95 protein-coding genes and 3 tRNA genes are annotated in these 110,238 nt (G+C 50.1%); 59 read left to right on the top strand and 39 right to left on the bottom strand.

The annotated features are described in order from the left end of the window. Positions 1-158 precede the first annotated feature (158 nt). Positions 159-458: a transposase gene (locus tag ACCI51_RS14580; RefSeq protein WP_371844261.1), complete on the bottom strand. Its 300-nt coding sequence runs from the start codon at positions 456-458 to the stop codon at positions 159-161. Between the two features lie 72 nt (positions 459-530). Here ACCI51_RS14580 and ACCI51_RS14575 point away from each other — a divergent pair, with 72 nt between their 5' ends. Continuing rightward, positions 531-890 (top strand): IS66 family transposase, encoded by a 360-nt coding sequence (locus ACCI51_RS14575; RefSeq protein ID WP_371844259.1) that lies wholly within the window; start codon positions 531-533, stop codon positions 888-890. Between the two features lie 481 nt (positions 891-1,371). On the opposite strand, the gene ACCI51_RS14570 is transcribed toward ACCI51_RS14575, so the two are convergent. Further along, complete coding sequence (locus ACCI51_RS14570) at positions 1,372-1,704, bottom strand: YnfA family protein (protein ID WP_299587483.1); 333 nt, start codon at positions 1,702-1,704, stop codon at positions 1,372-1,374. A gap of 911 nt (positions 1,705-2,615) precedes the next feature. On the opposite strand from ACCI51_RS14570, the gene ACCI51_RS14565 reads away from it, so the two are divergent. Both ACCI51_RS14565 and ACCI51_RS14550 read left to right on the top strand, forming a co-directional pair. Continuing rightward, entirely contained in the window at positions 2,616-3,059 is a 444-nt protein-coding gene (locus ACCI51_RS14565) for a type II 3-dehydroquinate dehydratase (RefSeq protein WP_371844257.1), read from the top strand. A gap of 278 nt (positions 3,060-3,337) precedes the next feature. Next, positions 3,338-3,592: a GmrSD restriction endonuclease domain-containing protein gene (locus tag ACCI51_RS14550; RefSeq protein WP_371844256.1), complete on the top strand. Its 255-nt coding sequence runs from the start codon at positions 3,338-3,340 to the stop codon at positions 3,590-3,592. An 80-nt stretch (positions 3,593-3,672) separates the two neighbouring features. Here ACCI51_RS14550 and ACCI51_RS14545 read toward each other — a convergent pair whose 3' ends face one another. Together ACCI51_RS14545 and ACCI51_RS14540 are read right to left on the bottom strand one after the other, a co-directional pair. After that, a complete protein-coding gene (locus ACCI51_RS14545) occupies positions 3,673-3,945 on the bottom strand; it encodes a hypothetical protein (protein ID WP_371844254.1) in 273 nt (90 codons plus the stop codon). Between the two features lie 1,110 nt (positions 3,946-5,055). Beyond that, complete coding sequence (locus tag ACCI51_RS14540) at positions 5,056-5,298, bottom strand: helix-turn-helix domain-containing protein (protein WP_371844252.1); 243 nt, start codon at positions 5,296-5,298, stop codon at positions 5,056-5,058. Positions 5,299-5,538: 240 nt separating this feature from the next. Here ACCI51_RS14540 and ACCI51_RS14535 point away from each other — a divergent pair, with 240 nt between their 5' ends. The 3 genes from ACCI51_RS14535 (at position 5,539) to ACCI51_RS14525 (ending at position 7,259) form a co-directional block, all read left to right on the top strand. Continuing rightward, entirely contained in the window at positions 5,539-5,748 is a 210-nt protein-coding gene (locus ACCI51_RS14535) for a hypothetical protein (RefSeq protein ID WP_371844251.1), read from the top strand. A 117-nt stretch (positions 5,749-5,865) separates the two neighbouring features. After that, a complete protein-coding gene (locus ACCI51_RS14530; protein ID WP_371844250.1) occupies positions 5,866-6,297 on the top strand; it encodes a LexA family protein in 432 nt (143 codons plus the stop codon). Positions 6,298-6,524: 227 nt separating this feature from the next. Continuing rightward, the gene (locus ACCI51_RS14525; RefSeq protein WP_371844249.1) at positions 6,525-7,259 is read left to right on the top strand and encodes an SOS response-associated peptidase family protein; all 735 of its coding nucleotides are present in this window, start codon (positions 6,525-6,527) and stop codon (positions 7,257-7,259) included. 392 nt (positions 7,260-7,651) lie between these two features. Here ACCI51_RS14525 and ACCI51_RS14520 read toward each other — a convergent pair. The 6 genes from ACCI51_RS14520 to ACCI51_RS14495 form a co-directional block, all read right to left on the bottom strand. Then, positions 7,652-7,738: transfer RNA gene (locus ACCI51_RS14520), tRNA-Leu, on the bottom strand. 93 nt (positions 7,739-7,831) lie between these two features. Next, positions 7,832-7,905 (bottom strand) — tRNA-Cys (locus ACCI51_RS14515). Positions 7,906-8,398: 493 nt separating this feature from the next. Continuing rightward, positions 8,399-9,613: a hypothetical protein gene (locus tag ACCI51_RS14510; protein ID WP_371844248.1), complete on the bottom strand. Its 1,215-nt coding sequence runs from the start codon at positions 9,611-9,613 to the stop codon at positions 8,399-8,401. A gap of 345 nt (positions 9,614-9,958) precedes the next feature. Continuing rightward, the gene (locus tag ACCI51_RS14505; RefSeq protein ID WP_299585754.1) at positions 9,959-10,408 is read right to left on the bottom strand and encodes a phosphate-starvation-inducible PsiE family protein; all 450 of its coding nucleotides are present in this window, start codon (positions 10,406-10,408) and stop codon (positions 9,959-9,961) included. 344 nt (positions 10,409-10,752) lie between these two features. Then, positions 10,753-10,829: transfer RNA gene (locus ACCI51_RS14500), tRNA-Pro, on the bottom strand. Positions 10,830-10,897: 68 nt separating this feature from the next. After that, positions 10,898-11,746, bottom strand: a complete 849-nt coding sequence (locus ACCI51_RS14495) for an acyl-CoA thioesterase (protein WP_299585756.1) — start codon at positions 11,744-11,746, stop codon at positions 10,898-10,900. Between the two features lie 386 nt (positions 11,747-12,132). On the opposite strand from ACCI51_RS14495, the gene ACCI51_RS14490 reads away from it, so the two are divergent. Then, entirely contained in the window at positions 12,133-12,810 is a 678-nt protein-coding gene (locus ACCI51_RS14490; RefSeq protein WP_299585758.1) for a TetR/AcrR family transcriptional regulator, read from the top strand. After that, positions 12,803-13,369, top strand: coding sequence for a DUF1285 domain-containing protein (locus ACCI51_RS14485; protein WP_371844247.1), 567 nt, complete (start codon positions 12,803-12,805; stop codon positions 13,367-13,369). Before ACCI51_RS14490 ends, ACCI51_RS14485 begins: the two co-directional genes overlap by 8 nt. A gap of 657 nt (positions 13,370-14,026) precedes the next feature. Here the strand turns inward: ACCI51_RS14485 and ACCI51_RS14480 are convergent. Beyond that, positions 14,027-15,664: an electron transfer flavoprotein-ubiquinone oxidoreductase gene (locus tag ACCI51_RS14480; protein WP_299585762.1), complete on the bottom strand. Its 1,638-nt coding sequence runs from the start codon at positions 15,662-15,664 to the stop codon at positions 14,027-14,029. A 353-nt stretch (positions 15,665-16,017) separates the two neighbouring features. Here ACCI51_RS14480 and ACCI51_RS14475 point away from each other — a divergent pair, with 353 nt between their 5' ends. The 16 genes from ACCI51_RS14475 (at position 16,018) to ACCI51_RS14400 (ending at position 31,827) form a co-directional block, all read left to right on the top strand. Then, positions 16,018-16,767 (top strand): electron transfer flavoprotein subunit beta/FixA family protein, encoded by a 750-nt coding sequence (locus ACCI51_RS14475; protein WP_299585764.1) that lies wholly within the window; start codon positions 16,018-16,020, stop codon positions 16,765-16,767. Beyond that, on the top strand, positions 16,767-17,696 hold the full coding sequence (locus ACCI51_RS14470) for an electron transfer flavoprotein subunit alpha/FixB family protein (protein ID WP_371844246.1): 930 nt from the start codon (positions 16,767-16,769) through the stop codon (positions 17,694-17,696). The genes ACCI51_RS14475 and ACCI51_RS14470 overlap by 1 nt, the downstream gene beginning before the upstream one ends. A 220-nt stretch (positions 17,697-17,916) precedes the next feature. Continuing rightward, positions 17,917-18,606, top strand: coding sequence for a type II secretion system protein N (locus tag ACCI51_RS14465; protein ID WP_299585767.1), 690 nt, complete (start codon positions 17,917-17,919; stop codon positions 18,604-18,606). A gap of 56 nt (positions 18,607-18,662) precedes the next feature. After that, complete coding sequence (gspD, locus tag ACCI51_RS14460; protein ID WP_371844244.1) at positions 18,663-20,684, top strand: type II secretion system secretin GspD; 2,022 nt, start codon at positions 18,663-18,665, stop codon at positions 20,682-20,684. Further along, entirely contained in the window at positions 20,681-22,177 is a 1,497-nt protein-coding gene (gene gspE, locus ACCI51_RS14455; protein ID WP_299585771.1) for a type II secretion system ATPase GspE, read from the top strand. The genes gspD and gspE overlap by 4 nt, the downstream gene beginning before the upstream one ends. A 2-nt stretch (positions 22,178-22,179) precedes the next feature. Then, the gene (gspF, locus tag ACCI51_RS14450) at positions 22,180-23,397 is read left to right on the top strand and encodes a type II secretion system inner membrane protein GspF (protein WP_299585773.1); all 1,218 of its coding nucleotides are present in this window, start codon (positions 22,180-22,182) and stop codon (positions 23,395-23,397) included. Between the two features lie 269 nt (positions 23,398-23,666). Further along, a complete protein-coding gene (gene gspG / locus ACCI51_RS14445; protein ID WP_299585775.1) occupies positions 23,667-24,095 on the top strand; it encodes a type II secretion system major pseudopilin GspG in 429 nt (142 codons plus the stop codon). Positions 24,096-24,116: 21 nt separating this feature from the next. Then, positions 24,117-24,704: a prepilin-type N-terminal cleavage/methylation domain-containing protein gene (locus ACCI51_RS14440; protein ID WP_371844242.1), complete on the top strand. Its 588-nt coding sequence runs from the start codon at positions 24,117-24,119 to the stop codon at positions 24,702-24,704. Beyond that, positions 24,694-25,077, top strand: coding sequence for a type II secretion system minor pseudopilin GspI (gene gspI, locus ACCI51_RS14435; RefSeq protein WP_299585779.1), 384 nt, complete (start codon positions 24,694-24,696; stop codon positions 25,075-25,077). Before ACCI51_RS14440 ends, gspI begins: the two co-directional genes overlap by 11 nt. A gap of 5 nt (positions 25,078-25,082) precedes the next feature. Continuing rightward, the gene (gspJ, locus tag ACCI51_RS14430; protein ID WP_299585781.1) at positions 25,083-25,856 is read left to right on the top strand and encodes a type II secretion system minor pseudopilin GspJ; all 774 of its coding nucleotides are present in this window, start codon (positions 25,083-25,085) and stop codon (positions 25,854-25,856) included. Beyond that, complete coding sequence (gene gspK, locus ACCI51_RS14425) at positions 25,856-26,869, top strand: type II secretion system minor pseudopilin GspK (RefSeq protein ID WP_371844241.1); 1,014 nt, start codon at positions 25,856-25,858, stop codon at positions 26,867-26,869. Before gspJ ends, gspK begins: the two co-directional genes overlap by 1 nt. Before the next feature lie 13 nt (positions 26,870-26,882). After that, a complete protein-coding gene (gene gspL, locus ACCI51_RS14420; protein WP_299585785.1) occupies positions 26,883-28,211 on the top strand; it encodes a type II secretion system protein GspL in 1,329 nt (442 codons plus the stop codon). Positions 28,212-28,255: 44 nt separating this feature from the next. Beyond that, positions 28,256-28,741 (top strand): type II secretion system protein GspM, encoded by a 486-nt coding sequence (gspM, locus tag ACCI51_RS14415; protein WP_371844240.1) that lies wholly within the window; start codon positions 28,256-28,258, stop codon positions 28,739-28,741. A 245-nt stretch (positions 28,742-28,986) separates the two neighbouring features. Next, on the top strand, positions 28,987-29,259 hold the full coding sequence (locus tag ACCI51_RS14410) for a hypothetical protein (RefSeq protein WP_020412888.1): 273 nt from the start codon (positions 28,987-28,989) through the stop codon (positions 29,257-29,259). Positions 29,260-29,367: 108 nt separating this feature from the next. Continuing rightward, positions 29,368-29,571 (top strand): DUF2788 domain-containing protein, encoded by a 204-nt coding sequence (locus ACCI51_RS14405; RefSeq protein WP_152453643.1) that lies wholly within the window; start codon positions 29,368-29,370, stop codon positions 29,569-29,571. A 45-nt stretch (positions 29,572-29,616) separates the two neighbouring features. Further along, entirely contained in the window at positions 29,617-31,827 is a 2,211-nt protein-coding gene (locus ACCI51_RS14400) for a response regulator (protein WP_299585789.1), read from the top strand. A gap of 72 nt (positions 31,828-31,899) precedes the next feature. On the opposite strand, the gene ACCI51_RS14395 is transcribed toward ACCI51_RS14400, so the two are convergent. Further along, a complete protein-coding gene (locus ACCI51_RS14395; RefSeq protein WP_371844239.1) occupies positions 31,900-35,037 on the bottom strand; it encodes a TonB-dependent receptor in 3,138 nt (1,045 codons plus the stop codon). Between the two features lie 235 nt (positions 35,038-35,272). On the opposite strand from ACCI51_RS14395, the gene ACCI51_RS14390 reads away from it, so the two are divergent. Both ACCI51_RS14390 and ACCI51_RS14385 read left to right on the top strand, forming a co-directional pair. Then, positions 35,273-36,118: a S1/P1 nuclease gene (locus ACCI51_RS14390; RefSeq protein ID WP_299585791.1), complete on the top strand. Its 846-nt coding sequence runs from the start codon at positions 35,273-35,275 to the stop codon at positions 36,116-36,118. 525 nt (positions 36,119-36,643) lie between these two features. Next, positions 36,644-36,892, top strand: a complete 249-nt coding sequence (locus ACCI51_RS14385) for a hypothetical protein (RefSeq protein WP_371844238.1) — start codon at positions 36,644-36,646, stop codon at positions 36,890-36,892. 38 nt (positions 36,893-36,930) lie between these two features. Here ACCI51_RS14385 and ACCI51_RS14380 read toward each other — a convergent pair whose 3' ends face one another. Further along, positions 36,931-37,872, bottom strand: a complete 942-nt coding sequence (locus ACCI51_RS14380; protein WP_299585795.1) for an IS110 family RNA-guided transposase — start codon at positions 37,870-37,872, stop codon at positions 36,931-36,933. Between the two features lie 126 nt (positions 37,873-37,998). Between ACCI51_RS14380 and ACCI51_RS14375 the strand changes: the two genes are divergently transcribed. From ACCI51_RS14375 to ACCI51_RS14340, 8 genes are all read left to right on the top strand, one after another. Then, on the top strand, positions 37,999-38,382 hold the full coding sequence (locus ACCI51_RS14375) for a hypothetical protein (protein WP_299585797.1): 384 nt from the start codon (positions 37,999-38,001) through the stop codon (positions 38,380-38,382). A gap of 1,243 nt (positions 38,383-39,625) precedes the next feature. Continuing rightward, entirely contained in the window at positions 39,626-40,015 is a 390-nt protein-coding gene (locus ACCI51_RS14370) for a c-type cytochrome (protein ID WP_299585801.1), read from the top strand. Positions 40,016-40,021: 6 nt separating this feature from the next. After that, positions 40,022-41,413: a D-arabinono-1,4-lactone oxidase gene (locus tag ACCI51_RS14365; RefSeq protein ID WP_299585803.1), complete on the top strand. Its 1,392-nt coding sequence runs from the start codon at positions 40,022-40,024 to the stop codon at positions 41,411-41,413. Positions 41,414-41,494: 81 nt separating this feature from the next. Beyond that, positions 41,495-42,784 carry a DSD1 family PLP-dependent enzyme gene (locus ACCI51_RS14360; protein WP_299585805.1) on the top strand — a complete coding sequence of 430 codons (1,290 nt, stop codon included), beginning with the start codon at positions 41,495-41,497 and terminating at the stop codon, positions 42,782-42,784. A 99-nt stretch (positions 42,785-42,883) separates the two neighbouring features. Further along, on the top strand, positions 42,884-43,309 hold the full coding sequence (locus ACCI51_RS14355; protein WP_299585807.1) for a hypothetical protein: 426 nt from the start codon (positions 42,884-42,886) through the stop codon (positions 43,307-43,309). A gap of 205 nt (positions 43,310-43,514) precedes the next feature. Further along, a complete protein-coding gene (locus ACCI51_RS14350; protein ID WP_299585809.1) occupies positions 43,515-44,177 on the top strand; it encodes a DUF6962 family protein in 663 nt (220 codons plus the stop codon). 140 nt (positions 44,178-44,317) lie between these two features. Beyond that, positions 44,318-44,908 (top strand): cytochrome b, encoded by a 591-nt coding sequence (locus ACCI51_RS14345; RefSeq protein WP_299585811.1) that lies wholly within the window; start codon positions 44,318-44,320, stop codon positions 44,906-44,908. Between the two features lie 96 nt (positions 44,909-45,004). Further along, positions 45,005-45,778 (top strand): polysaccharide deacetylase family protein, encoded by a 774-nt coding sequence (locus ACCI51_RS14340; protein WP_371844234.1) that lies wholly within the window; start codon positions 45,005-45,007, stop codon positions 45,776-45,778. A 380-nt stretch (positions 45,779-46,158) separates the two neighbouring features. On the opposite strand, the gene arsJ is transcribed toward ACCI51_RS14340, so the two are convergent. The 6 genes from arsJ to ACCI51_RS14310 form a co-directional block, all read right to left on the bottom strand. Beyond that, the gene (gene arsJ, locus ACCI51_RS14335; RefSeq protein ID WP_371844233.1) at positions 46,159-47,403 is read right to left on the bottom strand and encodes an organoarsenical effux MFS transporter ArsJ; all 1,245 of its coding nucleotides are present in this window, start codon (positions 47,401-47,403) and stop codon (positions 46,159-46,161) included. Between the two features lie 74 nt (positions 47,404-47,477). Further along, a complete protein-coding gene (locus ACCI51_RS14330; RefSeq protein WP_371844232.1) occupies positions 47,478-48,491 on the bottom strand; it encodes an ArsJ-associated glyceraldehyde-3-phosphate dehydrogenase in 1,014 nt (337 codons plus the stop codon). Between the two features lie 106 nt (positions 48,492-48,597). Next, positions 48,598-48,942 carry a metalloregulator ArsR/SmtB family transcription factor gene (locus ACCI51_RS14325; RefSeq protein ID WP_371844231.1) on the bottom strand — a complete coding sequence of 115 codons (345 nt, stop codon included), beginning with the start codon at positions 48,940-48,942 and terminating at the stop codon, positions 48,598-48,600. A gap of 19 nt (positions 48,943-48,961) precedes the next feature. Beyond that, positions 48,962-49,381, bottom strand: a complete 420-nt coding sequence (locus ACCI51_RS14320) for an arsenate reductase ArsC (RefSeq protein ID WP_299585821.1) — start codon at positions 49,379-49,381, stop codon at positions 48,962-48,964. Positions 49,382-49,479: 98 nt separating this feature from the next. Beyond that, the gene (xthA, locus tag ACCI51_RS14315; protein ID WP_299585823.1) at positions 49,480-50,295 is read right to left on the bottom strand and encodes an exodeoxyribonuclease III; all 816 of its coding nucleotides are present in this window, start codon (positions 50,293-50,295) and stop codon (positions 49,480-49,482) included. Between the two features lie 91 nt (positions 50,296-50,386). Continuing rightward, positions 50,387-52,486, bottom strand: a complete 2,100-nt coding sequence (locus ACCI51_RS14310) for a carboxy terminal-processing peptidase (RefSeq protein ID WP_371844229.1) — start codon at positions 52,484-52,486, stop codon at positions 50,387-50,389. A gap of 611 nt (positions 52,487-53,097) precedes the next feature. Here ACCI51_RS14310 and ACCI51_RS14305 point away from each other — a divergent pair. Beyond that, on the top strand, positions 53,098-53,763 hold the full coding sequence (locus ACCI51_RS14305; protein ID WP_371844228.1) for a tRNA-dependent cyclodipeptide synthase: 666 nt from the start codon (positions 53,098-53,100) through the stop codon (positions 53,761-53,763). Between the two features lie 179 nt (positions 53,764-53,942). On the opposite strand, the gene ACCI51_RS14300 is transcribed toward ACCI51_RS14305, so the two are convergent. Beyond that, positions 53,943-54,485, bottom strand: coding sequence for a lipocalin family protein (locus tag ACCI51_RS14300; protein WP_371844226.1), 543 nt, complete (start codon positions 54,483-54,485; stop codon positions 53,943-53,945). A 235-nt stretch (positions 54,486-54,720) separates the two neighbouring features. Here ACCI51_RS14300 and ACCI51_RS14295 point away from each other — a divergent pair, with 235 nt between their 5' ends. From ACCI51_RS14295 to ACCI51_RS14235, 13 genes are all read left to right on the top strand, one after another. Next, on the top strand, positions 54,721-54,996 hold the full coding sequence (locus ACCI51_RS14295) for a hypothetical protein (RefSeq protein WP_371844225.1): 276 nt from the start codon (positions 54,721-54,723) through the stop codon (positions 54,994-54,996). Between the two features lie 70 nt (positions 54,997-55,066). After that, positions 55,067-56,326, top strand: a complete 1,260-nt coding sequence (locus ACCI51_RS14290; protein WP_371844223.1) for an FAD-dependent oxidoreductase — start codon at positions 55,067-55,069, stop codon at positions 56,324-56,326. A gap of 292 nt (positions 56,327-56,618) precedes the next feature. Further along, positions 56,619-57,782, top strand: a complete 1,164-nt coding sequence (locus tag ACCI51_RS14285; protein ID WP_299585836.1) for a Gfo/Idh/MocA family protein — start codon at positions 56,619-56,621, stop codon at positions 57,780-57,782. Positions 57,783-58,004: 222 nt separating this feature from the next. Then, entirely contained in the window at positions 58,005-59,066 is a 1,062-nt protein-coding gene (locus ACCI51_RS14280; protein ID WP_299585838.1) for a sugar phosphate isomerase/epimerase family protein, read from the top strand. Positions 59,067-59,146: 80 nt separating this feature from the next. Further along, entirely contained in the window at positions 59,147-60,469 is a 1,323-nt protein-coding gene (locus tag ACCI51_RS14275) for an MFS transporter (RefSeq protein WP_299585840.1), read from the top strand. Positions 60,470-60,525: 56 nt separating this feature from the next. After that, entirely contained in the window at positions 60,526-61,533 is a 1,008-nt protein-coding gene (locus ACCI51_RS14270) for a LacI family DNA-binding transcriptional regulator (RefSeq protein ID WP_299585842.1), read from the top strand. Positions 61,534-61,683: 150 nt separating this feature from the next. After that, positions 61,684-62,322 carry a 3-keto-disaccharide hydrolase gene (locus tag ACCI51_RS14265; protein ID WP_299585844.1) on the top strand — a complete coding sequence of 213 codons (639 nt, stop codon included), beginning with the start codon at positions 61,684-61,686 and terminating at the stop codon, positions 62,320-62,322. 3 nt (positions 62,323-62,325) lie between these two features. Then, complete coding sequence (gene tatA, locus ACCI51_RS14260; protein ID WP_371844221.1) at positions 62,326-62,556, top strand: twin-arginine translocase TatA/TatE family subunit; 231 nt, start codon at positions 62,326-62,328, stop codon at positions 62,554-62,556. After that, the gene (locus ACCI51_RS14255) at positions 62,553-63,464 is read left to right on the top strand and encodes a sugar phosphate isomerase/epimerase family protein (protein WP_371844219.1); all 912 of its coding nucleotides are present in this window, start codon (positions 62,553-62,555) and stop codon (positions 63,462-63,464) included. The genes tatA and ACCI51_RS14255 overlap by 4 nt, the downstream gene beginning before the upstream one ends. A 256-nt stretch (positions 63,465-63,720) precedes the next feature. Next, positions 63,721-65,517 (top strand): GMC oxidoreductase, encoded by a 1,797-nt coding sequence (locus ACCI51_RS14250; RefSeq protein ID WP_371844218.1) that lies wholly within the window; start codon positions 63,721-63,723, stop codon positions 65,515-65,517. 1 nt (position 65,518) lies between these two features. Further along, the gene (locus ACCI51_RS14245) at positions 65,519-66,214 is read left to right on the top strand and encodes a gluconate 2-dehydrogenase subunit 3 family protein (protein ID WP_299585852.1); all 696 of its coding nucleotides are present in this window, start codon (positions 65,519-65,521) and stop codon (positions 66,212-66,214) included. Between the two features lie 169 nt (positions 66,215-66,383). Further along, on the top strand, positions 66,384-69,152 hold the full coding sequence (locus ACCI51_RS14240; protein ID WP_371844217.1) for a TonB-dependent receptor: 2,769 nt from the start codon (positions 66,384-66,386) through the stop codon (positions 69,150-69,152). Between the two features lie 147 nt (positions 69,153-69,299). Continuing rightward, positions 69,300-70,196 carry an isoaspartyl peptidase/L-asparaginase family protein gene (locus tag ACCI51_RS14235; protein ID WP_371844216.1) on the top strand — a complete coding sequence of 299 codons (897 nt, stop codon included), beginning with the start codon at positions 69,300-69,302 and terminating at the stop codon, positions 70,194-70,196. A gap of 84 nt (positions 70,197-70,280) precedes the next feature. Here ACCI51_RS14235 and ACCI51_RS14230 read toward each other — a convergent pair whose 3' ends face one another. Next, complete coding sequence (locus ACCI51_RS14230) at positions 70,281-70,940, bottom strand: TetR family transcriptional regulator (RefSeq protein WP_299585858.1); 660 nt, start codon at positions 70,938-70,940, stop codon at positions 70,281-70,283. 278 nt (positions 70,941-71,218) lie between these two features. Between ACCI51_RS14230 and ACCI51_RS14225 the strand changes: the two genes are divergently transcribed. Both ACCI51_RS14225 and ACCI51_RS14220 read left to right on the top strand, forming a co-directional pair. Beyond that, positions 71,219-72,394: an efflux RND transporter periplasmic adaptor subunit gene (locus ACCI51_RS14225; protein WP_371844215.1), complete on the top strand. Its 1,176-nt coding sequence runs from the start codon at positions 71,219-71,221 to the stop codon at positions 72,392-72,394. Positions 72,395-72,401: 7 nt separating this feature from the next. Further along, on the top strand, positions 72,402-75,572 hold the full coding sequence (locus tag ACCI51_RS14220) for an efflux RND transporter permease subunit (protein WP_371844214.1): 3,171 nt from the start codon (positions 72,402-72,404) through the stop codon (positions 75,570-75,572). A gap of 77 nt (positions 75,573-75,649) precedes the next feature. Here ACCI51_RS14220 and ACCI51_RS14215 read toward each other — a convergent pair whose 3' ends face one another. After that, on the bottom strand, positions 75,650-76,243 hold the full coding sequence (locus tag ACCI51_RS14215) for an FMN-dependent NADH-azoreductase (RefSeq protein ID WP_299585864.1): 594 nt from the start codon (positions 76,241-76,243) through the stop codon (positions 75,650-75,652). Between the two features lie 102 nt (positions 76,244-76,345). On the opposite strand from ACCI51_RS14215, the gene ACCI51_RS14210 reads away from it, so the two are divergent. Next, a complete protein-coding gene (locus ACCI51_RS14210) occupies positions 76,346-77,290 on the top strand; it encodes a LysR family transcriptional regulator (RefSeq protein ID WP_371844213.1) in 945 nt (314 codons plus the stop codon). A 26-nt stretch (positions 77,291-77,316) separates the two neighbouring features. Here ACCI51_RS14210 and ACCI51_RS14205 read toward each other — a convergent pair whose 3' ends face one another. Next, positions 77,317-78,180, bottom strand: coding sequence for a mechanosensitive ion channel family protein (locus ACCI51_RS14205; RefSeq protein ID WP_371844212.1), 864 nt, complete (start codon positions 78,178-78,180; stop codon positions 77,317-77,319). 485 nt (positions 78,181-78,665) lie between these two features. Next, positions 78,666-79,412: a flavodoxin family protein gene (locus tag ACCI51_RS14200; protein WP_371844211.1), complete on the bottom strand. Its 747-nt coding sequence runs from the start codon at positions 79,410-79,412 to the stop codon at positions 78,666-78,668. 454 nt (positions 79,413-79,866) lie between these two features. Between ACCI51_RS14200 and ACCI51_RS14195 the strand changes: the two genes are divergently transcribed. After that, positions 79,867-80,472 carry a hypothetical protein gene (locus ACCI51_RS14195; protein WP_371844209.1) on the top strand — a complete coding sequence of 202 codons (606 nt, stop codon included), beginning with the start codon at positions 79,867-79,869 and terminating at the stop codon, positions 80,470-80,472. A 178-nt stretch (positions 80,473-80,650) separates the two neighbouring features. On the opposite strand, the gene ACCI51_RS14190 is transcribed toward ACCI51_RS14195, so the two are convergent. Beyond that, complete coding sequence (locus tag ACCI51_RS14190) at positions 80,651-81,658, bottom strand: site-specific integrase (protein WP_371844207.1); 1,008 nt, start codon at positions 81,656-81,658, stop codon at positions 80,651-80,653. Between the two features lie 192 nt (positions 81,659-81,850). Between ACCI51_RS14190 and ACCI51_RS14185 the strand changes: the two genes are divergently transcribed. The 3 genes from ACCI51_RS14185 (at position 81,851) to ACCI51_RS14175 (ending at position 87,015) form a co-directional block, all read left to right on the top strand. Then, entirely contained in the window at positions 81,851-82,906 is a 1,056-nt protein-coding gene (locus tag ACCI51_RS14185) for a DNA-binding protein (RefSeq protein WP_371844206.1), read from the top strand. 356 nt (positions 82,907-83,262) lie between these two features. Further along, positions 83,263-84,933, top strand: coding sequence for a BCCT family transporter (locus ACCI51_RS14180; protein WP_371844204.1), 1,671 nt, complete (start codon positions 83,263-83,265; stop codon positions 84,931-84,933). 387 nt (positions 84,934-85,320) lie between these two features. After that, the gene (locus tag ACCI51_RS14175; RefSeq protein ID WP_371844203.1) at positions 85,321-87,015 is read left to right on the top strand and encodes a BCCT family transporter; all 1,695 of its coding nucleotides are present in this window, start codon (positions 85,321-85,323) and stop codon (positions 87,013-87,015) included. Between the two features lie 273 nt (positions 87,016-87,288). On the opposite strand, the gene rnr is transcribed toward ACCI51_RS14175, so the two are convergent. The 13 genes from rnr to ectA form a co-directional block, all read right to left on the bottom strand. After that, positions 87,289-89,595, bottom strand: coding sequence for a ribonuclease R (gene rnr, locus ACCI51_RS14170; RefSeq protein WP_371844202.1), 2,307 nt, complete (start codon positions 89,593-89,595; stop codon positions 87,289-87,291). A 252-nt stretch (positions 89,596-89,847) separates the two neighbouring features. Beyond that, positions 89,848-90,057 carry a cold-shock protein gene (locus ACCI51_RS14165; protein ID WP_299586949.1) on the bottom strand — a complete coding sequence of 70 codons (210 nt, stop codon included), beginning with the start codon at positions 90,055-90,057 and terminating at the stop codon, positions 89,848-89,850. Positions 90,058-90,293: 236 nt separating this feature from the next. After that, on the bottom strand, positions 90,294-91,259 hold the full coding sequence (locus ACCI51_RS14160; RefSeq protein WP_371844201.1) for a M15 family metallopeptidase: 966 nt from the start codon (positions 91,257-91,259) through the stop codon (positions 90,294-90,296). A gap of 296 nt (positions 91,260-91,555) precedes the next feature. Beyond that, the gene (locus ACCI51_RS14155; RefSeq protein WP_299586945.1) at positions 91,556-92,260 is read right to left on the bottom strand and encodes a TorF family putative porin; all 705 of its coding nucleotides are present in this window, start codon (positions 92,258-92,260) and stop codon (positions 91,556-91,558) included. A gap of 69 nt (positions 92,261-92,329) precedes the next feature. Beyond that, positions 92,330-93,547, bottom strand: a complete 1,218-nt coding sequence (locus tag ACCI51_RS14150) for a BCCT family transporter (protein WP_299586943.1) — start codon at positions 93,545-93,547, stop codon at positions 92,330-92,332. 121 nt (positions 93,548-93,668) lie between these two features. After that, the gene (betA, locus tag ACCI51_RS14145; RefSeq protein ID WP_371844200.1) at positions 93,669-95,342 is read right to left on the bottom strand and encodes a choline dehydrogenase; all 1,674 of its coding nucleotides are present in this window, start codon (positions 95,340-95,342) and stop codon (positions 93,669-93,671) included. A gap of 12 nt (positions 95,343-95,354) precedes the next feature. Continuing rightward, on the bottom strand, positions 95,355-96,818 hold the full coding sequence (gene betB / locus ACCI51_RS14140) for a betaine-aldehyde dehydrogenase (RefSeq protein WP_299586938.1): 1,464 nt from the start codon (positions 96,816-96,818) through the stop codon (positions 95,355-95,357). A 526-nt stretch (positions 96,819-97,344) separates the two neighbouring features. After that, complete coding sequence (locus ACCI51_RS14135; protein WP_371844199.1) at positions 97,345-98,778, bottom strand: sodium/proline symporter; 1,434 nt, start codon at positions 98,776-98,778, stop codon at positions 97,345-97,347. Positions 98,779-99,063: 285 nt separating this feature from the next. Continuing rightward, positions 99,064-99,969 (bottom strand): TPR end-of-group domain-containing protein, encoded by a 906-nt coding sequence (locus tag ACCI51_RS14130; protein ID WP_299586934.1) that lies wholly within the window; start codon positions 99,967-99,969, stop codon positions 99,064-99,066. Beyond that, entirely contained in the window at positions 99,954-101,384 is a 1,431-nt protein-coding gene (locus tag ACCI51_RS14125) for an aspartate kinase (protein ID WP_371844198.1), read from the bottom strand. Before ACCI51_RS14125 ends, ACCI51_RS14130 begins: the two co-directional genes overlap by 16 nt. A 593-nt stretch (positions 101,385-101,977) precedes the next feature. Beyond that, positions 101,978-102,382: an ectoine synthase gene (locus ACCI51_RS14120; RefSeq protein WP_371844197.1), complete on the bottom strand. Its 405-nt coding sequence runs from the start codon at positions 102,380-102,382 to the stop codon at positions 101,978-101,980. Positions 102,383-102,479: 97 nt separating this feature from the next. After that, positions 102,480-103,775, bottom strand: coding sequence for a diaminobutyrate--2-oxoglutarate transaminase (gene ectB / locus ACCI51_RS14115; RefSeq protein ID WP_371844196.1), 1,296 nt, complete (start codon positions 103,773-103,775; stop codon positions 102,480-102,482). Positions 103,776-103,784: 9 nt separating this feature from the next. Further along, positions 103,785-104,297, bottom strand: a complete 513-nt coding sequence (gene ectA, locus ACCI51_RS14110; RefSeq protein WP_371844195.1) for a diaminobutyrate acetyltransferase — start codon at positions 104,295-104,297, stop codon at positions 103,785-103,787. A 465-nt stretch (positions 104,298-104,762) separates the two neighbouring features. Here ectA and ACCI51_RS14105 point away from each other — a divergent pair, with 465 nt between their 5' ends. Together ACCI51_RS14105 and ACCI51_RS14100 are read left to right on the top strand one after the other, a co-directional pair. Further along, positions 104,763-105,311, top strand: coding sequence for a MarR family winged helix-turn-helix transcriptional regulator (locus ACCI51_RS14105; RefSeq protein WP_299586919.1), 549 nt, complete (start codon positions 104,763-104,765; stop codon positions 105,309-105,311). Positions 105,312-105,479: 168 nt separating this feature from the next. Beyond that, positions 105,480-105,947 (top strand): phosphate-starvation-inducible PsiE family protein, encoded by a 468-nt coding sequence (locus tag ACCI51_RS14100; RefSeq protein WP_299586917.1) that lies wholly within the window; start codon positions 105,480-105,482, stop codon positions 105,945-105,947. 292 nt (positions 105,948-106,239) lie between these two features. Here ACCI51_RS14100 and ACCI51_RS14095 read toward each other — a convergent pair whose 3' ends face one another. Then, a complete protein-coding gene (locus ACCI51_RS14095; protein ID WP_371844193.1) occupies positions 106,240-107,022 on the bottom strand; it encodes a CLCA_X family protein in 783 nt (260 codons plus the stop codon). 241 nt (positions 107,023-107,263) lie between these two features. On the opposite strand from ACCI51_RS14095, the gene ACCI51_RS14090 reads away from it, so the two are divergent. Further along, positions 107,264-108,637 carry an NAD-dependent succinate-semialdehyde dehydrogenase gene (locus tag ACCI51_RS14090; RefSeq protein ID WP_371844191.1) on the top strand — a complete coding sequence of 458 codons (1,374 nt, stop codon included), beginning with the start codon at positions 107,264-107,266 and terminating at the stop codon, positions 108,635-108,637. Between the two features lie 99 nt (positions 108,638-108,736). Further along, positions 108,737-109,372 carry an SDR family oxidoreductase gene (locus ACCI51_RS14085; RefSeq protein WP_371844189.1) on the top strand — a complete coding sequence of 212 codons (636 nt, stop codon included), beginning with the start codon at positions 108,737-108,739 and terminating at the stop codon, positions 109,370-109,372. The last annotated feature ends 866 nt before the right edge of the window (positions 109,373-110,238 follow it).

The following is a 110,238-nucleotide window of genomic DNA, read 5'->3' as shown; positions in this document are numbered from 1 at the left end:
CTGTACCAAACCATCAAGCTGCATTCGGTACTGCTGGCGCTTGGATTGATCGGCCGATCTTGACACCCAGTCATAAAACCCACTGCGAGATACGCTCAACACCTTGGCCATCACTTTGATGCTGAACTCATGCCTGTGCTTTTGCATGAAGGTGTACCTCATTTCAGGCTCTTTGCAAAGTACGCTGCCGCCTTTTTTAAGATCGCCAGCTCCTCTGCCTGCTCAGCCAGCTGCCGCTTAAGGCGAGCATTCTCTGTGGCCAGCTCTCTCTCGGCATCCCCTCGGCTCTGATGTAACTTAGCCTTGCTTCGCCATCCGTAAATCTGGGAAGGATGTAACCCAAGCTGTTTAGCGGCAACGCTTACCCCAACTTTGACCGCCAGTGCTAGGGCATCTTTTCTATATTCCTCTGAGTATTTTTTACGAGTGGTTTTGGTTGATTTACTTGATCGTGTCATAGGGCACCTCTGCTGCGTAGTTTATCGCTTAAGAGAGTGTCCGTCTTTTGTGGGTAGGATCACCACCCGCAAGTGCTACCCAAATCCCCGCTGGGTAAGGCAATGAATTACTGCCTGAAATATTGGAACGGGCTTTGTGAATTCCTCAATGATGGTCGCTTAGAAATCGATAACAATTTGACTGAACAGGAAATCAAACCCTTTGTCATGGCTCGAAAGAACTTCCTGTTTGCATCGTCGGTCAATGGCGCTAAAGCACTGTGCCTGCACTTCAGTTTGATTCGCACTGCCAAGCTCCACGGCCTTGACCCCTACAGGTATTATGTGGAGGTGCTTAAGCAGATTCCTCACTGCCAATTCGTTAAGGATTATGAGGCACTGCTACCCTGGAATATCCAGCTTGAAAAGGTTGGGCTGGCAGTAGTCGCGTAATGTAGGGGCGTTGCCAGCAAGAAGGCTGGCGCAAGCTGCACCCCGCCATGTTTCTGGATTGACGTCACTTCTTGTTTAGCTTCGGTGACTGGCCTACTCAAGAACCCAACTTGAGTACCTCGAATAGAGTACTCACCTGTGGCCTAGTAAGATCGCTTACCCAAGTTTACATGGCGGGTTCATGAGCTTTGCAGGATTAAAAGCGGGCTTGTGTTCCATTGTATGGTTGGTAAGAGGCGCTCAGCTCTTGATCAAGGAGTGGGACGGCGAAGCCAAGCCATGCCAACCTTTTAAGTGCAAAGAACAAAAGGTCACCGCAAGGTGTCACATAAAGGGTGGGTACCATTGTGTAGTTATTACTTGAAGCCCAAGCGCAGAATAAAACTGGTGTATAGAATTGAGCGCCATAGTGGGTGGTATGAGATGCCTTGCTAGATATATCAGATGGAATTCTACAGAATGCAATAAATTCATAGATTTGTTAGGCGCTTTTAGGTGAAAACATGATAATTGCCATCCCACTCAGTGCAACTGCTGAACCGACCAAATCCCAAATAGTTGGAGTGGTACCTTCAATAATCCAGAGCCAAAGAATAGAAGAGCCGATATAAACCCCTCCATAAGCAGCGTAAACCCTACCCGCAGCAGATGGATGTAGAGTGAGCAACCAAACAAATGCCCCTAGGCTAACAGCAGCTGGTATTAACAGTAATATACTTTTATTCTGCTTGAGCCATAAGTAAGGGAGGTAGCACCCAATAATTTCAGCGATGGCGGTTATAAAAAATAAAAAGATAGTTTTTAGTTCAAACATAACTCTTCATCGCCATCTCTTTAGTGAATGTCAATCGGCTAGACAGTAAGTGAGGCTAGGCATGTTTTTTGATAATTATAGCTAGTTTGTAGCAGGCTCCCATTCGTCAATAGTATTATTATTCCCTTAACTCTTGGCCGGTAATCAGTTATTGTGACGTCTTTAACCATACTGTCGTCGATGCATAGCAGCAATGGATTATCTTGGTTGCTGAATAAGGCGTGTTTTTCCCTAGAAGCTGCTTCATAACTTCTTTAACGTAATTAGCATACAGTCAATATAGGAAAAAGCCCTGTAAGAAAATAAATAGTGATTCCGCCTGACGACCAAACGGCGCTACTTCCCCTCCAACGTCGTACATGCCTTCTGAGCTTTCTGCTATCTTGTCTCGACGCTTTTCTTCTATTCCTGACCTGAGGGACAATCAGGTCAATTTCACAATAGGATTATTTTGTCTGCGCCCATCATCATTACACTATGTGAGTGGTTGCTAAGTGTCCGGAAGGATTAGACCACTACAATCTGGTATTGTTCTTTCAAGGTCAGCTGGTTGGTACGGGTTCCCATGAGGTTCCCGGCTTGTTTGTGTGGAAGCTTACTAGCCTACAGCCAGCTGACTTCTCACGCTATTGCCAAGTGTGTCGGTTATTGTGAGAATCTAGGGTCTGGAATCACATGAGAAATATAGGGACCTCAAAGAAACCACTGAAAAAAGGTGAGACATTGTTGGGTCGAGCAAATGCAGATTTGCAAAGCATCAACAAAAATAGAAAACTTGTGAAATCATTTTTTCAAGAGCCGGCAGTATTCTTTGCTGCTGCCTAGGTAGTAGCTCAAACAGGCCCCATCCAAGTATTAGGCGGTATTAGGCGCTTGCGTGAGCTATGCCAGAGACAGTACGGAGCAGTTAGATGACAAAGATTCTCTTGGTACAAGGAGCAAATCTCAGCTATTTGGGGAAACGTGAGCCACACATCTACGGCACTACTTCGGCTGCCGACCTCGATATGCATCTTCGCTCCCATTCGGAGCATCTCGGATATGACTTGGATATCTTCTACACGAACGTAGAAGGGGAGGCGATCAACCGAATTTATGAAGCGACGCGAGCGGGGACCGATGGGTTGGTAATGAATCCTGCCGGCTTCACCTACGTGGGGTACGCACTGCGGGACTGTGTAAAGGCTGTCGGTTTGCCCTATATCGAAGTGCACATCAGCAACGTCGAAGTGCGCGGTATTCGCAGTGTCCTTTCTAACGTTTCGGTCGGGACGCTTACAGGCTTCGGTCTTAGTGGGTACGAAATGGCCCTAGAGGCGATGCTCAGGCTTCTAGAGCATGAGAGTGATTTTTGAGAGGTCGCTTGTGCCAGTTCAATACAGGGTGCCTCCAGGCGTCGCCTGTAATTGCCGGAGAAGATATAAGTATCAGTATGATACCAACCAACCAACCAACCAACCAACCAACCAACCAACCAACCAACCAACCAACCAACCAACCAACCAACCAACCAACCATACAAACAAAGGCAGGCGGATGCTTTGTACTCCTGTTTGGGCGTTCAGGCTGTAGAAAAATTCTTAAAATGTAGCTTTTTTGTTAAAATGGAGATCTTGATGTCGAGATTATCCATATGCCCAATTTCAAACGTTACGATTACACCGTTCAGTTTTTCCAAAAGGCTTCGGACTTGGATGTTGAACATATTGTTCCACTTTCATGGGCCCATAAGCACGGTGGTGCCAATTGGACCCGTGAGCAGCGTCGCGCCTTCGCCGAAGACCCGGCCAACCTCTGGCTGGTAGATGATGGTCACAATCAAAGCAAAGGCGACAAAGGCCCTGATGAGTGGTTGCCGCCCTATCAGCCCGCTCGTGCATCAGTTTGAAATCGTAGCTGATAGGTATGGGCTGCAGTTCTAGTCGAGATAGTACTCTCAGATTCAACTATATCTAGGAACTAAAGATGTTAAGTTTCTGGGACGACAATTCTAGACTCATCATATGGGAGCACTTCTTGTTCTAGGAATTTAAAGAGCTCTTTTGCTTTATCTTCAAATTCTTTTCCATAGGATAAATTTCCGAGATCTTCACTATCTACCATGCAGAAGTTGCACAAAATTCTTAATGTCTGTATTACATTTTGAAATTGTTCTCTTACCCCCCTGTTTTTGTATGCTAGCCGTGGCAGGGGGAACATCCCCTTGGGGAGAGAAGGTTTTAAGTCCGGATTGTCAAACATTACTCCGCTATTAGAGTGAAACTTGAGTTGAATGGACAGGGATGTGAGGTCCGAAAAGCATCTCTTCACCTCTGTAATACATTTAGCTTCATTTACACTATCTAAGATTTCTTGAAGCTTTTTTAAGCGAAAATAAAGTATGGATTTCTCATCATTCTTTCCTGTAGATTTAATATTTAGGAAAGGTTTTGCATTGGATTCTGATAGGCCGTTCTTTGGAAATAGGTCATTATAAAGTCCGTTTGAGTCTGTAAATGTGATATCAAGTTCTTCTTCAAGCCTATTTATAGTGAAAAAAATTGCTCCCTGTGTTTTAGGTAATTTCCGAGTGAGTTTGTAAAAATACTTTCCTGTAATGTCTTGGCTGTCTGTTTTGATCGGTGGTAAGTAGCTGCAAACGCAGCTAAAGGTAAAGTTAAGGCTAAGAGTGTTATCGGTAATCTATATATTACAAATAAATTATTAATACCGGTGAAAGATGGTTCATAGGTGCGATCTACTATTTGAGGGGTTATTCATATGATAAATAAAATAGATATACTGACCGGAATTAATATGGAGCTTTTGTACCATCCGGAATCCCAAAGTGATTTTTTCTCAATGTCACTTCTTATAGGGGACCACCACTCTTTGAGGTCGGGCCAGAAGGCAATAATGAAAGCAGAGATCAGGATTGTTGAACCAATAGTAAATTGCTCATGAATTTCATCAAAAAAGAAAGCATTACTTTTATAGAGTAAGAATAATAGTATGAGTACCGAGATAATCATGATCCAAAATTTAAGAAATTTCATTATATCTCACCCTCTCTGTATAATTTTTTATTAGTCTTTCTGCTTCCTATCACAACCTGATCCCCTTCATTCTTATCTAGAACGCTGGATATTGATCTATCCAGGTTCAGCAGTCTAGGGGGTCTATTAACATAAAGCTCTAATAAATGATTCATAATATCGTCGATAAATTGCTAAGGGATATCTAGTGCACTTTGGATATTTTAAGAAAAAACAACAGAAGGGCTTCCTTTTAACGCAGGCTCTTCCATAGCTGGTAACTACTCTCGATCACCCGGTGAATATGCTGGCGAAACTCCTGCGGCAATTTTGCATACTATCTGGAAACTAACGGCGGAAAGGGAATCTGCGCAAAGTGGTGCAGGTTCTCGGCCAAAGTAATCCCCACCGCTTCACACCGAGCCGGCAGCAGTTCCGCCGCTATCTTCTGCTTGCCTGTTTCTATTTTCGAAACTTGAGATGGCGCCAGCCCCAGCTGGTTGGCCAACTGTGCGATCGTCATCCCCTCCAATTTCCGTGCGTTGCGTAGGTGTTCGCCCAGTGTCCCGGCCTCAAACATCTAGCCGTATTAGGTACTCCCGTAATAACAAATTTTCGATTTTCGAAATAAAACCGCATTTTGCATTTCTAAATTAGAAATAATCCAGAATATCCGTTCATAAACTGTAAATTTTTAGTAGTGTTCCGGTGTTTGTCGCCAAAAGCCCGGATAATTCACTAGCGGGCCTTGGCGGAGATAAGCCACCGGAGCCAGTGCCTGTGGTGGTTAGGATTTGTAGTTCCTACAAGGAGGTAGACCATGCCCTTGACCGCTCATGTTCATCAACTTCACCACGTCAATAACCTATGTGCTGGCCTGGAATGGGTGGCGAACTGTCCCAATCAGAACGCGCGCACTGCCTTGCTGCAGCTGATTGGTGAGGAGGTGGGGGAAACCCTGCAGGGCGTTATTTTTGCTGTTGAGGCAAAGGCCGCAGGTAGAAGCCTACCGACAGAGAAGGCGGCCTAGCCTAATGTTGGGGCCGCTGCTGAGAGTAGTGCCGGCCTCATAGTCATCCATTGCCCTTGCCGATTGCTGCTCTCTGGCAATAAACTGTATGAATATACAGTATTTAGGGTTTCCAGAATGAAGCTTTCCCCACTCTACGGCCACGGCATTGCCTGTGGCTTTCCCTCTCCTGCCGATGACCATAAGGAGGCGGCACTCAGCCTGGATGAACACCTGATCTCCAAGCCGGCGGCAACCTTTATGGCGCGGGCGAATGGGGATTCCATGATGGGGCTCGGCATCTTCGACAAGGATTTATTGATTGTCGATCGCTCACGAAAAGTGGAGGAGGTGGCAGGCTTTAACATCGTCGCGCGTCGCTGCTATTTTCTAATTGCCACAATATTCTTCAAAATTATCCGGGGTGTTAGTGAAGCCGATCTTCTCTGCCAACTCCCATGGGCGCTCGCACGCTTTCGTTTTGGCACACCAAAGGTAGCCAGCCGAAGCTATACATCCGTGTTCATCCTTGTCGGAGCCTACAGTTGTGGCAGGGCTAGGGGCCCCTGAATTTTCTGAGGAGCATCCGACTAGGGATATCATCAGGGTAAGAGTGGCCAGTCCTAAACTTTTCATCAAAACAATCTCCATGAGATTATGCCTGACGGCTATGCTTGTGGGCGTATTGAAATGTAACGAAACGAAGCTTCTTGCCTTTTATGATAATCCATAGATGAATTAATGCTGTTGGGGTTTCAATTGAATGTGGTCTAACTCACGCTGCTTGGGGGACTGGTATGTGTTACTCCTTTGCGGTTCCTAACAATAAGTTGCTGTCATTGCTTCCGATCAAATTCGGTGTTGACGCTTCGGCATGGAAGCAATTACGCCTAGATCAGAAGTGGGAATCGTCTTCTAGTAAAACTGAAATTCAGCATGTCCTGGGCCTGAAGGGGCAGCCCCGCGCGAGTCAATTCCGTCTCCCTGGGGCTGGAGAGCGCGTTTACCCTCGATATTTTGCACCGGGCGTCGTGAGTGACGGTGAGCGGAATTGGCTGCGTCCACTGCGCTATTCGATTCGGCCTGAACGGTCAGCTGTGGATTTAGCGACCCGCTATAGCCTCTATAATGCTCGCTTGGATAGAGTGCTGGAGGCAAAGACTTGGCGACCTCTGATTGGTTATCGGCATGGTATTTTGCCATTCACGCACTTTTTTGAGTGGGTTGAGCAGAAGGGTAAGAAAACCCAGATACAGTTCATGCCACAGGGGAGGAGCTTGATGTGGGCACCAATCCTATGGGATTACTGGATGTCTCCGGGTAATGAAGTCGGTTATTTTTCATGCGCCCTAATTACGGATGACCCAGCTCCGGAGGTTGAGGCAGCTGGACATGATCGCAGCCCGATTTTCCTTAATGCTGATTATGTGGAAATTTGGCTTGATGCACAATCCAGCAGCGCAGAGGAGTGGCAGAAGTTTCTGAAAGGACATCGTGAGACAGTAGCTTATCGCCACTCTTTAGTTGCATGAGTAATACAAGCTTGTTAATTAAGTATTTCACTTGTTAGTCAACACTTTACATTCGCGCTCTGTATTTATATGCAGTATTTGGGTGTTTTATGAAACCCATTTCCCCCTGCGGTAGAGGGATTTGCAAAATCCTCGGGCTAACTCTAACTGCCCAGTATTCCCTATACGGGATTGGAATGGCTCTCATTGATAGTAGAGAGGGCTGCAAAGGATTGGTACGATACCATTGCACGGTATAGTTTCTAACGTCGATAGGGCTGGGAATAAATTGTCAATCTCTCCACTAAAGAAATAAAATTTTTAGTGCCGAGAATTTAATTGGGGGGAGATTAAAAGCCAGTGTATCAGTATTGTACAAGCGAATTCTCACTTGCTGGTTTTTAGGGGGTGTGTGGTGCCCGGGGCCGGACTTGAACCGGCACGGCCGTTAAGCCGGGAGATTTTAAGTCTCCTGTGTCTACCAATTCCACCACCCGGGCAGGTCCCTTGCGAGGTGGGGCTTTAGCAATTTTGCTTTGCCCTACATCCTCACTCCCATTGCAGCTCACAGGATTCTGCAATGGAAAGGAAAATGGAGGCTAGGGTCGGAATCGAACCGGCGTACACGGAGTTGCAGTCCGCTGCATGACCACTCTGCCACCTAGCCAACACACCGCTTTTTAGCGGTTGAAAACGCAGTAAATTCTATCGGATAAACCTGAAAAATCCTAGCGTTTTCTGATACTTACGTGCCCTTGGCTGCGTAAGAGGGCGCTATTCTATGGGCTCACGGAGATTAGTCAAGCGTTGATTTCAACAATTTGCAAAAGTTGAGGAAAAAAGTCTGGAAAGTTCACGGATAACCGTATGGCAGCAGGCGTAATAACTTTTAGTACTGCAGTCGATGAACCTATTTCCATTTGTTCTTAATTTATTTTGGGGGCTGCTGGCAATCCATTGAGGGTGTTCGATACTGTCTTTATCTGGCTAACACGTCTCCCCCAAAACGTGTTTAGTAACGCTGGTAGGGCGCACCAGGATGGTACTTGCCCGATGTGTAGCAAGGATGAAATCCTCCAAGTTTCACTCCTAATGGTCTTGGCCCTGACGCTCTCCCCCCCCCGTCGTCAGGGCTTTTTTTTTACCTGTAATTTTGCGGTTTACTGTGCTTTCTCGGTCAGGTTTTCCTGAGCCAGGGTCTTCACCGGCCGGCCTGCGGCCTGCTCGGAAAGCTTCCTGAATCGTTCCAAGGTGATCTCACCGCGAGTGCTTGCGAGTTCCCGAGCCACATCGTCGATCCCGGCTTTCCCGTTGCTGGCTTTGCGAATTTCTTTGTCCAGCTCAGATATAACACCGGCTGCGCGTGCGGTGACCGGTCCAGAAGAGCGCCTGACCAAAAGAGTGGGGGCCTCTTCGCCCCAGTGCACCAGCTTATCCATCGCCTCCTGATAGCGGTCTTCGCTAATACCACCAGTTCTTCTCAAAATTTCGAGTGAATAAAACTCGGCCAGCCCCTCAACGATCCAGTCGCTTTGCTCATCACCATGTATGCCTGTACCGACATGAACAAGCTCATGGATCATGCTGCTGGTGCGGTTGCCGCTAATTAGAGGGCGATCGGCATGTATAAACAACGAGCGTGTACCAGAGAGTCCGCCACGCCACATGGGGTCATCGCCGCTAACGATGAGTAAGTGATCGGGGAAAAGTGGGAAGATTTTTTTTAGTTCTGGAAGATTCCAGTTGAGAAAGGCGAGCACGTCCTGGCGGCGTATATCCTGTCCCTTTGGAGCGGAAACTCGTGTATCCGTGCCGGCAATATAATCCTGACGGCTACCGATCTCGCCCACAATCATCCACCCTTTGGGTCTCACAAAGCGTCTTTTGGGGTCGGATAGCTGATAGAGGTTGTCCTCGATTTCAGGGTAGGGCAGGGCTGAAGACCAGCCTTTAGGCATCACCAATTTCAAACGTGCGTCGGAGCGCCCTCGGCTGGTTGCAGAGATTGGCGCTATCAGCTTATCGCTGCGAAGGATTGCCCAGTCGTCGGTGATCCTGGAATCATAGCCACCATTCTTTCTCTGATTATTGATAACGAAGCTATAGCTTAATTCGGCCCTTTCACCCTCGGGGCGCCAGATCGCCGAAGCTCCCTTTTCCTCAAGAGGGGACTTACTTTCCAGGTCCCTATATCGTCCAGAGCTCAGATTCAATTTGAGCTTACTGGGTATATCCTCGCCACTCAGCGTTATTTCAACGTGGGCGAGCTTTGAATCGGGGTCAACTTCGACTGTGTAGAGCAGCTCATACGCCCAGGTAGAGGTTGATAGAGTAGTGGCGAGCAGAAGCGGGGCGAAAAATCTTAAAAGCATCATATGCCTGGCATTAAATCCAACAAGTTGCGGTTATGACAGCATCCAAGCCTACAGGTGCCGTAAAGTCGCCTTCAAGCAAATTGGTCACAGAAGAAGGCGGGATTTACGAAATGCCGGTTCGGAAGTGTTTGGTAATCAGAAAATCAAAATAAAAGAATACACTTATAAAGCCGTTATCATATATGCAAAATATTTAACAAACATATCTCCCGTACATGTTGTTCAGGTAGCAAGATATGTTCAAGCCCGGTAGCGCGATAATCTGTAGAGGCTGAAGGAGTGGTCAGATGGGTAGGCTCTTGTTTGGCAAAAGCCATACGAAGTAGCTAAGTGATTTGTAGGCACTTACGCCGAGCGCTTGCTTTTTTCCTGAACCAGCCAGTAGGAGACTCCTAGCGCAATGGTAACAAGCGCTATGCCCACCACATGCTCTGCGCCAACTAACTCAAGATCTAGAACAATGACTTTCCGCGCGACCGCCATAAGAGCTGTTGCGAGAACCAACTGAACGGGAATGACGTTGGTACCCAGGTAGAGCCGAATATTGGTAAAAATCTCTATTGCGATCAGTACCACCAAAAAGGCACCGAAAGTCTCGAGGATATCTTCCATGTCCAGTAGAAATCGCGGTGGCGATCTCAGGTTCTCAAAAACCACGTAGATCACGTCGGCGATAGTCCAAAAAATCACCAAAACCATCAGGATCGCAAGGAATTTAACCGCTATTTTGATCGCGCGATGTAACTGGTTGATTAGGGGGTCTTCATGGTCCTCATGTATCTCTTCGTATTTCATTTGCCTCGCTTTGCCCCTGGTGGCCTGAGGTTTCTTTAGCTTGAATATATGTCAAAACTTGCCGACCAGCTATGCAGCCACCCTTGGTAGAAGAGGTGAGGCCCAATGTGGCATCAAACCGCACTGTGAAGCCCATGAGCTAGCTAATGATGACCTTGGTGGGGGCGAGGGAACTCAAAATTGTTCTAGATAAGCGTGTTCGAAATTGCCAAGAAGACCGAACACGTTAGCGTGTGCTGCAAGTATAGTTGGCAGGAGTGGGGCAGTTCGTGGAGCTGCCAGGGGCTGGATTAGTAAAGTTATAGATACAAAAAAACCCGCTTGAGGCGGGTTTTTAGAATCTTTGGTCGGTGAGAGAGGATTCGAACCTCCGACCCCTTCGTCCCGAACGAAGTGCGCTACCAGGCTGCGCTACTCACCGATTTATTCCGCTGGATCAGCGAAGAGGCCGGCATTATAGCAGCCATTTTTTCACTGTAAACTATTGATTTAGCTTTTAATTTGTCGAATTAGGCCCTCTTGGGCCGTAGAGGCAACCAGCACACCGTTGCGGGTAAAAATCTGGCCTCTCGTAAATCCACGGGCGCCTCCCGCAGAGGGGCTGTCAGTGACGTATAAGAGCCATTGATCCAATCGAAAATCTCGATGGAACCACATGGCGTGGTCCACACTGGCGGGCATTAGGTGTGGATCGAATAGGGAAATATCGTGGGGCTGTAGGGAGGTCCCCAACAGGCCCATGTCTGAGGCGTAACAAAGTGCTGCGCGGTGCTCGATTGGGTCGTCAGACATCTCTCCCTCTGCACGAAGCCAGAACATACATTTGGCCTCACGAGTCTCGGCACCAAAGTAGCTTTGAGGATCGACGGGGCGAAAATCAATCATATAGCGGCGTTGGTCGTATTGAGGACTAACGAGCCCTGCCTCCAGTGCCAGTTGCTGGGTATTTTTCAGCCCTTCTGGCGCCGGTATATCCCCGCTGGGCATATCCGCTTGGTGATCGAAACCGGCCTCTTTAATCTGAAAGGAGGCCGACATATTAAAAATGGCGCGGCCTCGTTGTTTGGCAACCACGCGCCTAGTGGTAAAGCTTCCCCCATCACGAATCGGGTCTACCTCATAGATAACGGGCAGTTCGCTGGAGCCGGGGCGAAGAAAGTAGGCGTGTAGGGAGTGGGGTAAGCGTTCTTCGACGGTGCGAGTAGCAGCCATAAGAGCCTGCCCAAGCACCTGACCTCCGAAAAGAACTTTACGATAATTTTCGACGTGATGACGACTGCGAAAGAGATTGCGATCAAGCTCTTCGACGTCAAGAAGTTTGCTCAGCTTTTCCAACATGGACGACTCTACCTGTTACCTATTAGTGATAGTCGGGTTTGCCTGGACTGGCATTGGGGGCTTGTCCAGAGGGGCGATAATAGCAGCACATGACGTAAAGACCATTATTAGTCACTGATTTCACTGCTAGCTTTACAAGTAGGCCCTGGGGCGATTGATTAACCGGGTTTGCACTTGGGTTGTGATTCGCATCTCACTCTGTTGGGAGCTTGGGGAGAGGGGAAATGGGTCTGAAAGTACAAAATTTAGGCAGAATGATCTCCTTATGGGCGTAATTTCTAGGCTAATTTCTCGATTCACTTTTCCAAGCGACTCGAATTGCCTATCATTCATGAATGAATAGTCAATTTCAGTCCCCAACATTACGGGCAGAGAAGGTCGGAAGTATGGATAAGGCAAAAGAGAAGGTTCAGAGGTTTCGCGCGCGAGAGCAGCGCATCCTGGATGCGGCTCTGGAGCTTCTGCTGGAGCACGGTGAAGAAAAGGTCACGGTCGAGCAGATTGCTGAGCGTGTAGATATCGGCAAAGGCACCATCTACAAGCATTTTATTTCAAAAACAGAAATCTACATGCGCTTACTCATGGACTATGAAAAGTCCCTGGCAGAGCGCCTCAAGGTCGCTGTGGAGAATGCGGAAAAGGGTGATATTACGGCGCCTGCCCGAGCCTACTTTGAATCCCGCATGGCCGATCCGGGCAAGGATCGTCTTTTCCAGCGCCTGGAGGAGAAGATCATATCTCTCAATCTGGCCGCAGAGATGATCTCTGAGCTGCACGCTATCCGTAACTCCAACACTTCCGCCTTGAATCGTGTCTTTGAGCGCCGGATAGAGCAGGGCATGCTGAAGAAGGTACCAGCGTATTACTACTACTCAACCTACTGGGCCCTTGTGCAGGGTGCTGTGGAGCTCTATCACTCCAAATCCTTCTCTGATGTGATTGAGGATCGGGAGGGGTTAATGGAGTTCATTATGGATGTGGGTGTTCATATTGGTGATACCTCCTCGCGAAAGCCCTTGGAGGGTGACCAGTCTGGTGAAACTGCGGGGTCCTCTTTTGGCTGAGCCATTGTTTCAGCAACTGCAAAAGCTGCAAAAGGAGTTCCACGGTCACCCGCCGGTAGACCGGTGGGACCCAGAGTTCTGTGGTGATATGGATATGGTTATCAAGCGTGATGGCCGCTGGATCCATGAGGGCACAGAAATTCAGCGGCAGCCGCTGGTGAAGTTGTTTGCCAGCATTTTGAAGAGAGAGGCTGATGAATACTTTTTGGTGACTCCTGTTGAGAAGTTGCGGATTCAGGTGGAAGACGTGCCTTTTGTAGCTACTCAGGTCGCCCGTAGTTCCACCGATGAGAATGCGCAAAAGCTGCTATTTACCACGAATGTGGGGGATGTTGTTGAGCTGGATGATGAGAGCATTTGGCAGCTATTGGAATTTGGCACGCCCTCTCAACTTATCCCTTATTTCGAGGTTCGCAAGGGGTTGATGGCCAGGGTTTCCCGTAATGTTTTTTATCAGCTCATAGAATGGGCGGAAGAGGAGCGTCAGGGCTCGAATGGCTCAGGACAACTGTTTATTCACAGCGCAGGCAAAAAATTTCTATTAGGCTCCTATAATTGATCTCTCCTAAAAGCTTGGGTTGTACTTTGTAAACCCAGGCGCATCTACCGCTTATAGCGCCCCCCGTTTTGAAAAATACCTGATTAAAGCGGTTTTTTCTAATGCTTTGATCGGGTTGGTTTGTAGCTTTGTGTAACCGGCGCGATCTAATTTGTGTTGATGTTCCTTCGTTTTGATCGGGGCATATACACGTCGAATTCAACAAATATTAAAAATATGAAAGTTTGGATCTTTCTTGTGTGCGTTTCTGAAAGGAAATAAAAGATTGGGGAGTTCGTGCTGCTCAGACGAAAAATCAGACAGCGCGTTTGGGTGCCCAGCTGGAGGCTGTCCCAGTAACGGCAATGTAAGCAAGGGGGACTATTAATGTCGATCTTGAAAAGATTGCCAGTTTTTATAATGAGAGATTAAAAAGTGCTGGGGTGCAAAGCTTTCCGGTGGATCTAATGCGCCTGAGTGTGGTGGTGTCAAATTTACTTGGGAGGAGGTTTGGCAGGCATTCGTTCCGAATGCGCACTACAATTTTTGGTTTGCGAGCGACTACATTCCGCTGCGATCTTCGCGGAGGGATTCCTTCTACTTTTGTTCTTTCATGGGGGGCTAAGTGGGTAGGGCACATACAAAAATGGCGCCCGAAGGCGCCAGAAAGCAAACTGCTTACATATTTGGGTAGTTGGGGCCGCCGCCACCTTCCGGAGTGATCCAGACAATGTTCTGAGTCGGATCTTTAATGTCACAGGTCTTACAGTGCACGCAGTTCTGTGCATTGATCTGGAAGCGCTTGCCGTTCGCGTCCTCGATAACTTCGTAGACGCCTGCGGGACAGTAGCGCTGTGCCGGCTCATCGTAGATAGGCAGGTTGTGATTCAGCGGGATTTCTGAGTCTTTCAGCGTCAGGTGGCAAGGCTGATCTTCTTCGTGGTTAGTGTTGGAGATAAACACGGAGGACAGCTTGTCAAAACTGAGCACGCCATCGGGCTTGGGGTAGTCAATCTTGGCGCAGTCCGCGGCGGGTTTCAGTTGGGCGTGGTCCGCTTTGGTGTCGCGTAGGGTCCAGGGCAGCTTGCCCTTAAATATATTGATATCCACGAAGGCATAGGCGGAACCGAGAATATTGCCCCACTTGTGTTGTGCAGGACCGAAGTTGCGCTGTACGTGCAGTTCCTTCCAGGCCCAGCTGTCGCGGTACTTGGTAGTGTACTCAGTCAGCTCAGCATTGTTGCGCTCAGCGGCCAGGGCTTCCACCACAGACTCAGCAGCGATCATGCCGGATTTCATGGCGGTGTGGTTGCCCTTGATCTTGGCAAAGTTAAGAGTGCCGGCATTGTCGCCGATCAGCAGGCCGCCGGGGAAGGTCATCTTCGGTTGGGACTGCAATCCGCCTTTGATGATTGCGCGCGCACCGTAGGCGACACGTTGACCGCCTTCAAGGTATTGCTTAATGACCGGGTGGTGCTTGTAGCGCTGGAATTCATCGAAGGGGCTCACGTGTGGATTGCTGTAAGCCAAGTCGGTGATCAGCCCTACAACGACCTGGTTATCTTCCAGGTGGTATAGGAACCCGCCGCCGTGGGTGCCACTTTGCTCTAGGGGCCAGCCGGCAGTGTGGACCACTAGACCTTGTTGGTGTTTGTCAGCGGGAATTTTCCAAATTTCCTTGATGCCAATACCGTAGTGCTGGGGGTCTGCATCGGCATCCAGCTTAAAGCGCTCGATCAGCTGCTTGCCTAAATGTCCGCGACAACCCTCGGCAAACAAGGTGTACTTGGCGTGCAGCTCCATACCGGGCATGTAGGAGTCCTTCTGCTCACCGTTCATGCCGATACCCATATCGCCTGTGGCGATACCTTTTACTGAGCCATCTTCGTTATAGAGAACTTCAGCTGCGGCGAACCCTGGGAATATCTCCACTCCCAGGTTTTCTGCCTGTTCAGCCAGCCAGCGGCATAGGTTGCCTAGGCTGATAATGTAATTACCCTCGTTGTGCATAGTGCTCGGCACAAGCAGGTTGGGCACTTTGATGGCGTTTTCATCGCTCCGCAGAACGTAAATATCGTCGCCTTTGACTTCGGTGTTCAGAGGAGCACCGCGCTCTTTCCAGTCGGGGAAAAGCTCGTTCAGAGCGGTTGGCTCAAAAACTGCGCCTGAGAGAATGTGGGCGCCGACCTCGGAGCCTTTCTCTACAACGCAAACTGAGACGTCTTCATTTAGCTGGCGAATACGGCAGGCCGCTGCTAGTCCGGCTGGACCTGCACCCACGATCACTACATCGTATTCCATTGATTCGCGTTCCACGGCACTCTCCTCAGCAGTTGTATTCAACTTTTTACGGCCATTCCGGCCTTATCATTTATATAGATGGCGGATTATATAGGCCTTTATTGAACCCTACCAATTGCATGACTATTCAATTGCTATGGCAAATGTGCTGTATTTCAACAGCTTAGGGGGACTGAATAGATGGTCTCTATTCTCTGAAATAGATTGCGTGAATGGCAGCAGTCACTTCTATTTGACTATTGATTTTGCCGTATAGAACCGCCACCATACACGCCGTTCAAACACCTGTTTGACCAGAACACCGTATCCGTTCGCGATGAGAATCGTCAGTCGCGGCTGTTAAAAAGCATATTTGAGACGGGATTTCCATGAAAGTTCTTGTAGCTGTGAAGCGCGTTGTCGACTACAACGTCAAGGTTCGCCCTAAGGCGGACGGCACTGACGTTGATATCGCCAACGTCAAAATGTCTATCAACCCCTTCTGCGAAATTGCAGTTGAAGAGGCGGTGCGTTTGAAGGAAAAAGGCGTTGTCAGCGAGATAATCGCCGTTTCCATGGGCCCCAAGCAGAGCCAGGAACAAATCCGCACAGCCCTGGCGCTGGGCGCCGATCGAGGCATTCTGGTTGAGACCGATGCCGAACTGCAGCCGCTTGCTGTAGCCAAATGCCTGAAAGCAATTGTTGAGAAAGAAGAGCCGCAAATGGTGATTCTCGGCAAGCAAACTATCGATGGCGACAACAACCAAACCGGTCAGATGCTGGGCGCTTTGACCGGAATGGGGCAGGGTACCTTTGCTTCCGAGGTGGTTGTAGCCGGTGACACTGTAAAAGTGACCCGTGAAATTGATGGCGGCCTGCAGACGGTAGAGTTGAAGCTTCCGGCTATCGTAACCACGGACCTGCGCCTGAATGAGCCGCGTTATGCGTCTCTGCCGAATATCATGAAGGCGAAGAAAAAGCCTCTCGATACCACCACTCCAGACGAGCTGGGTGTAGATATCACTCCTCGCACTAAAACGCTGAAAGTCGAGCCACCCGCAGAGCGTCAAGCCGGTGTTAAGGTTGCTGACGTTGCGGAACTGGTAGAGAAACTGAAAAACGAGGCGAAGGTAATCTGATGAGCATTCTGGTTATTGCTGAACACGACAACGCCGAACTGAAGGGCGCTACGCTCAATACCATTGCCGCGGCCAAGGCGATCGGTGGCGATATCGCCGTACTAGTGGCTGGCGCCGGTTGCGCCGCTGTGGCGGACGCTGCCGCCAAAGTTGATGGTGTTAACAAAGTATTGTTGGCTGACAATGCCGCCTATGAGCATCAGCTGGCTGAAAATGTAGCCCAGTTGGTTGCCGACCTGGGGAAAGACTACGGTCATATCCTGGCTCCCGCTACCACCACCGGCAAGAATATGCTGCCGCGCGCCGCAGCCCTGTTGGACGTTCAGCCGATCTCCGACATTATCTCTGTTGAGAGCGCTGATACCTTTAAGCGTCCAATCTATGCCGGCAATGTTATTGCAACCGTGCAGAGCTCAGATGCCGTTAAGGTAATCTCAGTGCGTGCAACTGCTTTTGATGCCGTTTCTGCCGAGGGCGGTAGTGCCGCTGTTGAATCCGTAGATATTGCCGACGATGCTGGAGTTTCCTCCTTTGTTGGCGAAGAGCTCGCCAAGTCCGACCGCCCTGAACTTACCGCCGCTAGCGTGGTGGTTTCAGGTGGGCGCGGCATGCAAAACGGTGAAAATTTCGAAATGCTGTACAAACTGGCGGATAAGCTCGGTGCAGCGGTTGGCGCATCCCGCGCCGCGGTAGATGCCGGTTTTGTTCCCAACGATATGCAGGTTGGCCAGACTGGCAAGATCGTTGCTCCCGATCTCTATATTGCGGTAGGAATTTCCGGCGCTATCCAGCATCTGGCCGGCATGAAAGACTCCAAGGTTATTGTGGCGATCAACAAGGATGAAGAGGCTCCAATCTTCTCGGTTGCTGACTACGGCTTGGTGGCTGATTTGTTTGAGGCGGTTCCTGAGTTTGAAGCAAAACTGTAATCCTTGATTGCTGTACTACTCAGTATTGAAAAGGCGGCGCATTGCCGCCTTTTCTTGTTTTGGCGATCTGATCTACGGAACTAGTGTGCAATTTCGGGGACGAAGTGATGGTTTGCAACGTTTAACTGGGCAGGAGCGTTGCCTTTCCTAGGATAAGGCAACAAAATAGGCGTCAAAAACCAATAACCTAGAAAAGTTGAACTTGTAAGTGGGTATGTTCATGTCCCCATTAAGGCGAGCCATTGGCTCAGTTAATAATGGCTTTGGTCAGGGTGATGCGCGCCGAGCGTTTTCCCGTGGCACCATGGCGGCATCCGCGGTGGGGCTGCTTTGGGTATCGGGCAACTTGCTTGCCTACGGTTCCCTACTCATGCCATCGGAGCCGGAAGAGTCTCTGCTGGCCGAACGTAAAGATAACCGTCTGGGTGCTCCACAGGCGTCTTCAATTCCCAACACCCCCTTCTTTGGCTATGCCGAAGCCAAGAAACAAGAAGCTACTCCCGAGGTCGATCTCTCTAGTATCCCGGTAACCCAGCTGAATATCGTTCTCTCTGGCGTTTTAGATAACTCGGATAAGAATAAAGCCAGTGCACTGGTTGCCGAAAAAGGCAAAGCGGCAAAGCGTCTCTTTGTAGGGGACTCACTACCTGGTGGCGCAGAACTTTATTCTGTTGAGGTAGACCATGTGGTTCTTCGTCGTAATGGCAGGATGGAAAAGCTGACATATCCAGAAGTGGACGGTCGCCCGAATGTTCCACTGAAGAATTATTCAAGCCTGACACGCAAGTCCAGGCAGAGTGGTACAAAAAGTACTGCAAGACGTGAAGCGAGCCAGGAAAGCATTCGAGAGCGGATGGAAAAGCTCCGTGAATTGGCTCGTGAGCGTCGTGCTCAGCGCCAGCCCCAATAAAACTGTCTAACTAGATTGTTTTGAGTTTTTGAACATTTACTAGAGCCAGATAAATAATGATGAAGATGTTTTATCGACGGCTGATTGCGGTCGGGTTTGGTTTTTTTGTGTCTACTGCAACGCTGGCTCAAGGCTCGGAGAGGGTTACCCTCTCTCTCGACAATGCCGATGTTCGTGACCTGATTAACTGGGCAGCCGATTTCACCGGCAAAAATATTATTGTTCACCCCAATGTTAAGGGGAAAGTCACCGTTGTTGCCGGTGACCCTATGACACACGATGAAGCCTTTGATGTCTTTATGTCTGTACTCCAGGTGAATGGCTTCAGCCTGGTAGAGCAGGGCGGTACCTGGAAAGTGGTGCCCGATGCGCTCGCTAAGCAACAAGCAATTCCAGTGGCCGACGAGAACACTCGAGCGCCGGCCGAATCTCTGGTTGTGCGCACCGTGCGCGTAGAAAATATTTCTGCTTCCCAGCTGATCGCTATGCTGCGCCCACTGATACCGCAGACTGGTCATCTCGCTGCGTATGCCGATACTAATACCCTGATTATTGCCGACCGTGCAGCGAATATTGATCAAATCATACGTTTGGTAAAACAGCTTGACCGCGCTGGTGCCATTGATATCGAGGTTGTTCCTCTGATGTTTGCCTCCGCCAAAGAGGTTAAGCAGATCCTCAATGACTTGTTGCAAGCCAGTGGGGGCAAGGGTGCGGGCAGGGAGGTTCAGCCACTGCGCATTGCGGTGGATGAGCGCTCAAACAGTGTGCTGTTGACGGGAGACCCGGTGACCCGTCAGCAAATTCGAACCGTTATTGGCCGTTTGGACCAGCCGCTGGATGGCGATGGCAATACTGCAGTGGTGTATATCCAGTACGCCAATGCGGCGGACTTGAAACCGATTCTGGAAGGGATGAGTGGAAGTATCCAAAATACCGAGAAGGACCAGCAGGCAGCCAGCGTAGAAGTCAGCATTCAGGTGAATGAATCGCTCAACGCCCTGGTACTTACCGCTCCCCCGGCACTACTGGAAACGATGAAGGGTGTTATTGCCCGTCTCGATGTGCGTCGCGCTCAGGTATTGATTGAGGCAGTGATTGTTGAGGTTAAAGAGGATACCAAAAATAACTTAGGGATCAGTTGGATCGCTGGAGCCGATGAAAGTATTGTTGCGGGCTGGAATAATCTGCCGGCTACTGATGCCGACGGGAATATCAACCCCTTCTCCCTTCCCCTTGACAGTGTCAGCAAGCTAAACACCTTGAGTTTGGGCTATTTTAGTGGCACCGACCTGAGGGTTGCGGTTAACGCCCTGGCAACAGCTGGCAATACGAATATCCTATCCACGCCGACCATTATGGCGCTGGATAACGAAGAAGCTGAGATTTTGGTCGGTCAGAACGTGCCCTTTATTACCGGTGAGCAACTGCTTTCCGGTAGCAACGGCGACCCCTTTACCACCATTCAGCGCGAAGATATTGGTACCACCCTCAAAGTGACGCCGAGGGTGAACAACAACAATTCCGTGACTTTGGAAATTGAGCAAAAGGTTGAAGATCTCCTTTCGGCAGCAGCTGATGAAGCTGTAGGGGCCTCGGATATTATTACCAGCAAACGCGAAATTCGCACGAAGGTCCTGATTGATGATGGCGCGATCCTGGTGCTGGGTGGATTGATCGAAGATAAAGTGACAGATTCTGTTCAGAAGGTACCGTTACTGGGTGACATTCCAGGAATCGGCAGGTTGTTTCGGAACAATACAAAAAATGTTACCAAAACTAATCTGATGGTATTCCTGAAACCGAAGATCTTAAGTACCCAAACGGCCGCTTATGAAGAAACTCGTAAGCGCTACATGGATATGCAGCAAAAGCAGATCTTCCTCAAAGACAGAACGAGTCTGCTGTGGGATTGGCACCGTGGTGATGCATTACCAGACCTGATGCCGCCAACAGGCACCTACAACGAGAGTCCGGCCCCGGTGGATGGCTCTATCAATGCCGTTGATAATCTGGAAGACGCTTTGGAAGGCGTATCGGAAGAGGTTGAGGTACTGGAGGTCGAAGAATATAAATGACGGTTGATACAGGAACAGGGACACCAGCAATTCGCCGCCTTCCATATGCTTTCGCCAAGCGCCACAAGGTCCTGCTACTGGAACAGGAGGGGCGCCCGGTATGCCAATATGTCGCACCGCTGAGCCCCTCGGCCATTGCCGAGGTGCAACGTGTTAACGGCGGTGCGGTGCGCTTGGAGGCCGTAGAGAATGAAATATTCCAGATGGCCCTGCAGCGCCTCTACGAAAATCGTGAGGGGGGAAACCTCTCTGGAGTCGAAGGGCTCGGCGATGACTTGGATCTGGCCGCAGTTGTGGATTCCCTTCCGGAAACCGAAGATCTACTTGAGCAGGAAGACGATGCGCCTATCGTAAAGCTGATCAATGCGATTTTTGCGGAATCTCTGAAGCAGGGCGCCTCTGATATCCATATTGAAACCTTCGAAAAGCGCTTGGTGGTGCGTTTCCGGGTCGACGGTGTACTACGTGAAGTACTCCAGCCCCGACGCGCCCTGGCTCCTCTGCTTGTTTCTCGTATCAAAGTTATGGCCAAGCTGGATATCGCGGAAAAGCGTATTCCCCAGGATGGTCGAATCTCTCTCCTGATGGCGGGGCGGGAAGTGGATGTCCGTGTATCTACTATGCCCTCGTCCGCCGGCGAGCGGGTGGTGATGCGTCTGCTCGATAAGCAGGCAGGTAAGATGGACCTAAGTAAACTGGGCATGGCGGACAGGGATCTCAGTGTGATGACAGAGTTGCTCGCGCATCCCCATGGCATCATCCTGGTAACTGGCCCAACAGGTTCCGGTAAAACCACCACTCTCTACGCGGGTCTAGGCAGTATCAATAGCCTGGAAAAGAATATTCTGACCGTGGAAGACCCGGTCGAGTACAACCTGGAAGGCGTTGGTCAAACTCAGGTGAATACCAAGGCGGATATGACGTTCGCCCGTGGGTTGCGCGCTATTTTGCGCCAAGACCCAGACGTGGTGATGGTCGGTGAAATCCGTGACCTGGAAACCATGCAGATCGCCATTCAGGCGAGTTTGACTGGGCACTTGGTCCTTTCAACCCTGCACACCAACACTGCCCTGGGTGCGGTAACCCGCCTGGTAGATATGGGAATCGAGCCATTCCTGTTGTCTTCAAGCTTGATTGGGGTCCTGGCCCAGCGCCTGGTGCGGGTACTTTGCCCCGAGTGCAAGCAGCCACATGTGCCTGATGAGAGTGAACGAGCAATGCTGGGGGTCGCCCCTGGAGAGGAGGCGATCATCTACAACCCCAATGGCTGCGATCAGTGTAACCATTCCGGCTATGTGGGCCGAATCGGCATTTACGAGCTAGTCCCCTTGAATGAAACCATGCGCCAATTGATTCACGATCGAGCCTCGGAGAGCAAACTGGTGGCGGAAGCGCGCAAGGTTGGGCCGAGTATTCGCGATGATGGAATCCTCAAGATCCTGGCGGGGAGAACCTCCCTTGAAGAAGTTATGCGGGTTACCCAGGAGTCCTGATCGTGGCAGCGTTTGAGTACACAGCCCTCGCGGCATCCGGTCGGAAAAGCAAAGGTACCCTAGAGGCGGACAGTGCCCGTTCTGCGCGCCAACAATTGCGCGCCAAAGGGATGGTGCCCCTGGATATTGCCCCGGCCGCTGAGCAATCTGAAAAGAGTGCCAGTGGCTTTATGTCGGGAAGCCCGGGACTCAGTATTAAAAACCTGGCCCTACTTACCCGACAGATCGCAACCCTGCTGCGTGCAGGCATTCCCCTGGAGGAAACCCTGGGGGCAATTGCCAATCAGACCCGCAACCAAAAAATTCGCCGCGTTGTGTTGGCTGTGCGCGGAAAGATTTTGGAAGGGCACAGCTTTGCGCAAGCCCTGGGTTGTTTCCCCAAGGCTTTCCCGAAACTTTACCGCGCCACCGTCGAGGCTGGTGAGCACTCTGGACACCTGGATGCCGTATTGGAGCGCCTGGGTGACTACACCGAGGGTCAGCAGCAATTTCGGCAGAAAGTGCAATTGGCGCTGATTTACCCTCTGGTGCTGGTGTTTATCTGTGTCCTCGTGGTCACAGGGTTGATGGTTTATGTTGTGCCGGATGTTATTGAGGTCTTTACCGGTACCGGACAGATTTTGCCGCTACCCACTCGAGTACTGGTTTCACTGAGTGACTTTATTGCCGTCTGGGGCTGGCTGGTACCCCCCGCGCTGGGTGCGGCCATTGCCGGTATTGCGATTTTGTTACGCCGCCCGGCAATCAAGTACAAGTTTCATCATCGGCTACTGGAACTGCCGGTGATTGGCTGGATGGTTCGCGGTGCGCAAAGTGCCCGCTACGTGGGCACCCTGGCAATCCTGACCGGGAGTAGTGTTCCTCTGGTACAAGCCATGGGTATTGCCCGAGGTGTAATGACCAATGAGTTCCTTAAGGATCGCCTGGAAACCGCTCAGAAAACCGTGCGTGAGGGTGGCAGCTTGCACCGCGCCATGGAAGATATCGGCTATTTCCCTCCAATGATGATCTATATGATCGCCAGCGGTGAATCTTCTGGTACCTTGGACGAGATGTTACAGAGGGCAGCGGAGTCTCAGGAGCAAGATTTACAGGGTGCGGTAACCGCTTTTGTGAGTTTGTTTGAACCACTCATGTTACTTGTGATGGCAGCTATCGTACTATTTATCGTGATGGCCATTATGATGCCAATTATGAGCATGAACGAACTAGCCATGTAGTGCTCAAAGAGGTGTAGTCCATAGAATTGGGACGCTGGTTATTTAGGAGGGGACAATGAAATCCTTACTGAAAAGCCGCGGTTTTACCTTGAGAGAGGCATCTAAAGTGCTCATTGGCCTCGGCGCTGTCGGGTTGCTCGGCTTCCTACTGCTTTGAGTGTAAAGATCAATATCTCTGTTTAAAACAAGCGAAAATTTTTTAAATTGGGGTCACGATATCTCTCGTGACCCTGGGGGTTCCCAGCTTTCAGCTGAACTTGGAGAAAAAAATGCGAAATCTACGCAAAAGTGGTGGTTTCACCTTGATTGAGGTCATGGTGGTAATTGTGATTCTCGGTGTGCTTGGCGCCATGGTGGTGCCCAGTGTCCTGGGAAAAACGGGCGAAGCCCGTATGAAGGCCGCTCGCGTGGACATTCGCGCTATCGAAACTGCCCTCGATATGTACCGTATGGATAACTTCGTGTACCCGAGTTCCGATCAGGGACTGGAGGCACTGGTTGCCCGTCCTTCCGGTTTCCCCGAAGCTAAAAACTGGACTGAGCCCTACCTGAAAAAGGCACCGAAAGATCCCTGGGGTAATCTCTACCAATACATTAGCCCTGGCAGCTCCGGCGCCTTCGATTTGTTCTCCCTGGGTGCCGATGGTAAGCCAGGTGGAGAGGGTGAGGCCGCCGATATTTTTGCTGCCGATTTGTAAGCCCAGATCAAACAATACCTGATGTATAAACGATCAGCCCAGGTAGGGCTCCAGCGCAATCGCGGCTTCACCCTGGTAGAGATTCTGGTGGTTATTGTGATAATCGCCAGCCTAGCGGGTATGGCTGTGATGTCTTTGGGCAGTTCCGGGGTACGTGTATGGGAGGGCGAGACTCAGCGTCTCTCCGCGCTATTGCAGCTGGTTGCCGATCGGGCTCTGATTGACAAAACCCACTATGGCGTGGTGCTAAAGCCTGAGTCTTACATCGTTGTGCGGTTTGATCCCTCCTCAATGACTTGGCAGGCGCCCGATATGGCTTCGGCCAGCCGGCGCAGTCAGCGCTTTGCGGCCCATGAATTTCCCGCCAACGTGCGTCTCGAGGTGCTGGAGGGGGCGGATCTTCCCTCAACTGAATCCACCGAGTTTGCCGAAGAGGAGAGTGACGAGGAAGATACCAAGCCACAATTTGTTGCCCTCTCCAGCGGTGAGGTCCTACCGGTGAAACTGGCGGTCTTCCTGATCGAAGATGGCGATTTTGCTCGCGGCGCGACTATTTCCTACAGCAGCCTCTACGGCTTGCAATTAGAGTGGCAGGCCGATGACTTATAGATACCTACGCCCATCTGTGCAGAGAGGCTTTACCCTCGTTGAGGTATTGATCGCGCTAGTCATCTTTGGGGTTATCGCGGCCAGTGTATTGCGAACTATGCAGAGCAGTGTGCAGCGCCAGCGGGTGATGGAAGAACGGCTCGCGGCGAACTGGGTGGCGCAACAAGTACTTTCTCAGGTGCGCCTACAAACCCCTTGGCCGCCAATTGGGGAAAAGAAGGACGAGGTGGCCTTTGCCGCGAGGGACTGGGAAGTGACCGCCCGTGTAGAGGCTACCAGCGAAGAGCGTCTGCGCCACATCACGATCGAGGTAGGGTATCCCGATGCGGAAAACCCGACTCTGACACTCGATGCCTGGGCGGCGCAGGAGTAGCTTCGATGAAGATCCCCACACACATCCCGCCACTGAAGGCTCAGTCCGGTTTTACCCTGGTCGAAGTGCTCGTCGTACTGGTCCTTGTGGCGATCATTAGTGTCGGCTCTTTTTCCCTTTTGGATGTTTTTCACAATACGGACAATATCGTTGAGCGGCGTGCCGAAGAGCTGCGCCGCTTCTCCATGGCGCTTTACCGCCTGGAGGATGACTTGCGTCAGGTTACAGCGAGGCCGGTAAAGAATGCCTATACAGGCTATGAGCCCGCATTCCGTGGAGATGAGGACGAATTCGAATTTACTCGTCTGGGAGCGGCAAATCTCACCGGGGAGCCTCGAGGGGAGATACAGCGTCTGGGCTATAGCATCGGCTACCCAGAGAGCGATGAACGTAGCTCGTTCAGCGAGGAAGAAGACACCGGCGCATTATTGTTGCGCAGCCGCTGGCAGGTACTGGACCGCGGGCCGGATTCAGAACCTATTGTCGAGCCTTTGCTAGCGGGGGTCGAGAGCCTGACCCTCAGGTATTTTGATTCGGATTCCGATGCCTGGGTGGCTCAGTGGCCGCCGGCCGGTTCTCCGACACCCCCTACAAGTGCCAACAGTCGGTTACCAAAAGCGATTGAGCTTGTCTTGCTCACCCACCAGTACGGGGAAATTCGCCGAGTCTTTTCTTTCTCCTCAGTGGATTACAGTTCTTCCGGGGGGGGATCGCCAAACGGTAATCCTGGGTTAAATCGTAATCCGGGGAGTACTAACACCGGGGGAAATGGTAATTGATGAAGGCAGGTAAATCACCAAAGGCTTTGCACTGCCAACAGGGTGTAGCCTTGATCACCGTTCTGTTAGTTATGGTGATTGCTATTGCGCTGGTTTCCCATGCGATTACCCGCGATCAGATTGCCATCACCCGCAGTGGCGCGCTCTTGGCCAATACTCAGTTAGCCGAATTTGTCGCCGGGGCAGAGGCCTGGAGCCGGGTAGCGCTGCTCAAAGATTTCGAAGAGGATAAAGAAGCTGATGAGCCCGCCGATCACGCACTTGAGGCCTGGGCTTCCCCAGCGCTGCAATTCAATCCCGACAACGGCAAAATACGCATAAATATCAAAGACTTAAACTCTTGTTTTAACGTTAATAATCTGGCTGAGGCCAGCGCCAATGATCAGTTTGATATTTTTCGAAGGCTGGTGAGTAATGTCACCGGAAAATCTGATTTGGCCGGAGCAATTGCCGATTGGATTGATGACAATGACACCCCGCGCACGTCGGCAACGGAGGACGATGGCTACCTCGGCAGGGAGGTTGCGCACCGCACCCCTGACACCCTGATCAGCGATGTATCCGAGCTGTCAGCGGTACAGGAGATGGAACAGGAGGATTGGCAGAAACTCGCCCCTTTTCTCTGCGCCCTGCCTGAGACCGAAAGCAAGATCAATATCAATTTAGCTTCACAGGAGCTGGTTGAGGCGGTAGACCCCTCCGCGAGTGTGGCTAAGTTGCTGCAGTTCCGCGAATCTGGTGGCATCTTGAGTCAGTCGGGGGATTATTCCTCCTACAACATCACCAAAACAGACCCGTTTAGTTTTCACAGCCAGCACTTTTTGGCGCGCATTGCTGTCCAACTGGGGGATAGTGAAGATTACCGTCAGTATTGGGAGACCGCCCTGTGGCTTGATGAGGATGGAGATGGAGCGGTTAAAGTAGTGCAGCGCCAGCGCCGCACTTTTTCTGGTGCAATGATGCAGGAGTTACTCGACTACGACGGTACCGTAGCGGGTGAAGATAGTAGATAGCCAATAAGATTGTATGTTTAAAAAGAAAAGCGTAAATGAAATCGGCATGCCTGCAGCCCCACCGAAGCCCGCTTTGGTCATGCTGCGGCTCTCTGAAAATAGCGATGATCAGCTCACCCTGCACCAGTGGGAGGGGGGTGAGTGGCGGCAGCTGGCACTGGATGATGCATTCCTTTCGGCTTTTGACCCTGAATTTGAAACGGCCACCGAGAGTGAAATTCTCCCAGCGTTGAATTTACCTGAGGGAAGCAAAGCCCTCCTACTGCTGCCCGGCAACTGGGTTTGGAGTGGCGTTGAAGCTATTCCAAAAGCAGCCAGGCGCCAGACAAACGCTATTGGTTATATGGTGGAAGAGCAGCTAGCCGAGGATGTAGAAGATCTACACTTTGTCTGCTCGCCTCGTCATGGTGATATTTGCAGTATTTATGCGATTGCCAAAGACAAGATGGACATCTTGCACAGCCAGTTGGAGCGGCTCAACTGGTCGCTAATAGCGGCGCTGCCTGAATACCAGCTCTTGGACCTGCTCGAGAGTGACCTCTCTCTATGGCTAGAAGGTGAGCAGGCCCATATTTGGCAGAAAAGTGGCCAAGGGTTATCAATTCGTCGTGAATATCTCCAGCCTCTACTCGGCTCTCTGCTCGGTGAGGGCGATGCACCTGAAGAAAACACCAGCGAAGAGCCGGAGGGGAAGAGCTTACTGTTGCTGGGCGCGGGAGAAGGGGATGGCCTTATCGTGGCCGAATTGGAATCCCTCTTCGACGATCGACTACAGAGTAATCAGCGCCCCCCTGAAGACATTTTTTTGGAGCGATATAAGCCGGGTATCCTCGCCAATCTGCTCAGTGGTGATTACCAGCTTTCCACAGGGGAAAGTAACTCTGTATGGTGGGTGAAACCCGCTAAAGTGGCCGCTTTCTGTTTCGCTGCTCAACTTCTCTTTTTTGTTGGGGCGGGAGCCTTTTACCACTGGCAAGCCGAGCAAGCGGAAGAGCAAGCGCGCACCATGTTCACCGAGCTGTTTCCCAATGTTCGCCCTTCAGCCCAGTTGCGCAGGCAGCTCAATGGTTTCTTGAAAGGCGCCGGTAATCAGGGCGGTACCTTTACCACTCACATGCAGCAGTTGAGTGAAGTGTGGACAGAGCAGCGGGGTAAAGAGCTGAAGTTGCAATCTCTGCGTTTTGACGGTCAGCGTGGCGAAATGGTACTGCAGTTGAAGGCACAAAGCCTTTCAGACCTGGATACCTTTGTTAGCAAGCTATCCAGTAGTGGTTTACGCGCTGATCTGCTCGGGGCCAATGAGCTGAAGAAGGGTGTTTCCGGGCGGGTCCGTGTGCGCTAGGCGCACCGGGCAAATGGCAGAGAGAATTTGGTGGTTATTGAGATATGAAAGAACAAATCGCGCAGTGGAAACAGAAATGGCACGCACTGTCATCCAGTGACCAACGCGCCCTCGGTGCCCTTGGCCTATTTGCAGGTGGTCTTTTTATCGTCTACGGCCTATTCAGCCCGGCGAAGGGCTTTTTCGATGAGTCCCGTACCCGTGCGGAAGAATCTAGGGAACTGGTACAGTGGATGGAGTCCCAGCGCCCCGTCCTCTCTCGTATCAAGCCTAATGGGGCTGGTGGCAAAGCCTCGGGAACTCTTCTGCAACGAGTGACTAACGCGGCCAAGCAAAATCGGGTCACCATTAAGCGCTTTGAACCGGAGCGGGAGAATCGTATCCGTCTTTGGGTTGAGGAAGTGCGCTATCAGGACCTGCAGCCATGGCTCAACCAACTGATGAAAGAGCAGTTGGGAGTGCGCACCATTAATCTCGATGCATTATCGGAGCAGGGTATGGTTTCTGCTCGCCTGACTATAGAGGGCTGAGAGTTGAGGGGCTGAGCCTCTCGCTTCCCATTGGGGAGACACGGTGTAGAAACCGGTTCCCCTTTGACGATCACTTGTCAGTTTGTACATATTTTTCCTAAGAACTCTTCTTTATCAAAGACTACGTGCTGCCTAATAGCGGGATGCGCGGCCTCTATACCATCCATGCCACTAGCCCCCAGTTTTCGCCAGAATTGTCGCCGAAAGCCCTATACTGAAGTCAGGAAGTGGAAAAAGGTGCCACTATGCTTTTCAAAGATGTAACCACCAAGCACTTGGTTGAGGTGGCCGATGTCGTCACACTCTCTAATCCCTATGAGCTGACAGTGGTTGGCCGCTATTTATGGGGCGAAGAGATCCAAGATCCAGAGGTCTTTGATAAAACAGACCTGTGTTTTCTGTCTGGAGAGCCACTGCCTAGGTGTTGGCACGATAGCCGCTACCGTGAGAAGGAAGTACGACGTTTGCGATGTGGTACTCACGCCCAGGAAGATGGGGACTATTATCAGGGTGCTTGAACTGCCAGTCATGTGAGTTGGTATGCTGACCGACAGTATTCGGCCAAGTCTTACCAGTAGCCGGCAAGCACTGTACAATGCGCGGCAATTTTCTAAGCGAAGAATTGCATGACTTTTGAGCAGTTTGAAGAGTATTCCCTATGGTTGGGGATCGGCGCACTTATCCTATTTATGGTGTTTATTGTCTGGAACCTGGCCAAGGACTCCAAGGCGGGTAGGTTCGGCACCTTTATCCTGTTTACGGCGCTGGGCCTGGGCTTGCTCGGGTTTATTATAAAAACAGTACTGGTTGAAGTACTTGGGATAGGCTAGGGGCCCTTATGTCACCGGATACCCAATGCTTCAGGGAAGGTCGCCATGACGTTATTTGATCGCCCTGAACTGAAAGTGCAGAAGGATAGGCGCATTTGTCGTGCCACCGATATGCGCATTGCCAAGTACAGTCGGCGGGGGATGATACTCTCCTTCTGTGCCTTCCTAATTGCGGCCACCATCGGCGACATGCGCCTTGAGGCTCCACGCCTGCTGCTCATCCTTGGGGCTGGGCTGGTGGTACTTACGTTGATTCGCGGTTACTACGTTTTTCGCTTTAGTCACCTTTACAGCGCAGGGCCAAATCGCTGGAGAAATCACTACTTTTTTATTTCGATTCTCGGTTCGATCTGGTGGGGCTTGATCCTATTTTACTTCGTTTACCTGATGGGGTTTGCTCCCGAGACCCACTTCCTGTGGATCTACTCTGTCATTTTTTGTTCGAGTGTGACGACGGTATTTTCACCGTACCACCGCTTTCTTGCCTGGTTTACCGCCACCTCTCTGTTACCTGCTGCACTAATGGCCCTTTTCTCCGGCATGATTCTCGGTACCATCTACGGCACTTTGACTCTGGCCTTTATCTGGTTGACCGCTCATCAGGGGCGACGCGAGTCGGAAAATTATTGGGAGCGGCTCTCAGCGATGCAAGAGTTGCAACAGCGTGCCAGTAGTCTTGCCGCCGCGCGCAAGCACTCTGAAGCAGCCGTAGAATTGACCAATGAGTTTATTGTCAATATCGGTCAGGAGTTTCGCAGCCAGTTATCCGATGCATTGGGGGCCCTATCGCTGTTAGAAGCGGAGCCTCTCAGCGAGCGACAGAAAGAGTGGGTTGGGTTGGCCAAAACAGCCAGCAGCCAACAACTTAAGCTTGTCGACAATGTTGGTTTGTTTACCCGTGTTGCGCGTAAGGATATCCGTATGCGCCAGGGGCCGTTCAACCTGGTAAAAACCATCGAGAAGTCCTTTAAGTTCGCCGCGCGCGCTGCTCACAGTCAGTCTCTGGAATTTAATTTCCAGATTGATGACAGCCTGCCGGTGATGGTGACTGGTGATAACCGAAAAACCGCACAACTCATCCGTAACCTGGTGGATTCTGCCACCGGTATCGCCCAGCGCGGCGAACTTTGGGGCGAAGTGAGTTTTACCCCAATCACATCCGTTGAAGGGCAGCTGAACATTACCCTGAGGGACGATGGGCGGGGTGAAATCCTTCCCGATGAAAGCGAATTGTTTGGAGCCTTTTCCAGGATGGACACCAACCAGGTGACCACTGGGCTCGGTCTTTCAATTGCCAAAGGTCTGGCAGAGGCTATGGGCGGCTATTTGCAACTGCATTCCAACCAGGACGGCAATCGCTATCAGGTGGTGGTTAAGTTCAGTATGGAACCCAACCAGCGCACTTATCTCACTCCGGATCGACGGCTGCAAGATAGCGAAGTTTTATTGATACACCAAAAGGGCCTGTTTATTTCTGGTCTTGTACAGGTGCTTCGCTCATTTGGGATGGACGTTAAATCCCTGCGCTGGTGTGAGGGGTGTGAATGTGAGGTGCAGCAGCTTCTCCAGCAGGCCCTGGAGCGTGGTCAGTTAGTGTTACTGGTGCCCGCCATGGGGGATGACACGCTGTTTAATTCTGTCACCCCGTTTTTTGAACAGGCCCACAGTGAAAATAGGGATTGTCCGCTGATTTGCCTCGGTGGTTTTGGCCAGAAGTCTGCTTTCGTACAGCTCCAGCAGCTTGTGCCCTCAGCGCTTTATCTGGGGCGCCCGGCAACTCGCAAAGAGTTGCACGATACCCTGGTGGAGAGAACCGTTGGCGGAACCAAGAGAACCACCCGTCGAGTGGTCACCGGTGGTGCCGATCACCCGCGGCAATATTCCCTGCTGTTGGTTGAGGATTCGCGTCCGCACCAATGGGTAACTGAGGAAATGCTGCAGGCACTTGGCTATCAAGTGGATATTGCCGGTAATGGTGAGGAGGCCATGGTCCGACTGTCGGAGGGACACTACGACCTTGCGCTGGTGGATTGTCAGCAAAATACTGATCACAGTGCTGAAATTATTGAGATGTTGCGTCGATGGGAGACCGAGCACAGACCGGATGATCGATTGCCAATTGTTGCCCTGACTAGCACAACGGAAGAGCAGTTTGAAGGGCGCTGTTTGGCGGCGGGAATGGACGATTTTCTGACCAAGCCCTTGAGTAAGGATTTGTTACGGGAGACTTTAGCCCGTTGGTTGGGTAGTGCTTAAATTCGTTTGAGCAGGCCTATTTATAGGTTTGAAAATAGGAAAGCCGCGGCAATTGCCGCGGCTTTTTTGTACTTAGAATTCGTAGCGTATTCCCATACGGGCGCTCCAAAGGGAAGCCGCTGTAAAGCGGGTTTGACCAGCTGGATCGTTGAATTCGTTAAATACAAATCGGCCCTGCTCATCAATGTTCGCATCTACAGCAGCCTGGAAGCGTGGGAAGGCACCCTCGTACATTACTCCCCAATCGTCGTTTAGCAGGTTGCCAAGGTTCTCGATGACAAAGAAAGCATTGAGTCTGTCGTCGGCGCGCCAGCCTGGTAGCTCCTGGTCAACACGCAGGTCGAATTTGGTCCACCAATTGCTGCTGAGGGAGTTGCGCTCCATAGTGCCGCTATCTAGGTCTTCAGAATCGATCCATGCGAAAAATGCGTCGGTATCGAAGTCTTCCCCAAAGACAACATTGGCATCGTCTAAATCTGTCGGAACATAGAGCAGGCCACGCCCTCGTCCCCCATCACCAAAGATATAATTGGAGAAGGTGTAGGAATAGGGAACGCCTTCATTTGCACTACCGAAGAGCGTAAAGCGAGTTTCATACCCAGCTAGAAACTCGCGGGCATAGTCCAACTTCAGTGTAAAACGGTGTGGCACCACGTAGTTGGAAGTCGCCGTACCTGGGTCTTGAGCGTCTACCGTGGCGATAGTGGTGTAGTTAGAATAGGCCACTGAACTGGTCATGGGGTTCACGTCTTTAGCATCGGTATAGGCGTATCCCACCGCTACATCCAGACCGAAGTCGAAAGACTTACTGAGCCCCAATGAGATAACACTGGAGTAACCGGAATCACCCTTAACATTGGTGAGCATGTAGTCCCCCCTGCGGCCATTAGCGTTGGCGTAAACCGGGCGGCCATCGGCTGCGGCACTAGCCTGCTCTAAAGATAGGTCTTGAATTATGGCTGCATCTTTATAGTCGCTGTAGAGATAGTCTACAGTGACTAGATAACCAGATTCAAACTCATAGCTCCCCCCAAGTGCATATTTCCAAACGGATGGAACCTCAAAGTCTGGGTCCATCATGTTTACGCCACCTAAAGAGCCGTCTCCACTAGCAACTTGATTGTAGAGGGACTGTGGTACGTCGAAAATTGGAGTGCCGTTACCAGTCCAATCCATATCAAACAAAGGAGTGCCGCTGGTATCAGTGGCTTCAATTTGTATAGCGCCGTTATTGGAGTAATTGTTGGAAATCCACACATTCGGATTGCCACCTGAGTAGAGGCCAACCCCACCGTGCAGCTCAAGGTTATCATCGACATTCCAGTTCAAGCCCAGTCGGGGTTGCAGTAGGCCGAGACCGTCTATGGTGTGCTGATTGGAGAAGTTATAAGCTGCTGTAAAATCTGTATTGGCTACAGGCTCGTCATCGCTGCTGTAACGATCGTAGCGTAGGCCGGCGACGACGGTGAGGTCGACGTCGGCAAAAGTGTACTCATCCTGCACGTAGAGAGTGTCGATATCGTATGCAAATTCAGCGGCGGCATCCAAGATATTGTTGGTACCAATAGCATTCTCATAAATAATTAAGTCGGCAACGCCTTGCTCAAAATTTTCAATACTACTAAAGCGATATTCACCAGCGGCTTCCTGAATAAACAGATTGTAAATATCGAAATTTTCGTGCTCGTAGCCGGCAGTTAGGTTGTGCTCACCCAAAAGCAGTTTGCCCGCGAGTTTAAAGGTCAGGTTATCGTAGCTCAACTTGTTGGCGTGACGGGAGTCATCTGCACCGAGATAAACAGTAGCACCTGTGTCACTGCCATCGTTGTCGTGATCGTAGGAAGTGCTGATTTGCACTTCACCAAAATCAGTCCCTTCCAGCGAAATCTGATGGTTATCCAGCTCGGAATAACCAATCTTTATTTCAGTAGAGAAGATGTCACTCCAGTCTGAAAATAACTGCACGACGTAGGAGTTCAGCTCTGCCCCGCGCTCATAGTAATGATTGGACAGTTCCAGCTCATCGGGATCGCCATCGGCCTCGGCAATAGAAAAACCATCGTTGTAGTTGTAAGTAAATGCGGCGCGATGGTTTTCAGAAATATTCCAGTCGAACTTGACTAGCAGTTTCTCATCTTCTTCCGGAAGGCTGTTGGGTAAGCTGCCCGGATTGTAACCGTAGACCTCGTTGGAAATTCGTACAATTTCGTCCAATTGAGCCTGGGATACGCCCTGGACTTCAGTAGCGGCATTGCTACCAACTGGGCCCCGGTCAAAAGTAGCGATACCATCGAGTTTCTCATAGGCTGCAAAAAAGAAAAGCTTATCCTCGATAATGGCGCCGCCAAGGGTTGCGTTGTAACGCTTTTCATCAAACTTGGCTACGTTGATGTCCTCTCCTTCTAGCGAGTCCCCGCGAAAAGCATCATCGGTATAATCATAGAAAAAAGAACCGTGCCACTCATTGCTGCCGGACTTGGTCACTGCATTGATATTACAGGCGCTGAAGCCACCATACTGTACGTCAAATGGTGCCAGCTCGACGGCTACCTGATCGATAGCGTCATAGGAGAATGGCATACGTTCAGTTGGATAGCCGTTACTATTCAAACCAAAGTTGTCATTCATACGCACGCCGTCAACAGTCAGGCTATTGAAGCGAGGGTTGGCTCCCGCACATTGGATGGAATCGTAATTGGCTTCATCGATATAAATTCGCGGGTCCAAGCGCAACAAATCCTTGATATCGCGGTTGATGGCGGGGGCGCTCGCAAGGTCATCGCTATTGAAATGTGATGCCGGGCCCATTGCTTGGCGGGAGGTATTGATAGCTCGACCGAGAACATTGACCTCTTCAATATTGGCGGTATCCAGAGATACTATTAGAGGCAGGCTATCACCCAAAGAGAGGTAGATATCTTCAAAGGTACGATCCCCTTGATCGGATTCTATGATGACGGTGTAGGGCCCGCCGGCACGTAAGCCGCTCAGGTTGAATTGACCGGACTCTCCAACTTCTGTTACCCGCCGACTGTTGGAGGGCGTATGTACCACCGTAATTTGCGCTGCATGGATAACTTCGCCAGAACTACCGGTAATGGCACCGCGAATGGCGGCGGCCGTTTCCTGAGCGAGGGAAACCGGGGTCGCACTAATCGATGAGAGAATAGCAGCAGATAACCACACGCGTGGAAATAGAGATGGTTTCATAGCTTGGTCCTGGTCTTAAAAAAGCCAACAACGTAACTTTGAGAGTACTGGTGGTATTAGTTTCCGAGACACTTTCCCAAATCTCGGTCAGAGTGCTTTTTAGCAGATGAAATTGAAGAGTTGATGAACGATTTGTTACATTTTTTGAGCGATACACCCAAGGAGTTTATGAAAGGTGATTTGTCACAAATTCTCACTAGAGTTAGTGGTTAAATTTCTATAACAGGTGGCTGAAATGAATAAGTCGCAAGCAATCATTCGGTTGATTTTTGTTCTGATAGGATGCTTCAGTGTACTTAAGGCCTATGCCTGGGGCGATGATGGTCATCGAGTAATCGGTGAAATCGCCTGGCACTACTTAAGTCCTGACGTAGCAAAAGAAGTGGGACTTCTTCTTGAAGAGGTGGGGGAACCTCACTTGGCCGAGTCGGCAACCTGGGCAGATCGCATTCGCTCAAATGCGCAATATGACTGGGCTGCGCCCATGCACTATATCAACCTTTCTCGCGGGTGGCGTAGCTATGAGGCCGCGCGAGATTGCCCACCAGCGGGATGTATCCTCAATGCCATCCAACAGTTTGCCGCAGTTCTCGCGGATCGCAGCCGCCCGGAAAGCGCGCGGGCAGAGGCTTTAATGTTTGTTGCACATTTTGTTGGCGACCTGCATCAGCCACTTCATACTGGCCTTTATTCAGACCGGGGAGGTAATGATGTACAGGTTCAGTTTTTTGGTGAAGAAACAAATCTACATGCCCTTTGGGATATCCAGCTCGTCTCTCGTGTAGTGGCTGATTGGCAGGACTATGCCCAGCGGCAAACGGAAATAATCCGCCCAGGAGAACGTCAACTATGGCAGTCCACTACAGTGGAAGAGTGGGCGCGGGAGTCCCACCAGATTGCTCACAACCTGGCTTATACCAATGAAATTCAACTGGGGGAAAAGTATTTCCTTCGCAGTCAGGACTCTGTGGAAATACGCTTACAACAAGGTGGCGTCCGCCTCGCAGCCGTCTTGAATAAAGCTTTGCGAAAAAGAGGGCTTAATCTAGCGGATAATGAATGTAAGCCAGGAAGTTGCTAATGACCTCTCCAGTGCCCCTGGTAATCATATTAGTCCTTGGAGGCCTTACTTGTTATATCCGAGCTATTTATGGGAGCTCAACCCGTACCACAGGCATCAGCAAAGCCCTTGAATTGGTGCGGTAGTCATTGTTTTCGGATTTTATGTCGAAAGATGGCCATAAAATGCTCAGGATATTTGGTAGTCTGTGGTGAATGTCGTCCATGCAATTGTCCCTGAACTGTTTTAATATACAGTTTTTATTGTTTTGTACTGCTTTCAATATCAGAATTCAAAAAAGGCTTCTTCTATTTCTAGTGAAAATGAGCTAATCCACTGACTTTTAAGGGATTGCCAATATTATCAAAAGCAGAAAAATCATGTAGATATAGAGCAGCTGCTGTATATCTATTTATAGAATATCATGCCATTGACTCTAACCGTTGATATTGGACGATTTTTGAGGTCGGCTTGGCTAGGTGGGACAGAAATATATAGAAGAATGATGTAAAGACGCCTCTTTTGAATTAACTGTTATGAGTATTAGTGAAAGTTATGGATTGGCCCAGTGACGTAGACTGCTATCAGGCAATGGTGAAGTTCGCCTCCTATTACATGCAAGCTGAACAGCAGGAAAAATGGTTAAGCATCATCGCTGACGGCCTTGAAACTGGAGCCTTCCCTCCAGGTAAAGGTTTTTTATATGAGATTGATAAGGCGATTAAGTCTTCTCCAAAATCAAGCATGCCAAATCGAGAGGATTTATATCAACTCATTTGTACAGTATGCATTTAAAAATTCATAACAAGTGACTATGGTTGTTCGTCAAGTTGTTAAGCCATACTTTCATCCCAGTAGGTGTTATTTTTTACCATCGTATTCAGGATCGTAATCTGCTTTCTCATGCAGGCAATCAGAGCGATTTTTTTAGGTTTGCCAGCGTCGACTAATCGCTTATACATTGGCTTTAGTTTGGGATGATGTTGTATGGCCGACATGATGGAAACAAATAGAACCGTACGTACACGATGCCTTCCGCCTCGAATATATCTCTTTCCCTGGAAGCTGCCGCTATCACGGTTCATTGGGGCGACACCTACAAGTGCAGCGATTTCTTTACGGTTCAATTTTCCGAGCTCAGGAAGTTCACTCATCAGCGTATAAGCCAATACATTTCCGACTCCTTTAGCGCTCAACAATAGGTCGCGCCTTTGCCGCCACTCAGACACACTGTTAACAAGTTTATCCAGTTTTTTGTCGATACTTTGTAACTCTTTTTTAATGGTGCTTAAAATGGTCTGGATAGGTTTGTGTACTGATTTAGGCATCCGCTGAAGCCGATTTTTTTGCATTGTGCTCATCTCTAAGTACTGGCTTCTTACAGTAAGTAAGTCACTGATCTCCCTAAGTTTTTCTGTTTTTAGCGTCGACAGCCTTGGTTTCATGGCCTCACCAAAATGTGCAATATCCATTGCATCTAGCTTGTCAGTTTTGGCGAGGCGACCTGCGGATTTAGCGAAGCTTCTTATCTGCGAAGGATTGCAAACAACAATAGGTAATCCTGCTTTGTCGGCGGCGCAAACAAACTGTAACTCGAGTCTTCCCGTAGACTCTATTAATACTCTTTGAGGTTTAAGAGGTTGTAGTTGTTTAATGGCATCCTTAATGCCATTTTTATCATTGGCAACACTAAAAAACTGGCCAGTAGGTCTCACATAAATATCGAGTTGTTTACTGCTGGTATCGATACCGACATTGATCTCTTGAGGTTCCATAAGATAAGCTATCTCCGCCTTGCTATTCGGGCTCGAGGCCCACATGACTATTCGAGTTATGCCTAGTGAGTGTCTGTCACGTTCCTACTTGTTAACGGTCTTTATAAACCGGCGCAGCAACGAACTGTGACAAACAAGGCCTTCGGTGGCCGCCGAAGGTGGGTCTCAATTTACCCGTTAACGAAAATGATTTTCAACATCAGAATCGGTCAAGAACAACCATACAAGCCGCAGCAATTGCCCCTTGGTCGCCCGGACACCCAAAACGTTGTCGTGAAACCAATACAGCCATACACAACAACTCGCCTATTGGTTGGTACATTTCTTCTCGCAGTCGAATGCCTTAAAGGTGGCCTCAAAGAAATTGGGGCTACCGGTTTATTCAAACCTAAGCCGATACTGCATTTAGAAGCTAAAGAAATGTCTGAGGGCGGCCTATCTGAGGTTGAGCAGCGGTGTCTAGGTGAAATGGCGTATGCAGCGGGAGCACGCAAGGTTGAATTTTTATGAATCTTAACCTATAGCAGGTGACTATAGTTACCCATCAAGCTTTAAGCCATATTTTCATTCCAGTAGGTGTTTTTTTTCATCATAATATTCAGGATGCTAAGTTGCATTCTCATGCAGGTAATGAGAGCGACTTTTTTAGGTTTACCAGCGTCGACTAATCGCTTACACATCGGCTTTAATTTGAGATGATGTTGTAAGCCTACATGATGAAAAAAACAGAACTGTGCGTACGCGATGCCGCCCACCACGAATAATAGCTTGCTTTGGAATCTGCCGCTATCAGGATTCATTGGGGAGATTTGATCCTACCCACAAAAGACGGACACTCTCTTAAGCGATAAACTACGCAGCAGAGGTGCCCTATGACACGATCTGATCCTATCCACCAAAGAGGGACACTCTCTAAAGCGATAAACCACGCAGCAGAGGTGCTCTATGATAAGACCAAGTAAATCAACCAAAACTGCTCGTAAAAAATACTCTGAGAAATATAGAAAAGATGCCCTAGTACTGACGACCTTAAAAAAGACCGCTGATTACTTTGCAAAGAGCCTGAAATGCGGTACGCCTTCATACAAAAGCACAGGCAAGAGTTCACATCAAAGCGGTGGCTGAGGTGTTGAGCAGATCTCGCAGAGGGCTTTGCAACCGGGTGTCAAGATCGGTCGGCCAATCCAAGCTCCAGCAGCGCTTTATAGCCAGTAAAGAAGGTAGTGGCGCCCCTCGCCTGACGAAGGAGTTGACCAGTGAAGGTAATAAATATAAACAAAAAACAATTACTGCCAGTATGCGTCGACAGGGCCTGCGAGCCAAAGCAGCTAAGAGATATAAAGCCACAATCTACTCAAAACATGGCCTGCCAGTGGCTCTAAATCTGCTCGAGCAGAACTTCAATGCTGAAGCGCCGAGTCAGAAATGGGTCGGGGATATCACCTACTTACGAACAGAAGAGGGTTTATCCAACCCATCAACGATATCTAACAACACTGAACGTTAGATATTTAATAGGAACCCGCTGAGAAATTTATATTAGATAAAATCAATACTAATAAAAAATATCTGTTTAGTCTCTGTTAACTGGTACCCAAAAAGTTGATAAACAGGATTACAAATAGACTGGTTGGTTCCGCTGGTTGTCTTAACTGCCAGCCTGTTTAACAATACTTAAAGTTTAAGTACACAGCGCCAACCTCAGGTTTAAGCACCTGAGAAATATTAACAATAATGTAGTAGGTGTACATACATGGAACCGGTAAGACCTCGCCGGAGCGTAAGGCTCCTCTGTGCCCCCTTGTTTTTTGCCGTGATGATAAGTGGGTGCTCGGACCTCCCTGAAGAGAGTGCCGAAAATCGCTTGGCTTTGACTCAGCGAGCCCTTTCATTAACCCCTACAGATCCTGAAATTGCTGAAATTTATGGACGTACCTGTCGTAGTTGTCACAGTACTGGTGCCAGTGCCGCGCCTTTAACTGGGGATATTGCAACCTGGGAGCCACGTCTGGATAAGGGGATGGATGTGCTGGTAGATAACGCAATCAATGGCTTTCAGGGGATGCCGCCTCTGGGACTTTGCTTTGAGTGTTCACCTGAACAGTTTGAACAGTTGATTGCCTTTATGGCCACTGCGGAGTAGGGGATTATGCATCAGTCACGTCGTCGTTTTATTGCCACTATCGCTGCAGGTTCCACCGCTCTCGCCGCAGCCCCAGTTTCGTCTATTGCCCGTACTCTGGTACAAGCCGCCGAGCCAATAAAACGCAAGGGTATTCATTGGCGCAACTGGTCCGGTTCTCAAGTGTGTTTGCCCAGTGAGCGCCTCGCGCCAAAAACAATAGCTGAATTACAACAACGCGTAGCCGACTCCAAAGGCACTATTAGAGCCGTAGGTGCTGGGCACTCCTTTACGCCTCTAGTACCCACGGATGACACGATCATCTCGCTTGGGCGTATTAGCGGAGTGCTGGATCACAGTAAAGAAACAGCCGAGGCCACGATTTACGCTGGCACTCGTATCGCAGACCTAGGGCAACCACTAGAGGATATTGGGCAAGCGTTAATTAACCAACCGGACATCGACGAGCAGACTCTGGGCGGTTGTTTAGCGACGGCCACTCATGGAACAGGGGCCGGTCTGGGTTGTATGTCTAGTTATGTGACTGGCCTAGAGTTGGTGACAGCGGGTGGCGATACACTTTGGTGTGATATGCAACAAAACTCTGAAGTATTCTCTGCGGCAAAGGTTTCCCTCGGGAGCCTGGGGCTGATGACCAAGGTACGTATGCAAAATCAGCCAAGCTATCGACTTCGCAGAGAGTCCTGGGTGGCACCTCTACAAGAGGTGCTTGAGCAGGCAGAATCTTTGGCTGATTCGAACCGAAATTTTGAGTTCTACTACATTCCATTTTCCAGTATGTGCATGGCGGACTCCCATCAACTGACGGATGAAGAGATTTTTTCAACCGAGCGGGAAGATACCAACGAAGCGGTAATGACCCTTAAAACAGTGCGAGATTGGCTCGGCTGGTCCCCGAAACTTCGACAATTTGCCTTGAAATCCGCTATAGAGGATATCGAAAAGGAAGTGGTTGTGGAGTCCTCCTGGCGAAACTATGCCAGTGAACGCAATGTACGCTTTAATGAAATGGAATATCACCTGCCTCGGGAAGCGGGGCTGGCCGCTTTTGCAGAGTTACGACGAGCCATCGAAGAGAACAACCTAAACGTGTTCTTCCCGATCGAAGTTCGTTTTGTAAAGGGGGACGATATTTGGTTGAGTCCTTTCTACCAGCAGGACTCTGTTTCAATCGCGGTGCACCGCTATTTTGAGGAAGATTATCAGCCCCTGTTTCAGGCATTGGAACCGATTATGCGTAAGTATGGTGGCAGACCACACTGGGGCAAGCTCAATACGTTGGGCAAAATGGATTTCGCAAAACTCTATCCCCGCTGGCAGGACTATCTAGAGGTTAGGCGTTCACTCGACCCGATGGGGAAGTTCTTGAACCCCTACCTGAAAAAGCTCACTGGCTGATCTTTATGCGGCGAGCCGCGGTACCTTTGAGCAGTTGGATGGCTATTCGGCAAATACTTGGTGGGACTAGAGGGGAGCACTGTGGATAGAGGGCGGCGAAAATTTATACTGGGTGGCACAGCCTTGGCTGCTGCAGCGTCACTGCCACTATTAAGGCCCGAGCCCATGGGGCAGGGGGGGCATGATGATTATTTTGCGGGCGTCTCCAGGGCATTGCATTCGGCGGGAATATCGGGCCCCACGATGGTAGTCGATTTAAGGCGACTAAAGGCCAATGCTGGGGTACTTTCGCGGCACTTACAGGGGCATTACGATTACCGTATCGTAGCCAAGTCCCTTCCTGCCCTGGGCTTGCTAGAGACTGTAGCCAAACAAACTGGCACCCAGCGAATTATGGTGTTTCACCTGCCTTTCTTGCAGCAGTTGGCACAATCACAACCCGAGGCGGATATCCTCTTAGGTAAGCCTTTCCCGATCGCCGCTGCTGAGAGCTTTTACAAGAGCTTACCTTCAAGTGGTTTTGATCCCGCATCTCAACTTCAGTGGCTTATTGACAGCCCGCGCCGCTTGCAGCAGTACGCAGAGCTGGCCAATGGCCTGGGGCAAAGGCTGCGTATCAACATCGAATTGGATGTAGGATTACACAGAGGCGGAATAGGTGATGCGCAAAGCCTTACTAAAATGCTCAATATTATTCAGGGAGAATCCCAGCTTCAGCTGTCAGGCTTTATGGGGTATGACGCCCATGCGGCTAAAATGCCGGGAATTCTGGGGGGGCCAGAGAAGGCGATTGATCGCGGTCTCGACATATACTCGCAGCGATTAGCGCAAGCCCGGCAGTTGTTGGGGGAGCATTTTCCCGAGAACCCGACATTGAATGGGGCCGGTAGCCCTACTTACCAGTTGTATAAAGGTCGAGCTGGCAGGGCTCCCTGTAATGAACTAGCGGCAGGATCATGCTTGGTTAAGCCCCTAGACTTTGATATTCCTACCCTAGAAGATCATGTAGCAGCAGCATTCATTGCAAGCCCAGTTTTAAAGAAGCTTCCCCATACGCAGATTCCCGGTTTGGAGGGGATGACTACAGTCATGCGTTGGCTGAACCCCAATCGAGCCCAAACATACTTCGTCTCTGGTGGGTATTGGAAGGCTCGACCAGAATCCCCAAAAGGTCTCTCGATTAATCCAATCTATGGGCGCTCCACTAATCAGGAAATGTTGAATGCGTCCAGTAAAGTTACTCTTGCAGAAGATGACTGGGTTTTCTTTCGCCCTACTCAGAGTGAATCAGTCTTTCTTCAGTTCGGGGATATTGCTGTGTATGACCAGGGCGAAATCGTGGAGCGCTGGCCGGTGTTCAGCAACACCTGAATCAATGGCGGATTATGTAATTTAAGGCGTAAAGCGCCATCGTATATTTGGCCACATAAGAAATATAAGTGTTCACAAGAATAATTATTGGAGGCTGGTGTGATCTTTGAAGCAATCCTGGTGTTAAATTGTATTTGGTTCTTAATGGGATTTAATGTGTTCTCATTGCGCGGTAGGGTATTTGCCAAATTGCTAGTCCCCAGAGAGCAAAGGGATACCCCCGTCTTTGGTATATTGGCTGAATCGGGCAAGTTTCTAGGAGGGTTTAACTTTTCTCTGGCGTTGCTCAACATTTTACTGCTAATTAACCACGCCTCTTTCTCTAGTGATATACAAAGAGCTGTTCTGCTTTTTACTTTTTCGGTTACACATGGCTCGCAGTTTATTTATAACTTGCCTGTTGCACTTAAGAATCGCAGTGGTGGTGGAGCTTGGAAAGTAAGGGGCGTTATGAGGTTTATTTTTGTGATGGACTTTGCAATGATGATGATTAACCTGTTAGCGGCTCTTTGGTATTGGTTGTAGTGAGGGCTTCAGCGGCAGAGGTATTATCTGCCGCAATTGAATTCTTATAGGTGGACTTTTGGGGTTGTGTGGTTTTAAGTGGCTGCTGAACACCCTCAAGCCTGATGGGTAGGCTGCCCCCTGTTAAGATTCCTTATCATTTATATCAACGCACTACAATATTACCCGTCCAAATAGAACCTTGGGGGTAAGGGGCCTGAATCTGGTGATTAAACTTACAGATGTTCCCGCTCAGCAGATGTCGGCTATAACGGATTTTATCCTTACTATAGCTGCAGTGATAATCCTGATTTATTTATGTCGTCCTGAGCTTCAACCACGATGGAAAAGAAATTCCTGGATTTTTTTCTATGGTTTGTTAGTTGTTGTTTCCTTTTTGGCTGGCTTGATACATGGGCTGCAGATTCCTGAAAACATCGAAGTTTTCTTATGGTATATACTTTTGTTCCTGTTGGGCGCTTTTCTGGCATCTTTTGTCGTCGCAGTTATGAATGATCTTTTAGGTGAGAGTTTGTCAAAAAAAGGGTTGCCCTATATTTGTCTGGCGAGCTTGATATTTTTTTGGGTAGCGGCGACTAGAGTCAATGGCTTTGTTGTGTTTGTTACTTGCCAGATTCTTATAATGATTCCTGTTATCATTGGTTATTCCTGGCTGGGATTGGCTAATAAGCTGAGAGGCTCCTGGTATATGGTTCTGGGTGCCATTGTTTCCGTAATTTCCGGGATTTTTCAGCTGAGTGCTGAAGAGGAAATTGTTTATGTTTGGGTGCTTGGTCATAATAGTTTTTATCATTTGGTGCAGGCGGTGGGAGTATTGTTCTTTTTTGTAGGTGTTGCCAAATCCTTTCAAATTAAAGAGCGATCGTGATTCTTTGTGTGGTCTATTGGGAATTTGAAATCTGCCCATTAACTATATATGAGGGGGCTTCATGTGGTTTTATCTATGGTGCTTGTCCGCCTTCAAGGTTTGTCATTTATAAGGCTTTAAACTTCTAGAGAAGGCGACTAATGGGTATTAGGAACAATTCGTACGACTATGGCTCTATTGCCAAGTGGCTGCATTGGAGTGTCGCATTATTATTCCTGGGATCTTATATCAGTGTCTATTACCGCCAATGGTTTACACAAGAAGAGACGCCGGAAAACTGGATTGCCCTACAGCTTCACTTGTCTATTGGCGTAACGATTGGAGCGCTTGTGCTGTTGCGAATATTCTGGCGTCTCACGAACCCCACCCCCAGATTGGAGCCAGGCTCAAGGTTAGAGCACATTGCCACCCATACAGGCCATTTTCTGCTGTATGTCGTCATGATATTGTCACCACTAACCGGATATCTGGGGACTGGGGTGAATACTGAATATTTTTTTCTTTTTGAAATCCCTCAGTTTGCAGATACGTCATTTTTTACGAATATTATGCAGAATACAATGGGGATGACCTTTAAGCAATTTGAAGAACCTATCGATTTTATACATAAGGAAGTTCTGGGAGAATGGCTTGTTTGGTTGCTTATTCTCGGGCATGCCCTGGCGGCTCTTTATCATCACTTTATAAAGAAAGATCGAACACTGGTTAGAATGACTACCGGTAACAAGTGAAACGCAGGCTTTTTTTGAGGCCGTCAACTTACCAATAATTACAATGGTCCTGTTATGGCGTTGCTTACTAAGAACCATAGGCCCAGGATTCTCTGCTTGACCTTTGATAATGTCGGTGAGGCTAGAAAAGTGTTTCTTAGGGAATCTGCTGTACCCAACTGGGAAGCCCCTGAAATCACTATTGGATTTCCTCAATTATTACGGCTATTGGAACGCCTGAAAATACACGCGACCTTTTTTGTAGAAGGTTGGAGTGCTCTGCATTATGGGAAACTGATTCAGAATATTTATAATGACGGCCATGAAATTGGCCTGCATGGGTGGATTCATGAAGGCTTTTCTAGCTTGGATCAACGTGCAGCTCGCCAGTACATCCATGATGGTTTAAAGGCCCTGCAATTACGCGGTATACAGCCTTTTGGCTTTCGGGCTCCCGGCGGCCAGGTAGGGCAATTTACCCGGCAGATTCTCGTTGATGATGGTTTCATTTATGACTCTAGTATAGAGACCTCCCTACCGAAAAGCATTCCCAGCGACGTGAAAGGATTTTCTGGAGATGAGATCCAGCAGCTGGAAAGTGGCTTGATCTGTATTCCCTGGCAGTGGTTCATGGTGGATGCCATTCACTACAACCTTGCTAGCAATGGTTTACGCAACCCAAAAGCATTATCAGATTTCTGGTGCCAAGTGATCAGGAAGGTAGCGAAAGGTAATGGATTAATAACCTTGATCTGCCATGCACATGTAACGGGCATTAACCCGGAACGTATGTCCGCACTTGAGAGAGTATTAAAGCTGGCTTTAGCATTAGATTTCGACATTGTCCCGGCGATTGATGTATGTGCACGTTTCGGAGATCTTTCCAGGTAAATCTGAATACCAACTTTACTGGCTCGCTTGAATCAAGATCACTTTGTTAGGGTTAACTTCGCTGAAATGGCAGAATTTGATGCCAAGTTGGCATGGAGGTTTACTTCCCAGTTTTCTAAGCTTCAGTTGGTCATAACTGCAGCCAACACTTTGTGCTCGGGCAGTTTGGGCGCTCACCGAAGTCGTTATCCGACTGGTTGCTTTAAGCCAGTTCCCGAGTGGTATTTATGCAAAGCTGTTTTCGTGTTTTTTCGTGGGTCTTATGGTCCAGTTCCCTCGCATTATTGGCAGGCTGTGATCCTCCCAGAGAGTTTCAACGAATAGCAGAAACAGAGTTGTACCTGTTGCCGTTCACCCCCAGTTCCGCAGATTCACTCTAATCAGCTCGCAGCATTGATTAGCGGGCGGTTATCTTCACTGTGTTTAGGTAATGCGAGAGATATTACGGTTGTGAGAAGTAGCAAGCCAGTGGACGCCAGTAGGCAGGCTTGAAGGCCGGCCGTTTGAAATATCCAACCCGATAGCAAAGTTCCGGCAAGGCGCCCCATGGCGTTGGCCATATAGTAAAAGCCCACATCCATCGAAACCCCATCTTCTCTGGCATAAGAGACAATTAGGTAGCTATGCACAGAGGAATTGACGGCAAATAAGATAGCAAAAAATAGTAAGCCCACTAATAAGCTGATCTCTGTGTGGGTACCGGTGTGTAGGGCAAGGGCAATCAGTAATGGGATCAGGCTCAAAGCGGCACCCCAGAGTAGGGCTGTTCGACCATCTGGAACTGCAGGGGAGAAACTTGCAGTGATTTTAGGTGCAAAGGCTTGCACAGCCCCATAGCCGATTATCCAGCTGGCCAAGAAGGCACCTACCTGCCAGTGGCTCCAATGAAACTGGCTTGCTAGAAAAATGGGTAGAGCGATCACAAACCATACATCGCGCGCGGCAAAGAGGAATAGTCTTGCCGCGGCAAGGACATTTACAGCCCGACTTTTAGAGAACACATCCCTAAAACGGGATTTAGCCTTGGATCTGCCCAGATCCCGCTGAAGAAACCTCATACTTAATAGCAATACCAGTGCGAGACCCGCTGCCATTAATAATACTGCCCCGCGAAAGCCCAGCAGTGCCAGCAGGGCTCCCCCGAGGAAAAAGCCAATGCCTTTAAGCGCATTCTTAGAGCCAGTGAGCAGGGCTACCCAGCGATATAACGCCCCCTGGGCACAGGGAGGCAGCAACAGTTTGATCGAGCTTTTTGCGCTCATTTTGTTCAAGTCTTTGGCAATGCCGGAGAGCCCCTGAGCGGCCATAACCCAAGGAACATTGAGATGACTCGAAGGAACCAGGAGCATGGCCAGCGCGGTAATCTGCAATGTTAGGCCAATATTCATGGTGTGATTGAGCCCCACGCGTGCTCCCAGCCATCCTCCCACCAGATTGGTAATAACCCCGAAAATTTCATAGAACAGAAAAAGCAGGGCGATTTCCATTGGGGTATACCCCAAAGTATGAAAATGCAGTAACACCAGCATACGCAGTGCGCCGTCGGTGAGGGTGAAAGACCAATAGTTTCCAGTTACCAGTAAATATTGGCGCACAGAGGGGGGGAGGGAGGAGAGGAACGGCATTGATTCGGGCTCTTACTACTTGGGCTCAATTTGGCCTGGAAGCCAGGCCAGTTTTACAAGGGATCAAATGATCTTCAATCTATTGACCCTTCGGTGCCAACCATACGGGCTAGTTCCGCGGTGCGGTTTGCATAGCCCCATTCGTTGTCATACCAAGTGTAAATTTTGACCTGGGTGCCATTAATCACCATGGTGGAGAGGGCATCGACAATACTGGAGCGCGGGTCGGTTTTATAATCCACGGAAACCAAAGGGCGCTCCTCAAAGCCGAGAATATTTTTCAGCGCACCTTCGGCTGCGGTTTTAAGCAGCCTGTTGACCTCTTCAACTGTCGTCTCACGTTCAAGCTCGAATACACAATCGGTTAGTGAGGCGTTGGCTAGCGGAACCCGCACGGCGTGGCCATTCAGTCTGCCGCTCAGCTCTGGGAAAATTGCGGTAATGGCGGTGGCCGAACCCGTAGTCGTGGGAATCAAGCTGGCTCCACAGGCCCTGGCACGACGCAGATCTGCATGGGGCGCATCGAGAATCGTCTGAGTATTGGTGATGTCGTGAATTGTGGTTATAGAGCCATGCTTGATGCCCAGCTTTTCATGAATCACCTTAACCACTGGAGCAATGCAGTTGGTCGTACAGGATGCAGCGGTAACAATTCGATGTTTTGCCGGGTCATAAATATGCTGATTCACTCCCAGAACAATATTCGGCACCCCAGCTTCTTTCATCGGAGCTGATACCAGTACACGTTTTACTCCCTGTTTCAGATACCCCTCCAGCAAGGCACGTGTCTTCATCTTTCCCGAGGCTTCGATGACAAGATCACAGGCGCTCCAATCCGTATCGGCAATGGCCAGGTTGTGGCTGCAGCGCACCTGTCGTCCATCAATAGTGATCATGTCCCCGCTAGCCTCGGCATTGTGCTGCCAGCGCCCATGCACCGAGTCGAAATTCAGTAGGTGAGCAAGTGTCGGAGCATCCCCAGCGGGATCGTTGACATGGACGAACTCGATTTCTGGCCAGTCCCAGGCCGCGCGTAGCACCAGACGCCCGATTCGACCAAATCCATTGATTCCGACTTTGATAGCCATTTTGTCTCTCCCGAGTAATTCGCATATATGAAAAAACACATATATGAAGATAAATTTTTACTGTAAAAGCGCCTATCGCCACGGGGCCGTTGAGGTCTTGAGTTGCTCAACAGCACAGTGTGGCACGTAGCGGCCTATCGCCCATCTGGATCAGGTTGCGTAGAGCCGCCTCAATAAAGTGCCGGTTTGCCTGCAAAGTTTCCTGAAGAATTGATTTCGCCCACCCCTCTAATGCAGGGTTGATACGGTAGAAAACCCACTGACCCTGACGTCGGTCCTGTAATAAATCGGCCCCGCGGAGTAAGGCCAGGTGTCTGGAGATCTTTGGCTGGCTCAAATCCATAGCTGCGGTTAGCTCGCACACACAAAGCTCACCCTCATGAACGATCAAGAGCAGTGTGCGCAAGCGCGTGTCGTCCGCCAGGCATTTATAAAATTGTACAGGGTTCAAGGTTTCCCTCAGATTCGAGTTATGCCACTTTTGCGGCTTTGCTGTAGATCAACACCAATAGCTTGATCCGGGTACTGAGCTCTAATACTGTTTTGTAAAAGGGCCTGAAACAATGGCGACTGGCTGGATCTTTAAAATCCCAAGAGGCTAACTTTCCATGCCCAGGGGAGGACACATATTCTTTGTGGCTCTTGTCACATAAAGTAATAACCAGGTCAAAATACCGATTAGAGACTTCTTTTAAGCTTTTGGAGTAGAGACCACTTATTGGGATGCCGCAGCGTCGCAGCGCCCTAATAGCTCGAACATCCACTGGAGCAGGGTCAGTGCCGGCACTGCATACCTCGAAAAACGCTCCCCCGTAGTAGCGCAATAGTGCCTCAGCAATGAGTGAACGGGCTGAATTCCCCGAGCAGACAAACAGAATGCGCCTTTTCATGGGGCTGCTCCATTCGGCTTTGGCTGCATTATATATGGAAAATCGCATATTCAAAGGATTAAAAAAACCGGGCACAGGTCCCGGTTATTCACAAACGATTAGAGCTTAAATTCTGCCCAGACCGGCGCGTGGTCTGAGGGGCGCTCCATGGCGCGGATATCGTAATCTACGCCGGTGGCGACACAGCGTTCCAGAAGTGGATTGGTCGCCATGATGAGGTCGATTCGCAGTCCGCGCCGAGGGTCGCGGTCGAAACCCTTGCTGCGATAGTCAAACCAACTAAATACATCATCGGTTTCAGGGTGCATGGCACGGAAGGTGTCCACCAAGCCCCAGGCCTCAATTTTCTGCAGCCACTCACGCTCTTCTGGCAGGAAGCTGCACTTGCCGTCGCGAAGCCAGCGCTTGCGGTTGGGTTCGCCAATACCGATATCCTGGTCGCTCGGGGAAATGTTCATATCGCCAATAACCAGTACCGGAGCATCGGGTTCGCAGGTGGTTTGCAGATAGGTATCCAAGTCTGCGTAGTACTTTTCTTTTGCTGGGAACTTCACCGGATGCTCCCTACTTTCCCCCTGCGGGAAGTAGCCGTTGATCACGGTAAGTGGTTTGGGACCGCCAATATCAAACTTCCCCATCACCATACGGCGCTGGGCACTGTCGTCATCAGTAGGGAAGCCATATTCACGATCAATAAAAGGCAGGCGTGATAGGAGTGCGACTCCGTAGTGTGTTTTTTGCCCAAAAAAGATCAGTTCATACCCCAGGTCCCTGATGGCATCTACCGGGAAATCCTCATCGGTGACCTTGGTTTCCTGTAAACCGATAATATCGGGTTGGTGGCTATCCACCAGGGCCTGCATTTGGTGCAGGCGAGTGCGGATGCTGTTGACGTTAAAGGAAACGACTTTCATTTCTTCCCCCAAATAAAAAAGGTCGGGGAAGCCCGACCTAACTGTTGGTGCGTGCACCGGGCGCGCATCGCGCACCCGGAGAACGGCTAATTTAGAAGTTGGCGACTTGTGGCGGTGCCTTGCTGGTTTTGTCGGCCAGTCCGATAAAGTCCGCCATTATATAGCCGGCTTCGTTCAAAATTGGATCTTTTTCCAGTTTGATCTCTACCGGGCCGCCGATAGTAGCGACTTCTTCTGACTCACTTTCTTCATAAGCCTCGAAATCCTTATAGGGTTCCAGGCCTTTGGCACTGCGGCGTCGGTTTTCCATGGAAAGCAGGCGCTGATTTACATTTTCTCGTTCCTGCTCACGCATTACTTCATTCAGAGATAGGTGCTTCCTATCGGCGCGTTCGCTCTCAAATTGAAACTGATCGCGCAGGAAGATGAAGTCGGGGTCTGATGCCGTGCGCTTGTTGTGCTTGGTGATCAGGTTCGGGATCAGCGTTTTCAAGTTGAAGTATTTTGCGTGGGGTACCGCGTGGATACGATCCCAGGGCAGGGCCGTATCGTAGGCACTCTCACCAACACTCTCCGCATTGATCAGTTGCGGCATGGGGATATCCGGTTTAACACCCGCGTGTTGTGTGCTGTCTCCCGATACGCGGTAGAACTTGGACTGGGTGATTTTCAGCTGACCCTCCTTGAGGGGAGCCATGGTCTGCACGGTGCCTTTACCAAAGGATTGGTTGCCCACCACTAGGCCGCGGTTGTAGTCCTGAATAGCACCGGCAAAAATCTCTGAAGCAGATGCGGATAAACGGTTGATCAGCACCATCAGCGGACCGCGATACATCGCACGAGAGCGGGAGCGATTATGCCGTGAGATCTGCTCATTCGCATGGCGAATTTGTACTACCGGACCCTGGTCGATAAACAGGTCGGTAAGCATGGTGGCCTCTTGTAGCGAGCCGCCACCATTGTTACGCAGATCGAGAATGATGCCGTCGACCTTCTCTTCTTTCAGTTCACTGAGCAGCCTGGCCACATCGCGGGTGGTGCTTTTGTAGTTGGGGTCGCGACGGCGGTAGGCATCGAAGTCTATATAGAAGGTGGGTAGATTGATTACGCCAATCTTGTAGCTCTTCTTACCGTCAGAGAACTCAAAAACAGCTTTCTTGGCGGCCTGATCCTCCAGCTTAACTTTACTGCGTTTGATGAGGATGGTCTTGTGGGTACCGTCACCGCCAGTGGGGATAGTCTCCAGGCGGACGAAGGTGCCGGCCTTGCCGCGGATTAAATCCACCACATCATCGAGACGCCAGCCGACGACGTCGACCATTTCTCCCTTCTGATCCTGACCCACGCCCACGATCTTGTCGTTGGGCTTGATCTTGCCGGTGCGGTCAGCTGGACCACCGGCCACTAGGCGGGCAACCTTGGTGTACTCCTCATCCCCCTGTAACACAGCACCGATGCCTTCGAGAGACAACGACATGCTCATGTTGAAATTTTCCAGGGAGCGGGGGGACAGGTAGTTACTGTGTGGATCGTAGAGGCGTGTCAGCGAGTTCATATAGAGCTCGAATACGTCATTGCTGTTTTGCTGCTCCAGACGCTTTTGTTGGCCTTTGTAGCGTCGTTCCAGCAGATCGCGTATCTCTTCATCGGTCTTACCGGTGAGGCGCAGATTGAGGACGCTGCTTTTCAGGCGCTTGCGCCACAAGTCATCGGCGGCGCTGATGGAAGAGGGCCACTGGCTCTCCTCGCGGTCCAGCTCCAGAGACTCGTCCCGCTCGAAATCAAAGGCTGGTAGGCCTTTCTCCAGCTGGGAGAGGATATTGTCCAGGCGATCACTCATGCGCAGGCGGAAACGGTTGTAAATCTCAAAGCCCGCTTTGACCTCCCCGGCACGCAACTGGTCATCCATGGTGGTCTTCCACTCACGGAACTCGTTAATGTCGGAGGAGAGGAAGTAACTCCTGGTGGGGTCTAGAGCATCGATGTACTCATCCCACAGGTCTTCAGACATTTCGTCCCCGACCTTGATTTTGTTGTAGTGCAGCATTTCAAGCTTGCCGACGATCTCTCTGGCTGTACTGCCCTGATCCTTTTCGGGAACCAAGGGTTCGGTCTCAGCCATAGAGGTGGTGGAAAGCAAGCCAATGACCAAGAAGCCGGAAAATAGTGCGGCGATCCGATTGGTAAGCATAGGGAGTCTCTTTATACGTCCTACTTCATAGGCCACCAGCCTTTATGGCTTGGCGACCTATAGCTTAGGACAAGTATAAAGGCTGAAAGCTCCGAAGGGCATGAAATACCTCCAATCAGAGATGGATCTTTCCCGCTTTGGGGACATTTAGCAAAATATATTTCCCTGATCTCCACCTTATACGGCATTTCATCTCAATTTCAGGCGACAGATATGTTTGGTCACCATCGCTTTTGGCGCTCTCAACCTAATGTTGACTATGAGGTCTACGTTTAATTTGTAGGCAATGTGATGAAAATTAACACAGTGGAAAAAGTGATCGAATGGTTATGGGGAGAGCATAAACATGACAGGTATTCGCCGATTTTCCATATTTTCTCGCAAATGATCCCTACCAACAGATGGCTTGGGGGTCTGATCCTGAGCGATATCCACTGAATTTGGGAGTCGTGACTAATTTTGCACATCTAATGAAGTAAGTGATCAGAGATTGGCCAAGCGAAGCCTTTCAGGCTGTTTTCATTCCATAGGCTTTTGTTACTAACCAAGCGAGATCGATGCAATAAGCCACTTCGACTGAACTCCGATTACTACAAATTAGGAGCATCAGTATGAAAGTCGACTTTGCAACTACCAGATCTCAACAACTTTTTGAGATGGCTGATTTGGCTGTAATTGGCATAAGCCCTTTCAATAGTTATTTTTCTGAGGGACAGATAGCCCGACTTGCTCAGTGGGCACATAGTCACTTTAAAAGGGTGATGTTCTTCATTCCGGATGGGGCGGCTGAATATACTCAGCGGGCACTTGGATATGAGGAGAGAAAAGCTAAAAAGAGAGCGCGGCGTCAATGTACTTACCTGCACAACAAAGTCTATCGCGTGGTGGCTTCTGGATCGATAGAAAGTGAGTTAGTGGATTCGGTGTGGTTGGAACAGTCTGAATCCTATTCAAGTACTTACTGTGAGGTGGAACAGAAGTTTAATTCGGATGAAAGTTTCCGCGCGGGTTGTTTAGAAACTAGTCGGTGGGTACTGGAGCACCACTCAGCGAAAGGCCAAGTAACCATTGATATGATGCTTATGGCTGTTCGATATCTTCTAGCCGAGCTACCAGTGATTCTGCACTCGGCAGACATCGTTGGAAGTGAGTCCGCATGCTTCTGTTATCACAGCTGTCCCAAATTTCTAAATGACTTATTTAGGGAAGGGGATGAAGAGGTTATGGGGAGGCGTAGTGGTTATGTGATTGTGAAAAATGATGATGAGTTTTCTTAATCGCGCGTAACGTCATTCCCCCTACTCAAGGTGGACTATTTAAGCTGTCTAAACCTAACACGATACATCAAAAAAAATCTTTAACTTATTGAAAAATATGTATTATTTTAAGTTAAAGTAAATTCTAGATTGGTTTGTGACGGATGCAGTAGCTGCTGCATCCGCCCCTGCATTCAGCTTTAGAGAGGTAGCTGTTTAGTCATAATGATGTGGTCGATGTTGTAGCCATGTTTAACCACGGCGAGGTCCAGCAGTTCATCAATAATTGCCTCATCCAGTTGAGGGGTACGGCTCAGAAGATAGAGACTGCTGCGATCGGGGTCGCCTACCAAGGACCATTGATACGTGGGATCCAACTCCAAGACCCAGTAGTTACCATTGGTTTTGCCATCGAAGAATGAAACCGCAAGCTTGCTATTCGTGTCATCTATGGGGGTAGCAGAGCCTTGTACGCTGATTGGAAAACCGTACTTCGGGTGTAGGATTCGGCAAAAGTTGAACACACTGAGTGTGCCATCATCGTTGAGGCCATAGTCTGCCGTAACCGCTGTGCAAGCAGGCTGGAAGATTTGTGGCAAACGGGCTATTTCATACCACTTACCAACATACTGATAAACGTCCACATAGGGTACCGTTTCAAGTTCAGACTCACTATCGGCCCAGGAGAAATGAGCCCCAAAAGCCAGTAGAAAAACCCCCAAACCTTTTACCAATCCCTTCATGTTCTAATTTCCTTGTCATTTGATTGAGTCACTTTCCACCGTACCAACCGTGCGATGGCAAACTCTTTACGAGAGGAAAGCTGGAACGGATTAATCAATTGTTGATTTGGGGAAGATCTTCACAATAACTTCAAGAATGGCCGGCTTTGCCCTCAGAATTTAGCCAAATATTTTTGACAAAAAGGGCAGCCTTAACTATTCGCCCGTTACTTGGCCTTGTATCAGGGAGATTATAATGAGGAAGAATTTTTCACTATCGGCGGTAGTCTCATTGGCATGGGCGATTAGCTGGCGAGCGATCGTTATCAATCTTCCGATATACATGCCGTTTTCCGCCCTAGATAAGCTGGGTTACGAGTTTCCTAACTGGTTTTGGTACCTGCTTTGTATCTTGGGTGGTTTTTTTTCGTATGTACTTGCATTTTGGTGGGTCCTCTCGCGAGGTTACGGCCCTCAAAACCGACAAAAGCTGAAAATATTTGAACAAGAGGGTGGCAACAAGCAAGTATAAGTTGGGTTACATTTTGATGGCTCTGCCAATAAACCATGCCTTCTCGCCAAACCAATAAGTAGGCCATGCTATGTCACAGGAAATTCCCGTTGATGTACTGATTCTCGGAGGTGGTATTCAGGGAGCAACCCTGATGAGGGCGCTGATACCGGAGTACTCGGTAATACTGGTCGATGACGAGTTCGGTGATGCTGAATCCCTGCATTTCCACGGTTACTTCTCCTCTGGCTGGAATGCTGCCAACCCGCAAGCCGCAGAGATTCACAGGGCTGCCGCGCAACGCTGGCACAAAGAGCTTGCGACTAGCGGTGTGAATAGTCGAATAACTGATTTCCATGCAGCGCTGACTCCGGACTTCTTAAAGATGGTTGAAGGTAACTGGGCTGAAGCGGCTATCCCTTCTGAGGAGGTGGAATTGCCAGGGATCTTTGATCCGGATGGTTTGCCACCAAATCGCAGGTTCAGATTTCCTGGCGATCTTATTTTTGATGGCGCTGCAGCCTATCTCAGTGTCAGCGAGCCCTTGAGACAGCAAATATATCGTGGCCGGTTGGCATCGTTTCAGCTTGCGGGCTCAGATATTGAGCGAGTAATTCTGGATATGGACGGTCGCTCTTGCGCAGTAAAGCCAGAGTTGGTGATTTCCGCCTGTGGTGCGGGTAATGCTGAGGTAATTCGACAGTTGGGTGTTGCAGAGGAGCAGGTGCAAAATTCTCAGATGGTGAGGCCGCTACACATGCTTTTGGCCCGAGGCCCCGATATTCCAAAGGTTTCTGCTTACCTAATTGATTTAATGGTGATGCATCACCCGTTGGAGGAGGGGGAAGGCCTCTGGATTCTTACCCTTAACCCGGACGTACCCAAGTTTAAAGCGGGTGTTGTGGATAGATGCATTCCTCCAGAAATTGAGAATGATCTGCTTTGTGCATCCTTCAAGCGCCTTGCCAGTGTAATGCCCAGCTTTGCGGCCTGGGCCGAGGAATGCCAGTGGTCGGTATACGCTGGTTGGAAAACGGATGCACCAGGCCCTAATAGTGATCCGTTGGTACATCTGGAGTATCCAACGCCCTATCAACTGGATGATTTTGGTCTGAAAAATTTCCTGGCGGTCTGGCCCAATCACTGGGGTTTGGCTCTGGACGTTGCGGATGATGCCGGTGAGTGGGTGCGCTCCAAATTGAAGCCTCACCACCCCCAGCCAGGTTCGAATAGTGGGCTGCCAGCAGGTACCGGCAGTGGACATACTATAGAAAATGGCTGGCAGAGTGATGAGTTGTTATGGCATTCATGGGGTGAGTTTGCCCGGCAGGTGGGTTATCACAATGAATAGCACACACTCAAAATCGTAGATTGAAGTCTCCAAATTCCGCATCTCGTCATCAAAAATCTATTTTTGGTTGAATAAGACGCCATGTTGCGTGTTGATAGTTTGCAGTGGCTGCTTTTTTCTGTATTTTAAATAGAAATGTAACCGGTTACATTTTACTCTAGCTGATTCTTCCATGTTGTGTATTCCTCTATGAAAGGCGTATGCACTTGGCGAAATAGAAGCCATAACAATAAAGGTCAGGGGCCTCGCCTCTATCGGGCGATAGTGCGCCCCCATGGAAAGTAGTGTGGGTATGAAAATAAGAATGGGCATGGTTGGTGGTGGAGAAGGCGCGTTTATCGGAGCCATACACCGAATGGCGGCTGCACTGGATGGCGAGATTGAGCTGGTGGCGGGTTGCTTCAGTAGTAACCCAAAGCAAGGGCGAATGACTGGAGAGAAACTGGGGCTCGACCCCGAACGCGTTTACCAGAGTTACCAGCAGCTGTTTTCAGAGGAGGCTAAGCGCAGCGTCGATGATCGCGTTGAGTTTATCGCGGTTGTCACCCCGAATGATCTACACCTGCCGGTCGCTATCGCAGCTTTGCGTGCGGGCTTCCATGTACTTTCCGACAAGCCTGCAGCTGGCAATTTGGAAGAGACTCTGGCGCTGCAACAAGAAGTTGTCCGTAGCGAGCGAATCTATGGTCTTACTCATACTTATGCGGCCTATCCGATGGTGGTTCAAGCAAAGGAGATTCTTCGCAGAGGGGAGCTTGGGAACATTCGCCGGGTCACAGTCACCTATCCTCAAGGCTGGCTGGCCCTGGCGGATGACACGAAGGGCAGTAAGCAGGCTGGCTGGCGGACAGATCCTAAACGCTCAGGTGAAAGTGGCTGCTTTACCGATATCGGTACCCATGCTCACTATTTAGTGGAATTTGTTACTGGCGAAAGAATTTCTGAGGTTTGTGCAGATTTGCAGTCAGTAGTCGATGAACGGGCACTGGATGATGATGGTGCAGCTTTGTTCAAACTGACAGGGGGGGGGCGCGGTACTTTGACGGCTAGTCAGGTTTGTGGAGGCGAAAGCAATAACCTCAATATCAGCATTTACGGTGAGCGGGGATCGCTGTTTTGGGAGCAGGAATCTCCAAACCAGTTGCAAATCAAATACCGGGGAAAACCGAAGGCCACTCTTCAAGCTGGTGTTGATTGCGAATATCTGGATAAAAAGGTTCGAGCCCTATGTCGAACTCCGCAGGGCCACCCAGAGGGCTATATAGAAGCATTTGCCAACATATACCGGGACTTTGCACAGATGGTGCGGAGCCAACGGAGAGATTTTCCGGTACAGAGTGGTAACTGTGTTGGGGGGATCGATGCAGGTGTTCGCGCAATGGCATTTGTGCGCGGAGCCCTGGAAAGCAGTTGTCAGCAATCTTCCTGGGTAACGTTGGCACCTTATTGGGAGTGAGAGAAACACGTACTTTTTTCTATAAACCAAGCACCTCTTATACGTGGTAACTCTGATGTAGGAAGTTCCCTGGCAGGGTGGGTAGTACGGCGGATAGTACGGTACAGGGAAGTACCGGTGCCGGCCAAGTGCCAGCCACCTTTCGACGAGCGCAAGAAATTTCCATAGGGATTGCAGAGTTAAACAGAGTTCATAAGTACAGCAGTAAAAAGGATAACAATAATGAAGGCACCCACAATTCAGGGGCCCGGAATTTTTCTCGCCCAGTTTCTCCCGCCTGCGAAAGAGCCAGTAACGTTGGAGTCGATGGTGCGTTGGGCGGCGGGGCTCGGCTACCGGGGTGTACAGGTACCCACATGGGACAAGCGTGTTTTTGACTTGGAGCTGGCCAGCACTAGCCAAGCTTACTGTGATGATGTGTTGGGAATCTGCGATAGCGCAGGCGTGCAAATCTCTGAGCTGTCCACCCATTTACAGGGACAGCTCGTAGCTGCACACCCTGCGTACAAGGAAATGTTGGATATTTTTGCTCCGGAGAGCTTGCGCGGCGACCTGTCGGCCCGAGCTGAGTGGGCGAGCAACCAGTTGGTTTTGGCGGCCAGAGCCAGTGCCAATCTGAAGCTCAAATCGCATGCAACCTTTTCTGGTGCATTACTCTGGCACACTTTTTACCCCTGGCCTCAGCGCCCCGCACAGTTAGTGGAGGAGGGGTTTCAAGCATTAGGTCGTTTGTGGCGCCCCATTTTGGATGCATTTGACCATGCAGGGGTCGATGTTTGCTACGAACTGCATCCGGGTGAAGACCTCCACGATGGACTGACCTTCGAGCGTTTTCTCCACGAAGTGGAGGATCACCCAAGGGCGAATATTCTCTACGATCCCAGCCACCTGCTTTTACAGCAAATGGACTACTTGGCTTTTATCGATATTTACCACGAGCGTATCAAGGCCTTCCACGTGAAGGATGCGGAATACCACCCGAGTGGGCGGGCCGGTGTTTACGGCGGTTATGCGCCCTGGATTGATCGGCCTGGCCGTTTTCGTTCGCTGGGTGATGGCCAAGTGGATTTTCGAGGAATTTTTAGCCGGCTGACCCAGTATGGCTACGACCGCTGGGCAGTTCTGGAGTGGGAATGCTGTATCAAGGATCAGCATCAAGGCGCCAGTGAGGGTGCGCCGTTTATTCGGGATCATCTGATCACAGTGGCCGAGAAGGCCTTTGATGATTTCGCTGGAGGGCAAACAGATCGCGCCAGAAATCGCCGAATACTAGGGCTGGATTAGCCATGGTAAACCGGTGAAATTGAACTGAGATTGATGTCATTGCACAACCGATAACAATAATTGATGCGGAGACCGGATAAATGGAAACACAGACAAAGACCCTGCACAGGAATATCTTCCTGGTAGGCAATCTCTCGATCTTTATGATCGGCCTTGGATTCGCGGTCAGGGCCTCGATTGCCGGTAACTTACAGTCTGATATTTACGATCATATTGACCTTGCCAACTCCACCGCCATGCTGGGGGAAGCCTTGGGTTTCACATTTACCGGTTTTGCACTCACCTTACTGTTTGGCAGTGCCTTGGTGGACTTAGTCGGCATCAAGAGAATGCTGTTGCTTTCATCAATTGGTTATGTGATGGGCAGCCTGCTCATTATCACAGCCTCCATGGTGCCCCCGGGAGAGGGGGTGGAAAATCTGGTCATGGCTGGACTGCTCCTCACAGGACTGGGTTGGGGGGCAGTGGAGGCCGCCAGTAATCCGATGGTTGCCGCTGTCGATCCAGAGAATAAGACACACCGTTTAAACGTGCTGCATGCTTGGTGGCCCGCGGGCATCGTGGTGGGAGGGCTATTAGGGCTGGCAATTTCTGCCCTCGAGTTTCCCTGGCAGTTGAATCTGATCGTCCTCGCCTTACCTGCAGTAGTCATGGCCTGGCTCGTTGCCGTAACAGATTTCCCGGTAACTGAACGCGTTTCTTCCGGTATCAGTTACGGCGAAATGCTTAAGGAAGTTTTTAAACAGCCCATGTTTATCCTTCTGTGGGTGTGTATGTGGCTGACGGCTGCAACAGAGCTGGCGCCGGGCCAATGGGTGGATCTGACCCTCTCAAGGGTTGTCGGTATGAAGGGCATTCTTATCCTGGTGTACGTCAGCATGTTGATGTTTGTGATGCGTCATTTTGCTGGACAGTTAGCGAAGAAGTTGTCCTCTGTTGGGCTTTTGTGGTTAAGCAGTCTGCTTGCAGCGGTAGGGCTCTACAGCCTGGGTATGGCCAGGACCCCGGTCACGGCGCTCCTGGCAGCTACTGTCTGGGGCATTGGTGTCTGTTATATGTGGCCGACCATGCTCGCCACTGTGTCTGAACGCTTTGTGCGCGGCGGGGCGCTTTTTTTGGGGCTACTGGGTTTTGCCGGTGGTATGTCTATCCAATTTGTCCTGCCGAAACTCGGAGTCATTTTCGACAATGCCAAGATCGAGGCTGCAGGTGGTCTGGAAGCCTTCGAAAAATTATCTGGTGATGAACTGGATGCAGTACTGGCAACCGCCTCGGTTGAGTCCTTCCAATCGCTGGCAGTGGTCCCTCTCATTTTGTTACCCATTTTTGCGTTTATCTGGCTTTGGGATCGCCGGCAGGCTGCCAGTAAAACAGAGAGTGTGATTACAGTGGGGAACCCGTAGATGGTTTCGATCTGTGCGAAAATAGTCCACTTCCAGTCGAAAATTAGCAGGAATATATGTCAAACATTCGCGAAGTTGCACGTCGCTCTGGTGTTTCGGTCGCGACCGTGTCCAGGGCTCTGAAAGACCCGCAAATGGTTTCTCCGCGAACTAGAGAGCGGGTATTGAAGGCCGTGGAGGAGGCCGGTTACCGGCCCAACCAACTGGCGAGAAACTTCAGTTCTGGTAAGTCATTTGCGGTGATGGTACTGGTCCCAAATATCGCCAATCCCTTTTTTTCCAAGGTTATCCGGGGAATAGAAAAAGCTGCTCAAGATCAGGGTTACTCAGTGTTACTGGGGGATACCAAGGGCGATACCGCTCACGAGCAATTTTATGCGGGCATGGCACTGACAAATCAGGCAGATGGTTTGATACAGCTGGGTGGTTGTTATCCGTTTGCGGAAAAAGATGCGGCCCTGGCAGCGTCGGTTCCGATGGTGAATGCCTGTGAGCGGATTGCTGAAGATGACCGGTATCCAGTCGTTGAGCTGGATAACAGCGGTGCAGCACAGGCGCTGGCTCGACATCTAATAGGGCTTGGCCACCGCCGAATAGGCGTGATTACCGGTCCAATGAAAAGTCCAATTGTGCGTGATCGTTTAGCCGGATTCGAAGAAGAAATGCAAAGACATGGCCTTACATTGAATACGGAACTAGTTGTCAACGGAGAGTTCACTATGCCATCAGGTGCCGAGGGCGCACAAAAGCTACTTTCTTCTATCAGTGCGCCTACCGCCATTTTTTGTATGAATGATGAAATGGCTATTGGCGCCATACATCAAGCGAAAAAGATGGGGCTACAAATTCCCACAGATGTATCCGTGGCGGGTTTTGACAATATCGAGTTTTCGCAATTTACCGATCCCCCCCTGACCACAGTTGACCAGCCAGCAGAAGCACTAGGCCGATATGCGATGGAAACCCTGCGCCAGATTATTGATGGGAAACCAATGAAATCGAGTCGGACCATTTTGCCGTTTGATCTGGTCGTACGCGGAAGTACGGACCGCTACCAGGATTGACAGGAACTCGGCGGTAAAACCAGTAATCCCCCGAACAGATAACGACCATTTCATGTGGAGATGATAACGATGAAAACACTCACAGAGACAAAACCATATTCATTTCTCATAGCAGCAGTTTTGCTAATCCCTCTGGGAGGCTGTGAGAGGGTGCCGGAAAAAACGGATACCCACGGTGGCTTCCAAGCCGAAAAGCAATGGCGATATTTGTTTGATGGTAAAACCTTGCAGGGCTGGGTTGCTGCAAGTGGGTCTCCGGTGGGAGAAGCCTGGCAGGTCATAGATGGCAACCTGGTGCTCACCGCCGGCGGGGCTGGGGATATTGTGACTGCGGATCAGTTTTCTGACTTTGAACTTGAGCTGGAGTGGAAGATCTCTGAGGGGGGGAACAGCGGCATTATTTATAGGGTAGCGGGTGGCAATGCACCGGTCTGGATGTCTGGTATGGAATATCAGGTATTGGATAACAGCGCCTTTCCCGATCTGGAGAAGCTCAGCCACACTGCGGGATCGGTATTCGATATGTACGCCCCCAAAGAAGATGAGGTGAAACCGGCGGGTGAGTTCAATAAAACCCGTATTCGTGTTGAGGATGGCCGAGTTGAGCACTGGCTAAATGGCAGCATGGTTGTGCGCTATGAACTCTGGTCTGAAGACTGGGATAGGCGTCTGGCCAACAGCAAGTTTTCTGCCTATCCAGATTTTGCCCGTAGCGAGAGCGGCTTTATCGCCCTTCAGGATCACGGAGACAAAGTCTGGTATCGCAATATCCGAATCCGGGAGCTGTAGGCCATGGGGATTTCCGGCGTGAGCATCTGGCAGATTCTAATTATCCTTGGACTGGCGCTACTGTTGTTTGGCAGCGATAAAATCCGTCGCATGGGTGAGGATCTCGGTGGGGCAATCAGCGGCTTCCGCCGATCGTTGCGGGAGTGCGATCAGGCAACATCGACTGCAGGATTTCAGGGCGATCTTTCTGGTAATTTGATTCAGTCTGGAGAGCGCGCTGGAGAACAGGAATGAAGCGTAGAACTTTCTTACAGGCCAGTGCCAGCCTGGCCGCAGCTACATTGACGACCCCTTCATTTGGCAGCAGTGGACATAGCATCGGTACTGATAAGGGGGGCTTCTTCAAAATTTCCCTCGCCCAGTGGTCCCTACATCGACAGCTGCGCAGTGGTGTTCTCAAGGTACTGGACTTCCCCGTCAAGGCAAAAAAAGCCTTTGCCATTGATGCGGTGGAGTATGTAAACCAGTTTTTTGCCGATAAAGCCAGGGATCAAAAATTCCTGACGGCGTTGAGAGATCGCGCGGTAGATCACGGCGTAAAGAGCCTTTTGATAATGGTAGATGCCGAAGGAGACCTCGGTAATCCAGACAAGCGCGAGAGACTTCAAGCCGTAGAGAATCATTACAAATGGGTTGAAGCCGCCAAATACTTGGGGTGTCACGCGATCAGGGTAAATGCTGGGGGGCAGGGCAGTAGTGAGGAAGTCGGCTCCGCGTGTACAGAGGGGCTGCGCGGGCTCTCAGAATTTGCTCAGGACTTTGATATCGACATTGTGGTGGAGAATCACGGTGGTTATTCCTCAAGTGGACTTTGGCTATCTCAGTTGTTGCGGAAAGTGGACATGCCGAACTGCGGTAGCCTACCGGACTTTGGCAACTTCGGTAACTACGACCGTTATCTCGGGGTGCAGCAACTAATGCCTTTTGCTCGCGGAATCAGCGCAAAGAGTTTTTCTTTCGATGAGAGGGGTAACGAGGTCAATACGGACTTTGCCCGGATGCTACGGATAATACGAGATGCCGGTTACAAGGGATATATCGGCATTGAGTACGAGGGTTCCAGTGATGAGGAATATGGAATTAAGGCCACGCAAAAGTTGCTACTGCGCTTATCGCAACAGATTGAGCCGGCCTTGTCTTAAATAATAGATATAAATTGATTCTTAGTGTAACCGGTTACTTTAGTCTGATAGTCAATATTGAGGGGTTACGGTTGCAATTTATACGTTTAAGTCGAAAAGTCAGCGAATAACTATTAATTATTCAACGAATTCACAACAAATGAAAAAAATTGACAAATAATATGGCCTTCGATGTAACCGGTTACACTTTTATCTTGAGTAATAATTAAAATTCACCGGACAATATAAAAATAATTTAGGAAGTAGGAGAGAGGCGATGCCGAAGGATGACTTCGAGAAAAAAGAGTATGACGTGCTGATTGTGGGCTCTGGCGCAGGTGGCGGTATGGCGGCCTATGTACTGGCGACAGCAGGATTAAAAGTACTGATGCTGGAGGCGGGACGATCCTATGACCCAGTCAAGGAAACCCCTATGTTCAATCTGCCCAAAGACGCACCTCTACGCGGAGGTAGTACACCGGAAAAGCCGTTTGGTTTTTATGATGCGACAGTCGACGGTGGTTGGCAGGTGCCTGGTGAGCCCTACACCCAGGCATCCAACGAACGAGGTCGGCGTTTCGATTGGTGGCGCGCGCGTATGCTTGGAGGCCGCACCAATCACTGGGGGCGTATCTCCTTGCGTATGGGGGAGTACGATTTTAAGCCCCATTCGCGCGATAGACTCGGTTTCGACTGGCCGATTAGTTATGCAGACCTGGCCCCCTACTACGACAAAACCGAGATGCTGATCGGTGTCTACGGCACCAATGAAGGGCTGGAAAATACGCCCGACTCTTCCGACGGTGTGTTATTGCCACCGCCTAAGCCACGTGCCTATGAACTCTTGGCGAAAAAGGCCTGCGACAAACTGGGTATTCCGGTGATTCCATCCCATTTGGCCATTCTCAGTGAGCGCCTAGACCACAAAACTATTCCTCAAAAATTGTTCCCAGACAATAAACTCGCCCAGGAGGTAACCCGCGAGTCAATGAAATCCCGTGCCGCTTGTTTTTGGGCCACACCCTGCGGACGCGGTTGCTCTATCAAAGCGAATTTCCAATCCACTACCGTGCTGCTGCCGCCGGCGTTGGCCACTGGCAATATGGACATCATTACCGATGCCATGGTGCGCGAGGTTACCGTAGATAAGAAAGGTAATGCCAACGGGGTCGTATACATCGATAAAGGCACTCGTCAGGAAAGGTTTGCCAGTGCTCGTGCCGTAGTGGTGGCAGCCAGCGCCGCCGAAACGTCGCGCATTCTGCTCAATTCGAAAAGTAGCTTGTTCCCCGATGGCCTCGCCAATGGCAGTGGCGTCGTAGGTAAGTACCTGATGGATACTGTTGGCGCCGGCATCGGTGGCCAGATTCCCGCCCTGGAAAATATGCCTGCACATAACGAAGACGGTGCATCCGCGATGCATATGTATATGCCCTGGTGGTTGTACAAGGAACAGCTCCGTGGGGATCTGAATTTTGCCCGCGGTTACCACATTGAGTTTGGCGGTGGCCGCAGTATGCCGGGCGCCGGCGCCTTCGGTGGTATGGGTGATTTCACCAGCGGCGCCTACGGCAAGGATCTGAAACAGGCCTGCCGGCGCTACTACGGTTCTTTTGTTTGGTTTGATGGGCGTGGAGAAATGATCCCCAATGAGGACAGCTACTGCGAAATTGATAATCAACAGGTAGACCAGTGGGGTATCCCCGTTCTGAAGTTCCACTGGAAGTGGAGCGAGCAGGAGTTGAACCAAGCGGCCCACATGCACAAAACCTTTGCTGAAATCATCGAAGGCATGGGCGGCAGGGTGACCTCTAAGGTTCAAACAGATGGGGCCAAGGCAATTATCAACGGTGGTGCGATCATTCATGAAGTGGGCACCGCGCGTATGGGTTCAAACCCAAATGACTCCGTGCTTAATCCTAACTGCCAGTCCTGGGAGGTTCCCAACCTCTTCCTTACCGATGGTGCCCCTTTTGTTTCCAATGCCGATAAAAACCCAACCCTAACCATTATGGCCCTGGCTTGGCGTACCAGTGACTACATCGTGGATCAGTTCAAGAAGAGGAATGTCTGAGATGAGCGAGGAAAAAACAAACCTAAGCCGCCGCAATGCCCTGCGTTTGATTGCCTCCACCGCTGTCGCTGTTCCGGTGATGGGCTGTTCTGAGGAGGTAGCGAAAAAAGTAGCGATCAGAGAGGACAAGCCAGCAACCAACCCCGCAATTAAAAAACTGGATGCACCAAAGCAAACTTTAGCCAGGGGGACACCGACGGACCCGGACCTGCTCAACCCGGTCGTGTCCTGGGAGATGCAACTGGATGCGAGTGAGCTGGCGGTACTGGCGGCATTGTGCGATGTGATTATTCCAGCGGATGAAATTTCCCCGAGCGCTTCTTCGGTTGGGGCTCATCACTACATCAATGAATACGTCAGTGCACCGTATACCAATAACAAGGCAGATCTCGTCACGATTCGCGGCGGAGTTGTTTGGCTGGAAGGAGAATCTAGGCGCAGGTTCGCAGTGGCATTTATTGAGCTGAGTGAAACTCAAAAAAGCGCGATCTGTGAAGACATTAAATGGGTCCGCAGCGCAAAGCCTGAATTTCAAGCTGGTGCACGTTTCTTCGCCAAGGTGAGAGTCCTTGTCTCGACCGCATTCTACACCACGGAGGAAGGCATGGCGGATATCGGCTACGTGGGCAACAGACCCATGGCCAGTTTCCCCGGAGCGCCGCCCGAAGTGCTAAAGCGACTCGGATTGGATGGTTAATGATTGCTAATGGCTTCACCCTAGGGAGGGAAGATTCTATGTAAAAAATAATGAGCCAGTGAGACGTAGACCTGAAACCGGGGCTTATCCGATGGCCGAAAACTTAAATGCACAGGGCCTAGAGGGTGAACGGAAAGCTCGAGAAGAATAATAAAAGAGACATTGAGCAATGAAAGAGAAATCTCTTAAAGTAAGTCGCCAAACGGAGTTATTACGCACGTCTGCCAGTATGTTGGTGCTATTCAGTATTGTCGGCATGGCACACGCGCAAAGCGTAGAACAGTCAGAAACAGAAAACCTGGTTCTCGAGGAAGTCGAGGTGCTGGGTATTCGCCAGAGTATGGTGAAAAATCTCGATGTGAAGCGCTTCTCCAATGCGATAGTGGATTCAATAACGGCTGAAGATATCGGCAAGTTTCCCGATAAAAATGTTGCGGATTCATTGCAACGGGTGCCAGGAATTTCCATCGTTCGCAGTGGTGGCGAGGGCGCACGGGTCAGTATCCGCGGCACCGCGCCGGAACTTACTTTTACCCAGCTGAACGGCAACTATATCGCTACTCCCGGTGATGATCCTTCACGGTCATTCGACTATTCCTTGTTACCTGCAACAATGATTTCCCGCGCGGACGTTTATAAAAGCCCAGAGGCAAAGCTGGATGAAGGCGGAATCGGCGGTACCGTAATTTTACATACCCGCAAGCCTCTGGATCTGGATGCCGGGGAAGGCATGCTATCCATAGAGACAACCTATGCGGATGTCACGGAAAAGTATGAGCCGCAGTACACCGGTTTTTACTCCTGGAAAAATGATCAGGAATCCATAGGTGTGTTAGTTGGTTACTCCAAGCAGGATCGTCAAAACCGTGTGATTAGCACCACTACGGAAAACTGGGGCTGGCAAGGTGCTGAAAAGCCGCACGATGGTGTAGAGGCCAGAGGGCCCATGGTCGATATCGACGGTAACGAATACCGGGATTTCTATGCACCCAGAGCGGTAGTGGGCAGTGTGTTTGAGGAGGAGCGCACCCGCGAGGGTATACAGTTCAGCGCACAGTGGCGTCCTGTAGAGCAGCTGGAGTTTGGCGTTAATTATTTTCGCTTTGAACAGGGCGGCGATTCGGAAAATTATCGTATCGTATTTCCCGAGTGGAACTACGGCAATGCGATAGCACCTGGTAGCCTGAAATTTGATAAGGATGGCGATACCTTACTCGGTATCGGCATGTTGGATAGTGGACAGGCGGAATTGCAGTCCCCGCAGGTTGCCGGTGACTACACTCGCGCGAAGTATGTATCTGATACCCTGGATTTCAATGCGAGTTACCAGGGGGATGGCTATAGTATCCGCCTGGTTGTCGGTAATACCAGTGCGGAAGGAGGCCCCTCCGAGAAGTTGTTTGCCTCGGTAAACGCTCGCCAAGGCACTGTCACTGATTGGAGTTGGGACCTCAGTAGTGGTACCGCCGAAATCGATACCAGTGCCGACCTGGGAGATCCTAATACCTATCCTTTATACGACTGGTTCTCTTCCCATTGGACCAGTAGTGAAGACGATGAAAACTACTACCAGCTGGATATTTCTGTCGATATGGATTATGGCTGGTTCAGCGCCTTGGACATTGGACTTAAATACCGCGACCACGAAATTAACCGGCGTATCACCAGGCAAGCCTGGGATGATGACAACCCCCCATGCCCAACGATCAACTGGCCCAATGAAGAGGGTGAAGCAGGTCTTTGTTATCCCTGGTGGCCAGATGATTCCTTTCATACTGACCCCAATGGGGTGCCGAATACCCTCGATATCCTTTCGAGTGGTCCGCTAGACAATATAATCGGTGGTGTGAATGTGCCCAACTTCGCCCATCTGGAGTTTGAACAACTGAAGGCGTTTCTCTATGAGACTTATGGCAATCCCACGGTTACCGTAGAAAAGGATCAGGATTACCGTATCGGGGAAGAGGTCACAGCAGCCTATGTCCAACAGAATTTTGCTTCAGCCACCTTGCGCGGTAACTTTGGCGTTCGCGCAGTGGAGACCAAACAATATGCCCGTACTTACGACAATATTAATGGCGTCCTGCAGGCGGAGCCCAATGTCCGCGATAGCAGTAACACCGATTTTTTGCCCAGCGCCAATATAGCCTGGGATATTAACGATGAACTGGTCTTGCGTGCGGCTCTCGCTCGGGTCGTAGCCCGGGTAGATTACGGTGATCTGGGTGGCTCTGAGTCGATACACGCTCCGTTGCCTGGAGCGACTGTGCGCGATGGATTTGCGGGGAACTCCAAGTTGGAGCCCTATAAGGCGGATCAGTTTGATTTGGGCCTGGAATGGTATTTCGGTGATGCTTCCGCAGTAGGATTGACCCTGTTCCGCAAGGATATCGCCTCATTCGTGATTAACGGCAGCTCCCTGGTGAGCAGGGAAATTGATGGTGATATATGGAATGTGAACATGTCAATGCCGGTCAATGGTACCGATGCCAGTGCCCAAGGAGCCGAGCTGTTTGTTCAGTACGCTTTCGATAACGGTTTTGGGGTTTTTGCCAATTACACCTATACAGATACGGAATTGGCCAACCTTGATCTAGAGAGCGGTGAAACCATCAAAACGGAGATTGCGGGCACGTCCAAGGATCAGTACAACCTATCGGTATATTACGAGAATAACGACTTCAGTGTCCGGGCCTCTTACAACTATCGCAGCGCCTATGCCGATGGTTACAGTAATGGCGTGAACACCTTTACCGATGAGTACGACCAGCTGGATGTGAATGCTTCGTATCGTTTGATGGAAAACCTAACGCTCACGGCCTCCATTATTAATCTCACCGAAGAAAAGGTGGATAGGTATTGGGGCGAGGAAAATAGAGTCCTTGGTTCAGCCTATTCTGGCCGCCGCGCCTATATGGGGCTGACTTATAGCTTCTGATCCTGCCTTACCTCTCGCGTGCGGATGCAGTGGTGTGTCCGCGCGCTCAAGGCTCAAAGAGAACTCATCGTGATGAACAAAAGAAAATTCTTGCGGTATTCCTTCCTCTCAACTGTTACTGCCTTGACAGCACCGTCAGTGACTGCCATGGCCAAGCGTCATGCTAAGAAGGGAAAAAAACCAGTGGTGATTTCAACCTGGAACCACGGCGGCCCTGCCAATGAGGCAGCTTGGCCGATTCTCGCTGACGGTGGCAGGGCCTTGGATGCAGTAGAAGCCGGCGCTCGTGCCCCGGAAGCAGACCCGCAGGTTACCAGTGTGGGATACGGTGGCTTTCCCGATCGGGATGGTGTCGTTACGTTGGACGCCTGCATTATGGATGAAAAGCAAAACTGCGGTTCAGTGGCTTTTCTGCAGGGTATAAAGCATCCCATTTCGGTCGCACGCAAAGTGATGGAGGAGACCCCCCATGTCATGTTGGTGGGTGAAGGTGCACAGCGTTTTGCCGTTGAGCAGGGATTTGAAATTGAAAATCTACTTACACCAAGAGCTGAGGCAGCTTGGCGTGAGTGGAAGCAGGAATCCTATTATCAGCCGGTGATCAATATCGAGAATCACGACACGATCGGTATTTTGGCTTTAGATCAAGACGGCCATCTTTCAGGTGCCTGCACTACCAGCGGTGCGGCCTTTAAGATGCATGGGCGGGTAGGGGACTCGCCAATTATCGGCGCTGGGCTCTATGTCGACAATGAAGTGGGGGCTGCCACTGCCACAGGCATGGGTGAGCTTATGATAAAAACAGTTGGCTGCCATCAGGTTGTGGAGTTAATGCGTCATGGCTACACACCGGAGGAGGCCTGCCGAGAGGCGATCGAGCGGATTGCACGAAAGCTTGGGGACTACAAGCAGTTCCAGGTGGGGTTTTTGGCTTTAGATAAGGCCGGTAACTATGGTGCCCATTGTATCCACCCCGGTTTTCACTATGCGGTTCGCGACGTGCTTGGTGCACAGAGGATTAGCTCAAAAAGTAAGCTTGAGTGATGGTTTTCTCAGCCTGCCTAACCTGCAACAAACACTGGTATTTCGATTCGTCACAATTTAGAGACAAATTTTGTATCGCTCAGATTAGTGCAGGGTCCGCACTTGCTGTCTGTTCAGGCGCAGTACGGGCGAAAAGCGAATCATATCCAGGAGAGTATCAATATAGCGCTCGCCTAAATCTCCGAGATCTTCTATACGTGGAGAAAGCAACCAGCTCTCAAGCACCCCAAAGAGGCCGCCGTGGAGCATTTGCTGAGCCAGGTCCAGATCCAGATCGGCCGGTAGTTGACCGGAAGCAAGAGCCACCTCCAGTAATTGCCCCATACGCTCAAGCCGCTCTGTGCGCCCCATTTTGATGCGGTGGGTGGACTCACAGACGTCACTGGCTGAATCGCAGGGCAGGAAAATAATTTCCAAGAGTCGCTGCCACTCCTGATTGCAGGCAACTTCATCGAACAACCATAGCCAGCGGGTACGCAGGGTGCCGAGGGGATCTCTTTTCAGTTCGTCACCGGCATTTGCACAGAGCGTTTCACCCGGCAACGGCATGCGCTCGGTCAAGGCATTGAGAAGGCCCACCCGATCATGGAAATGGCTGAAGAGGGAATCACGACTGACTCCGGCAAGTTCGGCGACTGTCGCAAGGGAGGCATGGGAGACACCACACTCGTAAAAAACACTGATTGCGGCGTTCAGGATACGTTCTCGGGTCTTGAGTCTTTGCTTTTCTCTGTATTTATCCATGGAAACAGCAGCTTCTTCTTTATCAAAATCGCCTCATTTGACCGTAAATTCACAGCCTTTCACCGCAAGATAAACAAATGAGACCTTCGTGCAAACCCTTGAAAACACTGGGTAAAAGTGCATCTTAGTCGATTATTACACGCTGATGAATAGTTGATCGAGTTTCATCACTACCCATAAAATACCAATCCATTGGAGTCGGACCTTCCTGTCACGTCTACTATTTCCCCCGTAACTGACTGCTGTCCCCAGGCTGTCAGGCCCTGATCGAGGTATTCATGCTCAATAAAAAAGCATTCTTCAGTCTTGTGGTCACAAGCTCATTGCTTTCCGCCTGTGATGAAAATGTCTCCGCACCGCCAATGATGGCGCCGCAGGTAACAGTGGTCACCTTGGAATCTGAGTCTGTCACCCTTACGAGGGAATTGCCCGGACGCACTTCGCCTTTCAAGGTGGCGGAAGTCCGTCCACAGGTTAGTGGCATCATAAAACAGCAATTGTTCCGTGAAGGGGGGCGTGTCGATGCAAATCAGCCGCTCTACCAGCTAGATGACGCCATTTACCAAACCGATGTGGCCAGTGCCCGAGCGAAACTACAACGCGCCAATGCGGCCATGCATATTGGGCGGCTAAAAGCGGAGCGCACCGCAGGCCTTGTTGCGAGTGGCGCAGTGAGTAAGCAGGAAAATGACGCTGCAGAGGCAGATCTGCAAGTGGCGCGCGCCGATGTGGCAGCGGCCAGGGCCGAGTTGCAGAGAAAGGAAATTCAGGTGGAATATGCCCAGATTACCGCACCGATTACCGGTCGTATCGGTAAATCGACCGTGACCCAGGGCGCTTTAGTGACGGCCAATCAGGCTGCAACTTTGGCCACAGTGCAACAGCTGGACCCGATCTATGTGGATGTTACTCAATCCGCCGCAGAGCTGGTTAGCCTTCGCCGCTCTTTACAGGCGGGCACTCTGTCCGATGCCGCTCATTTGCCAGTGACGATTTTGTTGGAGGATGGCAGTGAATATGAGTATCAAGGCAAACTGGAGTTTGCTGAGGCGAGTGTTGACCCCTCTACCGGCAGCGTGTTGCTGCGAGTAGTCGTACCCAATCCAGACAATATGTTGCTTCCGGGCATGTATGTGCGGGCCCTTGTGGGCAGTGGTGTGCGAGACAATGCCATTCTGGTACCCCAGCAGAGCATCGCGCGGGACCCGAAGGGCAATACTTCGGCCATGGTCGTCAACGAAGAGAATATTGTTGCCCAGCGGTCCGTGCGGGTGAGCCGCACAGTCGGCAATCACTGGCTGGTCGAAGAGGGACTTCAGGTTGGTGACCGCGTGGTAATTGCCGGATTGCAGAAGATTCGCCCCGGGGCCCCGGTCCAGCCCAGCGAACGTGAAGACGCACAACCACCTGCTGCGGCTGACGAAGAACAAACCGCTGTTAAGCAGGGTTCCTGAGGTAGTTATGGCGAGTTTTTTTATCAACCGGCCCATTTTTGCTTGGGTCCTGGCAATTATCACCATGCTGGCGGGTGTCCTGTCGATCAGTAAGCTGGCGGTGGAGCGTTATCCAAATATCGCGCCGCCCTCCGTCAATATCGAGGCGAACTATCCCGGTGCTTCCGCCAAAGTGGTGGAGGACTCGGTCACGCAAATTCTGGAGCGGAATATGAAAGGCCTCGATGGCCTTCTTTATATGTCTGCCACCAGTCAGTCTAACGGCGGTGTATCCATCTCCCTGACATTTGAGAATGGTACCGACCCGGATACCGCCCAGGTACAGGTCCAGAACAAAGTACAGCTGGCAATGCCACTGCTGCCCCAGGAGGTGCAACTACAGGGGGTGAACGTCAGTAAGTCCCGCGGCGGCTTCCTGATGGTTGCGGGCTTCGTGTCCGAAGACGGCAGCATGAACCGCAACGATATTGCCGACTACATCAATTCAGCCATTGTGGACCCGGTCAGTCGAGTGCCCGGCGTTGGCAATGTGCAGGTGTTCGGCTCCAAGTACGCCATGCGTATCTGGCTCGACCCCAATAAGCTGACCACCTACGATCTTGCGCCCTCTGATATAGCGGCGGCAGTACGCGCGCAGAATGCCCAGGTAGCTGTAGGTAGCCTTGGCGGCGCCCCGGCGGTACCGGGGCAGCAACTCAATGCCTCGATTACTTCCCAAGGGCGCTTGCAAACCCCGGAGCAGTTTCGGGAAATCGTAGTGCGTGCCAATAAAGACGGCTCCCTGCTGCGCCTCGGGGATATTGCCCGTGTTGAGCTTGGGGCGGAGAATTACGAGTTTATCTCCCGTTACAACCGTCAGCCGGCAACCGGTATCGCCATTAATCTGGCTACTGGTGCCAATGCGTTGGAAACCGCTGAGGGGGTTAAGGCGAAACTTAAGGAGTTGGAACCCTTCTTCCCACGAGGGCTAACCTCGGTCGTACCTTTTGATACCACGCCATTTGTCGAGGTCTCCATCAAAGGCGTTATCAGTACTTTGATTGAAGCGATCGTGCTGGTCTTCCTGGTGATGTACCTGTTCCTGCAGAACTTCCGCGCAACCTTAATACCCACAATTGCGGTGCCGGTGGTGTTGCTGGGTACCTTTGCCGTACTTGCCGCATTGGGTTTTTCGGTCAATATGCTCACCATGTTTGCCATGGTATTGGCCATCGGTCTGCTGGTGGATGATGCCATCGTGGTGGTGGAGAACGTAGAGCGAGTGATGCGCGAAGAGGGGCTATCTCCAAAGGAGGCCACGAAAAAGTCCATGCACCAGATCACCGCCGCGCTGGTTGGTATCGGTGTGGTGCTGTCGGCAGTGTTTGTCCCTATGGCATTTATGGATGGCGCTACCGGTGTAATCTATCGCCAGTTCTCAGCAACCATTGTGGCGGCTATGGCCCTATCGGTACTGGTAGCAATTGTCCTGACGCCCGCACTTTGTGCGACGCTGCTCAAACCGCTCTCACAAGGTGAAAGCCACGGGGAGAAAGGTTTCTTCGGTTGGTTCAATCGAAACTTTGAGCGAGGTAGCCAGCGTTACCAGGGCGGAGTGCAAGGCATTCTCAAGCGCAGTGGCCGCTTTATGCTGCTGTTTGCCGCTCTTTCGGCCGTTATGATCTTTTTGTTCCTACGCCTACCCAGCTCCTTCCTGCCGGATGAAGACCAAGGTGTGCTCTTCTCTATGGTGCAGGCGCCCGTGGGTGCGACCCAGGAGCGCACGATGGAATCGATTCGTAAAGTGGAAGACCAGTTCCTGGATAACGAGCAGGGCACTGTGAAGTCGGTATTTTCGGTGCAAGGCTTTAGCTTTGCCGGCAGCGGCCAGAATACCGGTATCGCCTTTGTGAATATGGAAGACTGGTCTGAGCGGGAAGAGGAATCACAAAGTGCCGGAGCGGTAGCCATGCGCGCAATGGGCGCACTGATGCAAATCAAAGATGCCATGGCCTTTGCCTTTGCGCCGCCGCCTCTGCCAGAGCTGGGCTCTTCTGGCGGCTTCAATTTCTACCTAAAGGACAACGGCAACCTGGGGCATGAGGCTCTCACTGGCGCGCGCAACCAATTCCTGGGGATGGCTGGACAGAGCAAATTATTGTCCAACGTGCGCCCCAACGGCCAGGAGGATACGCCCCAGTTTCGAGTGAAAATCGACAACGCCAAGGCTGCGGCCCTCGGCTTGTCTATTGCCGATATTAACAGTGCGTTGAGTACCGCCTGGGGAGGCTCCTATGTCGATGACTTTATCGATCGCGGGCGGGTCAAGCGGGTTTATATGCAGGCAGACGCTCCGTATCGCATGGCGCCGGAGGACTTCCAGCTGTGGTCCGTGCGCAATGATAGAGGCGATATGGTGCCTTTATCCTCTTTCGCCAGCTTCGCCTGGGAGTACGGATCTCCCCGTCTTGAGCGCTATAACGGCGTACCGTCTATGCAAATCAATGGTCAGGCCGCACCGGGGGTCAGCTCTGGTGAAGCCATGGCGGAAGTGGAGAGCTTGGTGGCCCAATTGCCGGCGGGGATTGGTATAGAGTGGAGTGGCCTTTCCTATCAGGAGCGCGCCGCCGGTGCACAAACACCCCTGCTCTATATTCTTTCCTTATTGATCGTTTTCCTCTGCCTCGCCGCACTTTATGAGAGTTGGACGGTACCGACGGCAGTATTGCTGATGGCGCCCCTGGGTATTCTCGGAGCTGTACTCGCTAATAGTTTGCGTGGTATGGAGCGGGACATTTACTTCCAGGTGGCCATGCTGACCACCGTAGGCCTGACCAGCAAGAACGCTATCCTGATTGTGGAGTTTGCCAAGCAAAACCTGGAAAGTGGTATGGAGTTGGTGGAAGCGACCATGCATGCAGTGCGCGATCGCCTGCGCCCGATCCTGATGACTTCCCTGGCTTTCGGCTTGGGTGTACTCCCTTTGGCGATTGCCACCGGAGCGGGTTCCGGTGCGCAGCGTGCCATCGGCACCGGAGTGCTGGGCGGCATGCTCGTGGGTACAATTCTTGGGATATTCTTCATTCCCTTGTTTTTTGTGGTGGTGCAGAGACTGTTTGGTCGAACAGTGGATAAAGCTGATTCTTCACCAGTTGAAGCTGCTGAACACAGAGAGGCAGTGGCTGTAGAATCTTTGTAAATTTTTATCTGAAAGGCCAGGTTGGATAATACAGCCTGGCCTTTTGGTTTCTCATTAGCCCTGAATCACCTAGAACTTTAAGCAAGTTCACAAATCCGCTCATTTGCCGCCGTCACGGCTTTTTCTTTGGCCTCATCACCCGTTGCAAGCCCCTCAATATAGACAAACTCTACATCGGTGATACCCACAAAACCGAGGAACTGACGAAGAAATGCACTCTGTGCATGGTCGTCACCGTAATAGCCACCGCGAGCGATAAAGATGATGGCCTTTTTGTTTTCTAATAATCCTTCGGGTCCATTGGCTGTGTAGCGGAAAGTGATACCAGCCCGAGCAATGTGGTCAAAGTAGGTGTGCAATGTGGAGGGGATGGCGAAGTTGTACATAGGTACACCCAATACCAGGACATCGGCCGAGGAGATCTCTTCGATCAGTTTGTCAGAGAAATCAGCCACTGCCTGTTGTTCTGAGGTTCGCTGTTCAGCCGGAGTGGTGAAAGCTTGGAAGCGATCAAGATCCAAATGGGGGATGGGGTGCGCGGCAAGATCACGTTGAACCACTTCCCCGTTGGGGTTGTTCATTTTCCAGTTCTGGACATATTTTGTGGCGAGCTGGGAGGTCTGGCCACCGGCTTGGAACATGCTGGATTGGATGTTAAGTAACTTTGCCATAACGGTCTCCAAATGAATTGAATTGCTTGAATGCTATTGAAACATTGAATGAATCGATTAAAAATTAGAAATATTCGCTGAAATACATCTAAAAATTCGATTATGCCTAGTCAGTTCGGAAATCAATATTCAACAAACCCGAAGATCACCCTTGAGCAGTGGCGCTGTTTGGTAGCCGTTGTAGAGGGTGGAGGATACGCTCAGGCAGCAGAACGTTTGCATAAGAGCCAATCTTCAGTGAGCTATGCAGTGCAAAAGCTAGAGTCCGTGCTTGGAGTGGCTGCTTTCACAATTAGTGGACGCAAAGCGGTGCTGACGACAGCGGGCGATATGTTGTACCGTCATGCTCGGCAATTGTTAGAAGATGCTTCCGCCCTGGAATTATCCGCACGTAGGGCATCCGTCGGGTGGGAATCGCAGATTTCAATTTCTGTAGAAGTGTTGTTCCCTATGTGGTTGATGCTCGATTGCTTGGCGTTATTTGGGGAGGAGAGCCCGCAGACCCGGGTTGAGGTCTATGAAACGGTGATTAGTGGTGCACTTGAAGTACTACAAAAAGGAAAGGTAGATTTTGCCATCGATCCGCGTATCCCACTTGGTCACAACGGTGAGCTGCTGCCAGCCTCTCCACGTGTTATCCCCGTTGCTCATCCCGAGCATCCATTACATCAGCTAAATCGAACCCTGACCGTGAATGATTTACGCAACTACCGGCACTTACTGGTGCGGGATTCCAACCCCCAGAGTGATGGCAAAACGCTGACGGTTGAAGTAGCGAAGCGGTGGACACTAAGCAATATATCCTCTGTTATCGGCGCTGCCTGTAAAGGACATGGCTTTTCATGGTTGCCGAAAGATAAGATCCTTAATGAACTATCAGAGAAGAGTCTAAAAATACTTCCTTTGCAGGGGGGGAGTGAGAGAGTGGTGCCAATGTACCTGATTTATCCTAACCGAGATGATATCGGTCCTGGAGCTCGGCGATTGGCGGAGATTATCCGCCAGCGCCTGGGAGAGTTGGAGGCTAATGAACAAGCCTCACCATAATAATAAAAAGTAGTAGGGGGGCATCCTCATGCCTGCTCAATTCCTTGCTGCTCAGCTTTCAACTTTTTAGTCTTCTCGAACCAAAAGTTGTAGAAGTCTTCCGTTACCAGTTGTTCGATGTTAGTCGCCTCCTCACGCGGGCAGAATATCTTAGCAGTGATGACATCGTGCCCAAGCTCATTGGTTGTAATACTTACCTTTGCATCGGGGCCTGTCAGCTCCACACCCATACGATTCTCAATAAGCTTGCAGTAGCGTTCGGCAACTTCTCGAAAGGAATCGCAGTGCTCCTTCAGGCGCTCTGCGAGAAATTTTTTTGCCTCAAAAGGGTTAACCTCGCTCCGCTCCCGAGTAATTGAGAACGTGTGCTCGATATAGCGGCGCATAAAATTTAAGTTCTTTACCGGTTGGGTAAAGAATGCATTATTGGGGATATAGAGCGTTGTGCCTGTATAGCCATTACCCAGACCATGTGGGTCTATCTCCAATAAGGTGGTGCTCAACCAGTCGCTGTCCGTAACCTCTCCAAACTGATCACCCACACGGATCCAGTCACCAACGGTGAAAGAGCGCATGTTGGCTTGATATAGGCCGCCAACCAGACACTGAACGACTTCCCTCAAAGCAAGGACAATGGCTACCGAGAAGGCGGCTATCGATAAAGCAAATTCGCGTAGTTCTGTGATCCAAACGGCAATAACACCAATTACCAGCAGCAGATTACCAATGTTATGTACCGTATTAATCCGGCGACGCTTATCTGCCTTAGCCCAGTTACTGCGGACAATCGCAAGCGTGAAGAACCCACGCAGCAATAAAATAACTACGATGACACAGAAGCTGATAAAAAGTTTACTTGCGAGAATATGTTCCAGTATCTCGGGTTTCATTCGAAAACGCATTCCTCGATGGGGCTAAATACAACAACCTCCTCTGACTATTGCCCGGCAAGCATAGCTGATGGATATTCGGCCGAGAGAGGTTTGGTGGGGCTAAAAGGTGGCGCAATGTATCTCCTTAGGTCCCTGCTTGTAAATATTCCTGATGGAAAATATAGAGGTCTCTGATCCGTTCATAAATTTAGGCGGCCGCTGAATAATTCCGTAATCGCTCTGCGGATCTTGAGGGCGCAGATGTTCGAGGCGCTCATCGGAAGTGGCAGGACCTACAAGCTCAGCCGTTACAGCCCCAAGGCCCGTCCGACGGGGCTTTCGGAGCGCCCCAAACATTGCTTTGGAGCTTTTTGAAAGGTTCAGACATTTCCACAAAGCAGCGCCTTGATATGTAAAGTACATTCAAAGCCAGAGGTTCCTTAGTCCTCTGGTCGGTCCAAATGATCAACTCACCGAGTCGATGCCCAGCGTCTATCAGCGCTTTAGCGATAATCGGGATTGGGGAAGTCCGGCCGACAACCTGCGTCCCAGGCGGAGCGCTGGTTACCATGGGCGGGGACTCCGCCGGCATCCTTGAGCATTCGTGCCATATGCAAAAGATTCCAGGTCATAAAGGCGGTGTTGCGATTGGTAAAGTCATTCTCCGGTCCTCCTGATTCTGGGTCGAGATATGAGGGGCCGGGGCCGGCTTCGCCAACCCAGCCGGCATCCGCCTGAGGAGGTATGAGAAAGCCTAGATGCTGTAGAGAGTAGAGAATATTCATTGCACAGTGCTTAGCGCCATCCTCATTACCAGTGATCAAACAACCACCCACTTTTCCATAGTAGGCATACTGCCCCCTTTCATTGAGGTTTGATGAATTGGCGTAGAGGCGTTCTATTGTTTGCGTACAGATTGAGGATTTTTCACCGAGCCAGACTGGGGTGGTGAGCACCAGTATGTCGGCCTCTTTGACCTGTTTGTAGATAGTGGGCCACTCATCGTTTTCCCAGCCGTGTTCTGTCATATTCGGATAGATGCCAAAGGCAATGTCATGGTCTACCGGCCTGAGAACTGATACCGAAACACAGTTACGCTCCATAATCTCTTGGGAAAGGTTAATTAGTCCTTCTGTGTGTGAGAGTTCCGGTGTTGGTTTTAGCGTGCAATTAAGGAATAGGGCTTTTAGGTCTGAGAAACTCCAAGGGCTGGATTCACATTCTTCTATTTGCGTTGGCTTTAGGGGCATCGTTGGCTTCCTCGAATGATCTGCCTATAAATTAGGTATTAAGAGAAGCGAATGGCGGTTTTTGTAATTACGGAGCAAAGACGCAGAGGATTACAAAGCTAAAATACTAGCCTATCGCTTTATGGTTACGCCCCATACTTTGTCACTAAAATTATGAGAATAACTTCTCATGGCTATCTGTGATTTTTCAATCAGACTTATTTCCATCACTAAACTCGTTGGGTGAATGCTCTAAGGAGGTTATCCGGTTGCTGGTTATCTAGCGACGGGCAGCTGTCATTTAGGCTGGCAGGATAAAAATGAGAAACTAAATTTCTGCAGCTGGTGGGTAGGATCATGGTAATACTTAAGGTGTTAGTCACTCAGTTTGTACCGACCGGTCTTTCTCAATGGAGTTCGAATCATTCGCTAGGCATCCCCACATAGCGGCCCCTTCACCAAACAGGTAAACACTATGAAGATTAAACAAGCTCATCTCAGTATTCTGTTGCTCGGGGCTGTAGTGTTATTAGTCTCTTATCCAAATTCAATCCAAGCCAACCCCGATACGAAGAACCGTTTGGATGGAGTTTGGTGTGCAATCGCTGACGAGTCTTTTATGCTTTACGAGCATAGTACAAACGCCTTAACGCTAAAAAAGAACCAATATTGCCGAACCTTTAAAGTTTTTAAGGTGACGAAGTCAGGAGGGGGGGGGCGATTTATGGATACTATTAAAAAGCCTGCCGATATAAAGCATCAGCTCAGCGCGGTCGAAGAGTCCAAAGATGGCATGACCACCGGTCAAGATATCGGCATCTTTGCTTTTTCTAAAATGGGCGAAACCACTCATATAGTGACCGTCGATGTTTCCGATGAGAGTTCCGGCAGTTTCATCCTCGACAGCAAAGGAATAATGCATGGATTTGTTGAAGAGGTGACTTCTGAACCCCACAACCATGAGGCTCATGTGGGTGTTGTGCTGTTCAAAAAGAGCCCTAAACCAATGCCATCACAGTTCAATCAGGAATGGGAAGCGATTTTTAATAAGACGCACAAGCAGCAGGGGCAAAATAACTAGCAGCTGAAGACTGCTACTTCGGGCGAATGGTTTGGGGGCGCTTCGTGAAGGGTCTCCCAGTTTAGAATCATAGATTAAGGTTCAACCCAGCAGTTGATCCGTATATTTAATGGTGACGGTATCTTGTAGTTAGCCGCCCTCCACCGTTGGTATCAAGAGCGTAATGACCCAGCCAGAGCTATAACAGCTCCGCCATTTTCTTCATCAAAATGGCGGAAGCATTTTCGCTAAATTGCTGCCCTTCTTCGATGTACTCCCACACCGTGGCATCACTCTTCCAGCCGCCTTGTTTCTTAATAAGTTCAAATCCCACTTTTTCCCGAGCGGCAGACGTGGAGAGGCCTCGACGAAAGCTGTGGCTGCTGAGTTCATCGACAAACTCAAAGCCACAGGCCAAACCTAGCTTTTTCAGCAAGTCATTGATGGCGGTAGGATTCAGTTGCCTTTCTTGGATGGAGCCCCAGCGATTTACCGCACGAAATACAGGGCCACTGTCAATGCCGCCAGCCTCCAGCCAGGATCGGAGTGCTTTTGCCGGGCAAGCTCCGGGGGAGCCGTAGGGTAGGGCGCGCATCATACCTTGACCGCTCTGATCCGTCTTCGACTTGGGAAGTCTTACAATGAGGCCCTCCTCCTCCCAAATTAGATCCTCCACCTGTATGGCGACCAGTTCACTGCGCCGGAAAGCACCAAAGAACCCAACCAGAATCAACGCGAGATCCCGGGCATTTTTCTTTGTTGCCGGCTGCTCGCGCAAATACCGCGTCAAAGCGGCTATGTGCTGGAGGCTGAGTGCCTTAGATTTTTGCTTTGGCTTGCCGTGTGTGCGGCGAACTCCCCGCATGGTTTTCTGCACCAAGGCGTCTGTTACCGGGTTAAACATGCCCTGGTACTGGTGCCACTGACCGATGGCGGTGAGATGGAGATCCAGGGTGCGCGGGTTGAGATGTTCTGCGCGCTTCAGGATGTATCGGACAAGTCCACTGCTATCGGTTGGCAGTCGGCCGCCCCATTTTTCGAACTGGCGTATGGCCGAGCGATAAGCCCTGCGGGTGCTGTCTGCAGTGGCTGCGCTCAGATATTTCTGGATGGCCTCCTCAGTGAGTAGTTCGCCCACCTGATTCGGTGTAACAGGGGTTAGAGGCTTGTGATTGCTTCTCGTCGATGCGGTGGTGAGTTTTTTCATGGCCTTGAGTCGCTTCTGGTCCCCTCTTGTGTACCAAAGGTACGTTATCTGGGGGCAATTATAGAATTATAACCTTCGATAAGAATCATTATCGAAGGTTATATGGCGGCATTCAAGAAATACTCAAAATATAAATATTATGTAATAATACGTAATACGTAATTCATAACGAAATAATCTGAGGAAGAGCTTATGGCACGCACTGGTGTCACTTATCTGGATATTGTCCAGGCGGCAAAGACGATTAAGGGGCGCGGGGAAGATCCCACCGTGGATCGGGTGCGGGAGCAGCTGGGTACCGGCAGCAAAAGCACAATTGCTCCGCTACTCAAGCGGTGGCGCAATGAATCTACGACCGATACTGATATCAGTGGGCTCCCCAAAGACCTGATTGAGGCCCTGAAAGGGTTGCATCAGAGAATTCAGGGGGTAGCAGATAAGCGGGTAGAGGAGGTGCAGCAGGAGTTTCAGGCTCAAGAGGCGGTGATCAACGCGCAGCTGGAAGAAATACGCGCCACTTCCAGCGAGCAATCCGTCAGGCTCAGGGAGGTCGAGCAAAAACTTTCTGTTGCTGAAAGTGAAAACCGCAGACTCAAGCAAGCCCTGGAACAGACCCAGGCAGCCCTGGAAAAAAGTGACTACCAGAGGCAGGAGGCGGCAGAGCGCATCCTCGAGCAAAAGACAACGATCGAGGAAGTTAAGCAAGAAAACAGAGATATACGTGATCATTTTGAACACTTCCAGCAGCGCACAGCCAGCGATCGGCAACATGAGCGGGATCAGTACCGTGCAGCCGCGGAGCAACTGAAGGACCAGGTGGCCGCTCTCCATGAGCAGCAGGCCCTCACCGAACGCAGATTCAATGAACTGGAACTGCTCTATAAGCAGGCACAGGCGCTCATTATTGAGCTCAACCGGGAGAAGCAGGACCTCAGGGAACAAATAGGTAGCGCGAGCGCGGAAGCCGCAAGTCTCAAACAGCAATCAGAGGAGCGGGGTTCTGCGCTAAGGGACAATCTTGCAGCGCTCACCGGCTTGCGTGAGCAAATTTCAAAGCTGCAAAGTGATGAGGCCGCATCCCAAAAGGCGATGCAGCTACAACAGTATTCGCTGGAGAGGCTTGAGTCTGAACTCATCACAGCACGAGATCGACTTGAACTGCTCAACGATGAGAATCGCATTCTTACTCGGGAAAAAGCCATGATCCAAGGGCAGTTTGCCCAGTTGGAGCGCTCATTAAAAACGTAACCTCATAGATTGACAGAAGCCCTCTATACTTTTTGGTGGGATCGATTGATGTTCGCTTGGTGTATACACCACTAAGCGCTTGATCGCTCCGCCTCCACTCAAGCAAGGCCTGCCTTGCTTGTAGACTGTTATAAGCTGGTCAGTGTTCAGCGGCGCCACTTTCGTGTGGAGCAGGTCAAGCCTCACCTATTCCCGTTACCCAAAATATCCCCTTTTGATGGCATCCATACAGCTAGACTTATCAGTAAATCTTTCATTTCTTGTGGCAATCCGGCTGATGAGGCAGCATTGCATCCAATTGATTGCTCTGGTTTAAATCCATTCGGCTCCCATAAAAACCCCGGAGAGACGTATTGATGGGGGAATTCAAAAGAATCATCGACAAACCCACTTTCTTTGGGGCGCTCACCTTGCTTTTAATGGTTACCCTACCGCTCATTTTATATCCAAAGTCGGGAGCGCAGTGGGTACTCATGGCCAAGAACTTTGTAACAGATGAGTTGGGTGTGTTTTATCTGGTACTTGGAGTTGGTGCATTACTCTTTATGACCTATATCATATTTAGTGATATAGGCCAGATTAAACTCGGGAAGCCCGAGGAGCAGCCGGAGTTCAATACACTATCCTGGGCCTCCATGTTATTTTGCACTGGTATAGGGGCATCTATTCTTTATTGGTCGATGGTGGAGTGGGTTTATTATTACCAGACACCGCCTTTTGAGGTAAAAGGAAACACTCCCGAGGCGGCACGGTGGGCCATGGCATATGGGATATTTCACTGGGGGCCTATAGCCTGGTCAATTTACCTCATTCCAGCTCTTCCCATCGCTTACTTTTATTATGTGCGAAATCGCAGCGTATTAAAGATAAGTGAAGCTCTTATGCCAGTTTTGGGTGAGAGGCGGGCAAAGGGTGGGATTGGTAAGTTAATCGATGTGTGTTTTGTTTTTGGTATGCTTGGAGGTGGGGCCACCACCCTGGGGATTGCTGCCCCTTTAATCTCCGAAGGCGCTCACGAACTATTCGGTGTGTCTACAGGGATACCCACGAAAATTTTTATTCTGATGCTTTGCACTTTTATTTTTGGGTGTAGTGTATTTGCTGGACTGAAAAGGGGAATACAAACACTCTCCAATGTCAATATGTGGCTATCCATTCTTTTGCTCGCTTTTGTCTTTATTGCAGGTCCCACATTATTTATGTTGAATGCGGGATTGGACTCTTTGGGGAAGGTCCTGAATAATCTTTTTCATATGGCGACCTGGACGGAGCCATTTGGTCGATTTAAACAATTTCCCCAAACGTATGTCCCTCAAGATTGGACCATCTTTTACTGGGCCTGGTGGTTAGTATTTGCGCCAAGTGTCGGTCTGTTTATCGCTAGAATCTCTCGAGGGCGCACCATTAAAGCAATGGTTGTTGGTGCCATATTCTATGGCACCCTGGGGTGCTTCCTGTTTTTCTTGATTCTGGGGAATTATGGCGTCTATCTACAGTTTTCTGGAGAGCTGGATGTGGTGCAAACGCTCAACCAGCAGGGGGCAACTGCGGCAATATTTGCCATATTGCAAACATTGCCAATGAGTAAGCTGGTTATATTGGCTTTCACCGTGCTTGCATTAATTTTTACCGCCACCACATTCGACTCCATATCTTATATCCTCGCTGCTGTTGTGCAAAAAGAAATTATTGGAGAACCAGCCCGCTGGAACCGTTTGTTTTGGGCGTTTACCCTATCTGTAATGCCTATTACCTTGATGTTTCTTGGTGGTCTGGATGCCCTGCAAACTGCAAGTATTATTGGTGGCGTCCCGCTATTGATCGTGGCTCTGTTACTGTGCATCTCTATCGTAAAGGCGGCTCAATATGATTTACGCTACCAACCCAGTTACGAAGAGAAAGAAATCTATATAAATGATTTTCCTGAAGATGATCCGTGGAGCGAAGAGGGTGACTGGGCAACATCTAGTGAGACAGAGGCGAGGAACTCAAGGGATCAAAAAGCACCCAGTCAAAAGAAAACCTAAACCCTCGAAATCACTGGATTTACCTTTTTACCTGGTAGCCTATTGATTGCCTTTTAGGGCGCTCGTCCTATGATTATCACTTTACCAAGATGTCGATACTTGTCTGCAATCATGTAAATTGAGCGGCTATAAATTTTCTCATGGCAATGCAGCAAGTTAACATTCAGGGAGCTAGCTTGACAATAACATTCAAGTCGCATTTAAATGCCCCAGATTGAAATAATATCTAATCCTGTTAGAATTCAGCCCCAAATATAAGAAATACCTTATAAATCTTTGTTCCGCCTTCATAAAAGTTCTTTCCTGCCATATCACCAGTCCTCATGCTTTATGTGACATCGAGCTTGCTTTTATTTTGTCGGTCTTTTGCTGCTTTGGAGGACTACATTGACAAAGAATTTCAGAGAAATTATCGATAAGCCCACTTTTTTTGGGTCACTTGCACTGTTATTGCTGGTTACCGTTCCGCTCGTAATATTTCCTGATGTTGGTGCCGCATGGGTGCTGACCGCCAAAAAATTTGTCACTGATCAGCTGGGCGTTTTTTATCTGTTGCTCGGGGTGGGGGCCATACTTTTTATGGTTTATATCGTATTTAGTGATATTGGCCAAATAAAGCTGGGAACAGCCGAAGAGGACCCCGAGTTTTCTACGGTGTCCTGGGCTTCTATGTTGTTTTGCTCCGGTATTGGAGCCTCCATCCTCTACTGGTCGATGGTGGAGTGGATCTATTACTACCAAACCCCACCTTTCCAGGTTGAGGGTGGCACTCCCGAAGCTGCGCGCTGGGCGGTTGCCTACGGCATATTCCATTGGGGGCCACTGGCATGGTCTATTTATCTCATACCAGCCTTACCTATCGCCTATTTTTACTACGTGAGGAACCATAGCGTATTGAAGATTAGTGAAGCTCTGATGCCCGTGCTGGGCGAGGAGCGGGCCAAAGGAGGGATCGGAAAGTTCGTCGATGTACTCTTTATCTTTGGGATGCTTGGGGGGGGTGCTACAACACTGGGAATTGCGGCACCTCTAATTACAGAGGGGGCTCATGAGTTGTTCGGCGTACCTAGGGACCTGACGACGCAAGTTCTGGTGCTCATGCTATGCACGCTCATTTTTGGTTATAGCGCTTTTGTCGGTCTAAAAAATGGTATTAGAGCTCTTTCCAGTGTCAATATGTGGCTTTCGGTCACACTACTCGCTTTTGTATTTTTAGTGGGCCCCACACTGTTCATGCTGAATACGGGCTTGGACGCCCTGGGGCGAGTGTTAGACAATATCTTTCATATGGCCTCTTGGACGGAGCCCTTTGCACAGTTTGAGCGTTTTCCAGATACCCACTTTCCGCAGGATTGGACTATTTTTTACTGGGCCTGGTGGCTGGTATTCGCACCGAGCGTGGGCCTCTTTATTGCAAGAATCTCCCGCGGTAGGACGATCAAAGCGATGGTGGTGGGCTCCATATTCTTTGGTACCTTGGGGTGCTTCCTGTTCTTCATGGTGCTAGGGAACTACGGTGTCTATCTGCAGTTTTCTGGGGAGTTGGACGTTGTTCAGATGCTCAATCAGGAGGGGGCAACCGCGGCAATATTTGCTATCTTGAAGACGTTGCCCGCAAGCAAGCTCGTAATATTGGTTTACACCGTGCTCGCTTTGATCTTTACCGCAACTACCTTTGATTCGATTTCTTATATTCTTGCGGCAGTAGTACAAAAAGAGGTGGATGAAGAACCGGCACGTTGGAATCGGGTTTTCTGGGCATTTGCTTTGTCTGTTATGCCTGTCACCCTGATGTTTCTAGGCGGGCTGGATACCCTGCAAACTGCCAGCGTTATTGGAGGTGTTCCACTGTTAATTGTGGCGCTTCTGTTATGCGTCTCTATTGTCAAAGCGGCACAATATGATTTGCGTTTCCAGCCGGACTATGAAGAAAAGGAAATCTACATTGAAGATTTTCCTGAAGATGATCCCTGGAGTAAAGAGGGGGACTGGGAGTTGCCCACCGAATCCTCTCACGGCGTGACACATAATGATAAACCCCATGTAGAGGGCGATCCAGGAAGCCACCCTTCACGCCTGTAGCCAGGCTGGGTAACTCACCAAATTGCCCCTTGTGACTTAACCGGAATCTACAGGGCACCTCCAGTAAAGGTGCTCTGTATACACTTGCATTGGTCTGCGACCGTGAAATTCGAGTGTGATGTTCGATCAAACGGTCAGCACGACGCTTGATTTTTAGGTTGAGCTCAACCAAGGCTTTTGCCAATCCTCAAGCTCCCCTAAAAACTTTTGCGCACCCAAGGTCGCGTAATCTGACGGCCAGTTGTTGCTGGTTGAAAGAGCAATATTTTCCAATCACTTTTTCTTAAATGGTTTCTTTCGGCCCTGCTGGCCTTCCAGCTCAAATTCAATCTTGCGCCGTTCCATATCGACTCGAACTACGCGAATATCGACAGCATCGCCAAGACCGTAGCTGGTCTTGTTACGCTCGCCGCTGAGTCGCTGTCTGGCGGCATCGAAATTATAAAAATCGTTTTTTAGGGCAGAGATGTGGATCAGCCCTTCAACCTTGATATCTTCAAGCTCGATAAACAGGCCGAAGTGGGCAATGCTGCTGACGACACCACGAAAGCAGTCACCTACAAAATCCTGCATATATTCACATTTTAACCAGGCTTCAACCTCCCAGCTCGCCTTGTCTGCGCGCCGGGAAACGGTTGAGCAATGCTCAGCCAAATCCCGCATAGCCGTTTTGTCGTAGGGATAGCTTGTTGCGGGATTTAAAAGTTCTGCATGTTTATAGCGCTGCACGGAACCTCTGCCAGCGCCAGTGAAGAACCTCAGTGCTTCACGCAAGGGGTTTATACGGCTTGCCTGGCGAATCTCCGAACGAATCGCTCGGTGTACGAGCAGGTCAGGATAGCGGCGAATCGGTGATGTAAAGTGCGCATACGCGGAATAAGCCAAGCCAAAATGGCCTTGATTGTCGGGGCTGTATTCCGCCTGACTGAGTGATCGCAGCATCATTGTGCGGATAATATCGGCATCAGGACGCTGGTCAATACTCCTCAGCAAGCGATCATAGTGGGCAGGCGAGGGCTTGTCGCCGCCTGCCAGGCTGAGTCCTTTTTCACCGAGAAATGCGCGTAGATTGGTCAGTTTTTTATCTCTGGGCCCGTCATGAACCCGATATAGCGCCGGTATTTTCAGTTTCTCTAAGAATCGTGCTGTCGCAACATTGGCGCACAGCATGAACTCTTCAATCATTCTGTGTGCGTCATGACGAATGACGGGAATTATCTGATCAATCTTGCGATCTTTATTAAATTTAAATTGTACTTCTTGCTTGTCGAAATCCATTGAGCCGCGTTTTGCCCGCGCCTTTCTCAATACGGTGTAAAGGTTATGCAGCGTGTGAATATGGGGCACTACAGCTGAATATTGGCGAGCCACAGTAAGCCCAGGACCGGAATCAGGTGAGGTTAATAATGTATTCACCTGGTTGTAAGTAAGTCTGGCGTGTGAGTGAATCACCCCTTCCGAGAACTTATAGGCTGTCATTTTGCCAGAGGCGGTGAGTGTTATTTCACAGACCATAACTAGCCGGTCAACGTGGGGATTTAATGAGCATAAGCCGTTGGAAAGTGCTTCTGGCAGCATGGGGACGACATGTCCTGGGAAGTAAACCGAAGTGCCGCGCTTTTGCGCCTCCTGATCCAATGCGCCACCGGGCATAACATAGTGGGAAACATCCGCGATGGCGACAAATAATCGCCATCCGCCGGTCCTGGTCTTTTCGCAATAGACGGCGTCGTCAAAGTCGCGCGCATCATCACCATCAATAGTCACAAAGGGCAGTGATCTAAAGTCGGTGCGATTTAGTTTATCGGTTTCTGCGACCTCGCCTCCCATGTGTTTCGCGGCCCTGGTGGTTTCCTGGGGCCAGCGATGGGGGATATCGTGGCCCCGTATCGCCACTTCGATTTCCATGCCGGGGGCCATCGCATCACCTAGCCGCTCCGTCACCCTTCCGAAGGCATTGTAGCGGCGGCAGGGGGCCTCGATGATTTCTACAGACACATATTGGCCGGCTTTTGCCCCCATCAGTTGATCGCTATCGACATCAATCTCATGGGCGATACGGCTGTTTTCGGGCTTAAGGAAGTAGTCCTGATTTTCGACGTGCAAGCGCCCAACCACATGAGTGGTATTCCGTTCAAGTACTTTGACGATGACGCCTTGCTGTCGGCCGCGGTGGTCAACACCGGTTATGCGAACCTGGGCGCGATCACCATCAAATACCGTGGACATTTCGGTATTTGAAAGATATAGGTCATCTTCGGTGTCATCGCAGGCAAGGAAGCCAAAGCCATTTGGATGGCCAATCACGCGCCCAGTTATCAAATCTTCTGCCCTAGTTAAGCTGTAACCTTGCTGTCGATCGAAGGAGAGCTGTCCATCGCGCTCCATGGCACGCAAGCGGCGGCGTAAGGCTTCGTTCTGTTCTTTGCCGGACAAAGATAATGCTCGGGCCAGTTGCTGCCGATCCAATGCTTTATTGCTTTTTTTGAGCAAATTGATAATGAATGCACGATCGGGGATGGGATTACTGTATTTTGAGGTGTCAGAGGAGGAGGGCGCCGTTACTAAGGCTGAATTCATAATTTCTCTCAGAAAACCGCCAGGAACGTTGTGCTTGATAAAGGCTTAAATGATGTGTCGGTGCAGATCAGATATAACTCGGCAAGGCAGGGTGGCGGGTATCACTCAATTGAAATTGAGGACTTAAAATAGGTGGGTATTCAAAGTGATTGGATACCCATAGTCGAGGTTGAGATACTCGAAAAGTGTATCTCAACCTGCGAAACGCAAAGCGACTCAGTAGGGTCACTCAGTCGCTAAGGTAGCTAGCCGTTAGATGCAGACGATGTTTTCTGCTTGTGGGCCTTTTTTGCCCTGAGTTACGACAAACTCAACCGCTTGACCTTCGGCCAGGGTTTTGAACCCAGGGCTTGCGATTGCGCTAAAGTGTGCGAAGACATCGGGGCCGGACTTCTGTGCAATAAAGCCAAAGCCTTTTTCTTCATTGAACCACTTAACGGTGCCGGTAGTAGTGTTAGACATAATAATATCCTGAAAACAAATAGGGGTAAGCCTTCATATGAGGCATGAATAGCGAAAAAATAGACTTAACTTTAAAAATCTACAGGACGAAGTACTACAGAGATGCGACGAAATGGAGAGTGTAAACAAAGGTAACTTACTTTTTAGCTGTTGGCAGCAGTATATGTATTTTCGCTCTCCGGTCAAGCGGTTTTTAACTTGATAGTGAGAGTCGGTGGCTCTTGCCCCACTTTTGGTCATTGTGGCTCAAATGCTGCCGTAACCTCCTCTACGCAGGACTTCCTGAGAAGGGCGGCGTCATTCCTCGCGCCACCCATCTCTAAACACTGATTAAGCTGGCTTACATAACGGCGAAACAATACTTTTGCCCCCTCTAAAGGCAAGGCCACCAGATAGTCAATAAATTGGCGAGAGCCTACCTGGAAGTGCATATAATCAATCGGCGTATTCCAATCGCCACCCCAAACAGCAAAGCCGTGTTTGGCAAATACTAGGGCCACATCTTCTGTCATCCCCACGCGAACCGGCTTTCCAACTCGATACTTTGCTCTATTTAAATATCCCTCAGTAGCATCCCTGGGTATTACTTCAGCCCTGGAGGTATTTTCAATATCCAGGTAAGGGTTCTGTATAGGGTTAATATCAATAGCGACTCCATAGGCATGCTCTGACCACCTGGTTTCATTGGTGATGAATCGAGAGTCGAATGCCAGCGTATTATTCATATCCTCAGTTACCCTCTCTTGTTGGCTGAAATATTCGATTGGAATTGCAGATTTAATAGGAAATTTCAATCGATATAACTCGCCAAACAAATTAAGCACTTCACCGGCTACAACATCGAGGACGATCACGGCCCCTTTTGGATGGGGCACCACGTTGTTTGCCGCTCTCTGGCGAATCCCGCTACTCGGGGGAGGTATGCTTCTGTATAAACTGTCGAGCGCAAAAGTACTCCTCATGAGTCGACTGGAAATAGGGAAGAAGTTGAAGACGACCTTTCGCAAGCGCTCGCATCCAACAGGTGAATCACTTTTAATAATCTTTCGGTATCTCATGAGTGCACATTCACTTTGAGATACTGTGTAAATGCCTACCTGTGCCTCAGGGTGAAAGTCGTCAACACTAATATCACTCAAAGGGTTCTTAGTGCAGGCGAAGATCACCAAAATCAGTAAGGCAGCGACAGTGGACTTAAGCATACCCTTTCCAGGCTTTTCCATAGCAAACAGTACTTTTCACGCCAGCTAAGGGTTTCCAGTGGTTTAATATTTAGGCATTCCAATAAGTTTAGCTGTTGTAGCAAGCCGTTTTGGGTCAATAGATTGCAGGGTATAGAAACTAGCAGATACTGCGTCAGCTTTTAGAGAAGGGATTCAGGAGGGGGCGATTAACGGGTTGTCATTAAGGAGTTACAGAAGGTGATCTTTACTCGGCACTTGAGGCAGCAAAGATGGTGGCCCGGGAGCTTTAGCGGCCCCCGGAACCCAGACGCACTTTACAGGTTGAAAGTACGGGCAATAGAGAAGACTATGCGCTCGTCTGCGGCATCGGAATCGAGGTTGGTGTTTTCCGCGGCAATATTGAGATCGAAACCATTCAAGGAGGTCATATACTCTACGCGGTAGTGATTGTAGGATTCATCATCACCCCAAATCCACTTATCTTTATCTGTAGAAGTAGAGCGATCAACACTGAAGCGCACATTGTGGTTATCTGCCAATTCAATGGTGTGGGCCAGCATCAGAATGTGGTGGTTTCCACCAGTGCCAAAATAGTCCCAGCTGTACCAGCCATTCACTTCTGACGCACCCAAAGAAGAGCTGTAGCCTAGTTTGGCATAGGCTTCTGGGTAATTGCCTTCGTTAGAAGTGTTATCGCCATGATAGGTGTAATAGGCGATACCGGTATCCAGGCTCACTCTGTCGGTAAGTTGCATAAACTTACCCGCGTAAAAATCCCATTCCAGGTTAGTGCTGTCGTCACCTTCAAAATTCACATTGGAAGCCCAGCTGCCAACATACCAGCCACTGTCAAAACCATAATCGAGGCTGGCCTGTAGGGCGGGATTCTCTTTTGTTTGGCTTACACCATTAAAGGTGTAATCGCTGGTCAGATTTACGGTGGAGGAAAGATCAGCAAAAGATTGTTGCGAAATGGCCAGTATGGAAGCACAGGCCAGGGCTGATAGTTTCAAATTCATAATATTGTCCCCTTAAATTTTATTCGTTATCCCTGCCCAGTTTGGGCAGGGTATTACACTTCAATATTCTTAATTCACCATCTCGATCTTTCTGAAGTCGACCAGGTTCTCTTCGGGAGAGGCGTTGATAGAGGCAACTTCCCGGTAGCGTTTAACCAGGATGTAACCGAGGCAGCAGAAGAAGATGCCGATCACGAGGGCCCCGATCCATTGGATTTGCAGGAAGTCCAGCTTGAACAGCAGAGTGAGCAGGCTCAGTGCCACCAGGTTCAAAATGAAGTACTTCATTTTGCCGAGGCGGGCGACAGTCATACCCAGGTTGTCGGTATACAAGCGGATCAGAGAGTCCAGTGAGTTGATTACAAAGGTGATGCCCACAACAACCATGGCCAGGTTATAAAAGCCGCTGGTGTCCAGGCCCTGACTGGAGTAGTAATACAGAACGGTAAACCAAAGCGCGATGGGAATCGACGGGAAGATCAGCATCGCCGCCAGAACCTGATAAGTGCGCAGGCCACCCACAAAGCGGGAGGTAAACTGGCCAATCATGATGCTCCAGGCAAACCACCAGAAGAGGTAGAACTCGTGGTAATCATTCAGAGGCAGTACAAACTGGTGGATATTGCCAAAATAACTGCCGAGCAGGCTGAAGGTGGAGACAAAATCGCCAACGCTACCATTTTCGCCGGTAAAGGCACCAACCCACATCAGCGCAATCAGGCCGATAAACAACCAAGTGGTGGCCAGGCTGAGAAGGCGCACATAGCGCAGACTGGTGGATGAGTACACGGCGGCAGCGATTACAGCAAATACGATCAAATAGAAGGTGCCAACAATGGTTTCACCATCGCCAACCTGAGGCAGGTACCAGGGCAGGTTGCTCAACAACAGGTAGGCGGTAAATGCACAGGTGCCGATGATCACTACATTGTTGATCAGCTTAACCAGGCCTATCTCGAAGAACTTTACTTTCGGCTCGATTACGCAAAAGTAGAAGCAAGTGAGGAAATAAAAACCCCAAATCAAGAATGCCCAAAAACCAAACTCAATGGCAAGTGGGTTGGTGAAGCCGTATTCGGGGCTGTTTGCCAGGTCCGCGTAACCGGCAAACTCGGTCAGTGGGAACATGATCAGGCCAACATCCAGGCCTGAAGTAAACAGAATGGCGATAAAGGTGAAGGTGTGGACAGGTGTAACCCCAACCAGCTTCACGTTACCCCAACGAATTAAGGCAAAGATTATTGCTGTAAAAGTAAACAATATCCCCGCAGAAAGCCAAAACGTCATGCTGTGTCTCCAGCTATGTTATTGGTATACCGGCGCCTCCGGAAGGCTAAACTGTGCGAGATTTGAGTATCCCCGCCGAAATGAAGGGGATAGTCAAATCTTGACAGGACGCCGGTGGTAATTAGCTCGCTGGTCGCTTGGGGCAGCCAGGTCGCTGAGTGCTGGTCGCCGCAAGGGCCACCGATGCTTCGGATGGGGCCAATACTGGGCGCCCCAAAATCAGGTCGGCAGCACGCTCTGCCACCATGATGGTGGGTGCGTTCAGGTTGCCGTTTGGAATTGTCGGGAAGATAGAAGAGTCAACGACCCTCAAACCCTGCAAGCCATGCACGCGGGTTTCCGGGTCCACCACAGCCATTGAATCGGTGCCCATCTTGCAGGAGCAGGACGGGTGGTAGGCACTTTCGACAGATTCACGTACGAAAGCATCGATCTGTTCGTCAGTCTGAATATCGGTGCCGGGCTGAATCTCTTCTCCGCGGAACGTATCGAAAGCCGGCTGGTTAATGATCTCACGAGTCAGGCGTACGCAAGCGCGGAAGCCTTCGATATCCTCTTTCTCCTGAAGGTAATTGAAGAGAATAGAAGGTGATACTTTTGGATCACTGCTAACCACTTTAACTCGGCCGCGACTCTTGGGCTTGTTATGCCCGATATGTACCTGGAAGCCGTGCCCATCGAAGGCCTCTTTGCCGTCATAGCGCATTGCCGCAGGGAGGAAGTGATATTGCAAATCGGGCCACTCAACACTTTCCTTGGAGCGGATAAAGCCACAGGACTCAAAGTGGTTGGTAGCTCCAAGGCCGTCCTTCTTCAGTATCCAGCGCGCGCCTATCAGGAATTTATTCCAGGGATCGAGCTTGCCATTTAGGGAGATCGGCTGTTCGCAGCGGAACTGGAAGTAAAACTCCAAGTGGTCCTGCAAATTTTGGCCAACGCCTGGAAGCTCGTGCTGAAGCTCGATACCGGCTTCCGCCAATGTCTCAGCTTCCCCAATGCCGGAGAGCTGAAGAAGGTGAGGGGAGCCAATTGGTCCTGCGCTAAGGATGACTTCCTGTCGCGCCTTTAACTCCTGGATTTTACCTTTACGTTCAAGCTTGATACCTACAGCCCGCTTACCTTCGAGTAGTACCCGGTGCACGGTAGCGTGGGTCAATACGGTGAGATTCGGGCGTTGCATTGCCGGTTTCAGGTAAGCATTGGCAGTAGACCAGCGTTTTCCATCCTTTACCGTCATATGCATGGGGCCGAAGCCCTCTTGCTGCTCACCGTTATAATCTGCGGTGTAATCGTAACCGGCTTCTTTGCCGGCCTCGATGAAGGCGCCGTATAGGGGGTTGGCCATTTCATTGCCATTATTTACCCCCAGCGGACCCTCATCACCACGGTACTCATCACCACCGAAGGCCCAAGTCTCCGAGCGCTTGAAGTAGGGTAGGCAGTGCGCGTAATCCCAGCCTTCCGCACCGTGTTGTGCCCATTCGTCGAAATCTTTAGCGTGCCCTCGCACATACACCATGCCGTTAATGGAGGAGGAGCCTCCAAGCACCTTGCCCCTGGGGCAGTGCATACTGCGATTATCCAGGTGGGGCTCCGGCTCGGTCATAAACTGCCAAGCATACTTTTTCGTGTTCATGGGGATGGACAGCGCAGTGGGCATCTGAATAAAGAGGCTGCGGTCACTCCCACCAGTTTCCACTAATAGGACGTTCTTATCTTCCTTGGCCGACAGGCGGTTGGCCAGGACACAGCCGGCAGAGCCGGCACCGACGATGATGTAATCAAACTCACTCATGCAGGATACCGCTTAAAATGGACTTTCTAGTGGAGCCAGACCCACATACACCGCCTTGATCTGGGTGTAATGGTTCAAGGTTGCCAGTCCATTTTCGCGCCCGACACCAGATAGCTTGTATCCGCCCACAGGCATTTCGGCCGGAGAGGCCCCGTAAGCGTTAATCCAACAGATACCCGCTTGCATCTGGTGGATTACCCGGTGGGCGCGCGTGATATCGCGAGTGAATACGCCAGCGGCAAGCCCCAGGCGGGTATCATTTGCGCGACGAATGACTTCGTCTTCCTCATCAAACACCAGCACTGACATCACCGGGCCGAAAATCTCTTCGCGGCAGATAGTCATATCATCACGACAATCGGTGAATACCGTCGGAGCGACGAAGTAGCCGTTGGGTGCATTCTCAGGGGAGAGGGTATGACCGCCGCAGAGGAGGGTGGCACCTTCCTTTTTACCTTGATTGATGTAGTCCATCACCAGCTGTTGGTGCTTGGCGGAGATCAGTGCACCGAAATTGGTATCTGGATGCATCGGATCACCGGCAATAATATTCTGCTCGGTACGCTCTTTTAAGCGTGCGAGGAACTGCTCATGGATATTGCGATGAACGAAGACGCGAGTTCCATTGGTGCAGATTTCGCCCTGGGTATAGAAGTTACCCAGCATAGCGGCTGAGACGGCCTGTTCCAGGTCGGCATCATCAAAGATAACCAATGGGGACTTACCGCCCAGCTCCATGGTTACTTCTTTCAAATTGGAGGCCGCTGCAGCCATCACTTTCTTGCCGGTGCCTACTTCGCCAGTGAAAGACACTTTGGCGATATCGGGATGGTTGGTCAGCCAGGCGCCAACAGCACCGTCACCCTGAATTACATTGAAAACGCCAGGGGGCATGCCCGCTTCAATAAAAATTTCGGCCAGCTTCAGGGCGCCCTTGGGCGTTTCCTCGGAAGGCTTGAAGATCATGGCATTACCACAGGCCAGCGCCGGTGCCGCTTTCCAGCAGGCGATCTGCAGGGGGTAGTTCCAGGCACCAATACCGGCGCAAACACCTAAGGGCTCGCGACGGGTGTAGTAGAAATCCTCACCCACCTGCTGCTGGTTGCCTTCGATGCCTGCAGCCAGGCCGGCGAAGAACTCAATGGAATCAGCGCCTGTCACGACATCGACAACGCTCGCTTCTTGCCAAGGCTTACCGGTGTCAGCAACTTCAATAGCCGCCAGCTCGTCGTTTCGCTCGCGCAACAGCGCTACGGCTTTCAATAGAATACGACTGCGTTCAATCGGCGCCATGGCTGACCATTGCGCAAAACCGCGTTTGGCGCTCTCGATGGTCTCAGCGAGTACCTTTTCATCGGCCTGCTCTACCTGGTAGCTAACCTCATTGGTTGCCGGGTTGAATACATCAAAACACTCACCGCTTTCGTTGGCCAGGTAGCGACCATCCACAAAACTTTGTTCTTTTTCCAATGACATCTGTCTCTCCATACTGCCTTAACAGAGGGCCAATAGGTTGTTTATCAAGCGATAAAGCCGAGGGTCACCCTGCTGAACAAGGAATTTGGACCCATGGTCATCACTGTATTAAATCTCTGAAGCTCGGGCCTCCCGCAGCAGAAACTCTGCCTGCAAAAGTGGGGCGAAAACCCGGGCCGCACGCCTTCAGACTAGGCTATTTGACGCGAAATATAACATGCTATTAGTTTGAACTCTAATTGTTTCCGCTGAATCCATGCTGGCAGAGGGGGAGAAAGGAGATTTATTTTTCAACAAATACCGGGTTTTTTCGGAATATTCTTACTATAAATGCCCCATTTAAAGGTTGGGCATCTCGTTTGAACTCTATCCAAAATGCGGTCAATATTTGATCAAATCTGGAGTAGAGCGAAGGCCATCGGCAAGAATTACAAAGGACTGAAAATCATAAAAAAAGCCCCCAAGGGCGTATGCCTTGAGAGCTTTGAGGGAAATACTATGAGCTATCAACCGCTGATTCTGGGTGTTAGCGAGAGCTCTCCAAAGAGTTCACTTCGCCCAGTTCGACGGGGCGACAAAACTGGCGGGCCAAGTAGAGCACCAATAGTCCAGCGAGAATTCCGGGCAGCCCTTCGTAAACTGCGCCGTGAAATCCAAGTCCGCGCCATACAATGGCAGAGGAAAAACCAATCAGTACAGCGGTAATACTGACGAGCTGCGAAGGCTTCCAGCCGAGACACAGCACTAATATGAGTGGCCCAAACGCACTAGCGAGCCCCGACCAGGAGAAAATCACCAGGCTGAAAACACTTTGATTGTTCGTAAGCGCCAATAAGAGCGCTATAGCCGTGATAAACACCGTAGCGAGCTTCAGCAGCCAGGTTTTCTCTGTTTTGTGTGGAAGTATGTCGTGGGTAATAGCTGCGGAGCAGCTGAGCAACAGTGAGTCAGCTGTCGACATGGTAGCGGCGAAGATTCCGGCAAGAATCAAACCGACCAGCATGGGCGGGAGCAGTTCTATAGCCATAGTCGGCAGGGCTAGTTCCGCATCAAAGCTACCGACATCAGCGATATAAACCCTGGACAATAAGCCTACACCGGTCGCCATACAATAAAAAAGGATGAACCAGAGGTAATACCAGGCTCGGGCACGATGCATCTTGCTGGAGTCACTCAGGGCCATAAAACGCACCATGACATGGGGTTGGCCAATCACAGAAAAACCAGCGAAGAGCCAGCTCACCACAAAGAGAGCCACCCCACTCCAGCCGGGGAGTACCAGTGCCTGGGGGAACCAGTCCATAAACCCTTCCACGGCCCGCATTCTATCGAGGGTAACCGAAAGTCCACCTAAATCTGCCAGGGCAACGACCAGCAGGGTGCCCATAGCGCCGATCATCACAAGAGATTGCGCGGCATCAGTCCAGATGGAGGCACGAATACCTCCGGCAAAACAGTAGAGGCAAATTAGTATCGCCCCCGCTACAGCACCGGACCAAAGTGGCCAGTCCAGCAATACATGAAGGGCCTTGCTACCGGCAACCATCTGCGCGGAAGCATAGATCAGCAAAAACAACAGGGAGATAACCCCAATCATGCGCTGCAGAGTAGAGTGATTTTGCCCGTACCAATTACTGAGCACCCCAGCATAACTGACCTCTCCGCTTGAATTGGTCGCACAGCTCAGGCGCTTGTGTACATACAGGGAGGCAATAAAGTCCCCGGCAATCCAGCCCACCATTAACCAGATGGATGCCAGCCCGGTGATGTAGGTATAACCAATTACGCCAATAAACATGTAACCGCTGTTATTTGTCGCCACTGCCGACAAGCCAACCAGCCAGGGAGGAATACCCGCGCTGGCAAGGTAATAATCGGCCTTGGTACCGCGACTAAATAGCGCTGAGGAAATGCCTACCAGAGTAAACAGCGATAAAAATCCAATAAATGCGTAAATCACCTGCAGACCCTATCTCGTTATAAGTTATAGATTTGAAGATACTGTTATTTACTGACAGGTCAGAAGCAAAGAGGACCCCCTTGAAAGGGGGTACAAAATGAATACATCCCTGTGAAGGCTAAAGCGACATCCGTGCCTCAAGCCACCTCGGAAAAGTAGCGCGCCTGGGCCTCAGGCAAAGCCTGAATCAACCTTCGACACCTATGACTTTAAAGCCAACAAAAGTACAAATGCATTCAGAACCGCGAAGTCAGTAGTGCGGCACCCCTAAAGCCGGTAAGGAAATTAAGCACCCTTGTCATGATCATGGCTTTTCATGGCGATGATCTTATCGAGTTCTTTAAAAGACTCACTCTCTACCAACGGTTGTAGGGCGCTATCACTAAGAGTCTCCTCACGGTAACTCTCACTCCGGATAATGGCTTCCGCCAGATAGCGCAGCGCTTCATCAAATTGGCCCATGGTGGTATGCGCGCAGGCCAACTGATAAAACGCATGGCCATTATCGTGGTCGATACTGAGAGCCAGGTGGCAGAGATTTATAGCCCACTGCGGCTCATTGAGCTCCAAAACGGCATCGGCTTTATAGGTCAGCGCCTCAACATCCTCTCGGCGCAGCTGCAAAATTTCATCGTAGACTGCAATTTTATTGGCCACTGACGATTCCTGCTGTGCGCGGAGCCAGAGCGACTGAACCTCCTGTGTCAGCTCAATTTCCTCACGGTTTTCCTCGATGTGCTGGGTTTTCTGTTGAAGCTGACTCTCGATAACCTCAAGCCGCTTTTCATACTCTTGAACCAACCGGGAAATTTCCTCATCGGCCAGAGAGTGCACCCGCTCCTTGATATCCTGAAATGAACGCCAGCCCACCAGCACCAAAATTGAGGTGGCACCGGCAATCAGGTAAAAGAAGTAGGTGACAGTGTCGGTAGCGTAAGTGACCGCTCTATCTACAGAATTGTGCTCGCGATCTACAATTTGCTGGATCAGCTCATGTTTGGTTTGCGCCTGATCAACACGTAACTGCTTCAGCTCATCCAGTATGTACCTCTCCACAAAGGGGGTGTACATCGCCTTGCTCAAGGTTTCTACTTCTTTCTCAACATCCTTTTTATCATTCGCCTCCTGGGCAAGCAGGCCAGAGGGGGCGAATAGAACCCCAAAAAAGATCAGACTCAGGATGCGAGACATATAGCGGTTCCGTGATCGTGTATCTCTACCAGTGCTTCATGCAGGGTTCTCACCGCCGCATCATAATCGGATTCATTGACAATAAACTGCATGTCCACGTGCCTCATAGATTGATGTACAGCCAAAACACTGATGTCTTTCCTGGAAATCGACTGAACCGCTTTGGCAAGAACCCCAGGAATCTGCATGTCACTTCCTATAGCGGAAACAATAGCGACTTTGCGCTGATTCAACTCCGCTTCAGGGAATAGCTCTTCAATGGAGGCCTGGATGCGCTTTATAGTCTTCAGATTAGTGGACAGAAAATGGGTCAGCGTATTGGCATTGGTGTCTTTCGAGATGATATGCGCTTTGAATCTCTTTATCACTGACAGAACCTCTCGATCGTAATCTTGAAGGCTTCCGGCCATATCCTGATCAAACATTTCCAGAGCGTAAACACCTTTACAACCAGCGATAATCTCTACACAGGGGGAGTCACTGATGTAGTCGCCGGTAATCAATGTGCCGGCATGCTCGGGCTCAAAAGTATTTTTAACCCGCAAAGGGATGTTCTCCTGGCGAAGCCCTTTTGCCGCCTTGGGGTGGATGGCTTCCATACCCAGGTTGGCGAGCTGGTCGGCCACATCGTAGTTGGTTCTACCAATAGGAACGGCATTATCGGCACCGACCAAGCGGGGATCGGCGCTGCTTAAGTGGAATTCCTTATGGATGACAGCTTCTTTCGCCCCGGTTAAGACGGCCAGGCGACTAAAAGTCATTTCACTATAACCCCGATCAAACGAGATCAGCAGACCCTTATCGCTGTGCGCATAGCCCGTGACAATCGGAAGCTGCTTATTCAAATCGATGTTGGCAAACGCATCGCGAATGCGCTCATCCAACGGGATATGCTTGCTTGTACGCCAGCCGGTTAAATCGACAAAACAGGCGTTAACACCGTCCCTCTGCAGAAGTTTGGAGGTGTTCCATGCGCTGTGGGCCTCCCCCAAACTGGCAAGCATCTCCCTGACGGTACCGAGGTGGGCATCCAGGGCGAAGTGACCGTGTTGGCAAAGGCTTTGCAAATCCCGCAAACACTTTTGTGCGCCTTCAAGGCGCTCATCCAAGAACAGGTTGGCCGCCTCCAGCAGATCTCCACCCTTAAAGAGGCGCTCATTAATCTCGCGCAGCTTTAAGCGCAGCTCATCAAACTTATCCAGCCAACTATCATCTTCTATACCGCTGGAAAACAGTCCATAGATTCCGGGCTGGCCACTTTTTTTATGTTCGAGCAGCAGGTCTGTAATGCCACCATAGGCAGAAACCACAAACACCCGATTGTAGAGATCGCCAGGACTCCCCTTAATAATATTGTCTCTGACGGATTCATAATCAGTCATTGAGGTGCCGCCAATCTTTTCTATCGTATGCATCGTCTCTTATAGATCCTTTTGTACTCTAGGGGTCAGCCCGCAAGTCTGGAATAAACACATCAGATCAGGCCGGGTTAGCTATCTTGACAGAGAGCAGAGGCTGCTTTCCTTGTGCAAGCGTCTTATGGTTGCAGCGGAATATTACAAATTGGGTCTCCCCCTTGCTGCTCGAGATAGCGCAGACAAAAAAGAAGTTAAAGGGTGTATTAAGTCAGAATAGTCGCCCAAGCCAAGCCTTCCATTACCCCTCAAAATAATTGAACTGTAGGGTTCGCCTGCCCCCAGCCTCATTGCTTTATGCTCGCCATAGGGGGGAAGAGGGTGAGAAAAGCGAAGTGTTGCGACCTTTTGATAAGCGTCCACACCAGAAGAAAACATACCCCTTTAAAGGATTGCACCTCTGAAGCTGGCGGGCATCAACTCGAATGGAGCTGAAGAAAGTGGGGGAGGGTGCCGCACAAAAGACCGCAGAGTCTCTCTGCCGCTCTTCGGTACATCGAAGGCTCGATGTTCGCGAGTGGTGCAACTTTGAAATAGTATAATATCTGTTATTTGGCAGATGGTTCATATCCCCCCCCATCGTCAGCAATTATTTATTCCTGAATAGAGTCCGCCTCCAGCTCATAGGCACCCTCAGCATTGTGGACCTCCTTGCCGTTCAAAGGGGGGTTGAAAACACAGGCCATTGTCATCTCCTCAAAGGCTCTCAGGACATGACGATCATGTTTATCTAAAACGTATATCGTGCCGGGCTCGATAGGATGTTTTTCCCCATTTTCCAGTGTTTCCACCTCACCGCGACCAGAAATACAATAAACAGCTTCCAGGTGATTTTGGTAGTGCATCTGGAAATCCGCACCGGTGTAAATGGTCGTAATATGGAAAGAAAAACCCATTCCGTCGTCTTTTAGGAGCAGGCGCGTGCTCTCCCAATTGCCATCAGGAGAAACTATTCTTCGGTTTGAGTCTTTGGCTTCGGGTAATTTTCTAACGATCATTGGTGGTCCACCTTTTTCTCACAAGGGCAACCCATGTTGCCCTCGCTCACAGCAATTTTAATGTGTACGACGCGGAATCTGTCTGGATAAATTTAGCCTATCCCGCTTTGAAATAAACCCTTTCTTCCGGCATACCGTCTTCATCTGCGCAAACTTCCCTAATGGCCGACTCAATAATGTCGATACCCTTTTTAAGATTTTCATCACTGATAATCAGCGGGCATAACAATTTGACAATATGGTCATCGGCACCACTTGTTTCAATAATCAAGCCCTGCTTGAATGCGAGACGTGTAATTTTTCCTGCGATTTCACCACTGACACAGTTAATTCCCTGAAACATGCCGCGGCCTTTCCTAGTGAAGTTGCCCTCACCATATTTGCTGACAATGCTATCGAGGCGATCGGCGATATATCTGCCTTTGCGCTTAATTTCCTGGGAGAACTTATCATCATTCCAGTAGTGTTCGATCGCGGCCTTCGCCGTTACAAATGCCAGGTTGTTACCACGGAACGTACCGTTGTGCTCACCGGGCTTCCACTGATCAAGCTCTGGCTTCATCAATACAACCGCGAAGGGCAGACCATAACCGCCAAGAGACTTGGATAGGGTAATAATATCCGGCTCGATGCCGGCCTCCTCAAAGCTGAAATAGTCGCCCGTGCGCCCACAGCCCGCCTGGATATCATCGACGATAAATAGCAGACCGTGTTTCCTGCATACACTTTGGAGGTTACGCAGCCATTCTGCGCTGGCAGCGTTAATACCGCCTTCCCCCTGGACAGTCTCGACAATCACTGCGGCCGGTGAATTAATACCACTACTGGAATCAGACAGAACCTTATCGAGGTATTCCGTGGTGTCGATATTTTCACCCAGGTAGCCATCAAAGGGCATGCGGTGGGTGCCATTCAGGCTCACACCAGCGGCATCTCTGTGATGCGAATTCCCTGTGGCTGCCAGGGAGCCCAGGCTCACTCCATGAAAGCCGTTGGTGAAGGTAACAATATTCTGCTGACCCGTGACATTGCGAGCGATCTTCATCGCGGCTTCAACGGCATTTGTCCCCGTGGGGCCAGTAAACTGAACCACATACTCCATATTGCGGGGCTTCAGGATCTTCTCATTGAGTGCCTGCAGAAATTCACCCTTGGCCTTAGTGTGCATATCCAAGCCGTGGGTAATGCCATCCGCCTGTATGTAATCCAACAGTACGCCTTTAAATAGCGGGTTGTTGTGCCCGTAATTCAGGGTGCCAGCACCGGCGAGGAAGTCTAAATATTGATTCCCCTCCTCATCCCACATTAATTCGCCTTTAGCCCGACAGAAAACCCGCGGAAAAGAGCGGGCATAGCTTTGCACTTCAGATTCAATCTCATCAAAAATTTTCATTCTTTACTCTTATTGAAAGTTGGTTACTTGAGTGAAAGGCCCGATACGAACAAGGTGTTCAGAGTCGTGCAAGCCGTCAAAGTGGAGTTGACCGTCAATCCACACTGAGGAGTTAAGGTTGCTAGAGAGCTTTTGTGCCGCGCGTCGAAACAGCGCCCACGAAGCCTGATTGCTCTTTGTGATTGTTGTTTCGAGGTAGCTAACAAACTTGCACTGGGGGCGGCTGGTGATGTGATTCAACATGCGGGAGGCGAGGCCAAAGCCCCGCGCTCGTTCAGCAACGGCAACCTGCCAAATGAAAAGAGTGTCATTGCGCTCGGGGAGGATATAGCCCGAGATAAAGCCCACTGGGTCCTTGCCGGCCTCCGCTATAACCGAGGTGTTGGCAAAGTGACTGCATTGAAGAAAGTTGCAGTAGCTGGAATTGGTATCCAGCGGTGGACAGCTCTCAATCAGGCGGTGCACCGCCAAGCCATCTTCGAGGCAGGGAGTCCTAAATGAAATATTTTCTAATCTAGACAAAAAACCATCCTAGTCGGCACAATATTATTTCACGTCTAAACATTTGTCGGGTTGAAAAATACACAAAAAGAACGAAAAGCACGCTTTTTTGTGGCTTTTTCCGAAAATCTCTCATCAAAATGCTTCGAACGCTAAATATCGTACACGAATGGAAGGCAAAGTCCAGTACTATGGGAGTGAAGTAAGAGGTAGTACTTGGCCTACATGCGGGGCCGAGGTTAGGAGGGTTTACTCAAACTGGGCTCTAAAATTCTTCTTGAAACGGAACTTTACTGCGTCATGGGCGAATCAAAATCGAACCTGCAGTTCAAAATTTAAACATTTGCAGCTCGATTGCGGCACTTCTCCCCCAAAACTGCAGCGGGAAGCCGTCTTTTCTCCCATTAACTGTAAAGCGCTTAGAGATGAACTGGTTCACCTATATAATCCCAGCATTCACTCTAACTCTGAGATTGAGAGGTAGCTTTGAACAGCATTGAACAAGTTTTGGTCGCCCTGCGAAGGGTGATAAGGGCAACGGATTTACACTCCAAGCATCTCGCTAAAACTACTGGATTGACCGCCCCACAAGTTTTACTACTGCAAGCCATACGCAATAAGGGGGAAGTCACCATTGGCGAACTCGCCAATGAAGTCAGCCTCAGCCAGGCAACCGTGACCAATATTCTGGATCGCCTTGAGAAGCGAAGCCTTGTTTACCGCCAGCGCTCCCAGGCGGACAAGCGGAAGGTGCATGCGTATCTAACCGAGCAAGCGGCAGAAACACTGCGAGATGCCCCCATCCCGCTGCAGGATCAATTTGCTCGTCAATTTGGCGATCTGAAGGAATGGGAGCAGAGCATGATCATTGCCTCACTACAGCGTGTGGCCCAAATGATGGATGCCCAGCATATTGACGCCTCACCGGTACTAGATATTGGGGTCCTAGATCGCCAGGGTGCCCCCATGGAAAAGTCCGGCGCGGCTTTGGGATACTCAGAGAACCCTGATTCGGCCGATAAGAAAGGGAAGTAAACCTACAGGTAATCTCTATTTCTCAGTCAGGCTGAGACTAACAGGCTCACTACCAAAGTGCCCTTGCACCACCACAATGCCAGTTGGTTTTTATGGGAATAGGGCAACTAAAAACCAAACTTATAATTGACAATAAATTTTGGCCGCAGGCCTTTCAAGGGTTTATCTATGCTCAGTACCGATCAGAAGTCCAGCACAAAGGACGCGATGATCAGCGAGAAAATCAAGACTTATTTTGACAAGGCTGTTGATATAGTTTTTGGTATCATTCTTGTATTTATTATTATCGGTGTAGCTATTGGAACGCTTCAGTTGTTTTTAACAACCTGGAAGTTATTTAGCTTTGAAGGTATTACCGGGCACTACATTGATATTATCACAGATGTCTTAACCCTATATGTGCTAATAGAGCTTTCCAGATCTCTTATTGAGTATTTTCACACGCACAAACTTAGACTCACATACATTGTCGATGCAGCCATAGTCTTTGTGTTGCGTGAAATACTGATATCCCTGTTTAAGCATGAAATAAAATCAGAAATGCTCTATGCATTCTCCGCATTTATATTTGTGCTTGGAGCCTTGCGTATTTCTTCTATTCTCGTCTACCAGCGTGAAAAGCTGATGTCTGAATAGGGATAGGCTTGTATAGAGTGTTGCATTTAAGAGCACTCTATACAGCTATTGGCCACTCTTGCTTCAACCTTTATCACAGTGATACTGATTCACTCATCTGTCACCGTAAATGTTCTCCAGCATCTCATTGCCCTCAGTTTGATTTAGTTTTAGAGCTTTCAATAGCTCCAACCTAAATAGCGGCATGTAAAAAAGATAGACTGTTATATATAACGGGTTGTTGAAGTGCATTTTGAAATAACAATACCTTTCCCAGTAACAGGCACCATCATTTTTCTGGTAACTGAACCTGTTATTTTTGGACACTCGTCCATAGTGCCCTGCCCAGGCAGGTAAAATACTCGGTAAATGCGCGGTTAATCTTCTGCCTTTGCTGCCCCCTGGGGTAGAGACCCAGTCGAGCTTCTTCACTGGCCTTGGTGCCAGCCACCAGGAAGTTATTGCTAATATTGGCATCTTGCACAAAAGCCTCAAAAGCACGGGCACAAAGCTCAGCCGGTTCGCTGTAATAGTTAGATCCGTTTCGCTGATCGAATTCAACAGACGCCTCCACCATCGCGCTGGGTCTATTGGTTTGGTCGTCGAGCATAATTGCTTGGAAGCAGCCCAACAGAAGGTCGTTTAGAGGGTGCGATACTGGTGTGGCGTCACACAGCCAAGCTTCCGAGGCATACCTATTTCCCGAAGCATCACGAAACACTTTTTGAGCAAGGTAGTGGTCCAATGCGTGAAACCATTCGTGGGCGATTGCGCCTGGCCCGGCATTTTTGGCCAGGGAAAACGTTTTGGCTGAGGGGTCATAGAAAGCGGAGATTCCCGGGCGCCCACCAATCCCGTATTGAAAAGAGAGCGTCCCGCGCAGGGAAATCAGTATCTCAGGCCCCTGCAGAATGACTATTAAGTCGGATAGGGCGTCAAAAAAGAGGCCAGCCGCCCGATTGCGCTCCCGCTCAGTCACCCAGCGGCCAATCGCTATAGATCTAAAACCAAAGCGTCGCCTGACATCAACAAAGGATACCTGGTCACTATCACGCTTATCTGGCCCGCGGCGATAAGATTGTCGAGCTGTTTCCATAGCAAGCTTGGAAATGAAGGATTGGGAAATTTAGGCTGGATACTAATACAGCACTTCCCTTTGCAGCAAGAATCTCGTCACGGGCTCCTACCACAACTTGTAGCGACTACACTTTGGCCAAACCCTGAGGCACCTTTTGCCAATTTTTATACGCTCTACAGGGAACCTTACTCCTTTATTTGGTGGCCCGTAGCTGTTTTCTCCAATCTGTCAAAGCAAACCATTCGCCGGGAGCCCATTCATGGCCAATTCCAAGCGCCCACTGATCTCCATCAATCCCTTCAATGGTGAAACCCTGAAAACTTTCCAAGAGATGTCTAGTGAAGACATTGAGAAGGCTATTGGCCGTGCGGATGAGGCCTTCCTGGAGTGGAGCAATCGCAGCTTCGATGAACGGTCCGCAATACTAAAACGCGCCGGCCAACTCTTTGAGGAGCGCACCGAAGCCCTTGCGCGCTTAATGGCTCAGGAGATGGGCAAGAAGATGAGCGACGGTCGTGGGGAGTTAGCACTCTGTGCAGAGATATTCCGTTACTATGCCGAGGAGGGGGAGAGAATTTTAGCCCCACAACACCTCTCCACTCGTGAAGGAGAGGGCACTTTGTTGTTCCAGCCTTTGGGGGTTGTCTATGGTATACAACCCTGGAATTTTCCCTTCTACCAGCCCACCCGCTTTACCGCATCCAACCTAATTGCCGGCAATGTGGTGCTTACCAAACACGCCTCTAATGTTCCCCAATGTGCAGAGACGTTTGCTCAACTGTTATTTGATGCTGGCGTACCGGAATCTGTCTACACCAATCTGCCAGTTACCTCTGGTGGTGCCGCATCGATTATTGACGATGATCGAGTAAAGGGAATTTCATTTACGGGTAGCAATGCCGCAGGTGCTAGGGTGGCGGAGCAAGCGGGGCGCAATGTAAAGAAAACTATTATGGAGCTTGGTGGCGTTGATCCATTTATTGTCATTGAAGATGCCGATTTGGACTTAACGATTGAGCGTTTTATGGAGGGAAAGCTCGGCAATTGTGGCCAGATTTGTCTCGCCGCAAAGAGAATTATTTTAACTGAGCCTATCGCGAAAGAGTTTCTCCAGCGTGCTACCAAGCTGTTTCAAGCGCTGAAACCGGGTAACCCCCTTGAAGAATCCACTGATTACGGGCCGCTTTGTACTGAGAAAGCCGCCGAACAATTGGAAGAGCAGGTTAATCAATCGGTTACCGCTGGTGCCCGTTTACTCGTCGGTGGAAAGCGCAAGGGGGCGTTTATTGAGCCAGGTATTCTGACAGAAATACCAGAAGGCTCCCCAGCTGCGGAGGAAGAGCTATTTGGTCCGATAGCCTGTGTGTGGATAGTGCCCGATGAGGAGGCCGCAATTAAAATGGCGAACGACAGTCCGTTTGGCTTGGGCGGCTCCGTCTATACCCGGGACCATGAAAGAGGACATCGTGTGGCTGAGCAACTGGAGTGCGGCACAGCCTTTGTGAACCATGCGGCCTCCAGCTATGCGAGCATGCCTATGGGCGGCGTAAAGAAATCAGGTTATGGGAGGGAGCTGGGGGAGCTGGGGATCAAAGAGTTTGTTAATCAGAAACTTATTCGACACTTTGATTGAATATTATGGGGTTGTTAAAACATCTGGTTGGACGTGGGTCTTTTAGAGCTTCGCAGAGCCCTCTATCGCAACCGGATAAATAGCTACAAGGAAATTTCAGTGAAAATACTTGTTGCCGGCGCAAAAGGCGATATCGGCCAAATACTGATCAAAAAATTGGTCGCAAGGGGCTGTAAAGTAGCCGGTATGGTACGCAAGGAGTCTCAACTTGAGGATCTGCGTCGAGCCGGTGTGCGACCTATCCTGGCAGATCTCACCAACCAAGCTTCTCTGAATTCAGCTGTAAAGGGTCAGGATGTGGTTATCTTTGTGGCGGGATCTAAAGGCAAGGCGCTGGAGTCTGTCGACCGGGATGGCGCCATTCATCTTTGTGATGCAACGAAAGCCGCAGGCATACAGCGTTTTATATTGTTGAGCTCAATTTTTGCCGGAAGCCCGGAAAAAGGCCCGGAGAAAATACAGCCCTACCTAAAGGCCAAGCATGCGGCCGATGTTTACGTTCAAAAGAGTGGCCTCGACTACACGATTCTGCGGCCTGGCGCTCTTACCGATTCTTCGGGGACTGGTGCTATCCGAATTGATGACTCATTCGAGGACTTCGATGCTCAAGTCAGTCGAACTGATGTGGCGGAGGTGATTGCCACATCACTGGAGGTGCCGAAAACCATCGGTGCCGTATTTGAGTTTATTGAAGGGGATACGCCGATTGCCGAAGCATTATCCCGGCTGAGATAACTTTCTAGGAGATGACTTGGGTACACCCCATTTAGCGAGCTTGCAAGGTTTGCTTACAGTTGGAAGTGATATCTTTGGTGTCCAAATCCCGCTGTTGCCGGCGCACGATCCAGGTTTTGATTTTCTTATCCTCAACCCCCTGGGATTTTAATACAGCCGTCGCGAGATCAAGTCCTCCTTGACCGCCAGTACTAGGGCATCTTTTCTATATTCCTCTGAGTATTTTCCACGAGTGGTTTTGGTTGATTTACTTGATCGTGTCATAGGGCACCTCAGCTGCGTAGTTTATCGCTTAAGAAAGTGTCCGTCTTTTGTGGGTAGGATCACAGTTAGCGTGCCACTGTGGCAGATACTATCCACCCATAGCCAAATACCGCGACGCCATTCAGGATAAACAAAACTGGGATTGCAACTGCAGACAGCGTACTAAAGCGCTCAACTTCAATGTATCCATTTTTAGGAGAGTGTGGTGGTAGACGCACTTTAACACTATCGCCTTTCTTATACCTGTTTAACAGATCATGTTCTATATTGTTGTCTTTAAACAATTGAGGCGAGCGAAGCAGTGGGGTATTAGAGTAGAGTTTTTTCCCTTGTACTCATACTCAATTTGCGCCTCGTAGACTCTCTGACCTTCCGTGTTCGCGAAATTTTTCAGTTTAGACCTGGTAATTGTTGCATCAACTAAAGGTAAAGAAGCCCACTTTTTCTTTACTCTTTGATAGATAAAGCTTGGTAAAACCCGAGGCCCACGATTGCTACCAATCCTACGTACTTCAAAACTCCAAACATCTTTTCTTCACTCTAGGGAAGCTCTGAAAAATAGCTTTCTAGCTCTAAATTAGGTATCACACAATAAAAAAATG

Source organism: Microbulbifer echini, assembly GCF_041447225.1.
Taxonomy (GTDB): domain Bacteria; phylum Pseudomonadota; class Gammaproteobacteria; order Pseudomonadales; family Cellvibrionaceae; genus Microbulbifer; species Microbulbifer echini.
Note: the sequence above shows the minus strand (reverse complement) of the source record. Positions and strands in the feature narration are given on the sequence as shown.

What these genes read in the sequence shown, in the direction of transcription:
- ACCI51_RS14200 (WP_371844211.1), bottom strand. Translation starts at nt 79,412, where the DNA reads ATGCCCCTAAAGCCAACGCAAATAGAAGAATGTGAATCCAGCCCTTGG.
- ACCI51_RS14095 (WP_371844193.1), bottom strand. Translation starts at nt 107,022, where the DNA reads ATGGAAACAGCTCGACAATCTTATCGCCGCGGGCCAGATAAGCGTGAT.
- ACCI51_RS14185 (WP_371844206.1), top strand. Translation starts at nt 81,851, where the DNA reads ATGGCACGCACTGGTGTCACTTATCTGGATATTGTCCAGGCGGCAAAG.
- ACCI51_RS14120 (WP_371844197.1), bottom strand. Translation starts at nt 102,382, where the DNA reads ATGATCGTTAGAAAATTACCCGAAGCCAAAGACTCAAACCGAAGAATA.
- ACCI51_RS14405 (WP_152453643.1), top strand. Translation starts at nt 29,368, where the DNA reads ATGACTTTTGAGCAGTTTGAAGAGTATTCCCTATGGTTGGGGATCGGC.
- gspI (WP_299585779.1), top strand. Translation starts at nt 24,694, where the DNA reads ATGACTTATAGATACCTACGCCCATCTGTGCAGAGAGGCTTTACCCTC.
- ACCI51_RS14190 (WP_371844207.1), bottom strand. Translation starts at nt 81,658, where the DNA reads ATGAAAAAACTCACCACCGCATCGACGAGAAGCAATCACAAGCCTCTA.
- gspJ (WP_299585781.1), top strand. Translation starts at nt 25,083, where the DNA reads ATGAAGATCCCCACACACATCCCGCCACTGAAGGCTCAGTCCGGTTTT.
- ACCI51_RS14230 (WP_299585858.1), bottom strand. Translation starts at nt 70,940, where the DNA reads ATGGATAAATACAGAGAAAAGCAAAGACTCAAGACCCGAGAACGTATC.
- ACCI51_RS14580 (WP_371844261.1), bottom strand. Translation starts at nt 458, where the DNA reads ATGACACGATCAAGTAAATCAACCAAAACCACTCGTAAAAAATACTCA.
- ACCI51_RS14165 (WP_299586949.1), bottom strand. Translation starts at nt 90,057, where the DNA reads ATGTCTAACACTACTACCGGCACCGTTAAGTGGTTCAATGAAGAAAAA.
- ACCI51_RS14390 (WP_299585791.1), top strand. Translation starts at nt 35,273, where the DNA reads ATGAATAAGTCGCAAGCAATCATTCGGTTGATTTTTGTTCTGATAGGA.
- ACCI51_RS14380 (WP_299585795.1), bottom strand. Translation starts at nt 37,872, where the DNA reads ATGGAACCTCAAGAGATCAATGTCGGTATCGATACCAGCAGTAAACAA.
- gspG (WP_299585775.1), top strand. Translation starts at nt 23,667, where the DNA reads ATGCGAAATCTACGCAAAAGTGGTGGTTTCACCTTGATTGAGGTCATG.
- ACCI51_RS14235 (WP_371844216.1), top strand. Translation starts at nt 69,300, where the DNA reads ATGGCCAAGCGTCATGCTAAGAAGGGAAAAAAACCAGTGGTGATTTCA.
- ACCI51_RS14305 (WP_371844228.1), top strand. Translation starts at nt 53,098, where the DNA reads ATGAAAGTCGACTTTGCAACTACCAGATCTCAACAACTTTTTGAGATG.
- ACCI51_RS14290 (WP_371844223.1), top strand. Translation starts at nt 55,067, where the DNA reads ATGTCACAGGAAATTCCCGTTGATGTACTGATTCTCGGAGGTGGTATT.
- betA (WP_371844200.1), bottom strand. Translation starts at nt 95,342, where the DNA reads ATGAGTGAGTTTGATTACATCATCGTCGGTGCCGGCTCTGCCGGCTGT.
- ACCI51_RS14295 (WP_371844225.1), top strand. Translation starts at nt 54,721, where the DNA reads ATGAGGAAGAATTTTTCACTATCGGCGGTAGTCTCATTGGCATGGGCG.
- ACCI51_RS14535 (WP_371844251.1), top strand. Translation starts at nt 5,539, where the DNA reads ATGCCCTTGACCGCTCATGTTCATCAACTTCACCACGTCAATAACCTA.
- ACCI51_RS14250 (WP_371844218.1), top strand. Translation starts at nt 63,721, where the DNA reads ATGCCGAAGGATGACTTCGAGAAAAAAGAGTATGACGTGCTGATTGTG.
- ACCI51_RS14150 (WP_299586943.1), bottom strand. Translation starts at nt 93,547, where the DNA reads ATGACGTTTTGGCTTTCTGCGGGGATATTGTTTACTTTTACAGCAATA.
- ACCI51_RS14545 (WP_371844254.1), bottom strand. Translation starts at nt 3,945, where the DNA reads ATGTTTGACAATCCGGACTTAAAACCTTCTCTCCCCAAGGGGATGTTC.
- gspL (WP_299585785.1), top strand. Translation starts at nt 26,883, where the DNA reads ATGTTTAAAAAGAAAAGCGTAAATGAAATCGGCATGCCTGCAGCCCCA.
- ACCI51_RS14400 (WP_299585789.1), top strand. Translation starts at nt 29,617, where the DNA reads ATGACGTTATTTGATCGCCCTGAACTGAAAGTGCAGAAGGATAGGCGC.
- ACCI51_RS14320 (WP_299585821.1), bottom strand. Translation starts at nt 49,381, where the DNA reads ATGAAAAGGCGCATTCTGTTTGTCTGCTCGGGGAATTCAGCCCGTTCA.
- ACCI51_RS14475 (WP_299585764.1), top strand. Translation starts at nt 16,018, where the DNA reads ATGAAAGTTCTTGTAGCTGTGAAGCGCGTTGTCGACTACAACGTCAAG.
- ACCI51_RS14370 (WP_299585801.1), top strand. Translation starts at nt 39,626, where the DNA reads ATGGAACCGGTAAGACCTCGCCGGAGCGTAAGGCTCCTCTGTGCCCCC.
- ACCI51_RS14160 (WP_371844201.1), bottom strand. Translation starts at nt 91,259, where the DNA reads ATGCTTAAGTCCACTGTCGCTGCCTTACTGATTTTGGTGATCTTCGCC.
- ACCI51_RS14210 (WP_371844213.1), top strand. Translation starts at nt 76,346, where the DNA reads ATGCCTAGTCAGTTCGGAAATCAATATTCAACAAACCCGAAGATCACC.
- ACCI51_RS14525 (WP_371844249.1), top strand. Translation starts at nt 6,525, where the DNA reads ATGTGTTACTCCTTTGCGGTTCCTAACAATAAGTTGCTGTCATTGCTT.
- ACCI51_RS14180 (WP_371844204.1), top strand. Translation starts at nt 83,263, where the DNA reads ATGGGGGAATTCAAAAGAATCATCGACAAACCCACTTTCTTTGGGGCG.
- ACCI51_RS14255 (WP_371844219.1), top strand. Translation starts at nt 62,553, where the DNA reads ATGAAGCGTAGAACTTTCTTACAGGCCAGTGCCAGCCTGGCCGCAGCT.
- ACCI51_RS14125 (WP_371844198.1), bottom strand. Translation starts at nt 101,384, where the DNA reads ATGCATACGATAGAAAAGATTGGCGGCACCTCAATGACTGATTATGAA.
- ACCI51_RS14540 (WP_371844252.1), bottom strand. Translation starts at nt 5,298, where the DNA reads ATGTTTGAGGCCGGGACACTGGGCGAACACCTACGCAACGCACGGAAA.
- ACCI51_RS14300 (WP_371844226.1), bottom strand. Translation starts at nt 54,485, where the DNA reads ATGAAGGGATTGGTAAAAGGTTTGGGGGTTTTTCTACTGGCTTTTGGG.
- ectB (WP_371844196.1), bottom strand. Translation starts at nt 103,775, where the DNA reads ATGAAAATTTTTGATGAGATTGAATCTGAAGTGCAAAGCTATGCCCGC.
- ACCI51_RS14100 (WP_299586917.1), top strand. Translation starts at nt 105,480, where the DNA reads ATGCTCAGTACCGATCAGAAGTCCAGCACAAAGGACGCGATGATCAGC.
- ACCI51_RS14410 (WP_020412888.1), top strand. Translation starts at nt 28,987, where the DNA reads ATGCTTTTCAAAGATGTAACCACCAAGCACTTGGTTGAGGTGGCCGAT.
- ACCI51_RS14195 (WP_371844209.1), top strand. Translation starts at nt 79,867, where the DNA reads ATGAAGATTAAACAAGCTCATCTCAGTATTCTGTTGCTCGGGGCTGTA.
- rnr (WP_371844202.1), bottom strand. Translation starts at nt 89,595, where the DNA reads ATGAATTCAGCCTTAGTAACGGCGCCCTCCTCCTCTGACACCTCAAAA.
- ACCI51_RS14550 (WP_371844256.1), top strand. Translation starts at nt 3,338, where the DNA reads ATGCCCAATTTCAAACGTTACGATTACACCGTTCAGTTTTTCCAAAAG.
- ACCI51_RS14440 (WP_371844242.1), top strand. Translation starts at nt 24,117, where the DNA reads ATGTATAAACGATCAGCCCAGGTAGGGCTCCAGCGCAATCGCGGCTTC.
- ACCI51_RS14280 (WP_299585838.1), top strand. Translation starts at nt 58,005, where the DNA reads ATGAAGGCACCCACAATTCAGGGGCCCGGAATTTTTCTCGCCCAGTTT.
- ACCI51_RS14530 (WP_371844250.1), top strand. Translation starts at nt 5,866, where the DNA reads ATGAAGCTTTCCCCACTCTACGGCCACGGCATTGCCTGTGGCTTTCCC.
- ACCI51_RS14510 (WP_371844248.1), bottom strand. Translation starts at nt 9,613, where the DNA reads ATGATGCTTTTAAGATTTTTCGCCCCGCTTCTGCTCGCCACTACTCTA.
- ACCI51_RS14130 (WP_299586934.1), bottom strand. Translation starts at nt 99,969, where the DNA reads ATGTCTCGCATCCTGAGTCTGATCTTTTTTGGGGTTCTATTCGCCCCC.
- ACCI51_RS14465 (WP_299585767.1), top strand. Translation starts at nt 17,917, where the DNA reads ATGTCCCCATTAAGGCGAGCCATTGGCTCAGTTAATAATGGCTTTGGT.
- ACCI51_RS14345 (WP_299585811.1), top strand. Translation starts at nt 44,318, where the DNA reads ATGGGTATTAGGAACAATTCGTACGACTATGGCTCTATTGCCAAGTGG.
- gspM (WP_371844240.1), top strand. Translation starts at nt 28,256, where the DNA reads ATGAAAGAACAAATCGCGCAGTGGAAACAGAAATGGCACGCACTGTCA.
- ACCI51_RS14470 (WP_371844246.1), top strand. Translation starts at nt 16,767, where the DNA reads ATGAGCATTCTGGTTATTGCTGAACACGACAACGCCGAACTGAAGGGC.
- ACCI51_RS14570 (WP_299587483.1), bottom strand. Translation starts at nt 1,704, where the DNA reads ATGTTTGAACTAAAAACTATCTTTTTATTTTTTATAACCGCCATCGCT.
- gspD (WP_371844244.1), top strand. Translation starts at nt 18,663, where the DNA reads ATGATGAAGATGTTTTATCGACGGCTGATTGCGGTCGGGTTTGGTTTT.
- ACCI51_RS14215 (WP_299585864.1), bottom strand. Translation starts at nt 76,243, where the DNA reads ATGGCAAAGTTACTTAACATCCAATCCAGCATGTTCCAAGCCGGTGGC.
- tatA (WP_371844221.1), top strand. Translation starts at nt 62,326, where the DNA reads ATGGGGATTTCCGGCGTGAGCATCTGGCAGATTCTAATTATCCTTGGA.
- ACCI51_RS14220 (WP_371844214.1), top strand. Translation starts at nt 72,402, where the DNA reads ATGGCGAGTTTTTTTATCAACCGGCCCATTTTTGCTTGGGTCCTGGCA.
- gspE (WP_299585771.1), top strand. Translation starts at nt 20,681, where the DNA reads ATGACGGTTGATACAGGAACAGGGACACCAGCAATTCGCCGCCTTCCA.
- betB (WP_299586938.1), bottom strand. Translation starts at nt 96,818, where the DNA reads ATGTCATTGGAAAAAGAACAAAGTTTTGTGGATGGTCGCTACCTGGCC.
- ACCI51_RS14365 (WP_299585803.1), top strand. Translation starts at nt 40,022, where the DNA reads ATGCATCAGTCACGTCGTCGTTTTATTGCCACTATCGCTGCAGGTTCC.
- ACCI51_RS14225 (WP_371844215.1), top strand. Translation starts at nt 71,219, where the DNA reads ATGCTCAATAAAAAAGCATTCTTCAGTCTTGTGGTCACAAGCTCATTG.
- ACCI51_RS14205 (WP_371844212.1), bottom strand. Translation starts at nt 78,180, where the DNA reads ATGAAACCCGAGATACTGGAACATATTCTCGCAAGTAAACTTTTTATC.
- xthA (WP_299585823.1), bottom strand. Translation starts at nt 50,295, where the DNA reads ATGAAAGTCGTTTCCTTTAACGTCAACAGCATCCGCACTCGCCTGCAC.
- ACCI51_RS14090 (WP_371844191.1), top strand. Translation starts at nt 107,264, where the DNA reads ATGGCCAATTCCAAGCGCCCACTGATCTCCATCAATCCCTTCAATGGT.
- ACCI51_RS14495 (WP_299585756.1), bottom strand. Translation starts at nt 11,746, where the DNA reads ATGTTGGAAAAGCTGAGCAAACTTCTTGACGTCGAAGAGCTTGATCGC.
- ACCI51_RS14395 (WP_371844239.1), bottom strand. Translation starts at nt 35,037, where the DNA reads ATGAAACCATCTCTATTTCCACGCGTGTGGTTATCTGCTGCTATTCTC.
- gspK (WP_371844241.1), top strand. Translation starts at nt 25,856, where the DNA reads ATGAAGGCAGGTAAATCACCAAAGGCTTTGCACTGCCAACAGGGTGTA.
- ACCI51_RS14240 (WP_371844217.1), top strand. Translation starts at nt 66,384, where the DNA reads ATGAAAGAGAAATCTCTTAAAGTAAGTCGCCAAACGGAGTTATTACGC.
- ACCI51_RS14310 (WP_371844229.1), bottom strand. Translation starts at nt 52,486, where the DNA reads ATGCTTACCAATCGGATCGCCGCACTATTTTCCGGCTTCTTGGTCATT.
- ACCI51_RS14275 (WP_299585840.1), top strand. Translation starts at nt 59,147, where the DNA reads ATGGAAACACAGACAAAGACCCTGCACAGGAATATCTTCCTGGTAGGC.
- ACCI51_RS14245 (WP_299585852.1), top strand. Translation starts at nt 65,519, where the DNA reads ATGAGCGAGGAAAAAACAAACCTAAGCCGCCGCAATGCCCTGCGTTTG.
- arsJ (WP_371844233.1), bottom strand. Translation starts at nt 47,403, where the DNA reads ATGCCGTTCCTCTCCTCCCTCCCCCCCTCTGTGCGCCAATATTTACTG.
- ACCI51_RS14330 (WP_371844232.1), bottom strand. Translation starts at nt 48,491, where the DNA reads ATGGCTATCAAAGTCGGAATCAATGGATTTGGTCGAATCGGGCGTCTG.
- ACCI51_RS14285 (WP_299585836.1), top strand. Translation starts at nt 56,619, where the DNA reads ATGAAAATAAGAATGGGCATGGTTGGTGGTGGAGAAGGCGCGTTTATC.
- ACCI51_RS14490 (WP_299585758.1), top strand. Translation starts at nt 12,133, where the DNA reads ATGGATAAGGCAAAAGAGAAGGTTCAGAGGTTTCGCGCGCGAGAGCAG.
- ACCI51_RS14565 (WP_371844257.1), top strand. Translation starts at nt 2,616, where the DNA reads ATGACAAAGATTCTCTTGGTACAAGGAGCAAATCTCAGCTATTTGGGG.
- ACCI51_RS14155 (WP_299586945.1), bottom strand. Translation starts at nt 92,260, where the DNA reads ATGAATTTGAAACTATCAGCCCTGGCCTGTGCTTCCATACTGGCCATT.
- ACCI51_RS14505 (WP_299585754.1), bottom strand. Translation starts at nt 10,408, where the DNA reads ATGAAATACGAAGAGATACATGAGGACCATGAAGACCCCCTAATCAAC.
- ACCI51_RS14270 (WP_299585842.1), top strand. Translation starts at nt 60,526, where the DNA reads ATGTCAAACATTCGCGAAGTTGCACGTCGCTCTGGTGTTTCGGTCGCG.